We start from the raw sequence: 114,376 nt of genomic DNA on the forward strand, positions 1-114,376 counted from the left end.
TTCGATCCGCTGAATAAGCTAGACCGCGCCCAGAACGGCCATCTGCTGTTGCTCGGCCCGACCGGAGCGGGCAAATCCGCCACGCTGAACGCGAAAATAGCCCAATTGATGGCACTGCACCGCCCTCGCCTGTTTATCATCGAAGCCGGGAACTCGTTCGGCCTGATGGCGGACTACGCTGCCGCCCACGGTCTGACGGTGAACAAAATCAACCTGCGTCCCGGTTCCGGTGTCACCCTGCCCCTGTTCGCCGATGCCTGGCGACTGGTGGAACAAGCGGTTACCGACGCCGAACCGCCTGAGGACGAAGAGAGCGACGGCGATGACCAGCGCGATGTGCTCGGTGAAATGGAGATCACCGCCCGGCTGATGATCACCGGTGGCGAAGCAAAAGAGGATGCTCGCCTTACCCGACCTGACCGGGCGATGATCCGCCAGGCGATTATCGCCGCCGCGCACACCTGCTACGAGGAAAAACGCCAGACGCTGACCCAGGATATCCGTGACGCACTGTTCGCCCTTTCCCGCAATGCCAGCCTGCCGGAGACTCGCCGCCAGCGGGCGTATGAGATGGCGGAATCCATCAACCTGTTCTGTGCCGGGTTTGAAGGCGAGCTGTTTAACCGCGAAGGCACGATGTGGCCGGAGGCGGACATCACCCTGGTGGATCTCGCCACCTTTGCCCGCGAAGGCTATGAAGCGCAGCTTGCCATCAGCTATATCTCACTGATTAATCATATTAATAACCTCGGCGAGCGCGACCAGCATCTGGCGCGGCCCATCGTTAACATCACCGATGAAGCGCATATCATCACCGTCAATCCGCTGCTGGCGCGCTTCCTCACGAAGGGCTCAAAGATGTGGCGCAAGCTCGGCATCTGGCTGTGGCTCGCCACCCAGAACCTGGCGGATTTTCCCGATGAAGCGAAGAAACTGCTCAATATGATCGAGTGGTGGGAACTGCTAGTGATGCCGCCAGAAGAGATCGATCAGGTGTGCCGGTTTAAGGCGCTGACCGAGGAACAGCGGCAACTGCTGCGCTCTGCGGTGAAATCACCGGGGCAATATACCGAGGGTGTGGTGCTATCCCCGCGAGTTGAAGCGCTGTTTCGGGTGGTGCCGCCTGCACTGTATCTGGCGCTGGCAATGACCGAGAAGCATGAAAAGGCCGAGCGGATGCGGATTATGCGGGAGATGGGATGTAGTGAGGTGGAGGCGGCTAGGCATATAATGTCACTCAATAGATAACGCTCGATTGTTTCTGAATATCATTTAATATTTTCATCATGTGTACAATATATTTCACCTATCTTTAAAATGACAACTATGTGACCTTAATAACTTTATCTATGAGCTTTTTTGTAGATAATACACTTCACATCAAATAAAGTAATAAAGTCTATGAAAAGAAAATTAAAAAAGAACACAAGATTTATAGATGCAACCAAACTGACGCTTGAAGAATGGCTTGATATGATTTCGGTTGATCGAAGGGAGCGAGATTATGATATAATGGATTTTCAATTCCCAACCACCAAACATTTAGAAGAATACATTATCAACATTGATAAATATTCAGAAAACGATGTAAAAGATCTAATTTACAAATTTATAATTCCCACTGCATTTTTAGGCGGTGATGATATCATCAGAAACTGGGTTTTTGATAGTGGAAAGTTTAACATCAGAGAAATATTCAACCATGAATCATTTCTTAAAAGATTAATTTCAGTAAATGAAAAGAATCCACCATGGCAATCTATCTCTTGGATTCTCGATTTACTACCCGAAAACCCTTATCAAGCAGTCAGTGTCGTTAATGCTTATGTGACCGCGCACATTATGTTTCTGTCTGACAATGGATTTTATCGATGTGAGGATATTATTTCATTAATAAATGCAAAATTTATCAATCATCCACTGCCAACTAAAGATCTGATAAGGAAAATATCCTCACGTGATTTTGAACTTCTTTGTGGTTATTTATATTATAAAAAAGGATATGATGTTAACATCACTAAAAAAACTAGAGATGGTGGTTATGATATTATTGCAGAAAAAGGCAGCGGAAGGGAACACGAGGTGCTATATATTGAATGTAAACAAAAAGAAACTAAAGTTGGAGTAGAAATAGCTCGAAATGCTTTGGGCTTGCTAAATATAAAAAACGCTACAAAGTCAGTAATTATAACCAGTAACTATTTCACGAAAGATGCACTAAAGATTTCACAAGAATCAAAGCGACTTGAACTCATTAATTTGGACGATTTCGACAATGATATGCGAGAATATGTTGATCCCAGATGGGTTTATCGTATCGATGGATACATTAAAGAAATGAGAAACATTTCAAATAAAAACGTAATCCCTAACATTACCAATTAATAGTTTATTTAAATTCAAATAAATTCTTAATTTCAATTTCTAACCCTTGAGCTAAAACATTTAGTACTTCAAGGGTTGGATTCCTTACCCCACGCTCAATACCGCTCACATAAGTACGATCAAGCCCACATTTATCCGCAAATGCTTCCTGAGACAGGCCTGACTGGAGTCTGAGTTTTTTGAGATGTGCGCCAAACTGCGCCTGAATACTGGATGTATTTTTCATCCAGATAAAATGAACTTACGTTGCTTATCAGACCACGGACTATGAGTCACAATCCATTGATTCGCCGTCTTTTTCTGCAGTATCGTCGAACATAAATAAATGGCTGAGATCCATCCCCAGACCGTCTGAAATTGCACAAATGACAACAAGCGTGGGGTTCCTTACTCCTCGCTCAATGCCACTCATGTAGGTGCGATCGATGCCGCATTTATCAGCAAAAGCTTCCTGGGACAGGCCCATCTCATTGCGTAGCGCCCTGATTCTGTTGCCCAGTACCTTTTTAATTGATCCCGTCTTTTCCATCTAGCCAGCATCAATCTTCGTTGATTATTGGTCCACGGACTATGAGTCACATAAAAAGCGTGCTAGCATACATTTGTGACTCATAGTCAACAACGGAGGTAACCGAAATGGTTAAAAAAGACTGGCACCCCGCCGACATCGTTGCCGCTTTACACAAGCGCGGTACCAGTCTGGCGAAACTGTCGCGGGAAGCGGGGCTGGCCTCGTCAACGCTGTCGAATACCCTGACGCGCCCATGGCCGAAAGGCGAGTGGCTGATTGCCATCGCGCTCGACGTGCATCCGTCAGAAATCTGGCCCGGCCGTTACTTCAATTCCAGTAATAAACGTGAACCCCGTAAACCGCTTCATCCCATGACAACAACCGACAACTCCGGGACATAACGACCCGCGCTGTGAGTGGCAGGACGCATTAACCAACGATACCTGACAGGAGAGTTGTTTATGCACACCAAACCACATCCATGCACCATCGCACTGAGTACAGGAGGCCACCATGTTTCTGGTCTCCCTGGCTGAAGGCTTTATCCACCTGTTCCAGGCCGCAGGTAAAATCTTCCTCGACATGATGACCGGGCTTATCCCGATGCTTATCTGTCTGCTGCTGGCCATCAACTTCCTGATGAAGCTGGTCGGGACCGTCAGAATGGAGAAAGTCGCCGCCCTGCTCGGCCGCTCGCGCATTCTCACCTACGGCGTGCTGCCGGTGCTCGGCTGGTTCTTTATGAGCAGCCCCGGCGCACTGACCCTCGGCAAACTCTTACCTGAGAAGAGCAAGCCCGGCTATGAGGATGCACTCGGCACCACCGCCCATCCGCTCACCAGCCTGTTTCCCCACGTGGTGCCCTCGGAGCTGTTCGTCTGGCTCGGCGTCGCCGCCGGGGTTAAGGCGCTCGGCCTGCCCGTCACCTCGCTGGCGCTGCGCTATATCGCCGCTGCCATGCTGATTGGTCTTATCCGCGGAATTATCACCGAGTACCTGTTTCTGCGGCTCAGCAAGCGGGGGAATGCATCATGATGATTTACTGCGCACGTATTACTGCCATCGGGCTGTTCGTCGCTGATGGTCTCACCGACAAAATGCTCATCACCTTCGACAGCAACGGGCCGAAGGACTGCCTCGATTATTCCCTGTCGCTGGAGCCGTCGTTCCGGGAAGAGAGCCTGATGATACTGCCCGGCGACCGCCTGATGCTGGCCGGGCACGATTATCTGGTGACTGCCGTTGGCAAGGGGGCTCAGCAGGCGCTGTTTGAACTCGGCCACCTGACGCTGGTGTTTAATGGCGACCTGAATCCCTGCCACGTCGGCGCGGTTCATCTCTCCGGCCCGGTGCCGAAACTCCATGACCTGCACGGCAATCTGGTGATTGAGGAGGGGCGGCCATGAATACGGTGCTTATTCCTCCCGGCCCCGGCGGATACGGTAAAGGACTGTGGCTGCCCGTTGGCAGCGGCAAAAAGTTGCTGTCGCTGACCGGACGCGAGATTCATCCGGTAGCGATAGAAATCGGCGCGCTCACCGAATCGGAAATCGTCAACGGCTTCGCCGATATTCCACCGGATAACGACATTCTGTGCGTGGTGATTAACTGCGCCGGGTCCCTGCGCTGCGGTCTGTACCCGCAGAAGGGCATTCCGACCATCAACGTGCTCCCCACCTGGCGCGCCGGGCCGCTGGCACACTTTATTACCGAGGATAACTACGTTTCCGGCGTGACGATGGAGCAACTGGTAATGGTGGATACTGCCGACGTACCTGAGAGCGAGCCAGAGGCTATGCCTGAGCCTGCGCCACGAGTAATCACCACTCCACCACCTGCGCGTGGCGCGGAGAAACTGGTGCGCATGGTCGAGCAGACCGGTACCGCCGTCGGCCACGTTATCGCCCTGCTGTTCGCTGCCAGCCGTGAAGCAGTGGACGTTTCCCTGCGCAACGTTATCCCGTTTATGGCCTTTGTCTCGCTGCTGATAGCCCTCGTCCAGGAGACCGCACTCGGCAGCCTGATTGCCCACGCCCTGACGCCGCTGGCGAACTCGCTGTGGGGACTGGTGCTGCTGTCGCTCATCTGTGGCATTCCGTTCCTCTCCCCGGTGCTCGGACCGGGCGCGGCCATCTCGCAGGTGATTGGCGTGATGATAGGCACACAGATTGGCGCAGGGGCGATATCTCCGGCCTTCGCCCTGCCCGCGCTGTTTGCCATCAATGTGCAGGTTGGCTGCGACTTCGTGCCTGTTGGCCTTTCGATGCAGGAGGCAAAGCCGGAGACCATTGCGAAGGGCGTCCCCGCCTTTCTGCTGTCGAGACAACTGACCGGACCGCTGGCCGTCATCATCGGCTGGCTGTTTTCCCTGGGCTTATTCTGAGGACTCACTAATGAACAAAATCAGAGCCGCCGTGGTGGGCGCGGGTATCTACGGCAAACACCACATGAACACGTACCGCCATAACCCGGACACGGTGCTGGTCGCCATCTGCGACACGGATACAGAGCGCTGTGACGACCTTGCCATGGCCTACGGCGTGATGGGTTATACCCGGCTGGATGTCCTGTTGCAGGAGGAAGCCGTCGATGTGGTCTCGGTGGCGACACCGGACCCGTACCACACCGAATCCATCCTCACCGCCCTGCGCCACAGCAAACATGTGCTGGCGGAGAAACCGCTCGCCACCTCAGTACGCGAATGTGAGCTTATCGTGGAGATGGCGCAGCAGCGGGACCTGCTGGTCGGCGTCGATTTCCACAAACGCTGGGACCCGGCGGTGATGCGCATTAAGGCAGAACTGGAGAAGCCGGAAGCCGGGCGCATCCTGCGCGGGCATATCAGCATGGACGACGTGATTAGCGTCCCGACGGAGTGGCTGGACTGGGCGGGCGCAAGCTCTCCGGTGTGGTTTCTCGGTTCCCACTGCTTTGACCTGGTGCGTCACCTCTCCAGGCAGGAGGTGGTGTCGGTGTACGCCGTCGGGCAGAAGCGGCTGATGGTCGAATGCGGCCTCGACACCTTCGACAGCGTGCAGAGCCTGCTGACGATGGCCGACGGCAGTTCGTGGGTGGTGGAAAACTCGTGGGTGCTGCCGGAGGGCTTTCCGAAGGACAACGACGGGCGTATCGATATTCTCTGCGAGGCAACGTATATCCGCAGCACTTCACAGCATCGCGGGCTGGAAATCACCACGCCGGGCATGACGCTCACGCCCAACAGCTATTTCATCAACTACCGCAACGGCGTCGCCAGCGGTTTTGGTATCGACCCGATCAATGATTTTGTGCGGGCGGTCATACATAAAGCGCCTTACCCGGTCACCGCGGTGGACGGACTGGCGGTCAGCCGTATTTGTGAGGCGGTACACCAGAGTCTCGAGAGTCAAAAACCAGTGTCATTAAAATAGTCGGCCAGCAGGGATGCTGGTATCCGCAAGCCCGTTTACTCTGTTTCCCTAAAGAATGCCGCCATTTGTTGTCCTTAATTCAACATTCATCGTTAACGCCATTAAGTACTCTGTCCCGATAGTCTTCCAACTGATGCCGTTGCAGATAGCTTTCTAACTCCAGTGCCCAGCGCGTTCCTTCGCCGAGCGTCGCGCGGCTATGGGTTGAGGCATAAAGATAGCGTGTGTCATAAAGATTAATCAGCGTCTGATTTACACCATCGATTTTGCACTTAGGATTTTTGAGCTGCTGTTCTAAAGCCCGGACAATACGGGCACGATGGTCTTGATCGGTAGCAAAATCCCGTTCCTGCAATTCGCTGAGCACCAGAAATGAAGGTGGAATTTCTTCTGCAATCGCTGCCTGTAAACGATAATGACCATCAAGAATAACAAATGATCCCAGCCCTGCTATATACCAGACAAGTACTGGAGGCAGCGCACCCTCACGGCATTTTTTACGCCACCATTTCAACCTTCCGGCATCAGGTTGTATCGGATAACGTCCAAGTAGCAGGCTGCCTCCCCACCACCAATCCATTAATCGGACTTTGTCAGGATTAACCAAATCAGGAAAATCTTCGCCGTAGAGCGTCCAACTGCAGCCGATATCCCTGCTGCTTTCTGGGGAATCAAAACGCCAGCTATTTACAGGAACACGCTGTCCGGATAATTTCGGTAATGGATATTTGGCCTCCATCGGCCTTATCAGCCATCGGCGAGGAGACAGAAGAGGCACTGGCGCATTCATTAATTGCCGGGAAAAATAGCGACACCATTCGCCTGTCCAGGCCCGTTCGCCTTTGTTTTTAATACCCTCAATATCTTCAGATGTGACAGCCGGTAATAATGTCTGGCAAGCGGAATGATCGGCATTAAATACCAACCAGACACCAGAATGATCTTTCAACATTGATGCCCAGAATAATGTCTTCCCTGAGACCTGCAGCGCCATTCGCCCATACCGACCACTTAGCATTTCCATTGCCACGTCGGTCCTCTGGCTGCTCTTGAGTATCAGCTCCAGACCCTGCCAGTTATTATTGCGATCAAAAAGATCTTTCCACCAATATTGGGTCATTATCATCTTCCCTGATAAACAGAGGGTTAGTCTAAAACCTGTAAAATTGTTCAGGTAGCTATTTATACGTCAGCGTAAACGTCGCCGTGGCATTGGCGGGCCCTGCCGTCACCGCTGAAGCCGTCTGGTAATAACGCGCCTTAAGCTGAACGGTCTCCATCCCGCCATTAGGCGAAGTATAATAATCCTTTACCTGCCCGAACTGCGCCGCGCTGTTGTCCGGCGCGAAGTAAAGCTGAACCCCAACGCCCGTCGCCGCGGTACTGCCGCTTTCGGAATCAATGGCCATCACGCCTGGCGCATTCGACGCATCACGGGTGGCATCAATCTGCACATAAATATGCGCGCTTTTATTGCAGTCCAGCACGATATTAAATCCCTTCCAGTCCGTGGTGTAGCCGACGCCGCTGAACTCCCGCTTGTTGTGATCACCAAGCTGGACCGGCTCATCCACCGAGGTCACCGAGCAGGAGGCTGCAGTGACAGTGTTGGTACCGTTAAGCGTGACGTTAGCAAAATAAAACTGGTTCACTACCGAGGCGCGCGCCAGCATACCGTCGGTTAACGTGCCGCTGGTGATATCTCCCGTTTTGATAAGCTCCCCTTTGATGCCATCGCCAGGAATAGATGCCCATGAGCCTCCGGCGTTGTAGGGGTAACTGCCTTCATAGGGCAGTACTTTGCCCGTTTGTGCTGCACTCAGACGTAAACCGACACCAGCGAGGTTGGTATTGTAGACGCCGTTGCCATAGCCACTGAGCGTCCCCCACTGCGTCAACTCCCAGCGAGCGGTCCAGGCCTCCCTGGTGCATCCTGCAATGGCATTGCCATTGTTATAAGCGCCTGTTACTGCGGTGGCGAGTACACTGCCTATCGGTGCATCACGCTGAACAACCACATTGCCGAAGTTCAGATAACCCGGCACTTCTCCGGACACGCCGCTGTAAAATGAACAACTGGCTCGGGCGATCGGTGAAACCACCAGCATCAACAGCATGAAACATATAACTTTTCTCATGTCATTGCTCCGGTGATTTACTTGTAGCTCAGCGTGAATGTCGCTGTGGCGTTCGCTTTTCCGGCCGTGATGCTCTGCGTTGTCTGGTAATAGCGCGCCTGAAGCTGAACATATTCGTTACCACCTGATGGCGAGGTATAGTAATACCGCTCCTGGCCGAACTGTACCGGGCTATCTTCATAGCGATACCAGAGCTGAACGCCGACACCGCTGGCATTAACGGGATCGCTGTCGAGTTTAATGACACCGGGTACGCCTGCGTCGCTGTCTGCTGTGGCGTCAATACGCACATTAATCCGCGCGCCCTGAACACAACTCAGATTGATATTGAATGTCTGCCAGGCTGTTGCGGTACCCGGACCGCTGAACTCACTTTTGTCATGGTCGCCCAGCGGGACATTAACCGGGTTAGTGGTAACGGAGCAGGATTCAGAGGTAATGGTATTTGTGCCATTCAACGTGACATTGGCAAAATAAAACTGGTTTGCCACCGAGGCCCGCGCCAGCATACCGGTATCCAGGGTTCCGCCCGTAATGTCGCCCGTTTTGATTAATTCAGCTTTAATACCATCAGCATTAATAATGACGCTGCCCGTTCCCATACTCTGGTCATAGGGAAGCAACTTTCCAGATGCAGTGTTTGTTAGCCGGAGCCCCACTCCTGCAATATTGGTGTTATAGACTTTGTTGCCCTGGGAACTCAACGAGCTCCATTTGCTCAGTTCCCAGCGATAAGTCCAGGATTCAGAACATCCGGCAATCGCCTGCCCACCGTTATAAGTCCCGGTTGTCGCCGTAGCAAGCACGCTGCCTATCGGCGCATCGCGTTGAACAGACACATTGCCAAATGTGACATAGCCGCTAATTTCTGAGGTTGCACCGCCCGTAAAGGCGCATGACGCCCAGACCATCACTGGCAGAGAAAACATGATGACACTCGTAAGGGCCACAATGTAGCGAATAAGTTTCATTCCCGACACTCCTGCTCAGTTTCCGTTACCGGCGCGTTTGCGGCATTCTCCGGCAACCGGTAATGCACCACGCACTGCTGCTTTCCATTCCAGTTCACCGTGATATCACCTTCATCCGGGACGCCTGTCAGGTACACCTGGCCGTCATCGCCAACGATGCCGCTGCCGCCCTCCTTCATTTTCGCCTGAGCGCCGAACGGCACCGGCAGCCCACGGTAAAGCAGCGTCATCAGTACGCGCTGTCCGACGCGGGTGTTGAAGTCCGCCATTACCACTGCGCCCTGCGTTGGCGTCACCGTCTGCACGGCGGTGTCGATATCGACTCCATCGCCGAGTGTGCTGGTGTCCAGTGCGATGCGGTTTTTCCGGTAGGCGTTGACGTACGGCACGACCGCATAGCCGCGCCAGTCGGTATAGACCCCGGTGTTGTTCTGCACCTTCGCGTCGTCCGCGCCGGGCGCTTTCACGATGGCAAGTGAGTCACCAAGCGGCTGGGAAAGCGTGATGCCATGTGGATGGACGACAATCCCCCCTTTCAGGCCATAGTTCACCTGCTGCATATCGTCGTCATAGTTGTAGCCGCCGGTGATTTCCCCCTGCCCGCCTTTATAGTCGGCGTTGATATTGCCGGAGCCGCCCGTACCGTGATTGGTGTAGCTCTGCTGGAAGCTGTAGCTAAGGTTGTTATCGGCAAGCGCCGTCCCATTGAGGCCCACCTGCTGACGGGTGTCACCGTGCTTCGCAGTATTGACGCTGTAGCTGGCCCACGCGTTCGGCATAAAGCGGCTGAGAGGTACCTGGATGCTGAACGCCAGCTGCTGGTCGGCAGGCTGAGTGCTGTCCGGATAATCACTGTAGCTGTAGGAAACGCTGTAGCTGACGCCATTGATATTGCCGTTCCACCCGGTACTGAGGGTGCGCTCGTAACCGTCCTCATGCCAGTAATCCTGCTGGTAGCCGGAAACAAAGAACGAACCGTAGCTGCCGATACTCTGGGTGAGATCGAGCTGCAGTTTCTGCCGCTTGTTGTACGTCAGCCGCCAGCCGTCGTCGCTGTCTGAGCGTAAATCGTTCGCCTCCTGGAAGGTGTAGAACCCCTCCGTGGAATAGCGGTACGCCGCCAGGGTGAAGCTGGTATCGGTGGCCTGAAAATCTTTTGAGTACTGCACCCGGTACGACTGGCCGTCGTGAGTTTCATCGTTATTCAGCGTGGTGTGCGCAGCGGTGATATCGGCGGAAACCGAACCCAGCTCGCCGAGACCAAACCCCAGACCCGCCGCCCCGGACTGATAGTCCTCCGAGTACAGCGTGCCGCCATAAATCGTGATGGCGTGCGGCAGGCCGTAAATTGCCGTTATCTGGCCAAACTCAGGCTCATCGCTGTCGCTGTTGCCGCTGCGGTATTTCCCGGCAGTGAGGGCATACTTCAGACGGCCTTCACGCTGCATAATCGGTACCGCAGAGAATGGCTGAATAAAGGTTCGCTCGCTGCCGTCGGCTTCTTTAATCGTTACCTCCAGGTCACCGCTGCCCGAGGTCGGGTAGAGATCGCTGATGGCGAAGGCCCCCGGCGCGACGTAGCTCTGGTAGATGGTGTAGCCGTTCTGCTTAATGGTGACCTGGGCGTTCGACTGGGCAATACCGCGGATGATCGGGGCAAACCCGCGCAGGCTGTCCGGCAGCATATTGTCATCCGACGCCAGTTGCGCGCCGCGAAACTGCACGCTGTCGAAGATGTCCGACGGGGTATAACTGTCGCCGAGCGTGAGCTGCCCCTGCAGGCGCTGGATATCCCGCTGAAGATACGTGTTCACTGAATCCCAGTGGCTGCCGTTATCCTCGTCGTAATTCCAGGTGGAATAGTTGCGCAGCCGCCACGCGCCGAGGTTCAGCCCGCTCTGCAGGTTGGCGTAGTAGTTATCATCGGAGCCATTTTCCCCGTCGCGCCAGGTATTGCTGCCGCTGAGGTTATAGTTCAGCAGCGCGGCAGGTACGCCCTCGTCCCATTCGGACGGATCCACCCAGCCGCGCGCGGTAGCGCTCATCGCCGCCTGCGGGATACTGAGGTTCAGTTGCAGTTTACTGAAACGCAGCTCGCTGGAAGCCATCGGGATATAGTGGCGGATATCCTCCAGCGGTTTGTCCGCTGGCAGTGCGGTCAGCGCAGGAAACGCAGCGGTATTCACGCCCCAGTCTTTCAGCATCGCCGGGGTTAACTGTGCGATGAGTTTTTTATCCGGTCCGGCAACGAAGGCAATATCCTGCGCCTCGCCCTGCTGCTCGCCGTTGACGTACACCGTCACCCGGTAAGTGCCCGGTAGCTGGCCATCGGATTCGGAAAAGGCGGATAAGTCAACGACCGCCTGGCCCGGACTGTCCAGCTCCAGCGCGTGGGTATTGAAGGTCTCGCGGGCTTCCGCATGACGCAGATAACCCAATAGCAGCACCATAATCAGCAACAGCGCCAGCAGGAAGATCATCAGTCGGGAATTCGGGTTATTCATATTCCCTCCTTCAGAGCTTACGGCTTTCGGTCTGACTGACGCCGCCGTAATCACTGATCGACTGCCAGGTCACCGTGGACGCAGTAGTCGATGGCAGCGTGAAGCTGACGCTGCCTTTCGGCGGCACCATATCGGCCTCTTTGATCTCCTGCCCGTCCACCTTTAAGGTGAACAAAGTGACGTAGTAAGACGTGGGATTGCTGACCGTAAGACGATTGCCGCTACGGGAGACCGACAGGTGGTGGTAAGCCGTCTCCGGCTGTCCTTCCAGCCCCGCCGGGCGGTAAAAGAGTTTCAGGCGGGATTTCACCACCACCTGCAGAACGTTGTTATGCGGCACGCTGTCGTCGGTGGCGGGAATGGACTTCACGTTCAGCCAGAACACCGATTCCCGGTCTTCAGGCAGGCTCCCTCCAGTGCGCACAATGCGCAGGATGTTCTCTTCGCCTGGATTAATGCGAAACAACGGCGGCGTGACGATAAACGGTGTTTTGCTGCCTTTCACGCCACTGTCCACCCAGCTCTGCACCAGCCAGACACCGGATCTGTCGGGGTTGCGTATAGAAGCGGAGGTCTCTTTTTTGTCGCCGTTATAAATGATCCGTGTCCCGCCAATGACAATCCCGGCCTGTGCCTGCACGGTAAATACGGCCAGCAATAGCGCCAGCAAAATGTCTGCATACCTGTTCATCTTGTTATCTCCGGACGAAAAATACGCATCCCTGCGAAACGCTCCCTGTTATGCGGCGGCGCATGGCCAGGAGGAGGAGAATGCGCCCCGCGACGGCACAGCGTTATTTGTAAATGATGGTGAACTCAGAGGTACCGTTTGCTGTACCGGTGGTGACCGCCGGGCCTGTGGAGACATAGCGGGCGACAAAGTCGAGCGCGTTTGCGCCTTCTGCGAGGGTGTAGTCGGATGAAGCGGAGTGCAGCGGGATGGCCGTGCCGTTTTTATCTGCGATCTGGATCCCGACCCCGGTGGCGATGCCCGTGCCACTGTCCAGCGCCAGCAGGCTCTGGTCGTTGTTATCGGATGTCCCGTCAAATTTCACATTTGCACCAGTGACCGTTTCCGGGCACTCGCTCACGTTGATGGTAAATTGCGTTGGCGCCGCTCTCATCCCTTTCGCCCCGTTAAGGGCGGTTTGGGCAACATTGCCGAGGTTCACCGGTAGATTCTGGGAGCCAGTGTCGATCTTGCAGGTCTGGTCGGTAATGCTACCGGTGAAATGGATGGTGCCGTCGGCGGCCATGGCATTAGCCGCCGCCAGCATAAAACACGCGCTTAACATCGTTTTTTTCATGTGTTTCTCCTTGATGAAAGAACATTCGGGACTCGGCCCCGCATCACTCTGGCGGTGAAAAAATCTGCATTAGACTTTCCCGTTAGTGCCAGAGTGGTGAGTTCAGGAGAAAATGATGTGGAAGAAGAGAATGAGAAATAAAATGCCATCGAGAGAGGAGCAGAGCTTGCGGAATGGCATAAAACAGTAAGGCGGTGAGCAAATGAAAACTGGCAACGTGGACGACTCACGCACGTTGCCAGCAGGGTACCAAAGGTGTGTTAAGCTGCATTAGATCGGAATAATTATTTAAAAACAGAGAGATAATCCGTTATCAAAAGGGGTCTCAGAAAAATTTTGACACTTTGCTAAATTTTTCTGATACTACTTTACATTCTGGCACTAATTGTGTGGTTTTCTCTCATATTCCCCCAGACATTCATAAATCTCTGCGTATTTGTCGCCGTATAAATCACCGTATGCCGGATGTTCCGGTGCCCCAGATAATCCTGTATCAGACGCGTATCACGCCCCAGGTCCGCCAGCGCGTAGCCGCATCCGTGCCTCAGCATATGGGGATATGCGGAAATGCTGACGCCGCCCAGTTCGCCGTAACGTCTGAGCAATAACCTGACCTGGTGACGCGACAGCGGGCCTCCTTTCTGCGACAGAAAAAGCCAGTCGCTGTCTGCCTCCCGCCAGCGGCGGCGCACCTTCAGCCAGCGCATCAACGCGGGCAATTCGGCATCAAACAGCGGATGCTGCGTTGAGAGACTGTTTTTAAGCCGTCGGACATAGACCGAACGCCCGACCAAATCGATATCCGACAGGCGCATCCCACACAGTTCACTGACCCGCAGACCGTGTAAAAAACACATCTGAATCAGGCAGTAATCCCGCTCAAAATGGATCCCTCTGTCCGCTGCAAGCAGTATCTGCCCCACTTCATGGCAGGTCAGATGTTTTCGTTTTACTGGCATAAGTCTTGCTCCTTAAACACAATAAAAAATGAAGAAAAAAACAGGCCGGAACCACTTTCGTAGCCCGGCCTGAACCACAGAATAGCACCAGAAAGCCCAACAAAGGTTGATGCCAGACTCAACAATTTTCACGGGCGGGCTCCAGTTTTCAGCAGCGATCGTATGGGCATTGCGCTACACCCGGCAGAAGAAAACTCTGTTGCCGGAGGCGTTATGCCAGACCGCTTTTCTCTTCTGTTGCCCCTGATGCTGTGCGCCGCTTTCCCGCTCAGAGCCATTACCACGCCGGAAATCGCCGCTTCCGCCCTATCGCCGGACTGCGTGAACTATCGGGTGGTCGGCCTGTGCTACTGGCTCTATTGCACGCCGCTCGGTTGCTCGGTACGCACGTCGGTGAAGGTCAGCCATTTTCGTCCGGATCTGGTGGTATCGGCTTACAGCAACACCGGGCAAAATCCGTGGGCGGAGATGTCGTTACTCAGCCCACCGTTGCCCGGCATTGCCGAAGGCGGTGGTGATACGAATCCCCGTGTGGCCAGCCAGCACAGCAAGATCCGCTTTAAGAATGCCGATGCCATCGGCTTCCCGGCAGGCGATGAACTGGCGACGTTTTTCACTCAGTTTGGCTATATCTGCTCGCCGTCATCGCAGCCTTTTGAACCGTATTTCCTGAGTCAACTGGATGTGCTGGCGTGGCGCAGCGGTGTGCCGGAAATGACATACCCGGAAGCGCTGACGCCAGGCATGCGGGACGTCGGTCAGAATGGCGATATGTGGGGCAATATCTACCCGCGCGCCGGAGCCATCAGCCAGACGCACGACTATAAAGCCGCCGCCGTTATCGCCCAGCGCGTGGCCGATCTGGTGACGCGTACCGGGCAACCGCATATCTACACTCCGCTGACCGCCTCATCCCACGCCGGGTACTGGCCGCCCTCCCCGGTTATCGAAGGCGACAGCGATAACCATCGCTGGCAGATGCTCACGCCGAAAAAATCCGCCGCCTGTTCGGTGTTCCCGGATGGCAGCGCCACCGACACTTACGCCGACAAGCTGGCGGAGAACGGTGCGTACGCCTGGACGCTATGGCGGCCCTATAAATGCTGTCCGCGCCGGGGGCAAACCTTTCTCGGCAGTACGGGTTAACGGAGGCGGTGATGAGAGTCCTTTGCCTGGTCTTACTGTTTTTCGCCTGGGTTTGCGTGGCGGCAGACAACTACAGCTTCCGCACGCGAGGCGCGGTTGACGACCTGCTTTACTACCAGATTGGCGGCGGTGAAGCCGTCATGCCGCCGCCCGTACGCCTCAGCCCCTCGCCGCTCAGCGTGGGCATTGGCTGGAACGCCGATATGATGTGCGGCAATTTCGATATCGACACCACGGTGCGCAACCAGCTAAACGGAATCACCGATGGCTTCCAGCAACTGATGGGCAACGTCATCCAGAGCGCCACCGGGGCGGTTGCCAGCCTACCCGCGATGATTATCCAGCGCGCCAATCCGCAGCTTTATGATCTGCTGACCAACGGCGTACTGCAGGGACGGCTGGATTTTGATAAATCGCTGCTGAACTGCCAGAAAATGGCGGAGAAGATGACCGATTTGGCGGCAGATTCTGCCTGGTTTTCCGGAGCCAAAGCTGAGAATTACCAGTCCCTCGCAGCCAGTGATAACGACGCCATCCGCACCGACCAGAAAGCGGCAAAAGAGGCCGCCGAAAAGGGTAAACGCTGGGTCGGCGGTGAAAAGCGCGGCGGCAAAGGCCAGCCGCCGATTAAGGTAGTCCATGACGCCACCGCCGCAGGCTGGAATATTCTCAACCAGCAGCCCGCCACCAGCACCACTTCTCTTACATCCTCTGAATGCGACGGGGAACTTTGCACCACCTGGAAATCCCCTGAAGAGGCCGCCGGGTGGATGACCCGCGTGGTCGGCGAGCAGACCATCAGCGTGGCGCAGGCCACCGACGATCCGGACGCACGTTCCGGCGCACAGGCGGGGATCGGCCTGCATCCGCTGATCGACGAAGAAAAGGCGAAGATCCTCCCCCTCCTGACAGATCTGGTTAATGGCAGTCAGAAACCCGGCTTCGACAACCTGGCGAAAGCCTCCGGCGGATCCATGCAACTGACCCGTGGCATCGTGGAAGCGCTGCGCGACGATCCGGATATTGCAGTTCTCACCGAACGGCTGGCGGGAGAGCTGGCGCTGGCCCGCGTCACTGAACAGGCGCTGCTGGCCCGACGCACGCTGCTTGCAGGTATGCGCGAACCGAATATCGCCAACGTCAAAGAGGCGCAGGAGAGCCTGGGCAAAACCACCGCCCAACTGGATGAAGAGCTGAGCCAGCTTAAGCTGGAACTCGATTTCCGCCAGGCACTGACGCGCAATACCGCCAGCCAGATCCTGCAACGCAAACAGCAGCGCGACCAGCTTCAGGGACAGGCGGTGGAGGTAGCGGACGACAGCGATCGCCGCCTGCACAATCTCAATAATCCACAGCCGGACAGTCCGCGATGACCGCCAACAGCTATTTCGAGTACGTGCTCACCCTGCTCGGCTGGCTGGTAAACAACGGCGTGTGGCAGACGCTGACCGCCACCGGGCTGTTCGCCCTTCCCCTGCTGGCAAAGCTGGTTGCCCTGTGGCTGAAGGCGCGCGGCCAGGGGGCGGACGAAGGCAATGTCGCCCGCCTGCTGGTCGTCTGGGTGGAGCACTCGCTCTACAGCGCCCTGCTGGTGATCTTCTTCGCGGGCGTGCCGTTTCTGAATGTCGATATCAACACCCTCACCTACGACAGCCAGCGCACCAAGCAGTGCGGCTGGTCGGTGGTACAGCCCGACGATTCCGGCTATGCACCGCTGATCAACGAACTCAGCGGCCAGAGCGCTTCCGTTCCGATGTGGTGGTACTTCACTCATGCGCTGGGCAAAGGCATCACCAGCGCCGCCGTCGCGGTATTGCCCTGCAAACCGGACTTGCGCCAGTTGCGCTTTGAGGTACAACACACCCGGATCGCCGATCCGGCGCTGGCGCAGGAGCTACAGGATTTCGTTAACGACTGCTATGGTCCGTCGCGCGCACGCCTCAAGCGGCTGGGCAGTGATATCAGTGAGGAGCAAAGCCGGGAAGTGGACTGGGTGGGATCGGCCTTTTACCTCTCCACGCCGGGCTATTACGACCACGATCGTTCCCGTTCGCCCCGCGCCGCCTGGCCTTATGACACTAGCCGCGACGACGGTCTGAGCGATACGGGTGACGGAGGCTATCCAGCGTGTAAAGAGTGGTGGTCCGATGGCGATACTGGGCTGAAAAATCGGCTGCTGAAGCAGGTCGATACCACGCTCTGGCAGCGTCTGCAAAAACTGGGACAGTCAAAAGAGGAGTATGAAGAAGCGGTACTGCGCTCGCTGGTCAGCCCGCGCAATATGCGGGTGTCGCAGGGCGGACTGTTGTACAACGGGTTTGGTGGGAATGCGGGAGATAACTTGAATGCATCGCAAGCGTTAAGTCGGTTGGGAAGTATCGCTGGAATGTCGGTTTCCAGCCTCGCTTTATTCCCTGCTTTCGACAGCGTGCGCCAAGCGCTGCCAATGGTACAAGCCTTCCTCGGAATGGCGCTGGTCATTTTGATACCAGTAGTCCTGCTATTTTCGGCATGGGAGATTAAAACTGTCATCACGCTGAGCTTTGTGCAGTTCGCCCTGTTCTTTCTTACCTTCTGGTGGGAGCTGGCTCGCTGGCTGGATAGCTGGCTGATGGAGATAATTTATAGTGAGAACGGAGCTTCGCATTTCAACCTGTACGGCTTACAGAACACTTCAGATGATTTGATCGTCAATATGGTGATGGGGACGATGTTTGTTGTGTTGCCAGTGTTCTGGCTTGGGGCATTGACGTGGGCGGGCGTAAAGATCGGTGGGGCTATTGCTGGAGTTATTGGAAATACAATAAAGGATATAAAACATGGCGGCGGAATTGTCGGGGGTAAAATCATGGAGTAACTAATGTCACTCCATCGATAATGTATACTTAGTGCAAGCCTCATTTTAGTTATTTTACTTAAATCTACCTTTTTAATACAGCTTCACTATCATATCCTGGGGGTAAATGTTTAAAGGAATCTTTAACATTTGGCTTGGATTTAAATTGGAAACTTCTTAAGGTTGATATATCAATACTTGCGGTCAACACACAAGAATTCTCTCCACCTTTTACATATAGCATTGTTTTATTTTCTGTTTTTGTCGGTCGAAGAATACACGAACCTCCATATTGTGATGTATTAGCTTGCACAGTGTAGCAGTGAAGGTCCCTTACTGCCGACTCTAATATATGCTGATAGTAATTCGTGTCTTTATTCCAAACACATGCAAACAACAAATCTATCTCTGATTTAAATAAAACACGATGAGTTATATCTGATAATTCAAAGCAATTATATGTTGCAAAAGTAACACCACGCCATGAAACGCTATGATAGTAATATAAATTATCGGAGCTAATACCGGGTGTTAATCTAAGATCCCCCAACATATCCTTTTCTGCTGGCGCATAGTGATTTTTTAACCTCGCTGTAACTGCACAGGATTTGTATTTATCAGATATTTTGAATGGTAATGCTTCTATAATAACATTATATGCCCTATTTCCAACAACCCAATGTTCTAACCCAAACACCAACCCAATCTGGTGTCTTCTTGAGAATGAAACCATAAATGGCAGCCAGCTCACAGGTATAGCGACCTCCGGCATAACTAACATATCTGCCTTTTCAATAAGAGCAGAATTCAGAATATTAAAAAGTTTTTCCTGACGAGGAAAACTAAGATTTGGCTTTGTATCTTTACGAATTGCGGAGTAAATATCACTTTCATCAACAACTATATTAGCAACGGCTAATTTAACATTCTTACATGGTTGTTTGTTACCAATATGTATTTCAGACTTTAAAATCCGGTTGGTAGTACATTCATTTTTTTTCACGACAACAGGGAAATCCTGATCAAAGAAATAATTTCTATATTCCTCTATTGAATCACAAAACCAATCATTTAGAGTTTTTCCATCTGATAAATAACCATTAAGTTTAAATAAAGCCCACTCGTCATAATGAATAAACCGCGGGGAAAATTTTATTTTTTCTTGTTCAAGAGAAAAACCAGCGCCGCTCATAAATCCATTTTCACTGCTAAGATCGCCATTGAAATTAGAATAATTTAGCAATGGCCATGCAACTAAATGATGCCGAATTAAATTTGAGCAACGGAATTGCCATGAATATTCATGCAAATCAGAGCCAAAGTAAACCAGTTCTGATAACTTTGTTCTATTAGTTAAGAAAGCATTACCGATTAAGAGTGATTCATTTTCACTGACTGGACTCTTCAAATCAAGCAATCCGACAGTAATCGCCAAAGATAATTCATTGTAATATTTAAGGTCTCGTATCAACTTCATTGACAAAGTTCGTAGTTTTATATTTTTATCTGTATGAGCACCTTCTACTTTACTGACCTCTCTAATTACATAGTGATGAAAAGATGTGGCAAATGAATAATTTTTCGTAACTAAAGAATATTGATAAATTTTCTCCCACAACCTATGAAATCTTAATGCATTCTGCCCTTTAAAAAATTGTTTTAACTGTGGTAAAACAGAGCTATTTTTATCTAACTTACAAAGTCTATGAGCAGTAATATGACTCGTAAGATATTTAGCAAGCTCAGTCTCATTTTCGGCAAGACCAACAATACTACGTAATTTGTTTGCAGAACCATCATAAAGAACATCGTAGGCGAATTTATCCAGTTCTTTTTCTATGTGTTCACTTGGTAAAAACTTAAATGCACTGCTACGCTCATCAAGTTCTTGTTTAAAAACTTCAAGCCCAGCTCGACTATGAGCTTTATCAAAAAATTGCAATATGAGTTTATCTTTTTGTACTGGCAAGAGGTTATTATTTACAGATATGGCATAATTACCATCGGAAGTATCTCTCAGTAATACTTCAGCCAAATAATTATCAACAAAAGAATCAATTGGCCTCTCCATATCTAATTTAGGTCTTTTAAATACCATTAAGATATCATCAACATAACGCCCATAATATGCAGGCCGAACCTCATCCGCGATAGATTTATCAAAATCACTTAAATACCAGTTCGCGATTATTGATGATGATGCTAAACCTATTGGTAACCTCTTTTTATTTATGCAGTTTGGATGTGTTTTTTTCTGTAGTGTGTTTGTGATTTTATTATATAAAGAATATAAATCGTCAATTATATCAGTGAGCCGAATAGATAAATCTCGCAATGTATCACTCTGAGAGTAATATCTATTTATAGCTTCTTTTATTTTATCGAAATCCACATCAACAAAATAAAAATATGACTTTAGGTCAAGTGACAATAGCGCAACGTCATGTTCTTCTTTCGATAAATCTGTAGCAATACTAACAGCCTGATCACGCCATAAATTATATTGATCAATATATCTCTTAAATATTTCCTGACCACCGCTAGTTCGTTTTGCTACCGCATAGCGAATAGCAGAGGGATGCATGCGATTACCGTAACTATTATCTTCTAATAACGTTTCAATTGCAGGAGCAGCAAAAACGCACCATAGCATATCAATTATATGTAACTGTACCGGAGCATTTATAAAATAATTCACTTTGGATATTTGGTATATATCTGCATCCCGGACATTGCTTATAAATAGACCATTTCTTTTATTATGTTCGTTTTGTTCTAACTCACCTTTTATATCTATACTTTTAGGTAAAACATGGAAGTTAACTTTACCAAACCATCTTATAAGGTTTTCATTATTTTTGATATTTCCATCTTTAATAACATTAACAATTTCTATAAAATGATCAGCTTGTCCTTCCGATTCAAATTCAGCAATTCTTTGCTTTAAAAATAAATTCAGATTTTCATGGTAGGCATAGCTCTTAAGGTAAAGATATGCTTTTTTTACATCATCTAAATCGATATCCATTAATCAACCTCAAAATTTGAATTCAATTCTATTGATGCACTGCATTTTATTCTTTATTTACAATAAGTTAAAGAGTTTATTTGTTAATCATCATACGATGTAACAGCTTGAAAAATTGAGGCTTTGCGAGCATGATCGCAATAACATCAGCCTGTTACCCGGTTCATTCCTATGATCTCTCCTGAAATGCTGCAATCCGCCATCTCTAACCTCTCTGTCTGGCGTCAGGGTGACGTATGCGCGCCGCATAAACCGCTGCTGCTGTTGTACGTACTGTCGCGGTACAAAGCAGGCCATCCACGCCTGTTTAACTACGGCCTGGAGATCCACGAACCGCTTACTCGCCTGCTGAAAGAGTTTGGCCCCAAGCGACGCACCGACTATCCCAATATGCCGTTCTGGCGGCTGCGAACAGACGGCTTCTGGGAGATCGCTCACGCAGAAGGTTGCAAACCGCGCAAGGGCAATACTCAGCCGACAAAGAAAGAACTGATTGATAACCAGGTGGCGGGCGGCTTCGATGAAGCGGCTTACCAGCAATTGCTGGCCCACCCTGAGATGATCGACCAACTGGCTCAGAAGATCCTCACCGATCGCTTCCCGGAAAGTATTCAGCGGATCCTGGCCAACCAACTGGGATTCGATTTTATCGATCGCTCCAGGAACCGCGATCCGCGTTTCAGGAATATCGTTCTTCGCGCTTACCACTCACGGTGCGCGTTCTGCGGTTACGATCTCCGGCTGGATGGTGCGCTGGTTGGTATTGAAGCGGCGCATATTCACTGGAAAGCATATGGTGGTCCGTGCGTGGTAAACAATGGCCTGGCGCTCTGTACGTTGCACCACGATGCGTTTGATATGGGGGCATTCGGGCTGGATGAGAGTATGACCATCCGCATCTCCGGCGGCGTCAGTCGCAGTCCGGTGGTAGACCATCTGTTCTGGCAGCGGGACGGCCAGCAGTTATTCCTCCCTTATGACAAAACGCAGTGGCCTGCTGAACAGTATGTTGGCTGGCACCGAAAACATATTTTCAAAGCCTGAAAATACGCAACGGGCCGTTAAGCCCGTTGTTCGTTATATCACCGCAGTTCTATCACTCTCGCCCGCTCAGCCTGCTTTCGGTAGTGGTCGTATCGCTCCCGGAACCATGCTTGCTGTTCATCACTCATATTGCCGGTCACGGCATCGATATCCACTGGCTGGCCCAGGGCGTGCATACGGGCAAAACTGCGCGCCAGAAAATCAAAATTCTTCAATGCGTTTATATCTTGTCGGTTCATTAGCATATCCCTCCAGTCATTGTGTTTACTGTTCAAGGTCATATGCTTTTCTGATTTAAGTATCCGCCTGAAAAAGATCATTTTTTGAGCGATGCGTGCGCATCAATCTGCCTGCGTTCACATTTCAGGAACGACAAAACTCTTCAGCCCCGATAATGATTTTCCCCTCCCTTTTATCACCCGCGCAGAAAACACTACCACCAGCCATGCAGTAAGTTCGCCATGTATCCGGAAGGCGCGAACGGCGCAGATGCGCAGGATACCCGTACCATTCCATCCCGCAGGGAAACGCCCTGCGAAGGGTGTTCCCTGTTCATTTACAGGAGAAACACCATGTCGCTTTTCGATAAAAAACCGTCGTTAATGCCGGTGGTTATCGCCCCTGATGTCTGGCAATCCGCTGTGGAATTTCCTGCCGACCCGCAGCAGGTGGAAGAACGGCTGGGCAATCTGTTGCTCGCCGTACTGCTAACCCTGCGTACCGCCGGGACGTCCCGCAAGAAAGTCACCTTTACGATCTACTGCCAGCCGCCGCAGGGCGATATGAAAGTCCCTGTCGCATTACCGCTGTCGCTCAACTATCACGGTCACTATGTGCAGGTCTCGATGGCTGAACAGGCATAACCTCTCCCCGCCGGAGTCGCTTCCGGACGGAGGTAGCTCCGGCTTCTTCCATGAGGATCGCACAATGGACAGAAGCAACGATATCTACCAGAAAGTCACCGACCAGATTATTGCTGAGCTGGAAAACGGCAATGTGCCGTGGATCCGCCCGTGGCGCGATGGCGAGCCGCCGTTCCCGATCAATGCGTTATCCGGTCGTCCGTATCACGGCATCAACGTGCCGCTGCTGTGGAACAGCGCCGACAAGCAGAGCTTCGCCAGCGACCGCTGGCTGACGTTCCATCAGGTCAGCGCGCTCGGCGGGCAGGTGCGCCGTGGAGAGAAATCCTCTCTGGCGGTGTTGTATCTGCCGCGCACGCAGGAAGAGACCGATGCACTCGGCCAGCCGTTGCTGGATAAAGACGGCGAGCCGAAGGTGCGGCATTTCGGGATTATTCGTGAATTTCGGCTGTTTAACCTGTCGCAGTGCGACGGCCTGCCGCAGTCGCTGTCCGAGCCGTTTACCCGGCCCGCAGAGCCTGTGGAGATGGCCGAAGCCATTGCAATGAACAGCGGCGTGACGCTGCGCCATCGCCGCCAGTCGAAAGCGTATTACAAACCCGCGACCGACCTGGTGATGATGCCGCACCCGCAACAGTTTGAAAGCAGCGAGGCGTACTACGCTACGCTGCTGCATGAACTGACGCACGCTACCGGACACGCTTCACGCCTGAACCGCCCCGGTATTGCCGGAGCGGAACGCACCGAAGCGCTCTACGCCGCTGAAGAATTAGTGGCGGAGATGGGTAGCGCCTTCCTGTGCGCCCATTGCGGCATTCAGGGCAAGCTCCAGCACGCCAGCTATATCGGCTACTGGCTGGATATTCTGCGCCAGGACAAGCGGGCAGTGATCCGCGCCAGCGGTATGGCGCGCCACGCCAGTGAATGGCTACTCAACGCTGTACCACAACCCTGTCAGCTTAGCGCCTGACAGCCCACCCGCACGGGGGGTCTTCCCCGCCGGGAAGTTGCTCCCCTTTTTCTGAGGATCAATATATGGGACTCGATCTCTTCTTTTTCGAACGGGCAAAAAACGCGCCCGATGAAAGCCAGTACGCCAGAGTGGGTTATTTCCGCAAGGTGAACCCGTTACTCAAATGGGTGGATAAACACGTTGGGCTGGTGCGTAACCAGGTGCTGTTAGAAGTCACAAAAGCACACTTGCAGGCGCTTTTGAGTGACCTGCTGAGCCTGACGCCGGATAACTGCGGCGCGGTTTATCCCACGATTGATGGCTTTTTCTATGGTTATACCGATTATGGAGAACACTACTGGAAAGATGTCCGCGCCGTCACCCATTGGGTGAAAGAGACGCTGGAGACGTTTGATTTTGAGCGAGACAGGCTGATGTTTTATGCCTGGTGGTAAGTGGAACGGAGTGGCCGGTTTCGATCGGCCACTTTTACATCATTGCAGTGCAAGCACAGCTTCAATTTCAATATGAAGATCCGGGGAGAACAGTGCACTAACTTCGACAAGAGAACTGGCGGGCAGGCTCTCGCCATAGTTTGCATACAATACCTGACGCAATGCTTTCAGCGAACCAATTGAAGTAACAAAAATCGTCACTTTAATCAGATTATCAAGCGTAATCCCCTCCGCTGTTGCTATCACCTTAAGTTGCCTGAATATTTCACTTGCCTGCGCAACAACATCACCACTCTGCGCCTCAGAACCAAAAGCTGTCAGACCCGATATATATAGCGTCCCCTGGTGTGCAACTGCATGAACATAAGGAGCGTTAACTTCCCCCAGTTGTGGATAATTTTTTCTGACTAATCGTGCCATGACCTCGTCCTTGTATAAATTCATTATTTGTCAGCCAAATTGCGCTGCCATCTGCGCATAGTCCAGCCCGTAGAGACACCATCCTTATATTCGTTAAATGACCATCAACCTTCAACTCTTCCTCGCTGACAAAAATAACCTGCTGCATACAAAAGGCCCAAAGGGAGACACTGCAAAGGAAGGGCGACAAGGGCAAAGGGGCCTGCCCGAAAAGGAGAAATATGCTGAAGTGGCTACAAAGACCATCCCAGAGCCAGCCATCTGCGCCAGACGCAGCGCTGCCGGAGGGTTGGTTTGCGCCACTATCCGCAGAACAGTTGCTGGCGACACCGTTACGCCAGTCCTGTTTGCACCAGTTACGACAACTGACCCCACTGCCGGATACCCTGTTTGATAGCTGGATCCTCACGGCGATTCATCGCTTCGCCACGTTGGTACAACTGCTGCCCGCCTCACAAAGTCATCACCATTCCACTCCCGGCGGGTTGCTGGATCATTCGCTGGAAGTTGCCTGCAACGCCATCCGGTTGCGCCAGGGTTATCTGCTGCCACCGGAAGCGGGAGCAGAAGAACAAGCCCGACAGGCCAGCGCATGGACGGTCGCAGTGGTCTGCGCAGCATTGCTGCACGATACGGGAAAAATCGCTGTGGATATGGAGATTCACCAACGTGATGGCACTCGCTGGCATCCGTGGCAAGGGAATCTGGCGCAGCCTTATCGCTGGCAGTACCAGAGCCACGATCGCGACTATCATCTGCACCCTGCGGCTGGCGCAATGCTGATTAATGAGTTGATACCCTCGCCATTACTGGACTGGCTGGCCGGATACCCGGTGGCATTTTCATCCCTGATTTATCAGCTCACCGGACACTACGAACGGGCTGGCGCGCTGGCGGAACTGGTGCAGCAGGCCGATAAAGCCTCTGTCGCCCGATACCTCGGCGGCGATATCAAAACCGCGCTGGCGCAAAAGCCCTCTTCCTTCCCCCAGCAACTTCTTACAGCCTTGCGGTCGCTGGTACAGAACGAGTACCGGCTCAATAATCCCGAATGCGGATCAGATGGCTGGCTGACGGAGGATGCGCTGTGGCTTATCAGCAAAACCACCGCCGACCGGGTTCGCGCCTGGCTGCTCCAGCATGGCGTAGCCAGCGTACCGGAAAATAATAACCGCCTGTTTGACGAACTGCTGGCACATCAGCTTATCGTTGCCAATGAGGATAAAGCGATCTGGCGCTGCATTATCCGATCAGATAAGGGCTGGTCGCCCGTTGAACCGCTGACGCTGTTGCGCCTGACGCCGTCTGCAATATGGGAACCAGGCGAACAACGTCCCACCTGTTTTGCCGGTGATGTGACGCCAGTAAGCGAAGCTGAACCCGTCCCTGAACTTAGCGCTCCCACTCAACCGCTGCCGGAGATAGCAGACGACCCGAGGCTTGGTGACAATAATAATTTCCTGCAGTGGCTGAAGAACCACACCAGTTCTTCAGCCACGGTGAATACCCGGAACGGCAAGGTACATGTGGTGGAAAACCATCTTTTTTTGATTTCGCCGGGGATCTTTAAAACATACGCAGCAGAAACCACAGGCGATAGCGGCGACGGCTGGAAACTGGCACAGCGAATGTTTCAGGAGTCAGGGCTGGCCCTGCGCTGTAATGATGACAGTTTTATCTGGACCTGCGAGGTTCGCGCGCCACAAAAGAAAAGTAGTCAGTTGAAAGGTTTTATGATGGAAGATCCGAAGCAGGTGTTGGGGGAGAAAGTGCCGGTGAATAATCCGTGGCTGAAGTTGCTGCGCGAATAGCAATTTATATCAAAATACTCTCTTCCACCGAGCTACAGCGAATGGGCTTTAATACCTAAAGAGCCGCATGATATTCAATAATTGATTTCAATTCTTCAGGCGAAAAAGGCGGATTACGCCGATGCAACATGGCGTGGCAATTAGGGCAGACGGGAATAAGATCTTTTTTGGGATCCAGAGAGTAATTCTCTTTGATGTCTGATAGCGGAATCAGGTGGTGTATATGGATAAAACCTTTTGCTATCTCACCATACACCTTCATCATATCAATACCACATACTCTGCACAGACAACCATGCCAGGCTAATGCGGCCTGTCGGGCCTTACGGTCGCGTTCATAGCGGTTAACCGTTACCTGCGTAGCTGCACCTTCATTAAATACGCTCTGCGGCGGCAGTTCATCAGGAAAAATACTGATGGCAGGTTGCTCGTTACCTAAATTTTTCTCAACGATCTGGAACCCTTGATCGGTAAGCAACTTGACGCATTTCGACTTGATACCACCACTAAAATCTTCAGGGGAAAACTCAACGCCTGTCATATTTGAAGCAGCAATACCGACTATAGCTTTCGGTGGATAACTGCGCCCTTCAAAGACCACATCATACAGCCGGGACTCGCTGAACTGGTGGTGTACACCTTCATCATAGGCGCGCATAGCCGCAATAATGCATTCCCTGGAAAGCTGGTCTGGCAGTTTCTTCTTCATTTACAACTCATCATCCCTGAAACGACATATGCTAACTCTTTATTTTATAGCATATTAATTTATCCTGTAATAAACAGTACTCTTCAATATCACGTTACCGGGATAGGGGCATTAGTGCAGCGGCAGCGTAACGTAGCGGCAGAGAAATCGCGCCTCATGCTGATTGTCCAGCCGAACCTGAAAGATATCGTGTGTATCCTGCGCGGATACATCCTCACGCCACGCCAGCAGACCCCGTTGGTTCATGCGGATAATAATCTGATCGGGCGTTTCGCCCTGATTCAATGCTTCGACTACTTGTTGCAGGGGAAGCGGTAGCGTCTGAGCAGGCCACATCACTTCAACGCTTACGAGCTGGCGGTGTGTCCGGGGTGACATCGGTAGTTTCCTCCATGGCTAGAATTTCGCGGTTAATTAGCCATGAAATAGGGGCATTTTTCACTGTTTCAACTACTGCCGAGATGTGGCTACGGAATACGCGTTGATTGAAACCATATCCGTAACATAGATAAATGTCGTCCAAACTATACAACGATTTCGCTAACGCTAAAAAACTCTTGCATTAGAAAAAAGAGAATGATAGCACTTGACAAATGAGCCATATTTAGACTATATTAAGACTGTTCTCTGAGAACTCTCTCATGCGGATGAGAGATACAATTTGATGCTGTACCTAAAAGCGGCTTAAGTGCCGATGATTTGTTGGCCACTTGGCGCCAGCACGGAGTGTTACCACTCGTAAGAGAAACTTCGTATAAGTAGATGTTAAATAGAGGAAAGACCATATGAGAGTCGAAACTATAAGTTACTTAAAAAAGCATGCCGCGATGCTTGATCTATCAGAGCCATTATTGGTCACACAAAACGGTGTGCCCGCTTATGTAGTTGAGTCTTATGAAGAACGTAAGAAACGAGACGATGCAATTGCATTACTTAAGCTTCTTGCGCTTTCTGAAAAAGATAAGAGCGAGGGACGCACGTACAGTCGTGACCAGTTAATGGCAAGTATTTAACACTTGTCACTAACTGGAGGGCAGATGCCTTTAGTAAACAAAAACAACATTATCTATACTGAAACGTTCAAATTTACCGTTTCTAATGTTCTTGAATTTTTATCCCATCATGTCGATGACCCAAAAAAAATCATTGATATACAGTTGGATAACTTTGAAGAAAAAGTGTGCACTTTCCCCGAAGGCTGTCAGATTGCACGTGATTTATCTGCATTAGGATGCTCTCGTTATCGCGAATGTATAACAAAAGACGGTTATCGCATCTTGTATTCCTATGATGAAGATTCAAATCAGCTAACAGCCCACGCAATCTTGGGGATAAGGCAGTCAGTGCAGCAATTACTCTTTGACCGCCTAATTACTATATAAATTCAAGTCAGAGGCCACTTATGTGGCCTTTGCTATTCGGTTACTTTACACAGCATGTTGTTCAGCAAGAGCCTGTCCTGTCAGCATTTCGTTATCAATTTATTTACGCTCTCTGCATATCCGTTATGCAATTGATAATTCGGCATATCAGGGGTCAGTCTTTTTGTTCGAACACGTAATAACAACCTTAGCAACCCAATGAACACTTTACCATAGTGATAGTTATATACCTTCTGCTCCGGTCCCTCATGAATAGAGAGAATCAAGTGGTAATGAATCCTCACCACCAAATAATCTAATTATTTGATTAAAAAGATAATTTTCATCCTCCACCTTCGCCAATTATCAAAAGTAATGAACAATAGGGAGCATAAGTTACAGGCAATATTTTCAAGCTACCGAAAAATTGGGCTGCTTATACGTAAATACTCTTAATTAATTGCCATGGGAAATACAGCATCCTCCCTACTCCCCCGACTCCACCTCATCCTGAGCCGCCAGCAGAACCAGCTCGGACTTTGACACTAGCAAATCCTTCGGCTTACCACCTCTCAACCTGCGGTTTGCCGAACCGAACCAGATAGCCAGCCCCCACGGTGTTTTACGCTCCTTAAACAGTGAGAGAATCAAACGGACAACCTTGAGGGGCCGCATTTTCTCATCCAGGACATAATCCGGATACAAATCCTCACCGTCGACCTTCAGCGAGAATATCTTCCCGGCCGCTTTCCAGCCTTTCGGGCCTGCCTCAGGATCGGCGGAACGAAAACCCGCTTTTGCCGATAGTTCAGATGCCGTCAGCCATTCCGAGTCAGCCAGTATCCTGGCTTTCAGTTCCTCCAGTTGCCGATCATGGCGCTCCTGGAAGCTCATATGGTCAAGTGCACCTCCCGGCGACTTTTTGAAGCCATACGGCACCACATACCTGAACCGGTTTGCATCCAGATAATCCGCCCACCACTGCATCATCTCCCTGCGCTCTTCCAGGTGCTGCGCCTTATGAATATACGCCGCACGCACGCGCTTGCGCTCCTGATGGCTCATCTGGCGCTCGACTGCGTCGCTTGACCACAGGCCTGACTCCACCAGCGCGCTACAGGCCATAGTGCGAAAACCGTGGCCGCAGACGTCTTTCTGAGTGTCGTAGCCCATCACCCGCAGCGCTTTGTTGATGGTGTTTTCGCTCATCGGTTTGCGGTAATTGTGATCGCCGGGGAACACCAGTTCAGTTCCCGGTCGGCAATGCTGCCGCACCTCGTGCAGCAGTTCGATGGCCTGACGTGACAATGGGACCAGGTGTGGGGAGTGCATCTTCGCGCCACGCGCTGAATATTTAACGCCGGGGATCGGCTCACGCTCGGCGGGGATGGTCCACATGGCGTTACGCAGGTCAATTTCATCCCAGCGGGCAAAGCGCAGTTCGCTGGAGCGGATAAACAGCAGCAGCGCCAGCTTTACCGCCAGTTGAGTCAGTTGACGGCCTTTGAAATCGTCGACTCTTTCCAGGAAATCAGGGATGAGATTCAGATCCAGCGCCGGGTGGTGGCGTACTTTGGGCGTGGAGACCGCGCCGGTTAAATCTGATGCAGGGTTATGATCGATAATGCCGTTCTGGACAGCATAGCGCATCACGCAGGCGGTACGTTGCTGGAGACGAGAAGCGACATCCAATTTGCCCGCTTTCTCCACCTCTTTGATCGGTACCAGCAGGTCTTTGACCTTCATTTTGGTAATGTCGCAGCTACCGTTCGTGGGAAAGACGTAAAGCTCGAAATAACGCAACACTCGCTTCTTATGTTCTGCCGACCAGTTCACGTTGCTGGAGACCCATTCGCACGCCACGGACTCGAACGTATAAAGGGGCTCTCCACCCCGCTTTTCCTCTCTGCGTTTTTCCGCCGGATTAACGCCTTCTAAAATAAGCCTTCTTATATCCGCTTGCTTCTCCCTTGCCAGTGCCAGAGAAATAAGCGGATAAGGGCCTAATGCCATACGGTTCTCTTTGTTTCCAAAGCGAAATTTCAGATACCACAGCTTAGATCCGCTGGGGTTCACCTGAATGTAAAGACCGTGACAGTCAGAGAGCCTGTATGCCTTGCCAAGCGGCCTGGCATGCCGGATTGCGAGATCTGTAAGCGCCATTTGGGGGTCACTCCTCTATCGAACCGGGTTTGCCCCCTTTTTTGCCCCCAAATCGCGTGGATGTCAATGGATGAAAAATGACCAACACGGAAAGACCATAAAACAAATATGGTTATTACCGAAAAATAAATTATCTTTGAATTACAGATGGATATGGACGAATTTGGACGGAAATGGACACAAAAAAAGCCACCCTTAGGTAGCTAATTATTGCATCTTATGGTGCCGAAGGCCGGACTCGAACCGGCACGTATTTCTACGGTTGATTTTGAATCAACTGCGTCTACCGATTTCGCCACTTCGGCACTGAAGGGATACGGAAAACGTTTTGGATTATACCTGTCGATAGCCACCATGCAAGCGACAGCGTGCATCAGTAGTGCTAAGTGTTGAAAAAAACAGCGTAATCCTACAAACGAGCGGTGCGGCGTCACATTTTTCAGCCATCAATGCGCAACAAACCGGCTCCCTGGCCTTCGCTTCCCTGCCCCTACGACCAACACATCACCAATTCCGCGCCAATTTTTCTCAAATCCATCTCACATTACACTCTCATCGCGCCAACGTTTTATCGCCGCCAACCATAAGCATTTACGCTTCCTCAAACACTCAATATAAGATTCCAGAATAATTAATGTAGTTGATTTATATATTCCAGAAAAAACTACCCCATCGCTTTTTCTTATTACCGTAATCCTTAAGAATTTATTAATTACGTCAATATTTTTATAACTTTACATTAATGAAAAGTTTTGTTTTCACTCTTTATTCCAGGATTTTCCTCAGGCGTGAAAGTTCCGGTAAATACTATTTTTACTAGTCGTTGTACGAGTCTCGATGGACATCTTCACTCGGTGAATTTACTCAGGAGAAAGACTGTGACTACCTTAAAACCTTTACTGGCGCGTAACCGCAGCTGGGCGCTGCAGAAGTGCCAGCATGACCCGGAATATTTTGAAAAACTGGTAGCCGGGCAGCGGCCACATTCGCTGTGGATTGGCTGCTCCGATAGCCGCGTTCCCGCCGAAGTACTCACCGGCAGCCATCCCGGCGAACTCTTCGTCCACCGCAATATCGCTAACATGATTGACCCCGCCGACGACAACTTTATGAGCGTACTGCAATATGCCCTCCACTATCTCGAAGTCGAACGGGTGGTGCTCTGCGGCCACTACGGCTGCGGCGGCGTGCAGGCGGCGCTGTCGTTGCCGCAGATGCCGCTGGCCCACGAGTCCTCGGCGCTGGCCCGCCGCATCGGCTCGCTGCGCGATACCCTGCAGAGTGATATCGCTGCTCTGACGCTCACTGACCCTGACGCCGACGCGGCCGCGGCGCTCAATGCCCTGGTGGAGGCCAACGTTCGCGCCCAGTTCAGCCGCCTGCTTGACTGTGACCCCGTACAGACGCTGCTCGCCAGCGGACGGCCGCTCAGCCTGCACGGCTGCGTCTACGATCTGGCATCCGGCCATCTGACCACTCTCGTCGAACACCTCTCACCTCAGGAGCATGCCCCATGAATACTCTTCGTCAGGACTCTCTCGCAGGCATTGTCGTCTTCCTTGTCGCCCTGCCGCTGTGCCTCGGCATCGCCCAGGCCAGCGGCTTACCGCCCTTTGTCGGTCTGCTGACCGGTATCATCGGCGGCCTGGTCGTCACCGCCCTCAGCCCCTCCCGCTTCGCCGTCAGCGGCCCCGCCGCCGGACTGGTCACCATCGTCGTCGCCGCCATTGAATCCCTGGGTTCCTTCTCCGTCTTCCTGATGGCGCTGGTGCTGGCCGGCGTGCTGCAGTTGCTGTTCGGCATCCTGCGGGCCGGGCGCTTTATCTCGCTGGTTCCCGCCAGCGTCATCAAAGGTATGCTGGCGGCAATCGGCATCCTGCTGATTATGCAGCAGATCCCCGTCGCGCTTGGCAGCGCAGAAGAGACCGGGCTCGCCGATATAGCGCAGGGCAACGCCACCTTCTCCCTCAGTGCTATCGCCGTCGCCCTGGGCGGCCTGCTGGTGCTATGGCTGTGGGGTTCGCCGCTTATCCGCCGGGTGAAGAGCCTGCGCTGGATCCCCGGCCCGCTGATCGCTGTCCTGCTCGGTTGTGCCACCACCGTATTAATGACCCAGGCCGCGCCGCAGCAGCTTGCCTCCCTGCCGCGCATTACCCTGCCGGAGTTCGGTAGCCTCGGCGATCTGCTGGGCGAGCTGGAGTCTCCTGCGTGGAGCGCGTGGCGTAATCCGTCGGTGTGGGTGGTGGCGCTAACCCTCGCGCTGGTCGCCAGCCTCGAAACCTTGCTCAGCCAGGAGGCGCTGAAAAAACTGCGTCCGCAAAATCCGCCGCCTTCGCCGAACCGCGAAATGGTCGCCCAGGGCGTCGGCAACCTGCTCTCCGGCGTACTCGGGGCGATGCCGATCACCGCGGTCATCGTCCGCAGCTCGGTCAACGTCAGCAACGGCGCGCAGAGCAAACTGTCGATCTTTATCCACGGCGTGCTGCTACTGATCTGCGGACTGTGGTTTAGCGGCCTGCTGACGTTAATCCCGCTCGCCAGCCTCGCTGCCGTACTGCTGTACACCGGCTATAAGCTGGCGACGCCGCGGCTGTTCATTGAACAGTTCCGCCAGGGCGCCGCACAGTACGTCCCCTTCCTTGCCACCATTGGTGGGATTATCGGCTTCGGCATGCTGGCGGGGATCGGGATAGGACTCGCCGCCCAGGTGGCGTTCAGCATCTGGCGTAGCCATCGCCATTCGCTGCAATTGGCCCGTTACGACGACCACTACGTGCTGCGCATCCAGCAGAACCTGACCTTTTTACACAATCCACATCTGCTGGCGCTGCTGGCGAAAATTCCGGAAAAGAGCGTGGTGATCGTCGAGCACGATAACGTCGGCTACCTTGATCCGGATGTGCAGGCGGTGCTGGATGATTTTGCCGAGAGCGCGCCGCAGCGCGGTATCCGCCTCAATCAGTGGCCGCTTGCCAGCCGCTGACCGTCTCCCGGGCGGCTGGTCCGCCCGCTTATCCACCCCTCCTAATGCCAAGCGACGCCTGTTGCCATGCTCTACACTTTCTTCGTTACTACGCCAACCCCAAGGAAACAAACATGAGCATCATTAAAAGTTACGCCGCCAAAGAAGCGGGCGCCGATCTGTCGCTGTGGGAGTACGATGCCGGCGAACTGCTGCCGGAAGATGTTGAAGTCGAAGTGGAGTACTGCGGGATTTGTCATTCGGACCTGTCGATGATCGACAACGAATGGGGCATGTCGAGCTACCCGCTGGTCGCCGGTCACGAGGTGATTGGCCGGGTGGCGGCGCTGGGCAGCGCGGCGCAGGATAAAGGGCTGAAGATTGGTCAGAAGGTCGGGATCGGCTGGACGGCGCGCAGCTGCGGCCACTGCGACGCCTGTATCAGCGGCAATCAGATCAACTGCCTGGAAGGCTCGGTACCGACCATCATGAACCGCGGCGGCTTCGCCGATAAGCTGCGCGCCGACTGGCAATGGGTGATCCCGCTGCCGGAGAGCATCGATCTGGCTTCCGCCGGCCCGATGCTGTGCGGCGGCATCACCGTCTTCAAACCGCTGCTGACCCACCACGTGACCGCCACCAGCCGCGTCGGCGTGATTGGTATCGGCGGTCTCGGCCATATCGCCATTAAACTGCTGCGGGCGATGGGGGCGGAAGTGACCGCTTTCAGTTCCAACCCGGCTAAAGAGCAGGAAGTGCTGGCAATGGGTGCTGACCGCGTGGTGAACAGCCGCGATCCGCAGGCGTTAACCGCGCTGGCCGGTCAGTTCGATCTGATCATCAACACCGTGGCGGTGGATCTCGACTGGCAGCCGTACTTCCAGGCGCTGGCTTACGGCGGCAACTTCCACACCGTCGGCGCGGTGATGAAGCCTTTCCCGGTTCCGGCCTTTACCCTTATCGGCGGCGACCGCAGCATCTCCGGCTCGGCGACCGGTAACCCGTCCGAACTGCGTAAGCTGATGAAATTCGCCGGTCGTAGCAAAGTGGCGCCAACAACCGAACTGTTCCCGATGTCGCAAATTAACGAAGCGCTGAAACACGTGCGCGAAGGCAAAGCCCGCTATCGCGCGGTACTAAAAGCCGACTTCTGATTGTTCTTTATCGCCGGGAGTTCCGTTCGCCCGGCGCTTTTCTCCTTGCTTCATCAAACCGTCATCTCCCCGCCATTCCCCTGTAGTCATCGCTTCCCACAATCCGGGCTTCCATAAACGCCTGAACGAGACGCCCGTCACCATGAATAAGCGCTGGCTCCCCTGGCTGATACTGTCGCCTTCCCTGTTGTTTTTACTGCTGTTTACCTGGTTTCCGCTTGGCCGTTCGGTCTATGACAGCCTGTTTGATACCCGCATGGCCAGCGACGGCGCACAGTACGTCGGGCTGGATAACTTCGCCCGCCTGTTTGCCGACGGCGTTTTCTGGCAATCGCTGGTCAATAATCTGCTCTATATCCTGCTGACGGTGGTGCCCGGCGTGACGCTCGCTCTGCTGCTGGCGGTGGCGCTGAGCGAGAATCACCGCGTCAACCGCTGGCTGCGCACCGCCTTTTTCTTCCCGATGATTATCCCGATGGTTAGCGCCGCCGCGCTGTGGCTGTTTATTTTTATGCCCGGCCTCGGCCTGCTCGATCACTATCTGGCGAAGCTATTTGGCCCTCAGAACAACAACTGGCTGGGGCGCAGCAACAGCGCGCTGCTGGCGCTGGCGCTGATTGGCGTGTGGAAATTCGCTGGCTACTACATGCTGTTTTTCCTCGCCGGGCTGCAGAGCATTCCGGCCTCAACGCGGGAAGCGGCGCTGATGGAAGGGGCCAGCCGCACCCAGGTGTTTTTTAAGGTCACGCTGCCGCTGCTGCGCCCGACGCTGAGCTTTGTTATCACCACCGCGCTGATTTACTCCATTACCCAGATTGATCACGTCGCGGTGATGACGCGCGGCGGGCCGGATAACGCCACGACCGTGCTGCTCTATTACATCCAGAATCTCGCCTGGGATACCCACGACCTCGGCAAAGCCTCCGCCGCCACCTTCCTGACGCTGGCCGGGCTGTTTGCCTTCTCGCTGATTAACCTGAAATTGCTGGAAAAAGGAGCCCACTATGAGCGCTGAAATCTCGCCGCTGATGGTCCGCTCGCCCGCCGCTGCGCGTCCGCTGTGGTTGCGCCTGCGTCGCTCACAGCCCTTTACCCTGACGGTAATCATGTGCTGCCTGGCGCTGCTATGGGTGAGCCCGTTTATCTGGATGCTGGCGACCTCGTTCAGCGCCACCACCTTCGGCGAAGATATGGCCTCATTGCTGCCGCGCCTGCCGCTGACCCTCGATAACTTCCGCGACGCCTGGGACAGCGCCGACTGGCTGAGCCTGTACGCCAACACCCTTATCTTTACCTTCGGCACTTTCTTCGTGCAGCTACTCACCATCACCACCGCCGGCTACGTCTTCGCCTGCCACGAATTTCGCGGCAAGAAAATGCTATTTCTGCTGTTTCTCGTCCAGCTGATGATCATGCCGGTGGTGATGATGGTGCCGAACATGCTGACCCTGAAAACCTTCGGCCTGCTCAACACTCTGACCGGCGTGATGATGCCTTACTTTACCTCGGCGTTCGGCGTGTTTCTGATGCGCCAGGCGTTCCTCGCCATCCCGAAAGAGCTGGAAGAGGCGGCGCTGATGGAGGGATGCCGCTGGTGGCAGGTGCTATTCCGCGTACTGCTGCCGATGTCCTGGCCGTCGGTGCTGGCCTTCGCCACCGTCAGCATTACCTACCACTGGAACGAGTACCTGTGGCCGCTGATGATGCTCAACGATCCCGATAAGCAGGTGCTGACGGTCGGGCTGGTCTCTTTCGCCATGGGCGCTGAATCCGGCGGCCAGTGGGGCACCATCGGCGCCGGGACGCTGATGGTCTGCCTGCCGCTGATGCTGGCGTTCATCCTTTTCCAGAAACAGTTCCTGCGAAGCTTCGGCTTCTCCGGGATCAAATAAGGAGTTATTCATGCTGTTAGCGCACATTTCCGATACCCATTTCCGCAGCCGCGGCGAGAAGCTGTACGGCTTTATCGACGTCAACGCCGCCAATGCTGATGTGGTTTCTCAACTTAACGCGCTGCGCGAACGCCCGGATGCGGTGGTGGTGAGCGGCGATATCGTCAACTGCGGCCGTCCGGAGGAGTATCAGGTCGCCCGCCAGATCCTCGGCAGCCTGAACTATCCGCTGTATCTCATCCCCGGCAACCACGATGATAAAGCGCTGTTTCTGGAGTACCTGCAGCCGCTGTGTCCACAGCTCGGTAGCGATGCCAATAATATGCGCTGTGCGGTTGACGACTTCGCTACCCGCCTGCTGTTTATCGACTCCAGCCGCGCCGGCACTTCAAAAGGCTGGCTGACCGACGAGACCATTAGCTGGCTGGAAGCGCAGCTGTTCGAGGGCGGCGACAAACCGGCAACGATCTTTATGCACCACCCGCCGCTGCCGCTGGGCAATGCGCAGATGGACCCGATTGCCTGCGAAAACGGCCACCGTCTGCTGGCGTTGGTAGAGCGTTTCCCGTCGCTGACGCGCATCTTTTGCGGTCATAACCATAGCCTGACCATGACCCAGTATCGCCAGGCGCTGATCTCCACCCTCCCCGGCACCGTCCATCAGGTGCCTTACTGCCACGAAGACACTCGCCCGTATTACGATCTCTCGCCGGCTTCGTGCCTGATGCACCGCCAGGTCGGCGAGCAATGGGTGAGCTACCAGCACTCGCTGGCCCACTACGCCGGGCCGTGGCTGTACGACGAAAACATCAGTTGTCCAACGGAAGAGCGCTAACCGCCATGCTCAGTCTGCAAAACATCAGTAAACATTTCGACGGTAAACCGGCGCTCAGCGCGCTGTCGCTTGATATCCACGAAGGTGAATTTGTGGTGCTGGTCGGCCCGTCGGGCTGCGGTAAAAGCACCCTACTGCGCCTGCTTGCCGGGTTGGATCAGGTCAGCGAAGGCGAAATCTGGCTGCATGATGAGAACATCACCGACACCACGCCGCGCGAACGCAATTTTGCGATGATCTTCCAGAACTATGCGCTGTTTCCACATCTCTCTGTGCGCGACAACATCACCTTCGGCATGAAGGTACGCAAGGAAGAGAAAAGCGGCTGGCAGCCGCGGGTAGATAAAGTGGCGCAGATGCTGCAGCTGGAGGCGCTGCTCGATCGCAAACCGGCGAAGCTCTCCGGCGGCCAACGGCAGCGGGTAGCGATGGCGCGGGCGATCGTGCGTAATCCGCGGCTGTTCTTAATGGATGAACCGCTGTCCAACCTCGACGCTCGTCTGCGCAGCGAAGTCCGCGACAGCATTATGGACCTCCACCAGCAGTTAAAAACCAGTACCGTCTACGTCACCCACGATCAAACCGAAGCCATGTCGATGGCCGACCGCATCGTGGTGATGAACGGCGGCCACGTGCAGCAGGTGGGGCGGCCAGAGTATCTGTATGCCAACCCGGCCAATCTGTTCGTGGCCAGATTTATCGGTTCACCGGCAATGAATCTGCTATCGCTCCCCTGCGTTGACGGCAACGTTCAGCTTGGCGAACAACGCCATCCGCTACCGCCGCGCCATCGCAGCCAGACCCGTGTCTGGCTGGGCATTCGCCCGGAACATATTACCGACCGCGTGGAGCACGGCCATCTGCGCCTGCCGGGCACCGTCCTGCAACGAGAACTGATGGGAGCCGATTATCTGCTCCACGTCAGCACCCCGATCGGCACCCTGCGCTTTAGCCGCCGCCACCGTGGCACGGTGCCGGAAAAAGGCGAATCGCTGATCCTCGGCTTCTCGCCTGCCGATGTGCATCTTTTTCATGCTGAGACCCAGCATAATTTACTGATGGAGTGTAATCATGTTTAACCCCCTCACCGCCCTGACGGTTGGGCTCAGCCTCGCCCTGAGCGGCACGGCGCTGGCGAAAGAGAAAATAGACTTCATGTTCCCGGCCCCGGTAGACGGCAAGCTGACGATGGAGATGACACGCGTCATTAAAGCCTTTAACGAGTCGCAGCAGGATGTCGAAGTGCGCGGCATCTTCACCGGCAACTATGACACCACCAAGATCAAAGCCGAATCCGCGCAGAAGGCCGGGCAACCCCCGGCGCTGGTGATCATGTCCGCCAACTTCACCACCGATCTGGCGCTGAAGGATGAGATCCTGCCGATGGATGAGCTGTTTAAATATGGCGATCAAAAGGCCGGCGATTTTCTGCAAAAGGAATTCTGGCCCGCGATGCATAAGAACGCCCAGGTGATGGGCACCACCTATGCGATCCCGTTCCATAACTCGACACCGATCCTCTACTACAACAAGACGCTGTTAGATCGAGCTGGGATCGCGCAACCACCGCAGACCTGGGCCGAGCTGCTGGCCGATGCCAAAAAGCTGACCGACGAGAGCAAAGGCCAGTGGGGGATCATGCTGCCGTCGACCAACGACGACTACGGCGGCTGGATCTTCTCGGCGCTGGTGCGCGCCAACGGCGGTAAATATTTCAATGAAGACTATCCGGGTGAGGTTTATTACAACTCGCCGACCGCTATCGGCGCTCTGCGCTTCTGGCAGGATCTGATCTACAAAGACAAAGTGATGCCTTCCGGGGTACTGAATTCGAAGCAGATCAGCGCTTCATTCTTCTCCGGCAAACTTGGCATGGCGATGCTCAGCACCGGCGCACTGGGCTTTATGCGCGAGAACAGTAAAGATTTTGAACTCGGTGTCGCCATGCTACCAGCCAAAGAGCAGCGCGCGGTGCCAATTGGCGGCGCCAGCCTGGTGAGCTTTAAAGGCATCAACGACGCGCAGAAGAAAGCGGCCTACCAGTTCCTGACTTATCTGGTGAGCCCGCAGGTAAACGGCGCGTGGAGCCGCTTTACCGGCTACTTCTCGCCGCGTAAGGCTTCTTACGATACTCCGGAGATGAAAGCTTATCTGCAGCAGGATCCACGAGCAGCGATCGCCCTTGAACAGCTGAAGTACGCGCATCCGTGGTACTCCACCTGGGAGACCGTCGCCGTGCGTAAGGCGATGGAGAACCAGCTGGCGGCAGTGGTCAACGATGCCAAAGTAACGCCGGAAGCCGCGGTACAGGCAGCGCAGAAGGAAGCTGACGCGCTAATGAAACCTTATGTTGATAAGACTGCGCTGGGAGAAGTGCAGTAGCACAGGTCGGTTGCGGGCCGCCCGGCTTGCGGCGTAAACGCCCAAGCCGGGTGACCAACCGCCCCCAGCGTAGAATGCGCCGGGGAGATTTTGCAAAGCCTTAGATTTTATCCGCCTGCGACGAAGCCCAGGATTTACGCGCGTAGGCTTTTCCCGCCGGGCTGGTATCCAGCTTCTCGCGCAGATAGTGCTCGATCTGCTCAAGGCTGCGGTTGCGCGTTTCCGGCACGCATTTGATCACGAAGATCGCGCCGAAGATGCCGATTGCCGCAAAGATAAAGAAGGTTCCGGAGAGGCCGACCCACGACAGTAGTATCGGGAAGAACAGCGAGATCAGGAAGTTGGCAATCCACATTGAGAACACCGCCCCGCCCATAAACATCCCGCGCATCCGGGTTGGGAAAATTTCCGACAACAGCAGCCAGGTCACCGGCGACAGCGCCCCCTGCTGGAAGCTCAGGAACAGCAGCATTCCCGCCAGCACCATATAGGCGCGCAGCGCATCCGGCTGTCCATTGACCGTTTCCGGCAGCAGGTAGCTCACCGCGCCGATAAACACCAGGCAGGCGGTACAGCCGAACTGGCCGATCATGGTCATCGGGCGACGACCTATCTTCCCCAGCATCCAGATACCGACAAAGGTCATCAGCACCGAAACCACGCCGTTGGCAATGGTGGCGAACAGCGCGGCGTTATCGGTCATACCGACCGAGGTCAGCACCGTCGGCGCATAGTACATAATGGTATTGACGCCGGTAAGCTGCTGAATAACCGCCACGCCGATACCGATCATGAACAGCTTAAACAGCCACGGGGTCATGATTTCACGAATTTTTGGCTTACCAAGATTACGCTGCTCGTCGAGAGTTTCCGTAATCTCCATTAGCTCCCACTCGACATCATCTTTACGCCGCGTACGCTCCAGCACCCGGCGTGCTTCCGCCAGTCGGCCTTTCATCGCATACCAGCGCGGGGTATCCGGCATAAACATCATGCCAAACCACAGCAGCACGGCAGGCAGCGTCGCCACCGCCAGCATCCAGCGCCAGGTGCTCTCGCCGCCCCACAGCTCATGGAAGGTGGCGTTAGAGATATAGGCCAGCAGCTGGCCGGAGACGATCATCAGCTCCTGCAGCGTGACCAGTTGCCCGCGTTTGTTGGCGGGCGCCATCTCAGCGATATATACCGGCACCGTTGCCGCCGCGCCGCCAACCGCTACGCCGAGAACCAGGCGGAAGAAAATCATCCAGTTGACGTCCGGCGCAAGGGCGGTACCCACCGCGCCAATAGCGAAGATCACCGCCAGCCAGAGGATGATTTTCTTTCTGCCTGCGGCGCTGGCCAGATGGCCAGAAAGCAGTGCGCCGAATGCGGCGCCGAACAGCAGCGAGCTGGTCACCAGCCCGGTGGTAAACGGCGTGAGGTGCAGTTCCTTACCCATAAACAGTAGGGCGCCGGAAATCACCCCGGTGTCGTAGCCAAAGAGTAAACCGCCTAAGGTCGCAATCAACGCGACGATCTTAACAAACGGCGTTGCCGGGGCGTAGCTATTCGGCCCCGACGCTTTATTGAGTGTGAGATATTGTTCCTGTGACATAGAAGACTCCAGTAACCTACCTTGTAGGGGGAAGATATGCTCTTGTCTGAATACAGAGGCCTCCAGCCTCACGGACGTGTCGTTATCGTGTGGTTCAATTGAGGTTTAGAAAAAGCAGGCCACGCAGCTGTGTGGCCCGAAATGCATCAACGATCAGATTCCTGCCGTTTCGCGGATGTACTTACGCGCCTTTACGGCGTATTCGAAGGGGTTCGCCAGCGCAGGGTCTTGTTCGGCTTCCACTACCATCCAACCCTTGTAGCCGTAGTCATCCAGCAACTGGAAGACCGGACGGAAATCTATTTCGCCGTCTCCCGGTACGGTAAAGGTGCCTTTCTTGACGCCGTCGAGGAATGAGAGCCCTTCGCGGCGCACCTGCTCAATTACCGCGGGGCGGACGTCTTTCAGATGCACGTGGTTGATGCGCGGCAGATATTTTTTCAGGATCGCCAGCATCGGCGCCTCGCCGCCCTCTGAATACCAGGCGTGACCGGTGTCGTAGAGCAGGAAGACGCGTTCGTCCACCAGCGACATAAACTTGTCGATCTCCGCGGTAGTCTGAATGCCGGTGCCCATATGGTGGTGTAGGCAAACCTGCATCCCCTTCTCTGCCGCCAGCTTGCCAAGCGCGTTATAACCTTCAGCTACCCGCTGCCACTCTTCGTCGCTAAAGCACGGTTTTACATCGCCGAGAATCGGTTTATCGAGCCCCTGGATACTGCCGCTTTGTTCAGAGCAGCCAATCACCTTTGCGCCCATCGCATGGAGGAAATTCATGTGGTTAACGAATTCATCGATGGTTTTTTCTCTTTGGCCATTCGCGAAGAAGGTGCTGAACCAGGCGTTGCAAATCTGCATGCCGCGAATATCCAGCATCGGCTTCAGCACCGCCGGATCGCGCGGATATTTGCTGCCGACTTCGCTGCCGGTAAAACCGGCCAGCGCCATTTCGCTGACCGTTTGCTGGAAGGTGTTTTCGCTCCCCAGCTCAGGCATATCGTCGTTAGTCCAACCGATAGGGGCGATAGCCAGTTTGACGTTGTCTTTGTTCATTTTGATGCTCCTGCCGCCGCGCCTTACCGGCGCAGCAGTTCACGTTCGATAAGTTCACGCGTTTCCACGGCCTGGTATTTCATCTTTTCCGGGTAACCAAACAGCGAGGTGCAGACGATCGGTTCACCGCCAACTTTGAAGGTCTGTTCAGCGAAACGCATATCGCGCAGGGTGCGGAACAGAGCATCGAAATCGACATCCCCCTCGCCGACGCCGACGTGCTGGTGTACGGCGGCGTCAACGCCCGGCGGATTAACGATATAGCGGCAGTGTTTGGTGTGATTGCGGGTATCGGCAATCAGCACGTGAGACAGGTCCTGACCGGCATAGCGCAGCATCTTCTCGACTTCACCTTTACCTTTGTCGTAGAAGAAGGTGTGCGGCACGCTGTAGACGTACTTCACGTTGTCGCTACGGAAGGACTTCACGATATCCACCGTCTCGTTGTTTTCTTCGCAGAAGTCCCACGGGTGGGCCTGGATTTCGACGCGGATACCTTCACGTTCGAATATCGGCAGCAGTTCTTCCATCGAGCGGTAGAACATTTCTTCGCAAATTTCCGGCTGGTTAGGATCGCCAGAAAATTCGGTGTTGATAACCTGCACGCCCATCTCTACCGCTACTTCGATGAGCCGCTTCCAGTTCTTCACCGCCGCCTGACGGCGCAGCTCATCCGGGCCGGACCAGCGATAAACGCAGATGAACGAGGAGAGTTCAACGCCGTTGTCACGCAGCGCCTGCTTATACTCGGCCATGATCTCCCGGCTGGCGCGCGGATGTTTGTAGAATGGGTTAATCTGCGGGTGCGGCGACTGTTCAATGTATTTGTAGCCCCACTCCGCCACCTGCTGAACCATTCTGGTGATCCCGAGATCGCGAATCACATCGACATCAAAAGCAATTTTCATCGTCGTTACCTGTTTGAAACGTTACGTCGGTGAAGGAGGATTTAGCGTTGGTAGAATGCCGGGCACTCAGGTAGCGATACTGCTACCGGTTCGTTGCACTCTTGCGCCTTCAGGCAGGCGTCGGCGGCAACCGATGCCGCATAGCCGTCCCAGGCTGAGGGGCCCTGCAGCTTGCCGGCTTTCACATCATTGATAAATGCCTGCAGTTCGACGTCGTAGGCTTTGATGAAACGGTCTTTCCAGTCGGTGAGGATGGCTGTCGACAGGCTGGCGGCTTTACGCATCTCCACCGCCGACGGTTCCGGCAGGCGCGCAATGCCCGTTTCGCCAACCACCTCACACTGAATGTCGTAGCCGTACTGGCAATTCACGAAGACTTCGACGTCGATCAGGGTGCCCTTTTTCGTTTCGAACGAGACTATCTGAGGGTCTTTCAGCCGCGCATGGGTATGGGAGGTCGAGCGCGGGAAGCGTACCTGTACGGAGCGGTAGTCGTCATTTAGCAGCCAGCGCAGCACGTCCAGCTCGTGGATCAGGGTGTTGGTGATCGCCATATCGGTGGTGTAGTTCTCGCCGACCGACTGGTTGCGGTGGGCGCAGCGCAGCATCAGCGGCGCGCCGATATCACCGTCGTCGATGACCTTCTTCAACGCCAGATAGCCTTCATCGTACGGGCGCATAAAGCCGACCTGCACCAGGCGACGCCCGGCTTTCATTTCAGCATCAACGATGCGGCGGCAGCCTTCCGCGCTCATCGCCAAGGGCTTTTCGCAAAATACGGGCTTACCGGCCTCAATAGCCGCCAGGGTGTACTCTTCATGGGTTGGATCCCAGGAGGTCACCAGCACGGCGTCAACGTCGCTGGCTTTAATCACATCATGACCGTCGGCGTAGACTTCCGCCTGCACGCCCGGCAGCGCTACTGCCGCACGGGCGTTATCGGCGTTGATATCGGAAACGGCGACCACGGTCGCCCCCTGTAGGACCTGGGTGCAGCGACGGATATGTTCTTTACCGATGGCGCCTGCGCCGATGACACCTAATTTGAGTGACATGATGGTTCTCTCCGTAGTTCTGTAGGGTTCAGGGTTCGTGTTCTTTGTTAGTAATCCCGCGCCTGGGCGCGTTTTTCATTAATCATTTCAGCGACTTTACGGATACGTTCCGACAGCGCCGTCTGCGCCACGCCAACGTTCCACCAGCTACCGTATTTGTGGACCATGGTTTTCGGCAGTACTTTAATGTCGATAAGCGTGCTGACGGTTTCACGGCGAGCGGCATCCAGCGCGTGGCGAAGCTCATCGAGGGTGGTGACCCGCCAGGTCTTGCAGCCGTAGCCGGAAGCAATCGTGGCGAAATCTACCGGTACCAGCCCGCCCTGCAGCTGGCCGTTTTCCGCCGAGCGGTAGCGAAACTCGGTGCCGAAGCTATCCATACCGTGTTCCAGCTGCAGGTTGTTGATGCAGCCGTTCGCCATGTTGTCGAGCAGAATGACGTTGATCTTCGCCCGCTCCTGCAGGGAGGTGACCAGCTCAGAGTGCAGCATCATGAAGGAGCCATCGCCGACCAGCGAATAGACTTCGCTCTGCGGCTGCGCCAGCTTAACGCCGAGGGCGGCGTTGACCTCATAGCCCATGCACGAGTAGCCGTACTCGACGTGATAGGTATTCGGCGCGCGGTTGCGCCAGACGCGTTGTAAATCCCCCGGCAGGCTGCCCGCCGCCGCCACAATGACCGCATCCGCCGCCAGCGACTCGTTCAGTAGGCCAAGAACGCTACTTTGCGTCAGGGTGGAATCCGTGATTTGACGGAATTCGCGATAAACCGATTCACGGTCAATATGGTCGTCAATTTCTGGTACGAAATCCGTTTCCTGCCAGACCGCCCGGTAGACGCGCTGGGTCTCTTTCATCTGCCGGCTCTGCACGCTTGCAATCTGCGCGCCCCATCCTGCCTGCCAGGACTCGTTCGCCAGCGCTGCGCTGAGCGCGCTTAGCGCCTCGCGGGCGTCCGCCAGCATTGGGATGCCGTCCAGCTTCCAGGCATCAAAATTACTGACGTTAACGTTAAGAAAGCGCACGCCTGGGGATTGGAATATCCATTTCGAGGAGGTGGTAAAATCGCTAAAACGCGTGCCGATACCGATGACCAGATCGGCCTCTTTCGCTAACAGGTTGGCAGCCAGACAGCCCGTTTCGCCAACGCCGCCGACGTTCAGCGGATGCGATGAAACCACCGTGCCCTTTCCGGCCTGCGTTTCCGCAAACGGGATGTCGTAACGTTCGGCGAAGCTCACCAGCGCTTCACCTGCCGCGGAATATTTCACGCCGCCGCCGCAGACGATGAGCGGTTTACGGCTGGCTTTAATTGCCGCTACCGCATCCGCCAGCTGCGCCGCGCTTGGCGGACGGCGATCCAGACGGTGGACACGGCGGGCAAAAAAGGACTCGGGATAATCCCAGACTTCACCCTGCACGTCCTGCGGCAGACACAAGGTGACGGCGCCGGTTTCCGCCGGATCCGTCAGCACGCGCATGGCATTAATGCAGGCGCTCATGAGCTGTTCCGGGCGGATAATACGATCCCAGTACTTACTCACCGCGCGAAATGCGTCGTTAGTCGTGATACTCAGATCGTAGCTCTGTTCGATTTGCTGCAGTACCGGGTCCGGCTGGCGGGTGGCGAATACATCGCCCGGCAGTAATAACAACGGGATACGGTTGGCCGTTGCCGTCGCCGCGGCGGTGATCATGTTGGCCGCTCCCGGACCGATGGAAGAAGTGCAGGCAATGATCTGCCGGCGCAGTGACTGGCGGGCAAAGCCGGTGGCCGCATGGGCCATGCCTTGTTCATTACGCCCCTGGTAAACCCGCAGTTCGCCGCTGTTCTCTTCCAGCGCCTGGCCTAAGCCCAACACGTTGCCGTGACCAAAAATAGCGAAAATCCCTTTCACGAATTTCTGCGCTTCGCCGTCCACCTCCAGATACTGGTTATCAAGGAACTTCACCAGCGCCTGCGCCATTGTCAGTCTCAGTTTGCCCATGTTGCCTAATCCTTATCGTTCAGTATTTGTCGTGTGAGTTAGCGCTTTGCTCGCCAAAGAAGATGGCGTAGGTGAGGGAAAGCCGTTAACGTCCACTGGAATATTTTTGGATTATAGGCAAACATTTTTTTCATTAAACACAAATACAGAAGAAATGTTTCATTTTGCGAGAAGGATCAAACTCTCTACCCATTTCACACGTTTCACTTACATCTCCTTCGCGAGCAGGTTTCCAAACAAAAGAGGAAAAACAAGATTATCTACATGAAAATTATGGATAATATTGGTATTTAAAAAAGGAGAACATGGGTAAGCGGGACGCAGACAGCATGTATGGGTGGGCAGCTGCGTACCCACGCAGAGTGGTAGATCCTTCACACTTTTGGTTTTTTAATTTCGATTAGATTTGAAAATGAAATATTTATTTCTCAAACTAGAGATAACTAATAACCATCAGGCTGTTCACGGCAGACCGTCACTCATGCGACCTTCTCCTGGCAGCAGATTTGCAAAAGGAAACCCTAGCGATGAATGCAGCAGTTAAGCGGCTCGACGTCATCTGTATTGGCCGGGTGGCCGTCGATCTCTACGCCCAGCAGATAGGGGCAAGGTTGGAAGATGTGGCCAGTTTCGCCAAGTATCTCGGCGGTTCCTCGGGCAACGTCGCCTTTGGTACCGCGATTCAGGGATTAAAATCGGCGATGCTGGCGCGGGTTGGCGATGAGCACAACGGCCGGTTTCTGCGTGAAACCCTCCGCCGCGCAGGTGTCGATACCGAATATCTGATCACGGATAAAGAACGGCTGACCGCGTTGGTGATGCTGGGCATTAAGGATCAGGATACCTTCCCGCTGATTTTCTACCGCGACAACTGCGCCGATATGGCGCTGACGCCTGACGATATCAATGAGGAGTACATCGCCTCTTCACGCGCTCTGGCGGTGACCGGCACCCACCTTTCACACGCCAATACCCGCGATGCGGTACTGAAGGCGCTGGAATACGCCCGCCGCCACGGCCTGCGTACCGCGCTGGATATCGATTACCGTCCGGTGCTGTGGGGGCTTACTTCGCTGGGCGACGGTGAAACGCGTTTCATTGAGTCGGGTCCGGTGACCCGTCAGTTGCAGGAAGTTCTGCACCTGTTCGATTTAGTCGTCGGCACTGAAGAGGAGTTTCATATCGCCGGCGGCAGCACCGATACCCTCACCGCGCTGAAAAACGTTCGCCATGCCACCAAAGCGACGCTGGTCTGCAAGCGCGGGCCGATGGGTTGCGTGGTGCTGGAGGGCGCCATCCCGGATAGCTGGGACGAAGTGCCGTTGCAGCAAGGCGTTCGCGTCGAAGTACTCAACGTGCTCGGTGCCGGCGATGCTTTTATGTCCGGGCTACTGCGCGGCTGGCTTAACGATGAGGGCTGGGAGCAGGCCTGCCGCTACGCCAACGCCTGCGGCGCCTTAGTGGTTTCGCGCCACGGCTGCGCGCCGGCGATGCCGACAAAAGTAGAGCTTGATGATTATTTATCGCGGGCCGATGCCGTTCCGCGCCCGGATATCGACGCGCGGTTAAATCATTTGCACCGGGTGACCAGCCGGCGCCAGCCGTGGCCGGAACTGTGTATCTTCGCCTTTGACCATCGTAAACAGCTGGCGGATCTGGCATTAGAAACCGGGCGCGACCCGGCCTGTATTCCCGAACTCAAACTGCTGCTGTTGGCCGCCGCCGAGGCGGCCGCCACAGAGGCCGGGCTGGATCGGCGCAGCGGCATCCTCGCCGATGGTACCTATGGTCAACGTTCACTTAACGCCATTACCGGTAAAGGCTGGTGGATCGGTCGGCCGATTGAGCTTCCCAGCTCGCGTCCGCTACGTCTTGAACATGGTAATATTGGCTCACAGCTGATCGACTGGCCGCTTGAGCACGTCGTCAAATGCCTGGTCTTTTACCACCCGGATGACCCGGCGGCGCTGCGCGCCGAGCAGGATGCGCTGCTGCTGGAAGTCTGGCAGGCCTGCAATAAGTCCGGGCACGAGCTGCTATTGGAAGTGATCCTGCCGGAGAACGGACCGGACAAAGATGAACGCCACTACCACACTATGCTGGAGCACTTCTATCAGTTGGGCATCCAGCCGGACTGGTGGAAGCTGCCGCCGCTGGCCAGCGCCCAGTGGGAGCGGATCTCAGCGCTTATCGAGCGCGAAGATCCGTGGTGCCGGGGCATCCTGCTCCTGGGGCTGGATGCGCCATCGGATCGATTGCGTTCAGGTTTCGCCGAAGCGGCCGGGCACCCGATGATCAAGGGTTTTGCCGTCGGCCGAACCATCTTTGGCCAGCCTTCGCGCCGCTGGATGCAGGGCGAACTGGATGACGCAGCGCTAATCGATGAAGTGAAACGCAACTATCTACGGCTCATCGGCTACTGGCGCGAAGCGCGCGGCTAACCTCCTTCAGGCCCGCCAATTCCTTGAAAGCGGCGGGCCTGCGGTTTCTTCGTGAAATGAATCGCGTATTTCATCGCAAAAAATGAAAAATTCGCTTCATTTGGTACACTGGAAGCCATATTCCTTCCATTTTCTCAGAGCGCAACTTATGGCTAATAATCCGACCCAACTGACCATCCTGCAGGATGAAATCAGACGGCGCTACGACACGCTCAGCAAACGTCTGAAGCAGGTGGCGCGCTATATACTGGATAACAGTAATAGCGTTGCTTTCGATACTGTAGCCTCCATTGCGCAACAGGCTGACGTTCCGCCCTCAACGCTGATTCGCTTCGCTAACGCCTTTGGCTTCAGCGGCTTTAACGAAATGAAGCAGATGTTCAGGCAGCATCTGATGGAAGAGACCGCCAACTACACCGAGCGCGCACGTCTGTTCCGCCAGACTACTAACGACGAAACAACGCCGCCGGAAACGCCGACGGAAATCCTCAACATGTTCAGCATGGTCAATACCCAGGCGCTGCAGCAACTGGCAATGCAGACCTCCGGCGAAGACCTCAACCGGGCGGTAGATTTACTGGCGGATGCGGAAAATATCTATGTTATCGGTCTGCGTCGCTCGTTCAGCGTCGCCTCTTACCTGACCTACGCACTGCGCCATCTGGATCGCAAAGCCTTCCTGATCGACGGCCTCGGCGGGATGTTCACCGAGCAGCTCAGTCTGGTGGGGCCGAAGGATGTGGTCGTGGCGGTGAGCTTCTCGCCTTATGCCCGTGAAGTGGTGGAGCTGGTTGAGCTTGGCGCCCAGCGCAAGGCGCGACAAATCGCCATTACCGATAGCCAGGTAAGCCCGCTTGCCGCCTTCAGTGATGTGTGCTTTGTGGTGCGTGAAGCGCAGGTCGATGGTTTCCGTTCACAGGTGGCCTCGCTGTGCCTGGCGCAGACGCTGGCGGTATCGCTGGCATTGAATAGCAGCAAAGAGCCGCAGCAGCACCGCGCCTGATTGCCCGTTGCGCTAGCGGTAAACAGGGGCAATCAATAGACAAAAAAGCCGGGGACATCCCCGGCTTTTCTCGTTTATCGCGCACTATGAATAGCGATCGCTGTTGATCCAGGCGTGATCGTCTTCCCAGGTAAATAGCCACTTACGATCCGGCCCCGCCATCACGTTCAGATAGTAGCTGTTGTAACCGGCGATCGCCGCTACCGGATGGTAGCCGCGCGGCACCATCACCACATCATGGTTATAGGGCGCCATACAGGCATCCAGGCTGCGGTCATCGGTGTACACTCGCTGAAAGGCAAAACCTTGCGGCGGATCGAAACGGTGGTAGTAGGTTTCTTCCAGCTGGGTTTCCTGCCCCGGCAGCGCGGTATCGTGCTTGTGCGATGGCCAGGAACTGGTCGCCCCTTCTTCGGTGTAGACTTCCACTACCAGCAGGCAATCCGCCTGCGCATTATCCGGCAGAATATTATGTACCAGCCGCTGGTTACGCCCTTTACCGCGATGTTCTACGCCAACATCCTCAGGCCGTATCACTCGCGCCGGGAAACTGCCTTTGCCCGGCGCGCTGCAAACCGCCAGCTCAAGATCGGAATCTGCAGTGACCTCGACCTTATCTTGCGGCGGCACATAGACCGACCACGGCGGCGTACGCTCGAATGGCGACATGCGTTTACCAAGGTCGGGAAAATCGGCGTGCTGAGTTTTGATCGAGGCCAGCCCGGAGACCAGAACCAGACATAGCTCACGATCACCGCTCTCCAGGGTCACGGTTTGCCCCTGTTTTAACATCCAGACATCAAAGCCAATATAATGCCACCCCGCGCTCTGCGGGGTGATGTGCTGGATATGTCCCTCTTTTTGCGCTTTAGCCAATAACGACATAGCGTTCTCCTTCGCCGATTAACCTAACGTCGGCATACTGAATTCAGATACGGTTTGCTGCCCCTGCGGCCAGCGCACGGTGGCAGTTTTCATACGGGTATAGAAGCGAACGCCGTCAGGCCCGTGGACGTTCAGCGCGCCAAATACCGAGCGCTTCCAGCCGCCAAAGCTATGGAAGGCCATCGGCACCGGCACCGGTACGTTGACGCCAACCATGCCGGCCTGTACATCATGAACGAACTCGCGGGCGGTATGGCCATTGCTGGTAAAGACGGCGCTGCCGTTACCAAATTCGTGGCTGTTTACCAGCGCCAGCGCGCTTTGGTAATCAGCAACGCGGACGATCCCCAGCACCGGGCCAAAAATCTCTTCACGCCAGATGGTCATTTCCGGAGTGACATGGTCAAACAGCGTACCGCCAACGTAATATCCGTCCTCATGCCCGGCCACGCGCAGCCTGCGGCCATCCACCACCAACGACGCCCCTTCGCTGACGCCCTTATCAATATAGCCGAGTACTTTTTTCTGATGCGCTTCAGATACTACCGGCCCCATTTCGTTTTCGTCTTTGCCGCGCAGGCAGCCGGGCCCCACTTTCAGCGACTCGACTAATGGTTTCAGGCGGGCGATTAATTTATCTGCGGTCTCGTCACCGACGGCCACTACTACCGGCAGAGCCATACAGCGCTCGCCTGCGGAACCATACGCACCGCCCATGATGGCATTCACTGTCGCATCAAGATCGGCGTCCGGCATCACGATGGCATGGTTTTTCGCCGCGCCAAACGCCTGGACGCGTTTTCCGTGAGCGCTGGCGGTTTTATAGATATATTCCGCCACGCCGGAGGAGCCGACAAAGCTGACGGCGGCAATACGCGGGTCGGTATAAAGCTGCTCGGCATCTTCATTGCTGCAATGAATGACGTTAAAAACGCCGTCCGGCAGACCGGCTTCTTTCAGTAATTCAGCCATGCGTACCGCCGCGGTCGGCGCCAGCGCCGGTGGTTTCAGCACGAAGCTGTTGCCGCAGGCCAGCGCGATGGGGAACATCCACATCGGCACCATAGCCGGGAAATTAAACGGCGTTATCCCCGCCACCACGCCCAGCGGCTGCATGAGTGAATAGCTGTCGACGCCGGTACCTACGTCGGAAGAAAACTCACCTTTAATAAGATGCGGAATGCCGCAGGCAAACTCAACCACTTCCATGCCGCGAGTCAGCTCTCCCAACGCATCGGACCACACTTTGCCGTGCTCGCTAACGATAATTCCCGCCAGTTCATCGACGTGCTGTTCGAGCAGCATTTTAAAATTGAACAGCACGCGGGCGCGGCGCAGCGGCGTGGTACGGGACCAGTTGTCAAAAGCGTCGCGAGCGACCTGGATTGCGTCGGAAACCTCCTGCGCGGTGGAAAGCGTGACTTCGCGAACCACATCGCCAGTGGCCGGGTCGTACACCGGCATCGTTTCCCGGCTGCTGCTGGTTACCGTTTTCCCACCAATAAAGTTACCTGTGATAGTCATCTTCTCGCCTCATAGTGTAGAAGGCCGTTCAAGTTACGGCCCGTCGCTGATTGTGCTGTGCTATAACCGTAGTAAAATGAAATTTATATTTCAATAAACAGATAAAATGAAATTCCACTTTGGTGATAGCTGTCGCATTTTTCAGCAAGCCTCTCTACATGATTTCATATCGCAGCGGTAGTAAAGATGAGATTTTCTGCGGTTGACGTTGATGTAAACTATGAAATAGCGAAGCAACTATTTTGCGATCGTGCTCAAACAACCATCATTTCATCCATTGCCAATGATGAAATAAACATTTTAACTATCAGGCAAGCGAACTAAACCAGTCAACATCTTGTCAGGAGTGTCAAATGGCCATTGCCCTGCAGCGTTTCTGTATCAATCGTAAAATTGCGCCATCGCTTAGCATTGAAGCGTTTTTCCGTCTGGTAAGCGAACTCGGGCTGCATAAGGTCGAGCTGCGTAATGATTTACCCAGCGGTAAAGTCACCGATGAGCTAACCCACCAGCAGGTGCGCAAGCTGGCCGACCGATACCAGCTTGAAATTCTGACGATCAACGCCGTCTATCCCTTCAACCGCCACAGCGCTGAAGTACGTCAGCTGACGGAGTCGCTGCTAAAAGAGGCGCAGGCTATTGGCGCCAAATCGCTGGTGATGTGCCCGCTAAATGATGGCACCGTTGTAGCGCCGCAAGAAACGCTTGCCGCTATGCGCGAGCTGGCGCCGTTGTTCGAACAATATGGCGTTCAGGGCCTGGTCGAGCCGCTTGGCTTCCCACAAAGTTCGCTGCGCTCGGCGGCGCAGGCGCAGGCGCTTATTCGCGACGCCCAGGTACCGTTTAAGCTGTTAATTGATACTTTCCATCATCATCTTTATCCACAAGCTGAAGAGGAATTCAGCCAGCTGGACGTTGCTGAGATAGGTCTGGTTCACCTCTCCGGCGTTGACGATCCCTGCCCGCGCGAACAGTTGACCGACAACGAGCGCATCATGCTGACACCACAAGATAGGCTGCTGACCTGCCAGCAGGTAAAACATCTCGAAGCCCGCGGATACCAGGGAGATTACGCCTTCGAGCCTTTCGCTCCGCAGTTGGCATCATGGCGCGAAGAGGAGATTCGCCGCGAGATTGAACAGAGCATCGCGCTGATTCAGCGCCACTGCGCCTGAGATTAAACGTTGAGAGTTATCGATTTCCTCCATCTTTTTGCTGTCAGGTTGCCTATAATCGACGCAGGATAAATGGAGGAATCGATCATGAGCTCACCCCTGCTGATTGCGCGCACGCTGGATAAACAACTGCATCTGCTGCCTGCAATGGCTAACCGTCACGGCCTAATTACCGGCGCCACCGGCACCGGTAAAACCGTAACTTTGCAGAAACTGGCGGAGTCATTTTCCGAGATCGGCGTACCGGTCTTTATGGCCGATGTGAAAGGCGACCTGACCGGTATCGCGGAAGCAGGCCAGAGCTCTGAGAAACTTCAGGCGCGTCTGGAAAAAATCGGCGTTACCGACTGGGAGCCGCATGCCAACCCGGTGGTTGTTTGGGATATCTTTGGTGAAAAGGGCCACCCGGTGCGCGCCACGGTGTCGGATCTCGGCCCCCTGCTGCTCGCCCGCTTGCTCAACCTGAATGAAGTACAAAGCGGCGTGCTAAACATTATTTTCCGTATTGCTGACGATCGCGGCTTGCTGCTGCTGGACTTTAAAGATCTCCGCGCCATCACCCAGTTTATCGGTGATAACGCCAAAGCCTTCCAGAACCAGTATGGCAACATCAGCAGCGCGTCGGTCGGCGCTATCCAGCGCGGGCTGTTAACCCTGGAGCAGCAGGGCGCAGAGCACTTCTTCGGCGAACCGATGCTGGATATTCAGGACTGGATGCGTGTCGATGCCAGCGGTAAAGGGGTGATTAATATCCTCAGCGCTGAAAAGCTCTATCAGATGCCGAAGCTGTACGCCGCCAGCCTGCTGTGGATGCTCTCCGAACTCTACGAGCGCCTGCCGGAAGCCGGCGACCTCGAAAAACCGAAGCTGGTGTTCTTCTTTGACGAAGCCCACCTGCTGTTTAACGATGCGCCGCAGGTACTGCTGGATAAAATCGAGCAGGTGATCCGTCTTATCCGCTCTAAAGGGGTCGGCGTCTATTTTGTCTCGCAGAATCCGTCGGATATCCCGGATGCCGTGCTTGGCCAGTTGGGCAACCGCGTGCAGCATGCCCTGCGCGCCTTTACTCCGAAGGATCAAAAAGCGGTGAAAACCGCCGCCCAGACCATGCGCGCCAACCCGGCATTCAGTACCGAGCAGGCCATTCAGGAGCTCGGTACCGGCGAAGCGCTGATCTCCTTCCTCGACGAGAAAGGCAGCCCGTCGGTCGTCGAGCGCGCAATGGTTATCGCTCCCTGCTCGCGGATGGGACCGGTCACCGATGATGAGCGAAATGGCCTGATTAACCACTCGGCGCTGTACGGCAAGTATGAAGAAGAGATTGACCGCGAGTCGGCCTTCGAAATGCTGCAAAAAGGGGTGCAGGTCGCCACAGAGCAGCAGTCGGCACCGCCGGCAAAAGGTCAACAAAACGGTGATGACGACGGGCTACTCGGTGGGCTGAAAGATATTCTGTTCGGCACTACCGGCCCGCGCGGCGGTAAACGAGATGGTATCGTGCAGACCGCGGCCAAAAGCGCCGTACGTCAGGTAACCAACCAGATCGTCCGCGGCATGCTGGGAAGCCTGCTCGGCGGAAGGCGCCGTTAGCGTAAGAAGGATGCCGACCCCGGATTGTGGCGCGCTGCGCCTCATCCGGGTTATTTGTTGGCTCGGTGAGCGTAAGCGTTAGGCCTTAGTCGCCTCAAGGGGTTGTCTTAACATAATCCCCATATCCCCGCGCGCTTTTACGCGCTTCGAGGCGGTGATTGCCACGCCAGCACAGCGCCAGCACGGCGACCACCGCAACCTGATGAAGATATAGCGGCAGGCCTTTGTCTAACACCACGAAAGCAAACAGAAAAGCGAATATCGATAGCGACAGTATAACCCCCGCTAACGTGCCATTGAGATCGAACCAAAACAGCACCCGATTGGCTTTTTGCTCTTCAGCTGTGCCCGCACGCACCAGCCCCGTCGTCAGGCTCAGCACATCCGCTCGTTTCAGCGACCAGATAAAAAACACCAGCATAAGCAGAAAAACTGTGCCTTCAAACAGGAACCAGCCGCTGGCCCACTCTGGATGCAACGCGCCGAAGAAGATGGTGGCGATGATAAAAATATCCGGGATCCACAAGATTCCGGCAGCGACCTGCAGAATGAATATCAGGGATTTACCAAACATCAATGCCTCCATGCAAAGACGAAAAAAAAGGGTGCTTTCGCACCCTTCTATTGTACTACGCTTTTCTCATCATCAGCCAAAGGCTTATCAGGAAGAAACTTGCGCTTGGCAGCAGCGCGCCGATTATCGGCGGTATCCCGTAAACCAACGTTAGTGGGCCAAATATCTGGTCGAGTACGTAGAAGATGAAGCCGAAGCTAATCCCGGTAACCACTCTCACGCCCATCGCCACGCTCCGCAGTGGGCCAAAAATGAACGACAGCGCCATCAGCATCATCACGGCCACCGACAGCGGCTGGAAGATTTTGCTCCACATATTGAGCTGGTAACGGCCCGGATCCTGGCCGCTGGACTTCAGATAGGTCACGTAGTTATGCAGGCCGCTGATTGACAGCGCATCCGGATCCAACGCAACCACGCCGAGTTTGTCCGGCGTTAGCTTGGTCTTCCAGGTGCCGCTCACCATTTGCGTACCGGTGACCTGTTTTGGATCGGTCAGATTAGATTCATCCACCTGTGACAGACGCCAGATCTTAGCTTCATTATCAAACTTCGCGGATGCGGCGTAACGGACAGATTGCAGACGACGATTATCGTTGAACTGATAGATGCTCACGCCGCCTAGTTCATCATTGCCCTTTACACGTTCAATGTAGACAAAATTATGCCCGTCTTTCGCCCACAAACCCTGCTGGGTCGACAGCAGCGAACCGCCGTACATCTGCTGCGCACGATAGTTACGCGCCATCTGTTCGCCCTGCGGCGCCACCCACTCACCCATCGCCATGGTCAACAACACCAGCGGGATCGCCGTTTTCATCACCGCCAGCGCCACCTGCATACGGGTAAAACCGGAAGCTTGCATCACCACCAGTTCACTGCGCTGCGCCAGCATCCCCAGCCCCAGCAACGCGCCAAGCAGCGCCGCCATGGGGAAGAAGATTTGCACATCTTTTGGTACGCTGAGAATGGTATAAAGCCCGGCTCCCATTGCATCATAGCTGCCCTGTCCGGCTTTTTTCAGCTGGTCGACAAACTTAATAATGCCGGAGAGCGACACCAGCATGAACAGCGTCATCATGATGGTGTTGAAAATGGTTTTACCGATATAGCGGTCAAGTACGCCAAACGCCTGCATCACACCGCTCCTTTATTAAACCGGGCACGGAAACGACGCATCGGCACCGTATCCCACAGGTTAAGCAGCACCGCCAGCGCGAAGTAGAGCAGGTTCACGCCCCACATCCAGATAGCGGGGTCCATTTTGCCTTTACCCGCGTTCGATTTGATCGACGTTTGCAGCAGGAAGAACACCAGATACAGCAGCATCGCCGGCAGCATAGACAGCACGCGGCCCTGACGCGGGTTCACCACGCTAAGCGGGACAACCATCAGCGCCATCATGAACACCGCCGCCACCAGCGTAAATCGCCAGTGCAGTTCGGCGCGCGCGCGCGCGGTATCGGTCTTCCAGAGGGTGCGCATATTCATCTGTTCGGTGTCGCTGGGATCGGCCGCTACCGCTTGATGGCCAATAACCGCCTGGTAGTTTTTGAAATCGGTAATACGGAAATCGCGCAGCATCGCCGTGCCTTCAAAACGCGTCCCCTGCGTCATAGTGACCACCTGGGATCCGTCTTTTTTCTGCGACAGCTCGCCGGAATCCGCCACCACAACGGAAGGACGCGCGTTGCCTTTCGGCCGCAATTGCGCAAGGAACACGTCGTTGAAGCGGTTGCCGTTCACGTTTTCGATAAACAACACCGCGCTGCCGTCGCTGGCCTGCTGGAACTGGCCCTGAGCCAGAGCCGCCATGCCGGGGTTGGCTTTGGCTTCCGCCAGCACTTCATCCTGATGGCGCGACGACCACGGCCCCGCCCACATCACGTTGACTGCCGCGACGGCGCCGGTAAACAGGGCGAGGATCATTGCCGCCTTAATCAACACGGCTTTACTTAAGCCGCAGGCGTGCATCACCGTAATTTCACTTTCGGTATACAGTTTGCCCAGCGTCATCAACAACCCGAGGAAAAGACTCAGGGGCAGAATGAGCTGCGCCATTTCCGGTACGCCCAGCCCTAACAGCGAGAGCACCAGATTGGTCGGGATATCGCCATCTACCGCGGCGCCAAGGATCCTGACGAGTTTCTGACAGAAGAAAATCAGTAACAGGATGAATAGGATCGCCAACTGGCTTTTCAGCGTCTCACGAACCAGATATCTTATGATTATCACTATAAATACGCCCGTAAAAACCCGTCTTATTGCAGGAAAATTGCTTGTTTCATGGCTTAAACGTCATTTATTCTCTTTTGTCGTCGAAAACATCGCTAAGATTAAATGACTCATCGGTTCTGCGTATCAGGATCTTTTCTGACGAACCAAGGCCGTAATAACGTTAAGATTAACACGAAGTCACCGCAACAGCGGACATGAGTTACGAAAGCTTGCAATTATATACTCAATGGATTTCGAGTTGTAGAAAGGCGGCAGGACTGTGAAGCCCCAAAGCGGCATCAGCCAGCGTCAGGGGTAAGCAGGCGTAGCCAACGCATCTGCAACTGGAAAGGCGACGAGTATAGCCGTAGCCACCACTGTTGTCTTTAAGATTCAGGAGCATAGTGCATGGAGTTCAGTGTAAAAAGCGGTAGCCCGGAGAAGCAGCGGAGTGCCTGTATCGTGGTCGGCGTCTTCGAACCACGTCGCCTCTCCCCCATCGCCGAACAACTCGATAAAATCAGCGACGGTTACATCAGCGCCCTGCTGCGTCGCGGCGAGCTCGAAGGCAAGCCTGGCCAGACGTTGTTACTGCACCATGTGCCGAACATCCTGTCTGAGCGCATTCTGCTCATCGGCTGTGGTAAAGAGCGCGAACTGGATGAACGTCAGTATAAACAAGTTATTCAGAAAACCATTAATACTCTGAATGACACTGGTTCGATGGAAGCCGTCTGCTTCCTGACCGAACTGCACGTCAAGGGCCGCAACAACTACTGGAAAGTTCGCCAGGCCGTTGAAACCGCCAAAGAGACGCTGTACAGCTTCGATCAGTTGAAGACCAACAAAAGCGAGCCGCGTCGCCCGCTGCGTAAAATGGTCTTTAACGTGCCGACTCGCCGCGAGCTCACCAGCGGCGAACGCGCCATTCAACATGGCCTGGCGATCGCCGCCGGTATCAAAGCGGCGAAAGATCTCGGCAATATGCCGCCGAATATCTGTAACGCGGCTTACCTTGCTTCCCAGGCGCGCCAGTTGGCCGACACTTACAGCAAGAACGTCATCACCCGCGTGATCGGCGAACAGCAGATGCGCGAGCTGGGGATGAACTCCTATCTCGCCGTCGGCAACGGCTCGCAGAACGAGTCGCTGATGTCGGTCATCGAGTATAAAGGCAACCCGTCTGAAGACGCGCGCCCTATCGTGCTGGTCGGTAAAGGCCTGACCTTCGACTCCGGCGGCATCTCCATCAAGCCTGCCGAAGGCATGGACGAGATGAAGTACGACATGTGCGGCGCGGCGGCGGTCTACGGCGTAATGCGAATGGTTGCCGAGCTGCAGCTGCCGCTAAACGTCATCGGCGTGCTGGCAGGCTGTGAAAATATGCCTGGCGGTCGCGCGTATCGCCCGGGCGATGTTCTGACCACCATGTCCGGGCAGACCGTTGAAGTGCTGAATACCGATGCCGAAGGCCGTCTGGTGCTGTGCGACGTATTGACCTACGTTGAGCGCTTCGAGCCGGAAGCGGTTATCGATGTGGCGACGCTGACCGGCGCCTGCGTGATTGCCCTCGGCCATCACATCACCGGCCTGATGTCGAACCATAACCCGCTGGCTCATGAGCTGATCGGCGCCTCCGAACTGGCTGGCGACCGCGCATGGCGTCTGCCGCTGGCCGACGAGTTCCAGGATCAGCTGGAGTCCAACTTTGCGGATATGGCGAACATCGGCGGCCGTCCTGGCGGCGCGATTACCGCTGGCTGCTTCCTGTCACGCTTCACCCGCAAGTACAACTGGGCGCACCTCGACATCGCCGGTACCGCCTGGCGTTCCGGTAAGGCCAAAGGCGCGACCGGCCGCCCGGTGGCGCTGCTGTCGCAGTTCCTGCTCAATCGTGCGGGTTTTAACGGCGAAGAGTGATTGCCGTCTGATGCCCGGTGGCGCTACGCTTACCGGGCCTACGGAAAAATGCCGTTTGTAGGCCGGGTAAGCGTAGCGCCACCCGGCTTTGCATTTAAATCCACAACAAGAAGCCCCATATATGAAAAACGCAACGTTCTATCTTCTGGACAATGACACCATCGTCGACGAGCTCAGCGCCGTCGAACAGCTGGTGTGTGAAATTGCCGCAGAACGTTGGCGCAACGGCAAGCGCGTCCTGATCGCCTGTGAAGATGAACAGCAGGCTATTCGCCTCGACGAAGCGCTGTGGACGCGGCCGCCGGAGAGCTTTGTGCCGCATAACCTGGCGGGCGAAGGCCCGAGAGGCGGCGCGCCGGTAGAAATTGCCTGGCCGCAAAAGCGCAACAGCAGCCCGCGGGATATTCTTATCAGCCTGCGGCTAAACTTTGCAGATTTTGCCACCGCTTTCACAGAAGTGATAGACTTTGTCCCTTACGAAGATTCTCTGAAACAACTGGCGCGCGAACGCTATAAAGCGTACCGCATGGCTGGTTTCAACCTGAACACGGCAACCTGGAAATAATGGAAAAGACATACAACCCACAAGATATCGAACAGCCGCTTTACGAGCACTGGGAAAAGCAGGGCTATTTCAAACCGAATGGTGATGAAAGCCAGGAGAGCTTCTGCATCATGATCCCGCCGCCGAACGTCACCGGCAGTTTGCATATGGGTCATGCCTTCCAGCAAACCATCATGGATACCATGATTCGCTACCAGCGCATGCAGGGTAAAAACACCCTGTGGCAGGCCGGTACCGACCACGCGGGTATCGCTACCCAAATGGTGGTTGAGCGTAAGATTGCCGCTGAAGAAGGTAAAACCCGCCACGACTACGGCCGCGATGCCTTCATCGATAAAATCTGGCAGTGGAAAGCGGAATCCGGCGGCACCATTACCCGCCAGATGCGCCGCCTCGGCAACTCCGTCGACTGGGAGCGCGAGCGCTTCACGATGGATGAAGGCCTGTCCAACGCGGTAAAAGAAGTCTTCGTTCGCCTGTACAAAGAAGACCTGATTTATCGCGGCAAGCGCCTGGTCAACTGGGACCCGAAACTGCGCACCGCCATCTCTGACCTGGAAGTAGAGAACCGCGAATCGAAAGGTTCCATGTGGCACATCCGCTATCCGCTGGCCGATGGCGCGAAAACCGCTGACGGTAAAGATTACCTGGTGGTCGCCACCACCCGTCCGGAAACCCTGCTGGGCGATACCGGCGTGGCCGTTAACCCGGAGGATCCGCGTTACAAAGATCTGATCGGTAAATTCGTGGTGCTGCCGCTGGTTAACCGCCGCATTCCAATTGTTGGCGACGAGCACGCCGACATGGAAAAAGGCACCGGCTGCGTGAAAATCACCCCGGCGCACGACTTTAACGACTACGAAGTTGGCCGCCGTCATCAGCTGCCGATGATTAATATTTTGACCTTTGATGGCGACATCCGTGAAAGCGCGGAAGTCTACGATACCAAAGGCAACGAATCCGACGTCTATTCCAACGAGATCCCGGCTGAATTCCAGAAGATGGAACGTTTTGCCGCGCGTAAAGCGATGGTTGCCGCCGTCGACGCGCTGGGCCTGCTGGAAGAGATCAAACCGCACGACCTGACCGTGCCTTACGGCGACCGCGGCGGCGTGGTTATCGAACCGATGCTGACCGACCAGTGGTACGTGCGTGCGGACGTGCTGGCCAAGCCGGCAGTCGAAGCCGTTGAGAATGGCGACATTCAGTTCGTGCCGAAGCAGTACGAAAACATGTACTTCTCCTGGATGCGCGATATTCAGGACTGGTGTATTTCCCGTCAGCTGTGGTGGGGTCACCGCATCCCGGCATGGTACGACGATCAGGGCAACGTCTACGTTGGCCGCACCGAAGACGAAGTACGCCAGGAAAATAATCTCGGCGCCGACGTCGCGCTGCGTCAGGACGAAGACGTTCTGGATACCTGGTTCTCTTCCGCGCTGTGGACCTTCTCCACCCTCGGCTGGCCGGAAAACACCGACGCGCTGCGTCAGTTCCACCCGACCAGCGTGATGGTGTCCGGCTTCGACATTATCTTCTTCTGGATCGCCCGCATGATCATGATGACCATGCACTTCATCAAAGATGAAAACGGCAAGCCGCAGGTTCCGTTTAAGACCGTCTACATGACCGGCCTTATCCGCGACGACGAAGGCCAGAAGATGTCCAAATCCAAGGGTAACGTCATTGACCCGCTGGATATGGTTGACGGCATCACCCTGCCGGAGCTGCTGGAGAAACGTACCGGCAACATGATGCAGCCGCAGCTGGCGGAAAAAATCCGTAAGCGCACCGAGAAACAGTTCCCGAACGGTATCGAGCCGCACGGCACCGACGCCCTGCGTTTCACCCTGGCGGCGCTGGCCTCTACCGGCCGCGACATCAACTGGGATATGAAGCGTCTGGAAGGTTACCGTAACTTCTGCAACAAGCTGTGGAACGCCAGCCGCTTCGTACTGATGAATACCGAAGATCAAGATTGCGGTTTCAACGGCGGCGAGATGGTGCTGTCCCTGGCCGACCGCTGGATCCTGGCTGAATTCAACCAGACCGTGAAAGCGTACCGCGAAGCGCTGGATAACTTCCGCTTCGACATCGCCGCGGGCATCCTGTATGAATTTACCTGGAACCAGTTCTGCGACTGGTACCTCGAACTGACCAAGCCGGTCATGAACGGTGGCAGCGAAGCGGAGCTGCGCGGGACTCGCCATACTCTGGTGACCGTGCTGGAAGGTCTGCTGCGCCTGGCGCACCCGATTATTCCTTTCATCACCGAGACCATCTGGCAGCGCGTGAAAGTAATCTGCGGTATCACCGCCGATACCATCATGCTGCAGCCGTTCCCGCAGTACGAGGCTTCTCAGGTTGATGAAGCGGCGCTAGCCGACACCGAATGGCTGAAGCAGGCGATCGTCGCCGTACGTAACATCCGTGCGGAGATGAACATCGCTCCGGGTAAACCGCTGGAACTGTTGCTGCGCGGCTGCAGCAAAGATGCCGAGCGTCGTGTTAACGACAACCGCAGCTTCCTGCTGAACCTGGCGCGTCTGGAAAGCATCACCGTGCTGCCTGCCGATGATAAAGGTCCGGTTTCCGTGACCAAGATTATCGACGGCGCCGAGCTGCTGATCCCGATGGCGGGTCTTATCGACAAAGAAGCCGAGCTGGCGCGTCTGGCAAAAGAAGTGGCGAAAGTCGAAGCGGAAATCGGCCGTATCGAAAGCAAGCTGTCCAATGAAGGCTTTGTGGCCCGCGCGCCGGAGGCGGTTATCGCCAAAGAGCGTGAGAAGCTGGAAGGCTACGCAGAAGCGAAAGCGAAACTGATTGAACAGCAGGCAGTGATCGCCGCGCTGTAATCCTCCCGCCCCTTATCCCATCCGGTAAGGGGCGTTATTTTATGAAAGATCCTCGCTTGCACTCTCCCCGCCCGCAGTGTTATTAACAACATCATCCGTCATTATTATGTAATGAGTCTTCAAATGAATACGAGCGCAACCCTAACGCTATCCCTGCGCCGCATCACGGCCACTGATAATCCGGCGATTGCCAATGTTATCCGCCAGGTCTCCGCGGAATACGGTCTGACCGCCGATAAAGGCTATACGGTCGCTGACCCGAATCTGGATGAACTCTATGAGCTCTATAGCCAACCTGGCTCCGCTTATTGGGTGGTTGAGCAAAATGGCGAAGTGGTCGGCGGCGGCGGCGTGGCGCCGCTCTCGTGTAGCGAGTCCGATATCTGTGAGCTACAGAAAATGTACTTTATGTCCTCGGCGCGCGGCAAAGGGCTGGCGAAAAAGCTGGCGCTGATGGCGATGGATTACGCCCGCGAGCAGGGTTTTAAACGCTGCTATCTGGAAACCACCGCTTTTTTGAAAGAAGCGATTGGCTTGTATGAGCATCTCGGGTTTGAGCATATTGACGAGCCGCTGGGCTGCACCGGCCACGTCGATTGTGAAGTGCGGATGTTGAAAACGCTGTAACGCCTCGCTACCGTGGGCCTCCCCGGTAGCGCTGCGCTTACCGGGGCTACAGGGGCCGAATACCGCGGGCTACAACGCCGTCGGCACGCCGCTGTGGAAGCGGAACTCGGGCTCCGGGCGGAGGATCAATGCCGCTTCCGCCTCGCCAAGCTGGCGTACGCGCTCGCTGATATCTCCCCCCGCTATCTTCTGCGCCAGGTCCAGGTAGTCCTGATAATGCCGGGCCTCGGAGCGCAGCAACGACAGATAAAACTTCTGGAGATCATCATCCAGCCACGGCGCCAGCGCGGCAAATCGCTCGCAGGAGCGCGCTTCGATATAAGCGCCGCAAATCAGCTTATCGATTAGCATCACCGGCTCATGGGATCGCACCTCCCGGCGCATACCGCGGGCATAGTTGCTGGCGGTGATTTTGACGTAAGGGATATCCCGCGCCAGCATGATCTCACGCACCTGCCAGAAGTGGTGCAGCTCCTCTTTGATAAGCAGAATCATGCTGTCGAGCAACTGGCTGCCCCACGGGTCGTTGGTTCGCGGCATGGCGCTTTTGTTGATCCGTTTATGCAGAGCGACAAAATCCGGCTCCGGCCCACGGCGATAGGTAAAGTCTTCGTACGGTTTCAGGCATTCCAGTAGCTCGTCGGCGCCATCTTTATCGGCGACGTAGCGGCGTACCAGCAGCATGGCGTTTTGCGCCGCTTTCAGCTCGCATACCATATGGTCGGTCAACAGCAGCGGCAGGTTTTCCGGTTTACGGGCTTCGTCAATCCACGCCTGCGGCGTTGGGCAGTGCAGGAATGCTAAAATCGGGGAAAGTATTTGCGGGTAATCCATTGAAGCTCCAGGCTATACCCTAATCAGGACGGGTATATACGGCGGCAGACGCCGCCGTATCCGTTGACGACTTAGTGGCGTACGCCGTTGTCGTCTTCGTCAATTAAATCTTCGTCATCTTCGCCGTCATCGTCTTCGCCGTTCGGGTCTTCGTAGTAGGTACCCCAACCGTCGTACTCGACGTTGAATTTTTCCGCCAGGTTCATCAGCTGTTCAACCTGGGCGTCGATCAGATCGGCATTGAGCGCGCTTTCGCTCAGGATATCGCAGCAGATCACCACTTCACCTTCTTCGACTTCCAGCTCTTCCGGCTCGGTGACTTCATAACCCATCTTGAAGGCCTCTACCGCCACTTTTTCCAACGTTTCGAAATCGTCGGCAGAGAGATGATGCTCAATGGTATACAGCGCGTCCGGATCGCTGCCATCTTCCAGCAGCTCTTCGATAATCAGACGCGTTTCCTCACGCTGTTCTTCCAGTAGTTCCGGGTTTGCCATGGCTCGTTCCTCATAATGTGCGGCAGATACTCCTATTGTCACATACCGCCGTGATTGCCTCCACCTTCTGTGTAAAAGATTTCTAACTCGGGGTTGCAAATGAATATTCATACATATAAAGTGAATTTTAATTCAATAGTGGCGTTTGCCAGGTGAGGGAATTATGTCCGCGTTATATCAGAAGCATTTCTTGAGATTACTGGATTTTACTGCTGCAGAAATTACCGGCCTTGTCGACCTGGCCGCGCAATTAAAAGCCGATAAGAAAAACGGCATCGAAGCCCAGAAACTGAAGGGCAAAAACATCGCGCTCATCTTCGAAAAAGACTCAACCCGCACACGATGCTCTTTCGAAGTTGCCGCTTACGACCAGGGCGCCCGCGTGACCTATCTCGGTTCCAGCGGAAGCCAAATCGGCCACAAAGAATCCATGAAAGATACCGCCCGCGTGCTGGGTCGCATGTATGACGGTATTCAGTACCGCGGCTACGGTCAGGAGCTGGTAGAAACCCTGGCGGAGTACGCCGGCGTGCCGGTGTGGAACGGCCTGACCGATGAATTCCACCCAACGCAGCTACTGGCCGACCTGCTGACCATGCAAGAGCACCTGCCGGGTAAGGCATTTAATGAAATGACGCTGGTCTACGCCGGCGACGCGCGTAACAACATGGGTAATTCCATGCTGGAAGCCGCCGCGCTGACCGGGCTGGACCTGCGCCTGGTGGCGCCGAAAGCCTGCTGGCCAGAAGAGGGTTTAGTGGCGGAATGCACTGCGCTGGCGAAAAAGCACGGCGGCAATATTACCCTGACGGAAGATATCGCCGCGGGCGTAAAAGGCGCCGATTTCATTTATACCGACGTGTGGGTATCGATGGGCGAGGCGAAAGAGAAATGGGCGGAGCGTATCGCCCTGCTGCGCGGCTATCAGGTGAATAAAGCCATGCTGCAATTAACCGGCAACCCGCAGGTGAAATTCCTGCATTGTCTGCCCGCGTTCCACGATGACCAGACCATTCTCGGCAAACAGATGGCGGCGGAGTATGGACTGCACGGCGGTATGGAAGTGACCGATGAAGTCTTTGAATCCCCAGCGAGCATCGTCTTCGATCAGGCGGAAAACCGTATGCACACCATCAAAGCGGTGATGGTGGCGACGCTTGGAAAATAACCATTAATCACGGTAGGTTCCCGGATAGCGCGCTACGCGTATCCGGGCTAACCGTTTTAAGCCATCAACACCTTCACCACCGCTTTGCGCACCTTCGCCGGCGCCCCGACCGCACAGAGCGGTTTATGCACTTCGCCTGGATAAAACACCACAAAATCCCCCTCGTTAAGGATAACGGTTTTCTCCTGCGCTCCCTCGGCGAGGAAGGCGATGTCTTTGTCCGCCAGCCAGTCAGTCTGCGGCTCGCCTGCGGGTAAGGTGCTGAAGGTCATCCCTTCCTGACCGCGAAGTACAATTTGAATATCCAGATAGCGGGCGTGATACTCGGCGCGACGCTCGGCCTGCGCTTCGGTGCTGTCTTCAGAAATCAGATAGAACAGATTATTGCCGTCGATGTCGTGCTTGCCGAGCGGCGTCGACGCACTAACGTGGGCTTTAACATGCTCAATCGCCTGACGCAGCGCGTCCGGCAGCCAGGATTGCAGATGATGAATATTGCCGATAATCATAGTAGCCCTCAAATATAAAACAGCTTTTCATTTTTGTTTTATACGCTGCTTACCACTGCCAGACCACATTTTTATCGCGGTTTTTTGCGCTGGCGCAGCCTTCGCAGGCAAACGTTTCCCTGATTGTGGATTAATCGCTTGATTGCTCATCAAAGCTGCGTATAATGCCAGCCGTTTTGCCGGGAGGAAATATGGTCAATTGCGTACGACATTGCTGTGTCTTACCGCGTCTGAAAGCAGGCGCTGGCCTGGCGTTTTTCTTTCCGTTGCTCAATGAATTCTCGAAGCCCCTTATTTAAGGGGCTTTTTTTTTGCTCAGGCGTCAGGAGATAAGCATGGCTAACCCGCTATATCAAAAACATATCATTTCCATAAACGATCTCAGCCGCGAAGACCTCGAACTGGTGCTGGCGACAGCCGCAAAGCTGAAAGCCAATCCGCAACCCGAGCTGCTGAAGCATAAGGTTATCGCCAGCTGTTTCTTTGAAGCCTCCACCCGTACTCGCCTCTCTTTTGAAACCTCTATGCACCGCCTCGGCGCCAGCGTGGTCGGCTTCTCCGACAGCAGCAACACCTCGCTCGGTAAGAAAGGCGAAACCCTGGCCGACACCATTTCGGTTATCAGCACCTACGTCGACGCTATCGTAATGCGCCATCCGCAAGAGGGCGCCGCGCGTCTGGCAACCGAATTCTCCGGCAACGTACCGATTCTCAACGCCGGCGACGGCGCCAATCAGCATCCAACGCAAACCCTGCTCGACCTGTTCACCATTCAGGAAACTCAGGGCCGCCTTGAGAACCTCAATGTCGCGATGGTCGGCGACCTGAAATATGGCCGTACCGTACACTCGCTGACCCAGGCGCTGGCCAAATTCAACGGCAACCGCTTCTACTTCATCGCCCCGGACGCGCTGGCGATGCCGCAGTACATTCTCGATATGCTGGATGAAAAAGGCATCGCCTGGAGCCTGCATAGCGCCATCGACGAAGTGATGGCAGAGGTCGATATTCTGTATATGACTCGCGTGCAGAAAGAGCGCCTTGACCCATCGGAATACGCCAACGTGAAGGCGCAGTTCGTGCTGCGCGCCGCGGATCTCGAAGGCGCCCGCGTCAACATGAAGGTGCTGCACCCGCTGCCGCGCGTTGATGAAATCACCACCGACGTCGATAAAACGCCGCACGCCTGGTACTTCCAGCAGGCCGGTAACGGCATCTTCGCCCGCCAGGCGTTACTGGCACTGGTATTGAATAGCGAGCTGGCACAATAAGGGGGAATGAGAGATGACACACGACAATAAACTGCAAGTAGAAGCCATTAAACGCGGCACCGTGATCGACCATATCCCGGCCCAGGTCGGCTTCAAGTTGTTGACCCTGTTCAAGCTGACCGAAACCGACCAGCGCATCACCATCGGCCTGAACCTGCCGTCCGGCGAGATGGGCCGTAAAGATTTGATTAAAATCGAGAACACCTTCCTGACCGATGAGCAGGTCAATCAGCTGGCGCTGTATGCGCCGGACGCAACGGTTAACCGTATCGATGATTACGAAGTGGTGGGCAAATCCCGCCCGAGCCTGCCGGAGCGCATCAACAGCGTGCTGGTCTGCCCGAACAGCAACTGCATCAGTCACGCTGAGCCGGTTTCGTCGAGTTTCGCAGTGAAAAAACGCGCCGATGACATCGCACTCAAATGCAAATACTGTGAAAAAGAGTTTTCCCATTATGTGGTGCTGGCCAACTAATTGCGGTTGGTATTAATACCGGCCCTCCCTATAATGGCTACGACCTAATTACTGCAGTTCATCTGGAGATATTATGAGCAAAACTATTGCGACGGAAAAGGCACCAGCTGCTATCGGCCCATATGTACAAGGCGTTGATCTGGGTAGCATGATCATCACTTCCGGCCAGATCCCAGTAGACCCGAAAACCGGCAGCGTGCCGGAAGATGTCGCCGCGCAGGCGCGTCAGTCCCTGGACAACGTAAAAGCTATCGTTGAAGCCGCTGGCCTGAAAGTGGGCGATATCGTGAAAACCACCGTTTTCGTGAAAGATCTGAACGATTTCGCCACCGTGAATGCCGCGTATGAAGCGTTCTTCACCGAGCATAACGCCACTTTCCCGGCGCGTTCCTGCGTAGAAGTCGCGCGTCTGCCGAAAGACGTGAAGATTGAGATTGAAGCTATCGCGATCCGTCGCTAAGCGCTTCTCTGCCCTCACCCCAGGCGCTTGCGTCATCCACGGGGTGAGGGAAATGCCCTATTTTATCTTCGTTGCCCGCAGCAGTTTCTCCAGCGGATAGACCGCCGCAATCACCAGCTCATCCTGGGTTTTCGCCGCCGTATCCAGCTGCGCCTGGATTGAGGCGTACTCTTTATCGTCCAGCGTTCCCTGCCGCGCCACCAGATCGGTCAAGCGCAGCCCAAGGCTCGCCAGCTTATCAACCTGCTGCACCACCGGTTTAATCGCCGCCAGCTGATAGTTATTGTCGGTCAGCGCCAGCGCATCGCCGCTGTTGTTCTGCCAGCGGGTAAAGACGTGGCGCAGCGCATCGGCGCTCTCAGTATCCTCGGCATCGCTGATCAGCCGCTCCGCCCACTGGTTCAGGCTGCGTACGGTGTCGCTCTCCGCCGGCAGCGCATCGGCCAGCCGGTTCAGCGGTTCAAATTGATGGTAATTGTTCGCCTGGAACTTGAGATGCTGACGGGTGTAGTAATGCGCTGGCTCCAGCGCCTCGGCGAGGATCTGCAACGCCAGCGTATGGCTGCTGTTCGCCAGGCGGGTGAACTGCTCCAGCTGCTGAGTGTGCTGCTGCAGGCCGACGGAGACCGTTGACCAACTGTCCATCGCCTGCAGGCGCTGATACATATTGTCGCTGTCTTGGACGTCTTCGGCCGACCACAGCCGCTCCGCCACCGCAAAAGCCCGCGGCCACAGCTTGATATCGATGACCGGCGCGGCGACGTTTTCCGCCCACAGCGCCGCCTCGCCGCCGAGCAGATTCTTCTGTTGCTGCGCGTCGGGCAGCGTCGGCTGAATGCCCTGCGGCACGGCATCCAGCCGCTTGCCGTCAATAGGATAACGGGTGTTGCCAAGCAGGAAGTAGCCTGCGAGCTTGTCGTCGTTAATGGTTAGCACCGGGCGGGTCTCGCCCATCCAGGTATCGACGCGGAACGTGACCTGATTGTCGCCGAGCCATTCAATCTCCTGCACGGCACGCCGTGATTTCCCTTTAAAATCAATAAATCCACGCCAGCCACTATCGCCTTTTACCAGCGTAAAGCTGCCCTCAACCGCGCTGCCCTTCAGGCGCGGCATCGAAAACTGCCAGCTCTGGGCGCTGTCGTTATCGGTAATCGTATCCACACCGTTAAGCCCCTGCGGGATAATCTCATTACGATAGTGATAGGCGGTGTACTGCGGCTGGTCGAGGTAAAAACCGGTGGAGAGAATGCCGCGATAGCCGTGTTTGGCGACGTCGCCTAATGCGTCCTGCCCCTGCCAGGACTGAATCAGAATGCTCTTCGGTAAATCAGGGTGGTAGATTTCATCCCAGCCGACCATCTGCCGGTGATGTTTTTCGAGCAGCTTCTCCAGGCGCCGGTTGAAGTACGCCTGTAGCGCGTGGCTGTCCGCCAGCCCCTTCTCTTTGAGGAATTTCTGAATGGCCGGATTGGCGCGCCACTGGCTGTCATCGACTTCATCACCGCCGATATGCAGATACGGATCGGGGAAGATAGCCGCCAGTTCGCTGACCATCGCCTCGGCAAACGCGTAGGTGGCCTCTTTTGTTGGGTCGAGTACCGGTTTCAGCACGCCCCAGTGGCGCTCCATCGCGTAAGGCCCCGGCGCGCTCATCAGCTCCGGATAAGCCACGGCGATCGCCGAGGCGTGGCCCGGCATATCGATTTCCGGCACCACGCGAATACCGCGTTCGGCGGCATAGCGCACAATGTCTTTCATCTGCGCCTGGGTATAAAACAGGCCGTCGCTGGCCTGCTGCTGCAGCTTCGGATAGCGGCTGGAGGCGAAGCGCCAGCCCTGATCGTCGGTCAGATGCCAGTGCAGTACATTAAGCTTCGCCGCCGCCATACCATCAATCTGCCGCTTGATCGCCGACAGCGGCATAAAGTGACGGGCGGAATCCAGCAGCAGTCCACGCCACGGGAAGCGCGGCGCATCGTCAATGGCGACATAAGGAATGGTGGTGCCGTCAGGGCCGTTTTGTACCAGCTGTAGCAGCGTTTCCATGCCGCGCAGCGCGCCAAAACGCGTATTGGCTTTCAGGGTCGCGCCTTCGGCGTTAACGGTTAGCTGATAGCTTTCGTCGCTATCAGGCTGCGGCAGGAAAGGCACTTTCTTATTGACGATCACGTTAATGGTTGGGCTTTTTGCCGGCGCCGTCTGCGGCTGTAGCGTCCAGCCGGTTTGCCGCGCAAGACGTTCACGCCAGCGAGTTGCCGCCTCGCCCAGATCGTCGCCGCTGACGTTGATCGTCAGCTGATTATTTAGCGCCAACGCCCCCTGCGCCTGCGGGCGCTCCACATGGGCGGGCCACGGCATCAGCGGCAGATCGCCCGCCGGGGCGGCAAGCGCCATGCTGCTCAGTAATATTCCGCTGGTCAGCAGACTGTAACGCACGGTGTTAATCATCAATGTTCCTTTTTATGACGGGCCAAAAAAAGCAAAACATTGGGTTAACATGCGCACAAAATTGCGTCAATACATGGCGATGACGGGCTTCACAACTTGATGAGATTTAAGAGAAATACCGGTAAGCCCCTCTGCCGAACGGCAAAGGGGCGAAACCTCTACTGCCAGCCGTAACGGCGGCTGTAGAAGCCTTTAACGGTCTGGGTCAACACCATGTAACCCGCCAGAATCGCCACCAGCCATGGGAAATAGCTGAGCGGCAGCGCCTGCAGCTGCAGGTAGCCCGCCAGCGGCGAGAACGGCAGCGCGATCCCCACCGCCATCACCAGCAGCGTCATCGCGAATAGCGGCCACGCGGCGCGGCTCTGGACGAACGGAATGCGGCGGGTACGAATCATATGCACAATCAGCGTCTGCGACAGCAGCCCTTCAATGAACCAACCGGACTGGAACAGGGTCTGCATCTCGACGCTGTTGGCGTGGAACACCCACCACATCAGGCCAAAGGTGAGGATATCGAAAATCGAGCTGATTGGCCCGAAGAAGACCATAAAACGCCCGAGATCGGCCGGATTCCAGCGCTGCGGTTTACGGATCTGCTCATCGTCGACGTTATCAAACGGAATCGCCACCTGGGAGACATCGTACAGCAGGTTCTGAATCAACAGGTGCAGCGGCAGCATCGGCAGGAACGGCAGGAAGGCGCTGGCCACCAGCACGCTGAAGACGTTGCCGAAGTTGGAGCTGGCGGTCATTTTGATGTACTTGAGCATGTTGGCGAAGGTGCGGCGGCCTTCGATAACCCCCTCTTCCAGTACCATCAGGCTTTTTTCCAGCAGAATGATATCCGCCGCCTCGCGGGCGATATCTACCGCGCCGTCAACGGAAATGCCAATATCCGCCGCGCGTAGCGCCGGGGCGTCGTTAATACCGTCGCCCATAAAGCCCACCACGTGACCTTCGCGTTTCAGCAGCGTCACGATGCGCTCTTTATGCAGCGGCGCCAGGCGCGCGAACAGCGTGGTGCGTTTCGCCAGCGCTGCCAGTTCGTCGTCGCTCATGGCTTCAATCTGGCTGCCAATCACCACTTCGCCCGCATCCAGCCCCACTTCATGACACACTTTCGCCGCCACCAGTTCGCTGTCGCCGGTGAGGATTTTTACCGTAATGCCGCTGGCCTTCAGCGCTTTCAGCGCCGGGGCGGTAGTCTCTTTCGGCGGATCGAGGAAGGCGATGTAGCCTTCGAGGATCAGGTCGGACTCATCCGCACGCTGATAGTCGCCTTCCCGCGCCGGCAGGTATTTGGTCGCCACCGCCACCACCCGCAGCCCCTGACGGTTCAGGGTATCGGTCACCCGGCGGATACGGCGCAGCATGGTGTCGTCCAGCGGTACGATTTCACCGTTGTAGCGCACCTGAGTCGAGACGTTGAGGATCTCCTGCAGCGCCCCTTTACAGATCAGCTGATGCGCGTCGTCCTGCTCTTTTACCACCACCGACATGCGGCGGCGTTCGAAATCAAACGGAATCTCATCCACCTTCTGCCAGCGCTCCGCGAGACCGCGAGCGGCATCCAGCTCCACGCCTTCCAGCACCGCGGTGTCGAGCAGGTTTTTCAGCCCCGTCTGGTAATGGCTATTGAGCCAGGCGGTGTGCAGGACTCTCTCGCTGGATTTACCGGAAACATCGGTATGGTTCTCCAGCACGATTTTATCCTGGGTCAGGGTGCCGGTTTTATCGGTGCAGAGGATATCCATCGCGCCAAAGTTTTGAATGGCGTCGAGGTGTTTGACGATCACCTTTTGTTTTGACAGCTTCACCGCCCCGCGCGCCAGCGTCGAGGTGACGATCATCGGCAACATCTCCGGCGTCAGGCCGACCGCCACCGACAGCGCGAACAGCGCCGCTTCCCACCAGTCGCCTTTGGTGTAGCCGTTGATCAGCAGCACCACCGGCGCCATCACCAGCATAAAGCGGATCAGCAGCATGCTGACCCGGCTGATGCCTTTCTGGAAGGCGTTCGGCTCGCTTTCCTGCTCGCTGACGCGCCCGGCAAGCTGGCCGAACCAGGTGTTGCCGCCGGTGGCGTAGACGATAGCCTGCGCCGAGCCGCTCACCACGTTGGTCCCCATAAAGCACAGGGTGTCGCATTCCAGCGGATTGGTTTGTAGCGGATCGCGGGTGCGCGCGACTTTTTCAACCGGCAGCGATTCGCCGGTCAGCGAGGCCTGAGCGACAAACAGGTCGCGCGCCACAATGATGCGCAGGTCCGCCGGGATCATATCTCCCGCCGATAGCCTGACAATATCGCCCGGCACCAGTTGGTCGATGGGTAGTTCGAGCCAGCGGCTCTCGCCCTGCTCGTTGATAACCCGCAGCACCGTGGCGGTATTGCTGACCATCGCCTTCAGCGCATCCGCCGCTTTGGTCGAGCGCGCTTCCTGGATGAAGTTAAGCAGCGTCGAGATGCCGACCATCAGCGCGATAACGCCCGCAGCGAACAAATCTTCAGTGGAATAGGAGACGATGCCGAGCACCGTCAACAGCAGGTTGAACGGGTTGCGATAGCAGGTCCACAGATGAACCCACCACGGCGACGGCTTCTGCGCCGGGATTTGGTTATCGCCGTGCAGGGCGATTTTCGCCGCCACTTCGGCGTCGTTCAGCCCTTCAGGGTGGCTATCGAACGCGCGCCAGATCTCCTGCTCATCCATGGCCGCCACGTCCAGGCAGCGCTTGCCGAGTGAATCCGGGATCGACGCGCTGGCCAGATTGCGGGCGTCGGGCAGCGGATCGCGCTGGATCAAACGATGTGGTAAATGGCGGCTAAGCTGCGCGAACAGCTGCCGGGTAAAATTTTTCAGCATAAACAGTCCCTCCGCGCTCGCGCGAGCGAACGCAGCGTTGCCAACAGGCGCGGCAAAGCCTTACCTGTCAGGCATTATTTTTATAGGGCAGGGACATCGTGGACGTCACTGCTTTACGCTTTCCGGTAAAGCAGTGCTAAACAGGCTTACCGGAAAGAAAGGTTGCTCCATCGAGGATGAGGAGTGGGATCGGGGTCCATAAAATTCTCCGGTAAGTGACTCAAGACGGCGCGGAGTATACCGCGACCAGGAAACTATTTGTGGCTATTATGGCTATCATACCGCCCGGCAACTAAACCAGACATCAACCAGTCTTTGCTCATTGAGGATTCGTTGAGTAGCATTAGACTCACTCAAATCGGACGATGGCGAGAACCCCGTATGCAAAACCGGCTAACAATCAAAGATATCGCCCGCTTAAGCGGCGTCGGAAAATCGACGGTGTCGCGCGTGCTGAATAACGAAAGCGGCGTCAGCGAGCGCACCCGCGAACGGGTGGAAGCGGTGATGCAGCAGCACGGTTTCTCCCCTTCCCGCTCCGCCCGCGCCATGCGTGGTCAGAGCGATAAGGTGGTGGCGATTATCGTCACCCGTCTGGATTCGCTGTCGGAAAATTTAGCGGTGCAGACCATGCTGCCCGCCTTTTATCAGCAGGGCTACGATCCGATCATGATGGAGAGCCAGTTTTCTCCGGCGCTGGTGGAAGAACATCTGGGCATGCTCGCCCGGCGCAATATCGACGGCGTGGTGCTGTTCGGCTTTACCGGTATTAGCGAGGAGATGCTTGCGCCGTGGCGCGAAACGCTGGTGCTGCTGGCGCGCGATGCCCCCGGCTTCGCTTCGGTGTGCTATGACGATCATGGCGCGATCGAGTTACTGATGCAGCGTCTCTATGAGCGCGGACACCGGCATATAAGCTTCCTCGGCGTGCCGCACAGCGACGTCACCACCGGGGAACGCCGTCATCAGGCGTATCTCGATTTCTGCGCGCAAAAGAAGCTCACGCCAACCGCTGCCCTGCCGGGGCTGGCGATGAAGCAGGGGTATGAAAGCGTCGCCAGCGTGCTGACGCCCGAGACCCGCGCGCTGGTCTGCGCCACCGATACTCTCGCTCTCGGCGCCAGTAAATATCTACAGGAACAGCGTATCGACACGCTACAACTCGCCAGCGTCGGCAGCACGCCGCTGATGAAGTTTCTGCATCCGGAGATCCTCACCGTCGATCCCGGCTACGCCGAAGCCGGACGCCAGGCGGCACAGCAGCTGATCGACCAGATCGCCGGCCACGCCGAACCCCGCCAAATCGTCATTCCCGCTGCCCTGAATTAATCTCGTTCGGGCGATTTATGTGATCTTCGCCGAGTTTCGGGAACGTTCCCATTTTGCATTGCCAACGGAACGGTTAGGATGCATGCAAGGTAAAAACGGCATCTCTCCCCTCTGTTTTTGAGGCTTCATCATGAGCAAAGTAAACCAGCAGGACATCGATAAACTGATCGAACTGGTGGGCGGGCGCGGCAACATTGCCACCGTCAGCCACTGTATTACCCGTTTGCGCTTTGTGCTAAACGATCCGGCCATCGCCAAACCGAAAGAGATTGAGCAGTTGCGCATGGTGAAGGGATGCTTCACTAACGCCGGGCAGTTCCAGGTGGTCATCGGCACCGAAGTCGGCGATTACTATAAGGCGCTGCTGGCCACCACCGGTCAGGCGTCCGCCGACAAAGAGCAGGCCAAACAGGCCGCGCGGCAAAATATGAAGTGGCATGAACGGTTGATCTCGCACTTTGCCGAAATCTTTTTCCCGCTTCTGCCGGCGCTGATCAGCGGCGGTCTGATCCTCGGTTTCCGTAACGTCATCGGCGATCTGCCAATGAGCAACGGCCAGACGCTGGCGCAAATGCACCCGTCGTTGAAAACGATTTATGACTTCTTGTGGCTGATTGGCGAGGCTATCTTCTTCTATCTGCCGGTGGGGATCTGCTGGTCAGCGGTGAAGAAAATGGGCGGCACGCCGATCCTCGGGATCGTGCTTGGCGTCACGCTGGTCTCTCCACAGTTGATGAACGCCTACCTGCTCGGCCAGCAGGTGCCGGAAGTGTGGAACTTCGGCCTGTTTACCATTGCGAAAGTCGGCTATCAGGCGCAGGTGATCCCGGCTCTGCTGGCGGGGTTGGCACTGGGCTTTATCGAAACACGTCTCAAGCGCATCGTGCCTGACTACCTCTATCTGGTGGTGGTGCCGGTGTGCTCGTTGATTCTGGCGGTGTTCCTCGCTCACGCTTTTATCGGCCCGTTTGGTCGTCTGATTGGCGACGGCGTGGCCTTCGCGGTGCGCCACTTGTTAACAGGCAGCTTCGCGCCGATCGGCGCCGCGCTGTTCGGCTTCCTCTATGCGCCGCTGGTAATAACCGGCGTACATCAGACCACCCTCGCTATCGATATGCAGATGATTCAAAGCATGGGCGGCACGCCGGTATGGCCGCTGATTGCGCTGTCGAATATTGCTCAGGCGTCGGCGGTGGTCGGCATTATTATTGCCAGCCGTAAACAGAATGAACGCGAAATCTCGGTACCCGCGGCGATCTCCGCCTATCTCGGGGTCACCGAACCGGCGATGTACGGCATCAACCTGAAGTACCGCTTCCCGATGCTGTGCGCGATGGTCGGATCCGGCCTCGCGGGCCTGCTGTGCGGCCTGAACGGCGTGCTGGCGAATGGCATCGGCGTCGGCGGCCTGCCGGGCATCCTGTCGATTCAGCCAAGCTACTGGCAGGTCTATGCCACGGCGATGGCCATCGCCGTGGTAGTGCCGATTATCCTCACCACCGTGGTTTATCAACGCAAGTACCGTCAGGGCACCTTGCAGATTATCTAACGTCTTCTTTCGGGGCGCCGCTTGCGCCCCCTTTATTCGCAGGAACGTAATATGAATACCCTTCCCCGCTGGTGGCAAAACGGCGTTATTTATCAAATCTACCCGAAGAGTTTTCAGGACACCACCGGCAGCGGTACCGGCGATTTACGCGGCGTCACCGCCCGTCTCGACTACCTGCAAAAGCTCGGCGTCAACGCTATCTGGCTGACGCCGTTCTACGTCTCGCCACAGGTGGACAACGGCTATGATGTGGCGAATTATACCGCTATCGATCCCTCATACGGCACGCTGGAGGATTTCGACCAACTGGTCGCCGGAGCGAAAGCGCGCGGTATCCGCATCGTGCTGGATATGGTGTTTAACCATACCTCGACGGAACACGAATGGTTCCGCCAGTCGTTAAATAAGGCGAGCCCGTATCGCCAGTTCTATATCTGGCGCGACGGCGAGCCGGGAGCATTGCCGAATAACTGGCGTTCGAAATTCGGCGGTAACGCCTGGCAATGGCATGCGGAAAGCGAACAGTATTATTTGCATCTTTTCGCCACCGAGCAGGCGGATCTCAACTGGGAAAACCCGACGGTACGCGCCGAGCTGAAAAAAGTCTGCGAGTTCTGGGCCGATCGCGGCGTTGATGGCCTGCGCCTCGATGTCATCAATCTTATCTCCAAGGAGCAGGACTTCCCCTCCGATACCGTTGGCGATGGACGCCGCTTCTACACCGATGGCCCGCGGGTTCACGAGTTCCTGCAGGAAATGAGCCGCGATGTCTTTACCCCTCGTGGCCTGATGACCGTGGGCGAAATGTCTTCCACTTCACTTGAACACTGCCAACAGTACGCCGCGCTGGACGGCTTCGAACTGTCGATGACGTTTAATTTTCATCACTTAAAAGTCGATTATCCCGGCGGTGAAAAATGGACCCTCGCCCGTCCGGACTACGTGGCGCTGAAAGCGCTATTCCGCCACTGGCAGCAAGGGATGCATAACCGGGCGTGGAATGCGCTGTTCTGGTGTAACCACGATCAGCCGCGCATCGTGTCGCGCTTCGGCGACGAGGGCGAGTACCGGGTGCCGGCGGCGAAGATGCTGGCGATGGTACTGCACGGCATGCAGGGCACGCCCTATATCTATCAGGGCGAAGAGATTGGCATGACCAACCCGCATTTCAGCAACATCAGCGATTATCGTGACGTAGAAAGCCATAACATGTTTATCGAGCGCGCGGCGCAGGGACAAAGCCCGGATGAACTGCTGGCGATTCTGGCCAGCAAATCGCGCGACAATAGCCGCACGCCGATGCCGTGGCACGATGGCGAGAACGGCGGCTTCAGCGATGGAGAACCCTGGATCGCGTTGGGTAATAACTATCGCGAGATTAACGTCGAGGCGGCGCTGGCGGATCCGGAATCGGTGTTTTACACCTATCAGCAGCTGATCGCACTGCGAAAAACCACGCCGGTGCTGACCTGGGGGGATTATCAGGATCTGCTGCCGGACCATCCGTCGCTGTGGTGTTATCGCCGCCAGTGGCAGGGGCAGACGCTGGTGGTGGCCGCCAACCTGAGCCGTGAGTTCCAGCCGTGGCAGCCGCCAGAGATGTCTGGCGACTGGCGGGCGCTGATTGGCAACTATGCGGAAACGGCCAACCGTCCGGCGGCAATGACGCTGCGGCCGTTCGAAGCGGTATGGTGGTTGCAGGCATAAAGCTTTTCCCCGGTGGCGCTACGCTCACCGGGGCTACCGGTTCGTGGGGCTGGAGATTACGCGCGGTCAGCATCAGGAAGGATAACGCTCTCCTGCGGCTGCGCTGAGGCGTGCTCCTCTTTGGCCTTCAGCCGATCCCAGGCGCGGAAGAACGGATAGTAAACCACCAGCGAAATAGTTAAATTCACGACCTGCAGTATGGTGCCGGAAATATGGCCGCCGGTCGCCAGATAGCCGCTGATGAAGATCGGCGTAGTGAACGGCAGCGCGATTCCGGCCGGCGGCGCCACCAGCCCGGTCGCCATTGCGGTATAGGACACGATCACCAGCAGCACCGGCGTTAAAATAAACGGCAGGAAGAAGTACGGGTTCATCACCAGCGGGATGCCGAATACCATCGGCTCGCTGATGTTAAACAACGCTCCCGGCGCGGCAATTTTCCCCAGCTGTTTCATCTGCTGACTACGGCTGCGCAGCAACATAAATATCACCAGCCCCAGCAGCGCGCCGGTGCCGCCGGGCGCAATCCACAGATCGTAAAATTGCTGGGTAATGATATGCGGGATCGGCTGGCCGTTCTGAAAGGCCGTCAGGTTCTCTGACATATTCGACAGCCACACCGGCTGGATAAATACCAGCACAATCGCGTCGCCGTGCAGGCCCAGCGTCCACAAAATACCGATCACTATCACCGAAATAATCATCCCCGGCAGCGTACCGCCAACGTGATGCATCGGAATACCGATCAAAGTGGCGATCATGCTGTTGATGTCGCCGAACGGCGAGGCCTCAACCGCCAGGCGCAGCGCCAGCACCACCGCCAGAACACAGAAGCCGGGGATCAGGGCGAGGAAAGATTTCGCCACTGCCGGCGGCACGCCGTCCGGCATGCGGATAACGAGATTGCGGCTGGCGACCAAACGATAAATCTCCGTCGACAGCAGCGAAATGACAATAGCGACAAACAGCCCCTGGCTGCCGACCATGCTCACCGGGATCACCCCTTTAATCACCTCCGCCGCGCCGTGTACCGGGGTAAAGAGGGTGTTCTGCGGGATAGTCATCACAAAGGCCACCAGCGACATCGCCCCGGCGCTCAGCGGGTCGATGGTGCGGTACTTCTCCGCCAGCCGATAGGCGATGCCGAAGCTGGAAATCAGCGCCATAATGTCGTAGGTCGCTTTCACCGGGTACAGCATTTTATCGCGCCAGACCTCGCCAAACAGGCCGCTCATCATGTCGGCATAGCCGGGGATCGGCAAGTAGGCGAAAATCAGGAAAAACGAGCCAATCAGCATAAACGGCATATTCAGAATGATGCCATCGCGTACCGACAGGACGTGCTTTTGCCCGGCGATTTTCAGCGCCGCCGGCATGACGTAACGTTCAATCCAGCTTGTATTCGACATGGTATGCTCCCGAGGGAAATAGCGGTCAGTTAAATTGCGTCAGCCATTGACGGTTTATCGTTAACACTTCATCCAGCAGCGCCTGGGCATCGGTGACGTTACCGACCAGCGGGTTAGCCACCAGCGCCAACAGCGCGCTCTCGCGGCAGCCGTGTACCGCGGCTTCAATCGTCAGCCGTTCAAAGGCCTTCACCTGCTGCGTCAGGCCGTTCATCGCCGGCGGCAGCGGGCCGAACGCCAGCGGCCGTGCCCCTTGCGCATCGATAATGCTGTTGGTTTCCACCACCGCATCATCATCCAGGCCGTGAATCGCGCCGTTGTTGCGGGTGTTTACCACCATCTCCGCGCCCAGGTTGTTGTGAATCGCATTGATAAGCTCAACGGCCACTTCCGAGTAGTAAGCGCCGCCGCGAAAGCTCAGTTGCTCTGGTTTTTCTTCCAGCTGCGGGTCGGCGTACAGCGCAAACAGCTCCTGCTCGACCTTCATCACCTGCTCGGCGCGGGTGCCTTTGGTTTTCGCTGCGGCGATCTCTTCCGCCAGCATCGCCGGCGTCAGCCAGAAATAACGATGATAAGGGCACGGAATCGCCTTCAGCGCGCGGAGGAATTCCGCCGGCCACGGCAGTTCTTTAATGTTGTTCATCGACAGTGCCTTACCGTCGCAGAGCATATCGATCACTTTGCCGGTGACATCCTCGCGCCCCTGTAGCACCTTATGCACCCAAACCATATGGTTGAGCCCGGCAAAGCGCAATTTCACTTCGGACTCCTGCGCGCCTAACATCCCGACGATCATGTGCTGCATGTTGATCGGCACGTTGCACAGGCCGATGATCTTCGCCGTGCTGTAGCGGCTGACCGCCTCGGTGACGATCCCCGCCGGGTTGGTAAAGTTAAGAATGAACGCTTCCGGCGCCAGCTGTTCCACTTTGCGCGCAACTTCGAGGATCACCGGGATCGTCCGTAGCGCCTTGGCGAACCCGCCGACGCCGGTGGTCTCCTGGCCCAATAGATGATATTTGAGACCCAGCCGTTCATCCGCGGCGCGCGCCGCCAGTTGCCCGACGCGTAGCTGCGTCAGCACAAAGCTGGCGCCGCGGATCGCCTCATCGAGCGTAAAGTGGACGCTGACCGCCACCTGATCCAGCCCTTTATGTTTCAACATCCGCCGGGTCAGCGCGGCAATGATCTCAACCTTTTCCCTGCCGGATTCGACATCCACCAGCGCCAGTTCGGTGACCGGAAGCTGTTCATAACGAACGATAATCCCTTCAATAAGCTCCGGCGTGTAGCTGCTGCCGCCGCCGATAACGGCGATTTTCAGTGCTTGCATAGTGACCTCTATTCGCATTTTCGGCATGCAGATCGCCGCGCGCGATCGCAGGACCGCACGTGAGGGTGATAAAAATGGGATTAGAAAATTAGCGTTCGAGCAGGGCCAGCGCTTTATCCAGCACCGCTGCGCCGCGCATCATGCCGTAGTCGGCCATATCGATCACCGCCACCGCTTTACCCTGCGGCGCCGCCAGCGCGGTCAGGCGGCCGGCTTCGTATTTGACCTGCGGCCCGAGCAGAATGACGTCGGCGTTCGGCAGTTCGCGTTCAAATTCCGCCACCGCTACAGCATAGATTTCCAGCGCCAGCGCGCGCTGCTGGGCTTCCGCTTTCATTTTGTTCACCAGCATGCTGGTCGACATGCCTGCGGCACAACAGAGTACGATTCGTGGCATTGCGCTTCCCCTTTGCGTGTTTATCGCTTCAGCCTTCACGACCTATGCGACTATATTGTTAATATTGTGTGATAGTGAAGGCTATATGAAAATAATTTTCACCGATGTGATCGAGGCTCAATTTTTGCGCATCATTTCCTCATGCCATTGCGAAACATCGACGCCAGACATAGGAAATATTCTGCGCAGGTGCTATAAAAACGGCTATTCACTAAGTGAAAAATATTTTCAATTCCGGGTACTGCCAAAGGGAACATCAGGATGGATATCGTAGGTCAACTACAGGACGGATTGATCCGCTTTAGCGCTCAGGAGTCGCGCGTCGCCGCCTTTATTCTGGAAAATCTTAGCTTTACCGCCAGCGCCTCGATTGACGAACTGGCCGCCAGCGCGGGGGTCAGCCCGGCCACCATCACCCGCTTCGCCCGTTCAGTGGGCTGTGATGATATTCGTGATTTACGCAAACAGCTGGCGCAGGCCAGCGAACGGCGCGCCAGCTGGCTCACGCCGGATAGCGCCGCCCTGCCCGTCGCCTGGCGCGACAAACTTAGCAGCCTCGGCGATACGCTAACCCGTCAGCTCGGCCACACCGCCGAAGCGGCGGTGGAGAAGTGCAAATCGCGCCTGCTGAGCGCCCGCGCGGTGCATTGCTTCGCCCTCGGCGCCCAGGACGTGGCGCTGGCGGCGCTGCTTCAGCACCAGTTGCTGCCATCCGGTATCGCGATTAATCTCTGCCAGGATGCGGCGCTGATGCGAATGACTGCCAGTACCCTTAATGACGATCACCTGCTGCTGGTGCTGGCCACCGCCGATGCCAATGCCGTATTACAAAGCGCGACGCTGCAGGCGCGTACGCAAGGGGTGACGATTATCGCTCTGACCCCGGAACAGCACGCGCTGGCGGATATGGCCAGCGCCGTGCTTCCCCTGCCCGTCAACCCGCAGCATGCCCGCTACGCCCTGCTGCTGCTTGTCGATCTGCTTAACGATACATTGATTGCCTGAATATTCTGCCCGTTCCCTTCACGATCGGGCCCAATTTTTGCTTATATTTTAAGCGCCTAAATTTACATTTCACGCCAGCGCCCATCATCCGTACTCTCACCTTTTTACCTTGTTCTGGGTCAATAAAATCGCAAACATCTTTGATGCAAATCACTACATATAGAACTTAAAATGCGCCTCGGCCCTACATATTGTATTAATCGTCTATTATGTCACCATATCTTGTCGTTGTTGGGCGGTGATGAGATGTGGATAAAAAGGGCCGGATCCGAAGGCAAACGCCGCTAGTCGTAGCGTGGCGCGCTTTTGGGAGACCTTCCGCCTCTGTGGATAACCTGTTCTATATATGGAGTGATCATGACACCGCATGTGATGAAACGTGATGGCTGTAAAGTGCCGTTCAAGTCAGAGCGCATTAAAGAAGCAATTCTGCGTGCAGCTAAAGCAGCGGGAGTCGATGACGCAGACTATTGCGCCACCGTCGCAGAAGTCGTTAGCCAGCAAATGCAGGGCCGCGCGCAGGTCGATATCAACGACATCCAGACCGCCGTGGAAAACCAGTTGATGTCCGGCCCGTGGAAACAGCTGGCGCGCGCCTATATCGAATATCGCCACGATCGCGATATCGAGCGTGAAAAGCGCGGCCGTCTGAACCAGGAAATTCGTGGTCTGGTCGAGCAAACCAACTCATCGCTGCTCAACGAGAACGCCAACAAAGACAGTAAAGTGATCCCGACCCAGCGCGATCTGCTGGCCGGTATCGTAGCCAAACACTATGCCCGCCAGCACCTGCTGCCTCGCGATGTGGTGCAGGCGCACGAGCGCGGCGAGATCCACTACCACGATCTCGACTATTCGCCGTTCTTCCCGATGTTCAACTGCATGCTGATCGACCTGAAAGGCATGCTGACTCACGGCTTTAAAATGGGCAATGCCGAAATTGAGCCGCCGAAGTCTATCTCTACCGCCACCGCGGTCACGGCGCAGATTATCGCCCAGGTCGCCAGCCATATTTACGGCGGCACCACCATTAACCGTATCGATGAAGTGCTGGCGCCGTTCGTCACCGAGAGCTTCAAAAAGCATCGTAAAATTGCCGAAGAGTGGCAGATCCCGGATGCCGAAGGCTATGCCCGTACGCGGACCGAAAAAGAGTGCTACGACGCGTTCCAGTCGCTGGAGTATGAGGTCAACACGCTGCATACCGCCAATGGCCAGACGCCGTTCGTCACCTTTGGTTTTGGCCTCGGCACCAGCTGGGAGTCGCGCCTGATCCAGCAGTCGATTCTGCGCAACCGCATCGCCGGCCTCGGCAAAAACCGCAAAACGGCGGTATTCCCGAAACTGGTCTTCGCCATTCGCGACGGCCTGAACCATAAGTTCGGCGATGCGAACTATGACATCAAACAGCTGGCCTTAGAGTGCGCCAGCAAACGCATGTACCCGGATATTCTCAACTACGATCAGGTAGTGAAAGTCACCGGGTCGTTTAAAACGCCGATGGGCTGCCGCAGTTTCCTCGGCGTGTGGGAAAACGAGAACGGCGAACAGGTACACGATGGGCGCAACAACCTCGGCGTTATCAGCCTGAACCTGCCGCGTATCGCTCTGGAAGCGAAAGGCGACGAAGCCGCCTTCTGGGCGCTGCTGGACGAACGCCTGCTGCTGGCGCGCAAAGCGCTGATGACCCGTATCGCCCGTCTGGAAGGGGTGAAAGCCCGCGTCGCGCCAATTCTGTATATGGAAGGCGCCTGCGGCGTGCGTCTGAAAGCCGACGATGACGTCGCGGAAATTTTCAAGAATGGCCGCGCGTCCATTTCCCTGGGCTACATCGGGATTCACGAGACCATCAACGCGCTGTACAACAATCAGCATATGTACGATAGCGAAGCGCTGCGTGAAAAAGGCATCGCCATCGTTCAGCGTCTGCGCGACGCCGTTGAGCAATGGAAGGAAGAGACCGGCTACGGCTTCAGCCTGTACAGCACGCCGAGCGAAAACCTGTGCGATCGCTTCTGCCGCCTCGATACCGCCGAATTCGGCGTGGTACCGGGCGTGACCGAAAAAGGCTACTACACCAATAGCTTCCATCTCGACGTCGAGAAGAAGGTTAACCCGTACGACAAGATCGATTTTGAAGCGCCGTATCCGCCGCTGGCCAACGGCGGCTTCATTTGCTACGGCGAATATCCGAATATCCAGCATAACCTCAAGGCGCTGGAAGACGTGTGGGATTACAGCTATCAGCACGTACCGTATTACGGCACCAATACGCCGATCGATGAATGCTACGAGTGCGGATATACCGGCGAGTTCGAGTGCACCAGCAAGGGCTTTACCTGCCCGAAATGCGGCAATCACGACGCCGCCCGCGTATCGGTGACCCGCCGGGTATGCGGTTATCTCGGCAGCCCGGACGCGCGTCCGTTCAACGCCGGCAAGCAGGAAGAAGTGAAGCGCCGCGTGAAGCACCTGGGCAATGGGCAGATTGGTTAAAGATCAATGCGCTTTTCCCGGATAGCGGCGCGCAGCGCCTTATCCGGGCTACCACTGCCACTGTCGTAGCCCGGCCGAGCTCAGCGACGCCGGGAAATGGCCGCACTCCTTCGTTTTCGCAAAGCAATTAACGTCAGAGCAAGGCGGCAAACGAAGGAATCTCAGACAGCCTGGTGGGTTTCCTCAAATCAGTTGGCGTTGTAGCAAGGCGGCAAACGAGTAAGTCCCGGGGAGCTTACTGGAGTAAGTGACCCGGGCGAGCGAGCGCAGCCAACGACGCTGCAGCGGCAAATGAGAAGAGGAAACAATGAATTATCACCAATACTACCCCGTCGACATCGTCAACGGCCCCGGCACCCGCTGCACCCTGTTTGTCTCCGGCTGCGTCCACGAGTGCCCCGGCTGCTACAACAAAAGCACCTGGCGGGTAAATTCCGGTATGCCGTTCACAACCGGGATGGCCGACCGCATCATTGCCGACCTCAACGATACCCGCATTAAACGCCAGGGGCTTTCACTCTCCGGCGGCGATCCGCTGCATCCGCAAAACGTCGCGGAGATCCTCAATCTGGTGCAGCGCGTACGCGCCGAATGCCCCGGTAAAGATATCTGGGTCTGGACGGGCTATAAGATTGACGAACTGAACGCCGGGCAGATGGAAGTCGTGAACCTGATTAACGTGCTGGTCGACGGTAAGTTTGTGCAGGATTTAAAAGACCCGGCGCTTATCTGGCGCGGCAGCAGCAACCAGGTCGTGCATCATTTGCGTTAATCCCCTCCGTCAGCCTCTCAAAACCGGCTGACGCACTCCATCGCCACCGTTTTAAACTCATCGAAGCTACGGGTCGCGGCAAGGCGGCTCATGGCGCGCTCGCGCAGGAAAGTCACGAAAATATCGTAGATCGCCATCGCCTCTTCATACTCGCTCTTGCTGATAGCGAGCAGGAAGATGATATGGGCGGTTTCGTCGCCCCAGGCGATACCCTGCGGGGCGATCACGGTATAGACCACCGTCTTTTTCGCTAACAGGCCGAGGGCGTGCGGCAGCGCAATACCGTCGCCCAGCATGGTGCTGACAATCGCTTCACGCTCGACCACCGAATCATGAAATTCTGCATCGACGAAGCCTTCCTGCTGCAGCTGCTGACACAGCTCGGCGAACAGCGTTTGCTGATCTATCGGCTTATCGATCACCCGGAAGTGGGCGGCATCGAAGTATTTATTCAACATCCACGGACGGGTACGATCCACCAGCACCAGCTTGCCAATCTGATCTAACTGGTAATCGGTGGGGAACGGCGCGATGGTCACCACCGGTTTGTCTTTTTCGCCGATCCGTACCGTTGAGATGACAAAATCCTCATCGATCGCCGCCCGCTGCTCATATTCACGCTGGGAAATGGTAGCGGCGATCGCCAACTGCGGATATTTACGCTGCAGGATCGCTTCGATCATCCGCACCATCGCATTACTGGTATCGCACACCAGCAGTACGTGCGGCTGGCGCTGGTAGCCGATGTTGTAGTGGCGTTCCAGCCCGACGCCAATATGCAGCACCAGAAAGCCGATTTCGTTTTCGCTGATGGTATAAGGCGTGTATTTGCCCCAGCTCGATACCGCGGCGAGTGTCATATCCCATGCCATCGGATAGTGCTGTTTGATGTTATCGAGCAGCGGATTGGGGATCATTATCTGATAGCGCACGCGGGTGATCATGGTTTTAATGTGGGTCAGCAGATCGGCGTGCAGCTGGGCGTCGTCCAGTAGGTTGTAGTTATACTGACTGTTGATGTAACGCAGAATGTAATTGACCAGCGCTTCGTCATCGTCGGCGCTGATGGTTTCCGGATCGACATCCTGTACCTGACGGGCGGCGATATGCACGCACAGCCACTCTTCCTCGGCGGGCGAGAAGGGTTTTCCGGCCAACCGCTGTAGCTCCCCCGCCAAATCGCGCGCGGCGTCGCGGACGTTTTGCGCCACATCTTCAGCGCTAAAATCGGCCAGCGGGTAGCCTTCACTCACGCGGCGTACCACAACCGCGCCGTACAGGCAGATAAAGCGCTCGCCGACATCGGTGAGGCGAATATGATGCCGGGTGAGCGTCTCCTGCAGCAGCGGCTCCAGTTGCGCAGGGACATCCGCCTCCAGCGCCTCGGCGCTAATCAGCGGATTCATGCCGCCCTGCAGCGTCAGCTCCCACAGTAAATCGGTCAGGCAGGCGCGAATCGATACCTCGCTGCCGAACAGCTTCATGCCGTGGCGCGGGCGGGTTTCAAGAGTCAACTGATAACGCTGGAAGCGCTCGCGCACCTCGACCATATCATTTTGCAGCGTGGCGCGGCTGACGAACCACTCATCGGCCAGATCTTCCAGCTTGATGGAGAACGCCGAGGTCAGGAAACGCACCAGCAAAAAGTGGATGCGCTCCTGGGCGGTACGCGGCACGTGCTGCGTCTTCGGCGCCGTCTCCTCCAGCGCCTGAAAACGCGATCGGTCGTCAATCTTCAGCTGATAACCGCTACCGCGGTTGAGCGTAAACTGCGCGCCATACTGCGCCAACAGCGTATTCAGCGCGGTAATATCGGCGCGCACGGTACGGGTAGAAACCGACAGCCGCTGCGCCAGTTCATCCTGCGGCAGCGTTTCATTTCGCAGCAGGGTGAAGAGTTGCGCTAAGCGTTGGTTGGGAAATCGCATGTCAGTTCCTTGTTGTTACGGCTCAGGGTTGGGCGGATATCACCATCTGCGATGGGCTACCGACCGGCGTGTAGTCTGGGGCAAAGGTTAATTTGCCATCCTTCGGCGCCACGCTAAAACGGGTAATATTATCGCTACGCTGGTTCATGACGTACAGCCACTGCCCCTGATTATCCAGCGTCAGCGTACGGGGGTAATCCCCACGCGTCCAGATATCCTCCTGGTGGCTCAGGCTGCCGTCAGCCAGCACGCTAAAGTGGGCAATGCTGTTATGCAGGCGGTTGGCGACATATAGCTGTTTGCCATCGTTGCTCAACACCAGGCCCGCGGCAAAGCTGGTACCCTTATACTCTTTCGGCAGCGCGGAGACGGTTTTGCCTTCGCGCAGCAGGCCGCTTTGCTTGTCAAGATGATAGAAGGTCAGCGTCGACGCTTCTTCGTTAATCAGCCACAGACCGTCGCCCTTTGGCGTAAAGACGAAGTGGCGCGGGCCGGCTCCCGGCGATGAGGCGGCGATAAACGGCGGATCGTTCGGCGTCAGCTTACCGCTGGCGCTATCCAGCCGGTACTGATAGATCCGATCCAGCCCGAGATCGGTGGAGTAAACAAACTTCCCACTGGGATCCGCGGCGATCATATGGGCGTGAGGGCCATTGTGATCGCTAATGGCAAAGCTGCCCTCGACGGCCGCCGCCGGACGTTCGGCGCCGGCCGGACCTTCATCCTGATGCACATCCACCGCCTCGCCCAGGCTACCATCTTCTTTCACCGGTAGCACGGCGGTGCTGCCGCTAACATAGTTGGCCACCAACAGATATTTACCATCCGGCGTCAGGGAGAGATACACCGGCCCGGCGCCGCCGGAGGCAACCTGGTTGAGTTCCGTCAGCTCGCCGTTCTTGTCAATTCGCCACGCCTGCACCACGCCTTTTTCGACTTCACTGGCGGCATACAGCGTTTTGCCATCGCGCGATACGGTTAACTGCGCGACGTTCGGCAATGAGCTCACCAGCGCCTTATCGCGCAGAGCGCCGGTTTTGGCATCGACGGTAAAGCGATACAGACCTTCGCCATTAGGATTATAGGTACCAATCCAGGCGTAGTGGGTTTGCGCGGCGGCGCCGGCGGCAAGCAAAAACAGTGAAGCAACAAGCAGGTGACGAGCGGTTGGCATGGTAACTCCTTGATGGTTCGGTGGGATAAGTTGCCCCTCACCCTTTGAGGGTGAGGGGCAAGGCACTACTTCACTAACTGTTTGGTCATCTCCAGCAACTGGCGCACATCGGCCGGGCGGGTGTTGCCGCTGGCTTTATCGATAATCGAGCTGTAAATATGCGGGATGATTTTACTCACGCCGGCATCCAGGGCGATTTTCAGGATCTCGCTGTAGTTTTCCAGATCGATACCGCCGGTCGGTTCCAGCCAGAAATCGTGCGCGGCGCAGGCTTTGGCGACGGCTTCAAACTCGGCGCGGTGCTTCAGGCCGCCCATCGGGAAGTATTTGATAGAGCTGCCGCCCATATCTTTTAACAGCGCGATGGCGGTTTCCAGCGGAACAATCCCATCCGCCGCGCCGCTGCTCAGCGGGCCGGTTGAGATCTTCACCATTCCCGGCGTGCCGGTCGGCGAGACCAGGCCATTCACCACGGTCTCATTCTGCCCGAGCAGCGCGCGGCTGGTAGCCACGCCGGTGAAGACCTGGTTGACGTGCTGCGGCTGCACCTGGCGAGAAATCTCGCTCACCATCGCCGACTGGTTTGGATCGCCTGCGCCCAGCCCGACGGAGAGCGCGTTATCAATCAGCTTCGCGTATTCACGCATATCGGCCACCGCGCTGGCGACGTCCGGATAGTTTTTGGAGAGCACGCCGACCAGTACGTGACCTTCCGCCGCCTCGTAAATTTCACGGGCGTTGTCTTTGCTGCCCGCCAGTACGTTCAGGCACACGCGGTCACGGTAAAAGTTTGGGGTCAGTTTCATGCTTTTTTCTCCTTATTCAGAACTTCTGCGATGCGGCGAGCGACCACCTCCAACTGCTGCGCGTTCACGCTGCGGACATCGGCTTCGATAATGCCTTCATTCGCTTTATAGCCGCGGAAGTAAATGGCGTATTCGCCCTGCTTCAGCGCGTTAACCAGATCGCCGGTATTCACGCCGGTGGTCGCTTCATCAAATTTAATTTCGGCGCGGGCGATATCACGGCCCGCGCTATCCCACACCACCCGCGCGGTCACGCCGTTGAGAGTGTTGAGCTGTTCGATAAACGGCGTCATCTTGTCCACCATCTGCTGACCGCTCTCTTTAGTCGCCGTCAGGTAGTGTTCAATGGCGCAGGTCAGGCCAAGAATGCCCTCTTTACCCACTTTCATCGCCCGGCCAATCCCCATCGACTGGCGCTTAACCCACTCGACGTACTGCGTTTTGCCGATGACCAGCCCGCTGGTCGGCCCTTCAATCGCTTTCGCGCCGCTGTAGATAACCAAATCGGCGCCCATGCGGTAGTAGCACTGCAGATCTTCTTCCGCCGCCGCATCGACGATCAGCGGCAAGTTATGCTGGCGCGCCACTTCCGCGGCCTGCGCGACGTTAAGCATGCTTTTTTGCACACAGTGGTGGGATTTGATGTACAGAATCGCCGCGGTGCGCGGAGTGATCGCCGCCGCCAGCTGTTGGGCAGAACATTCGTTGGCGTAGCCCGCTTCCACCAGCTTACCGCCGCCCAGCGCCACCATGGTGCCAACCGGCGCGCCGAAGTTGACGTTGTGGCCCTTCGGCAACACGATTTCGTTATTTTCAATCGGGGTAACGTGCAGGTTTTCCAGCAGCCAGTCGCTGTCTTTCACCAGCACCGCCGCTACCGACTGGGCAATCCCCGCCGACGCGCAGGAGACAACGGTCGCCCCTTCCACATCCAGCAGTTTGGCGATGTACTCGCCGGTTTTATTCACCAGGTCTTTCATTTCAAAGTACTGGTTCATACCGGCCATCGCGGCTTCAACCACTTCCGGGCGCGGCGTGGAAACGCCCAGCGCCGTCATTCGGCCAGAAGTGTTAATAACTTGTTTTAAATGGTATTTCTCAAAAATCGAAGACATGTTCCGCGCTCCCTTGTTCGGTCAGATAGCCCTTGCCCGCGCGAATCGCGGCCAGCGGCACCAGAATGTTGTCAGCCTGCAGGCTCTCTTTTTCGGCATCTACCAGCAACGTGGGCTGATGCTGCAGGCTAAATAGCGTTAAATCGGCATCGAAGCCCTCTTCGAGGCGCCCTTTACGCGTCAGACGCAGCCCCTCGGCGGCGCTGACGGTCACGCAGTCAATGACCTGCGGCAGGGTCATGCCGATGGCGAGGAATTTCGACATCACCAGCGCCAGCGAGCGCACCGGGCCGTCGATACGGTTACGGCAGTAAATATCGGAGCTAATGGTGTGCGGCAGAATGCCCATCGCAATCGCCCGCCGCGCCACTTCAAAGCTGAAACTGGCGGTACCGTGGCCGACATCGAGGCGCACGCCGCGCTGCAGAGCGCGAGTAATGGAGCTGCGCAGCTCGCCGGCAGGATTAAGAATACGGTTCGGCTTGCCGTTATAGCAGTGGGTAATGATGTCGCCACTGCTCAGCAGATCGGCGATTTCATCGAGGTTCGGCGGGTTATTGCCGATGTGCACCATCAACGGCAGATCGCCGTTTTCCTGCTGAATGGCTTTGGCGCGCGCCAGCGGCGTAATGCCGTTTTCGCCGACGACGCTGCTGCTCATCCGCGCCTTCAGGCCGACGATAAAATCAGGATGACGTTGCACCGCCTGCTTCACCGCGGCGGCGTCGATATTAGCCATATTCGCCAGCTCATTCTGCGCAATCAGCCCGACGCGGGAGATGTTGAGCAACGCATAAACTTCCGTCGCCGCTTTACGGGTCAGTTGATAGAAGTCATCGACGTCGTCGGCGCCAGTGCTGCCGGCATCAATCACGGTGGTGACGCCGGTGGCGATGCCGACGCTATCCGGCTCATCGTGATAAATTGGTGAATTCGGGTAGCAGTGAACGTGAGAGTCAATCCAGCCAGCGCTGACGTAAACCTTGCCGTTCAGCTCGATGGTTTTACGGGAGGGCGCGCTAATCTCGCCCAGCGCCGCGATTTTCCCGTCCTGGATGGCGATATCAGTCAGGGTATCGTCGACGAGGCGCGCACGGCGCAGGAGTAAATCAAACATAGCTATCTCCTGATGAAAGAGTGAATCTGTTGCCGGATGGCGGCGTACCGCCTTATCCGGCCTACAAATCGCTCTGACTTGCAGGCCCGATAAGCGCGGCGCCATCGGGCGATTAGCTAATCGCAATCGGGAAGATGGAACCGAGGATCATCGCGCCGAGGATGGCGCCGCCGGTGATCGGTTTCTGCCAGATGTAGAACAGCAGTGCGCCAACCAAAGAACCAATTCCGATAGGAATAGACGCCGTCATCGCACTGAGGATGATCAAGGGGCCGAGGAAGCGGCCGGAGGCGTTACCGGCCCCCATCATCACGTCGGCGCCGTAGGTGGAGTCGCTCTGGTTGATGGTGAACTTACGCGCCAGAATGATGATGTAGCCGACTGCCAGGCCGAGGATCAGGCCGGTTGCCAGCGACGCGGCGAAGTTCGCCACCGGGAAGACAAAGCCCGCGCCGAGCAGCAGCGCCGGTACGCCGAGGCCGATACCGGTCTGAATGGCGCCGCCGATATCCAGAATCCCCACCAGCGAACCTTCGATGATGCGGGCGAACAGGAAGCTTGCGCCGAATGCCGCCACCGCGCCGTACGCGCCGGTATCAATCCCTGCCTTCAACATCGCCACGAAGGCCACTTCGTTAAAGGCGCCGATGCCGTACAGATAGTACATGTGCGTCCCGGCGAAGACGCCGGAGGAGAGCAGGCCAACAAAGATCGGGAACGACCAGTCGGCATACCAAAAACCTTTATTCTGTTCCATTATCAGGCTCCCGTTACTTGCCGCTGAGTGAGTTGTGGATCATGTCCAGCCAGTTCGGCACGGTCAGATGGAAGGATTCGAGCATCTTCATGTCGAAGCCGCGGAAGAAGCCGCTGAGGACGAACAACGCGACAATGGCGATCATCATCACTTTGGTTACCCGGTTCCAGCCGCTCTCTTCCACGCCTTTACCGATCAGGATCCCCAGTACCAGACCCGGTACGGCGTTCCCCATAATCAGCTGCGCCGCGCCGCCGAAAATCGTCGCCCAGAAGCCTGATTTCTTACCGGCATCGATAGCCGCCAGCCAGAAAATCACCGGCATCACGGTGTTCACCAGCAGGTTTGCCGCCGGAACCAATACCTTAACGGCGGTGACCTGCAGCGCTTCCGGTACGGAAGAGGCGGTCAGGTTAAGGAAGGCGACGACGATCATGCCGATGATGCCGCAGGCAATGGCCATTTTTTTCGGATCGTGTAGCGTTTCGCCAACGTTACGATTTTTCACCATCAACGCCGCCGCGCCCCAGTTCGGGATAATGCGGTGGTCAACGTCCTGAGTGAAGGAGCCTGCTGCAACGGAAGAGGCCCAGGCGTTAAAGAAGAAGCCGAGACCAAAAGAGAAGTGAGAAGCCGGATCGCCTTCGCAGGAATTCAGCTCGCCCAAGGTACGAAACGCCCCCATCCCTTGCGTGGTGGGCGCGTGAAACATGCGTGCCGCTCCGGCGCCCACGCCGACGCCGACCAGGCCGCCGATGATGAGCGATTTTATTAAAATTATCAGGAACATAGTCTGACCCTTTGGTAACAATCAGGTTTGCGTGACGAAATCCACTTTATCGAGATCGATGGCGGTCACGTTGACGGTGACGTCCAGCTCCACGCTGTAGGTCCGTCGTTCACGGCGCAAAAAGATGAACAGAAACGCCTCTTTTCGTACCGCTTCGCGCGCATGAACAACCGTCACGTCCTGTGGCTCAATACGCAGTAGGATGCGCGATGATGATTTCATCACCGCAGCCTGCACATGGTTCAGGGCATCGGCGAAGGCCCGTGATTTGCTTTCGCCTTTGCCTGCAACCCTCACCGTGGTGGTGAATTGCTCTTTCATACTTATGCGCCGTATTTCTTTTTCCAGGCTTCAACCAGGCGCTCGCCCAGCTCTTCTTTATCCATGAAGCCGAAGCCCAGCACGTTGCAGCCTTCGTTGATGGCGGTGACGCCCTCTTCAATAGAACGCATGCCGTATTTTGCTTTGTAACCGTACTTGGTCTGCGCGGTGATGGCGCCTGCGCCGCCGCTACCGCAGAAGGAGATGCCGAAAGAGGCGTTTTCCGCTTTCATCATGTCGCCAAGTTTCATATCTGCAGCAACGCCAGGGACGACCACTGCACGTGCGCCGGCTTTTTCTGCGCCTGCCGCGACTTTTTGTCCTTTACCCAGACGGTCGCCAATAACTACGGTGATTTGTTCCATGTTTTGCTCCTTACAGGTTTTCTTTTGCGACTTCGAAGTGGACGGACAACAACCAGGCCTCTTCATCAGGCAGGTTGCCGAACTGTGCGACCACTTCGCGGGCCAGCATCATTGAATCTTCAGAAATTTCTTCGAACAGACTGGCATCCACTTCCGGTAGCGGTTCGCCGCTGATTGACCGGTGGGCCATGGCCCGCACGTGGGAAGTCAGCATTTGCTCCTGAACGTCGTTAGGGACGATGTCGTGACGGCTTAACAGGGCGAATACCTGCTGTAACATCTTGTCAGCCAGGCGTTCGGTCTGCGCCGCCTGCTCCCCTACGTCGTTTATTACCGCTCCGTTATTCACTTGTGTTACCCCGCTGATGTCTCTGGAATCCAAAGTAGCGCCGGGGGTCAGGAGTTTGTAGCGAGTTGTTTTCCACTTCGAAGTGGAAAGGGAGAAGGCTTAGGTGATCGACTCCACATATTCGCCGGATAAATGTAAAAACAGGCGATATGACGTGATGCGCATCACAACAATGAGCGAGGTTTAGCGGAAAACGACCGCAGAAAGACCGGAAAAAGAAAAGGGAAAAATGTGATACAGGTAGGCTTTTAGGCGGGAGACATCGGCTGACGCCTCCCGAAAATGGCGATTAGCGATACTTCTTATGGTAAGTATTGCGGGTAGTTTTGAAGTCCTCCGCGGCAGCCTGCGCCTCTTTCAGCTTACCGGCGTCAGCTAACTTCAGCGCGCCGTCGATCTGGCCGACCAGCGTTTCCAGACCGTGGCGGAAATCTTTCATCTCCGGGCTATCGGCCGCTTTGCCTTCCAGTTTTGGCGGCGTCTCTTTCTGCGCGTCAACCGCAGCGGTGCGCATCTTATTCAGCGCCGCTTTCAGCTCGCCAATGTCAGAGGTTTTTTGTACCACCTGCAGGTTTTCCGCAAGGGTGTCCATGTCTTCGCCAAGATCGGCGAACGCCGATGCCGAACCGAGCGCAAAAGCAGAGACGGCCAGCATCGCTAACAGTTTTTTACGCATTGCTCACTTCCTTTTTATTATGAAGATATCAAGCGGGCGCGGCAGGACGCGCCCGGCACACAGGTCATTGACCGGCGATTTTCATCTCCGGCAGCAGCACGGAACCACACTGAATATTGCTGCGCGTTTCGATATCATCGCCGACGGTGACAATATTACGCCACATTTCTTTCAGATTTCCGGCGATGGTGATCTCACTGACCGGATACTGAATTTCGCCGTTTTCTACCCAGAAACCGGATGCGCCGCGAGAGTAGTCGCCGGTCACGCCACTGACACCCTGCCCCATCAATTCGGTGACCACAAGCCCGGTGCCCATCTCTTTAAGCATCTTTGCAAAACTCAGGCCGCGGCCGTTGATGCGCCAGTTATGGATACCGCCGGCGTGGCCGGTGCTTTTCATACCCAACTTGCGCGCGGAGTAGTTAGTCAGCAGCCACTGGGTCAGCACGCCGTCTTTGATGATGTCGCGACGTTCGGTGCGCACGCCTTCGCTGTCGAACGGCGTGGAGGCCAGCCCCTTCAGCAGATGCGGGTGTTCTTCGATGGTCAGCCACTCCGGCAGGATCTGTTTGCCGAGGGAGTCGAGCAGGAAGGTCGATTTACGGTAGACCGCGCCGCCGGCAATCGCCCCGACCAGATGGCCAAACAGCCCGGTGGCCACTTCGTTGGCGAAGATAACCGGCGCTTTCATCGTCGACAGTTTACGCGGCGCCAGGCGCGACAAAGTGCGACGGGCGCATTCGTTGCCGACCCACTCCGGGGTCTGTAAGTCGCCGATAGCGCGGCCAATGGTGTAGGCATAGTCGCGTTCCATATCGCCGTTTTCTTCGGCAATCACGCAGCTGGAGAGCGAGTGGCGGGTAGAGCAGTAGCTCTGGAGCATGCCGTAGCTGTTACCGAAAACTTTAATTCCATAGTGGCTGTTGAAGCTGCCGCCTTCGGTATTGGTAATGCGTTTGTCGGCCTGCAGGGCGGCCTGCTCGGCGCGGGCGGCCAGCTCGATGGCTTCATCCGGAGAGACCTCCGCAGGATGGAACAGGTCCAGATCCGGGGCGTCAAAGGCCAGCAGTTCTTTATCCGCCACGCCGGCAAACGGGTCCGGCGAGGTGTAACGCGCGATATCCAGCGCCGCCTGCACGGTACGGGCGATAGCGTCCGGGCTCAGGTCGGTCGACGAGGCGCTGCCTTTACGGTTTTGATGATAAACGGTGATGCCCAGCGCGCCGTCGCTATTGAATTCAACATTCTCCACCTCACCGTAGCGGGTGCTGACGCCGATGCCGGTGGTCTTGCTGACGGAGACTTCCGCACCGTCGGATTTGCCTGCCGCCAGTTCCAGTGCCGTACTAACGGCTTCTTCCAGCGTCTTACGCTGCTGTGCAACTTGAGAGATGACTTTCATTGCTAATGCCATAATGTAAGAAGGAGTTAACTGAAGTCTAACAGAGAACCGTTTTTCAGTGCGCGCCTTAACTGGTAACATTAGCCTCTTTTTTAAGGAGCCTGAGATGACAAAGCAGCCCGAAGACTGGCTCGACGACGTGCCCGGTGATGACGTTGAAGATGAAGATGATGAAATTATCTGGGTCAGCAAGAGTGAAATTAAGCGCGATGCGGAAGAACTGAAGCGTCTTGGCGCGGAAATGGTAGACCTTGGTAAGAACGCGCTGGATAAGCTGCCGCTCGATACCGACCTGCGCGACGCCATTGAACTCGCCCAGCGTATCAAGAAAGAAGGCCGCCGCCGCCAGCTGCAGCTGATTGGTAAAATGCTGCGTAACCGCGACGTCGATCCGATTCGCCAGGCGCTGGATAAGCTGAAGAACCGTCACAACCAGCAGGTTGCGCTGTTCCATAAGCTGGAACAAATCCGCGATCGCCTGATTGATAATGGCGATGATGCGGTCGTAGAAGTACTGAACCTGTGGCCAGACGCTGACCGTCAGCAGCTGCGCTCACTGATCCGCAATGCCAAGAAAGAGAAAGAAGGCAACAAGCCGCCGAAATCCGCGCGCCTGATCTTCCAGTATCTGCGCGAACTGGCCGAAAACGAAGGCTAGTCCCCACGCTAACCGCCATCTCCCGGATGGCGGCGCGTTGCGCCTTATCCGGGCTACGGATCGGTATCCGGTGGCTAGCTCCGGTCAGCGCAGCGCAAACCTTACCCCATCACCTCTCGCCCTAAATCGCGGGCAAACTGCTGATACTGCGCCGCATCGATCGGCTGCGGATAGCTCAACACCAGCAGTTCATGATCGTCGATCCCTTGATGATAGGTCGGATGGCGGTGCGCCCAGGCATTGGCATGGAATCCCATCGACTGATAAAAACGCAGCCGTTTATGGGCGATTTCGCTGGTGAGCGGATCGATTTCCAGAATGGTCAGCGGCGCGCGCGTCAGGATCTGCGCCAGCAGCTGTTTGCCATAACCGCGCGAACGCAGGGTGTCGTCAATCGCCAGATGTTCGATATAGCTATAACCGGCAAACTGCCAGCAGCCGCTCAGGCCAATAAATCCCCCGTCATCAAACCACGCTTCCAACGCATAGTGCGGGTTGCTCAGCGCCTGAAGTTTGGCGTCGCTTTCGCGCTGTTCGTGCCACGGAAAGGCGCGGGCGTACAGCGCGTCAAGCGTGGCGAAATGGGGCGAGTCGGTAGAAAGTACTCTTTCACAGGTCAGCATCACACAATCCCTGGTGGCAAAAACAAAACTGCCCTCACGCGGAGGGCAGTAACCGGAGGCGTTCGCGCTTATTCTGCCGCGACCGCTTTTTGCGCCAGTTTATCCAGCAGCTTCTGATGAATGCCGCCGAAGCCGCCGTTGCTCATCACCAGAATATGGTCACCCGGATGCGCGGTTTTCACGATCATGTCCACCAGCGTATCGACGTCGGCGCTCCAGTGCGCCGGCTGTACGCAGGCTTCCGCCACTTCCGCCACCTGCCACGGGATATGCTGCGGCTGTAGCAGGAAGACTTCATCGGCGCGGCCGAGAGACGGCGCCAGATCGTCTTTGCAGACACCCATTTTCATGGTGTTGGAACGCGGCTCCAGCACCGCCAGAATACGCGCGGTGCCGCCGACTTTGCCGCGCAGCGCCTGCAGCGTCGCGAGAATGGCCGTCGGATGGTGGGCAAAATCGTCGTAAACGGTCACGCCGTTGGCTTCGCCGCGTAGCTCAAGGCGACGTCGGGCGTTGATAAAGCTGCCCAGCGCGTTAGCGGCATCCGCCGGCACCACGCCGACATGACGCGCCGCGGCAATCGCCATCAGGCCGTTGTGCATATTATGCTCGCCGACCAGCGCCCAGTTCACTTCGCCAACTTTTTCGCCGTCGAGCAGGACTTCCCACTGCGAGGCATCGGCGTTGAGTTTCTTCGCCTGCCAGTGGCCCTGTTCGCCCACCAGCTCCTGTTCGCTCCAGCAGCCCATCGCCATCACCTGCTTCAGGTTGATGTCGCTCTCCGGCAGAATAATTTTGCCTTTGCCCGGCACGATGCGCACCAGGTGGTGGAACTGTTTCTGAATCGCTTTCAGGTCGTCAAAGATATCCGCATGGTCAAACTCAAGGTTATTGAGGATCAGCGTGCGCGGGCAGTAGTGAACGAACTTGGAACGCTTGTCGAAGAAGGCGCAGTCATATTCGTCGGCTTCAATTACGAAGAACGGGCTATCGCCCAGGCGTGCGGAAACATCGAAGTTCCCCGGTACGCCGCCGATAACGAAGCCCGGCTTATAGCCGCAGGCTTCGAGGATCCACGTCGCCATCCCGGCGGTGGTGGTTTTACCGTGAGTACCGGCGACGGCCAGCACCCAGCGGTCGCGCAGAACGAAGTCGTGCAGCCACTGCGGGCCGGACATGTACGGAATGTTGTTTTCCAGTACCGCTTCGACGCACGGATTACCGCGGGTCATAGCGTTGCCGATAATCACCAGGTCCGGCTGCGGGTCCAGTTGGCTGGCGTCGTACCCCTGAATCAGATCGATGCCCTGGTTTTCCAGCAGGGTGCTCATTGGCGGATAAACGTTAGCATCCGAGCCGGTTACTTGATGCCCGAGGGAACGTGCCAGCATTGCCAGCCCCCCCATAAACGTGCCACAGATTCCTAAAATATGAATGCGCATTCGTTACTTCCCTCATTAATCTGACCCGCATTTTACCCATATGTAGGTCCCCTGAGAAATGCATTTCAGGCAAATCTGCATTTGCTGGCGCGATTCACCTGTGCGCAGTTTTTTTATTATTTGTTAAGATTGTTGCGTTCGTTTTACTCAACATAAAAATGCAGGGAACGAGTTATGAAAACGTTAGGTGAATTTATTGTCGAAAAGCAGCACGAGTTCTCCCACGCTACCGGTGAGCTGACTGCTTTGTTGTCGGCAATAAAACTGGGCGCCAAGATCATCCACCGCGATATCAATAAGGCCGGTCTGGTCGATATCCTGGGTGCCAGCGGTGCGGAAAACGTTCAGGGTGAAGTTCAGCAGAAGCTGGACCTGTTCGCGAATGAAAAATTAAAAGCTGCACTGCGCGCACGTGATATCGTCGCCGGTATCGCCTCGGAAGAAGAAGATGAAATCGTGGTCTTCGAAGGGTGCGAACACGCCAAATACGTTGTGCTGATGGATCCGCTGGATGGCTCCTCCAACATTGACGTTAACGTCTCCGTGGGGACTATCTTCTCTATCTACCGCCGCGTCACGCCGGTCGGTACGCCGGTCACCGAAGAAGACTTCCTGCAGCCGGGTAACAAACAGGTTGCCGCGGGTTATGTGGTTTACGGCTCCTCCACCATGCTGGTCTACACCACCGGCTGCGGCGTGCACGCCTTTACCTACGACCCGTCACTCGGCGTCTTCTGCCTGAGCCAGGAGCGGATGCGCTTCCCGGAGAAAGGCAAAACCTACTCCATCAACGAAGGTAACTACATCAAGTTCCCGATGGGCGTGAAGAAATACATCAAGTACTGTCAGGAAGAAGATAAAGAGACCCAGCGCCCGTATACCTCGCGTTATATCGGTTCTCTGGTGGCCGACTTCCACCGTAACCTGCTGAAAGGCGGCATCTACCTGTATCCGAGCACCGCCAGCCACCCGCAAGGGAAACTGCGTTTGCTGTACGAATGCAACCCGATGGCGATGCTGGCGGAACAGGCGGGCGGCAAAGCCAGCGATGGTAAAGAGCGTATTCTCGATATCATCCCGGAAAGCCTGCACCAGCGCCGTTCGTTCTTCGTCGGCAACGACCACATGGTAGAAGACGTCGAGAACTTCATTAAAGAGTTCCCGGACGCTTAATTTCTACCTTCCCTTCCCGCCCTGCGGGAAGGGAATTTCCTGTCAGCGATTCACCGCCCCACCCACGCGAGTCACCGCCGCATTCTGGCGATTTTCCCACAGCACCGTCAGCCCACGCTGCAGCGCAATGAAGATAAACAGCAGAATGCCGATGGCTATCTTCGTCCACCATGAACTGAGCGTACCGTCAAAGTTGATGTAGGTCTGAATAAGCCCCTGAATCGCCACGCCGAACAGCGTCCCCAGGACCGTTCCCACGCCACCGCTAAGCAGCGTGCCGCCTATCACCACCGAAGCGATAGCATCCAGTTCCACGCCGACGCCCGCCAGCGCGTAGCCCGCCTGGGTGTAGATAGAGAAGACGATGCCGGCAAGCGTCGCCAGACCGGTCGACAACATATAGATGCGAATGGTGGTGCTACGCGTCGAAATGCCCATCAAATTGGCCGACGTGGCGTTGCCGCCGATAGCGTAGACCTGGTTGCCAAAGCGGGTACGATGGGCGAGGAAAATTCCCAGCACTACCACCAGCAGCATCAGCAGCCCCATCGCGCTCAGGCGGCCGCCGCCGGGGATGGTCCACGCCAGCCCGGACAGAGTGTCATACAGCGGATGGTTAATAGGAATCGACTCTTCCGAGACCAGATAGCTCACGCCGCGCAGGAAAAACATACCGGCGAGGGTGATGATAAATGCCGGAATTTTCAGCGCATCGATCAGCAATCCCATAAACGCGCCGAAGGCGCAGCCCATGGCCAGTACCAGCGGAAAGGCCAGCAGCGGCGAGATCCCCCAAAAGCCGATCGCTTTGGCAAGAAACACGCCGGTGAAGGCAATCACCGACCCGACCGACAGATCGATACCGCCGCTGAGGATCACGAAGGTCATGCCGACGGCGATGATCCCAAGGAAAGCGTTATCGGTCAGGATATTGCAAATCACCCGCGTCGAAGCAAAACCCGGAAACTGGGTCAGGCAGTAGAGATAGCCCAGCACGAATACCGCGAGGGTGATCATCAAAGGTAAATTACGTTTTATCACGGCCGCGTACCCCTTTCAGTAGACCGATAAAGCGCGGCGACTGAACGATCAGTACGCACAGCACCACCACCGCTTTCACCACCTGGTTGAGCTCCGGCGGGAAACCGGAGAGTAAAATCCCGGTGTTCATCCCCTGGATAATCAATGCCCCCACCACCGACAGCAGCAGATTGAAGCGCCCGCCCATCAGCGAACCGCCGCCGATCACCACCGCCAGGATGGCGTCCAGCTCCAGCCACAATCCGGCGTTGTTGGCGTCGGCGCCGCGGATATCCGCCGCGACGATAATGCCGGCAATCGCCGCGCAAATACCGCTTAGTACATAGGCCAGCATCACCACGATGCGGGTATTCACCCCGGCATTCTTTGCCGCACGGATATTGATCCCCACCGCCTCAATAAACATGCCGAGCGCCGTTTTGCGGGTAAACAGCCAGAACAGCAGCAGCGTTGCGACGGCGATAATCACCGGCGTCGGTAGCAACAGCAGCGATCCGCTGCCGAGCCAGGAAAGCGCCGGTGAATCAAAGGTGACTATCTGCCCGGAGGTAATCAGCTGCGCGACGCCGCGCCCGGCGACCATCAGGATAAGCGTGGCCACGAAGGGCTGGATCTTCAGCACGGCCACCAGAATGCCATTCCACAGGCCGGCCAGCGCGCCTGCGCCCAATGCGGCGAGCAGCACCACCGGCAGGCTGTGCCCGGCGACGGTCATTGAGGCGGCGGTCGCCCCGGCGATAGCCATCACCGCACCGACCGACAGATCGATGCCGCCGGTGGCGATGACCAGCGTCATGCCAATCGCCAGCAGCGCCACCGGCGCCGCGCGGTTGAGAATGTCAATCGGGCTACCAAACAGCCGCCCATCCTGCAGCAGCACCTGGAAGAAATGCGGCGCCACCAGGCTATCCACCGCTAATACCAGCAGGAGAGCGATAATTTGCGGCATCCCTTTCGGCCAGCTAAAGCGCCGTTTTGGCTGTCCGCTTTGTGGTACGGTTCTGGGCATCATGCTGGGCTCCTTATGCCGCAATCGCGTTCATGATCGCCGGGACCGATAGCTCGGCAAGCGGGATTTCCGCCACCTGCTGGCGATCGCGCATGATGATCACCCGGTCGGCGTAGCCCACCAGCTCTTCCAGTTCGGAGGAGATAACCAGCAGCGCCAGGCCATCGGCGCAGAGGGTTTCTATCAGGCGAATAATCTCGGCGTGGGCGCCGACATCGATACCGCGCGTCGGCTCATCGAGGATCAGGAACTGGGGTTTGGTCAGCAGCCAGCGCGACAGCAATACCTTCTGCTGGTTGCCGCCGGAGAGAAATTCGATCGGTTGTTCAGCGCTGGGAGTGCGAATGCCTAGCTGGCGAATAAAGCGTTCGGCGATCTCATGCTGTTCACGGCGCGGGATCGGCCGCAGCCAGCCGCGCTGCGCCTGTAGCGCCAGCACGATATTTTCCCGCACCGAAGCAGCGGCGATGATGCCGTCGGTTTTACGATCTTCCGGACAGAAGCCAATGCCGAGGCAGGAAGCCTGATGCGGCGAGCGCAGCGTTTGCGGCTTGCCCTTGATCCACGCTTTACCGCTGTCGGCAGGCTTGATGCCAAAAATGACCTCCGCCGTTTCGGTGCGCCCGGATCCCAACAGCCCGGCCAGGCCGACGATCTCGCCCGGCCGCACCTGCAGAGTAAACGGCGCAATCGTGCCCTTCTTGCCAAAATCTTCAAATGCCGCCACCGGCTTATCGCTAAGCAGCGTGCGCCCGGCGCGCTGCAGCGCCTGATGGTCCAGCTCGCGCCCCAGCATCATTTTGACCAGGTCGATTTGCGGCAGCTCGCGGGTCTCCCGACAGCCGACGAAACTGCCATTGCGCAGCACGGTAATACGGTCGCTGACGGCATAGACCTGGTCGAGAAAGTGGGTCACGAAAATCAGGCTGACGCCGTTATCGCGCAGCTGGCGCATCAGGGTGAACAGCATCTCCACTTCCTGAGTGTCCAGGCTGGCGGTCGGTTCATCGAGGATTAATACTTTCGCCGACAGGTCGATGGCCCGGCAGATGGCGACGATTTGCTGCATCGCCACCGAAAAACGGTTCAGCGGTTCGCGCACGTCGAGCGAGAAGCCGTAAGAGGCCATCAGCGCGGTAGCGCGTTTTTCCATCTCTTTGCGCCGCAGCAGACCAAAGCGCTTCGGCTCGCGGCCAATAAACAGGTTATCCGCCACCGACATATTTGGCAGCAGGTTAACTTCCTGGTAAACGGTGCCGATACCCAACTGCTGAGCGTGGGCGGTGTTTTTCGGCGATATTTGCTGCCCTTCCAGCCAAATCGCCCCGCGTTCGGCATGGTACACACCGGTGAGCGCTTTTATCAGCGTCGATTTTCCGGCGCCGTTTTCGCCCAACAGGGCCATGATTTCGCCGCGCCGTAGGCTGAAATTAACGTTATCCAGCGCTTTGACGCCGGGAAAGAATTTGCTTAATCCTTCGGTGCGGAGGATTTCCTGATGTTGGTCGGTGGTCATGATTCCCCCTGCATCACGCCGGATGGCGCTACGCTTATCCGGCCTACAAAAGAGCGCAATGTAGGCCGGGCAAGCGTAGCGCCCCCGGCATTTTCATGAAGGCTTAGTAGCCCATATTTTTCTTCTTCTCTAACTCTTCTTTTGCCGTATCCGGCAGGTAGAGGGTCGATTTGGTGATGGTCAGCTTCTCAGGCAGGGTGCCGTCTTTTTTGTATTTTTCCAGCGCATCAAACGCCGGACCGGCCATATTCGGCGTCAGCTCGACGCTGGCATTCGCCTCGCCGGCAATCATCGCTTTATAAATATCCGGCACGCCGTCGATAGAACCGGTGAGGATATCTTTGCCCGGCTTCAGCCCGGCCTCTTTGATGGCCTGAATCGCGCCGATGACCATGTCATCGTTATGGGCGTAGACCATGCAGATGTTCTTGCCGTTATTCTCCGCTTTGATAAAGCTCTCCATCACCTCTTTCCCCTTACTGCGGGTGAAGTCGCCGGACTGCGAGCGGATAATCTTGATGTTGGACGCTTTGGCAATCGCCTCGGCGAAGCCTTTCTTACGATCGATAGCGACGCTGGCGCCCACGGTGCCCTGGAGCTCCACGACGTTACACGGCTTGCCATCGACGGTTTTCACCAACCAGTCGCCAATCAGTTGGCCTTCCAGCACGTTGTTGGCGGTGACGGTGGTCATATACAGCGACTTATCTTTAACGTCGATCGAACGGTCGAGGAGGAACACCGGGATATTGGCCTCTTTCGCTTCTTTTAGCACCGGCTCCCAGCCGGTCGCCACCACCGGCGCGATAAAGATCGCGTCCACGCCCTGGGCAATGAATGAGCGCACGGCTTTAATCTGGTTTTCCTGTTTTTGCTGACCATCGGCAATCTTCAGGGTGATGCCACGCTTCGCCGCTTCTTCCTTAGCAACATTCGTTTCGGCCGCGCGCCAGCCCGATTCAGAGCCGACCTGCGAAAATCCTACGGTCAGGTTGGCGGCCATCGCCATAGACGACATAGCTGCCGAAACCGCGGTGACGAGAAGTAAGCGCTTCCACATAAGATGTTCCTCGTAGGGTTATTGTTGGTTAAATGCTCACCTGCGAACAAACTATAGACAATCCGTTATGTAACTGAATGCGTTACATCACACTTCGAAAAAGTAAATAAAATGTTAATTGGTGCGATTTGTCTGAGCTGAGCGGCGATAAGGCTTCCCGCCCAACGGCATGCCCTGCGCTAATGACGAAAATTTGCCTTCTGGATAACCGCCGCTCGCAACATTGAAAACGGTTACACAAAATTATTCAGAATGTAGCTATCTTTATGGATTTTAGGGTTATCTGATGAGGAGAAATTCAGACGCTTCCCCCCATAGTCTGGCAAAAAGAAGCGAAGACATTCGATGTGAGTTGGCTATAATACCGGGCACTTGTTTGCCAAACATTTTTAAAGGAAACAGACATGAGCTTACTCAACGTACCTGCGGGCAAAGAGCTGCCGGAAGACATCTACGTCGTTATCGAAATCCCAGCTAACGCAGACCCAATCAAATACGAAGTTGACAAAGAGAGCGGCGCACTGTTCGTTGACCGTTTCATGTCCACTGCGATGTTCTATCCGTGCAACTACGGCTACATCAACCACACCCTGTCCCTGGACGGCGACCCGGTTGACGTGCTGGTCCCGACTCCGTACCCGCTGCAACCAGGCTCAGTTATCCGCTGCCGTCCGGTTGGCGTACTGAAAATGACCGACGAATCCGGTGAAGATGCCAAGCTGGTTGCGGTACCGCACACCAAGCTGAGCAAAGAATACGATCACATCAAAGATGTGAACGACCTGCCGGAACTGCTGAAAGCCCAGATCACTCACTTCTTCGAGCACTACAAAGATCTGGAAAAAGGCAAGTGGGTTAAAGTCGACGGTTGGGACAACGCTGAAGCGGCTAAAGCTGAAATCGTTGCTTCCTTCGAGCGCGCTAAACAGAAGTAATTCTGTTTATCCAGCATAAAAAACACCGCCTCCGGGCGGTGTTTTTGTATGGGCCTGTTCTGGTTTCAGACGGCCAAAAAACAACGCCACCCGAAGGTGGCGTTGCCGTTTTCAATTACTGGTCTCTGTCCAACCAGTTTCCGCTCTCAATCCGCGCAAACCCCTCGACGGAGCGCTGGTAGACATACATCCACGCGCTGCCGTAAGGCGTTTGGATCAGATGGCGCGCGTATTCACCGCCCTTGGTGCGCAGTGCATCCAGCTCGGCCAGCGTCGATGCGTCGATACGATACACTTCACCATGTACTGTGCCCTCGCCCGGCACCGCGCCTGGATAGTGGCCCAGGCTGTACAGCTGATAATCGTCGACACTATGAGCGCCCAGCAACTGGGCGTTGGTCATCCAGTGGCTGTTGCCTTGTTTGCGTCGTAAACTGCCGTAAACAAATATTCGCATTGCTAAAACTCAAACTGATAGAGCAAATCGAGAGCCTGGTCTACGCCAGACACCGCTTCCATATATAGCTTAGGCATCAGGCGATAACGCAGGGTAAGCGTCGCCAAAGAGTCGAAGATGCCGACGCCGTATTTTACCTGAAGACCCGGCAGCACATAGCCGCTGACCACCACCTGGGAGGAGTCGCCTACCCCCTGGGTATCCAGCGCCAAATTGCTTACGCCAAACGTCTCGCCGATTTTACCCACAACCTGACCACTTTGTGCAACCCCCATTCCAATAAGCATTGAGGTCATTGCCGCACTATCGCTCTGTTCGCTGCCTAAACCCTGACCGCGTAACAGATAAGAAAGCGCTTCCTGCTGCGACATTGCCGGGTCGGAGAAGATCTCGGCCTTCGGCTGATCGGCAGAACCGGTGACGCGAACGCCGGCGATCACGTCGTCTTCGGTGGCTTCCGGGTTACGAATCGCTTCGATATTGAGCAGCGGCTGATCCGGCGGCCCGGAGAACAGCAGCTCGCCTTTACGCACGATCAGATCCTGACCATAAGCGTGGAAACGACCTTCCGGAATATTGATCTGGCCATTGAGCCCCAGCCCCTGCTTATCCTGCGCCACTTTCAGATCGCCGGTCAGACGCGCTTTCAGGCCGAAAGCGTCCAGACGCACGTTGTTGCCGACGTGAATCGTCAGGTTGCTGTTGATCGGAATACCGGCGCTCTGCGGCTTAATCGGCTTCAGATCTTTATCCAGCATCACCTCATCGGAAGAGACGCCCACCGCGCTCTCCGGCACCTCGTTCACCACAATACGCGCCCAAGGTACGTCAACGCGGCCATCGAGGTTAAACAGGCTTGGCGTGGCGGTAAACACCACATCCGGAGAGACATCCAGGCGGACCATCGGCGGCACGGTAATGCGCACCCGGCTACCCTTCGCCGCAATCTGCGCGCGCCAGTTGTCGATTTGCGTCCAGTCGGCGTTGCCGCTCAGCGCAATCTGCCCCTGTTTGGTATTCACCGTCCCCTGCAGGGTCGAACGCGTTCCATTGAAGTTCATCGCCAGCTGGCTCGGCTGCATATCAAACGGCATAAAGTTGCCGTCGATATCAACGCCGCTCAACTGCATCTGACCAAACAGTTGCGGGCTCTGTAAGTTGCCGCCCAGACGCAGACGGGCATTAAGCTTGCCTTCTGCTTTCTCGCCGCGAGCGAAGATCGGGTTAATCATCGCCAGCGAGAAGTTGCTAATGTTGACGTTGCCGCCCAGGTTACGCCGCCCCTGCGGGTCGGTCACTTCCACCTGGCCATCAAGCTGGCCGTTGTTGGTCAGGCGTATCAGCCAGCCCAACTGCGCCCGGTTGTTATGCAGGTCGGCGCTGAGGTTAAGCGTATCGAAAGCCACCGGCAGCGGTGCGTCGTTGACCGTCTGGGTGACTTTGACGTTGCGCCCGCTGAGGGTGACTTTGCCCTGCGGCAGCCCCTCTTTGGTGGTATCCCAGCTCACATCGGCGTTACCGCTAAACACGCCGCTTGCCTGGGTCGCCTCCGGCATAAACGGCTTCAGCATCGCCAGATCGAAACGGTTGAGATTGACCACCGCGCGCCCGCTGGCGCCGGCATCGATGGTCTGCGGTACGCACAGCTCGGCATTCGGGTTGCTCCAGCAATGTGGCCCGATGCTGATTTTCTGTTCCTGATTACGGTAATTCAGCGCAATGTTGCGCGTCAGCGCTACCGGCCCGACCGGCGTCTGGAAACGGGTATTGCTCAGGGTGCCCTTCCAGCGCTCCTCTTTACGATCGAAGCTGCCCGCCAGCGTCAACTGGCCCGACACCGGCTCGCCCTGTACGCGCAGCTGTAAATCATGCTGCTTCTCAGTCCCTTTGGCATTCAACTGCACCAGGCTGATGTTAACGCCCGGCTGGCTGATACGATCGACGCGTACGTCAAGATTACCGCCAATCTGGTCGCTGGATTTGACGTCGCCTTTGACGTTGACCTGAGCTACCGTCAGTTCCTGCCAGCGTAAAGCGCGAGCGGTGATATCCGCCAGCAGCTGCGGCGCATCGATGGTGCCGCGCACCTTCAGCAGACCTTTCGCCGTACCGCCGAGCCCCGGCAACGCGTTATCGAGATGCGGCGCATCGATGGTGGCGTCGAGATTGAGGTCTTTCACCCCCAGCTCGCCTTTCACATCGGCGCTGTTTGGGCCAAGCGCCAGATGCAGTCCCGGCACTTTCCACTGCATATAGCTGTTACCCTGCAGCGAACCGTGGACATCCACTTTATTCTGTTTCACGTTGCCGGTAATTTTCAGCTCGGGAACCGCCATCTGCCAGCTGCTGCCGTACAGGCTACCCTGGGTTTTGATAATCCCGTTCAGCTTCGACGGCCAGTCCGGCACCTCTTTGGCGGTATTAATGCCATCGAGGGTCAATTCGCCGCGCCAGCTGATCGCCTGCTGCCAGTCGAGCAACGCTTTCAGTTCGGTTTTCCCCTCCAGCGCCGCTACGGTCAGCTTATCCAGGTTCACCTGCTGTTCATTGCCTTTAGCATTAAGGGTAATTTTAGCCGGCGGCAGCGACTGTCCTTTCACCGCGGTACTAAACGCCATGGTGTAGTCGGTCATTTTGCCGCTGAATTTCAGATGCAGATCATCCGCCTGGAACTGTTTCTCGCCGGTAAACGGCCAGTACAGCTGCTTACTCTTCACTTCCATATTCAGCGGCAGACCGGCTTCCGCCAGCTGCGCTTCGGCGCGCAGGGTCATGGCCACCGAGCCGGCTAAATCAACGCCGACCTGCAGTTTTTTACGCAGTTCGCCGCCAACTTTCAGCTTTACCTTCTCGCCTTTCAGCGGGTCGATGTTCAGCGTGCTGTCGAGGGTGATGTCGACCGGCCAGTTATCCTGCAGTTGCGCGGTGCCGGAAGCGGTAACCTTGCCCTGGTCGGAATCGACGTCCAGCGCATCAAGTTTCATCTGCCCGTCGATGCTGCTCACCTTCAGCAGCAGGTTGTAGACGGTCATATCGGTGTCGCCGGTCAGGCGCAGCTGTTCGCCGCGGAATTCCTGAATATTAAGGTTCAGCGGCAGATGCACATCGACCATCTCCGGTAGCACCGGCTGCGAGAACAGATCTTTCATCGTCTCGCCAAGCGGCTTCTCTTCCGGTTTCGGATGGTCAATTTTCGGCTCCACCACCTGCTCCTGCGCCACTTTCGCCACCTTCGGCAGGGCGATGAGCAAGCCCTGGAGCGAAGTCGGCGTCAGAGTCAGGTTTTTCTCCTGCCAGTTCAGGCCGGTGGAGAAATCGCGCAGCGAAACGGCGGTGTCGTCGATTTTGACATTGACGTTATGCAGCGCCACGCGGCTGAGGGTAATGGGGTATGGCGTCGAGAGGTTCAGCGGGCCGGAATCTTCTTCCTCTACCGGCGCCGAAGGCGGCATCTTTTTGGTATCGATAGCGACGTAGATATCACGCAGCGAGATATCGTTTACGCACAGGCTGCTATCCCACAGGCAGCGCAGCTTGACGCCGAGATGGAACTGGCCGGCCGTCACCGCCACGCCCGGCTGTTCGAAGCGCACGTTCTGTAAGGTCAGGTCACGCCAGCCGCCGGTAACCTTGCCGATCTCCAGCCCCGGCACCCAGCGGTCCGCCGCTTTCAGTACCAGATGCAAACCGGTAGTAGTGCCGACTAAAAAGCCGACCGCGCCAATCAGCAACACTAAAAAGAGTAATACGCCGAGGCTTATCTTCTTCCATAAACTCATAATTCAGGCCCCAGACCGATATAAAACTGTAAACCGTGTTCTTCTTTGTCGCCGATAGGTCTGGCGATATCCAGCTTGATCGGCCCGACCGGCGATTGCCAGCGCACGCCGACGCCCGCGCCGGTTTTAAAATCGCTTTTACGGATGTCGCTCACCGCTTCGCCGCTGTCAATAAACATCGCCCCCCACCATTTTCCGGTGACGTTGTATTGATACTCCAGCGAGCCTGTCGCCAGCTTTGACGCACCGATCAGCTTGCCGTCGTCGTCTTTCGGCGAGATCGACTTGTATTTATAACCACGAATGCTGCGGTCGCCACCAGCGAAGAAACGCAGATCCGGCGGGACTTTGCTGAAGTCATCGGCTTCAATCCAGCCAAGGTTGCCGCGCACCACGAAGCGGTGGCGGTCATAGAGGGTGCGGATCCACACGTCCTGCGCCTGCATGACGATAAAGTTAATGTCCGAGCCCCACATGGTGTTGGAGTAGTCCACCGAATAGCGCTGGGAATCGCCCCAGGTCGGCATCAGGCCGCCGCGGGAGCGGGTGCGGTTTACCGAGACGCCGGGATAAAGCAGCATGGTGGTATTGGTGACGTTCGCCTGGGTAAAGTGGTCCAGACTCCAGCGCAGATTAATCGCGCGCTGCCAGCCACTCGACATCTCCCAATAGCGCGACAGCGCCAGGGTGGTGGAGTCGGCCTTGGTATCGTTAAGGTCGGTACGCTTAAAACCGCCCTGCATCAGGTAATACTGCTCAAGCGGGCTTTTTAACAGCGGGACTTTGTAGCTGAAATCGAACTGCTGTTCCGGCGCGGAGAGGCTGATGCTGGAGCTCAGGCTGTGGCCGTAGGAGTTCATCCACGGCTTTTTCCACGTTGCTTTCACGCGCGGCCCGACGTCTGTCGAATAGCCGACCCCGGTTTCCACGGTGTTCTCTTTGCGTGGCGAAACGACGCCCTGCAGAGGCAGCACCTTGGTTTTGCGTGATTTATCAAACTGCGGCGCGACGACCACCGAGTTAAACCAGCCGGTCGCCGCCAGGCGGCGGTTCAGCTCCGCCAAATCCTGCGAGGTGTAATAATCACCCTGTTTAAAGGGCACCAGGCTTTGCAGGTACTCTTCGCGGATCTGCGAACCGGTAAAACTTACCGGACCAAAGCGGTAGCGCTCGCCGCTGTTGTAATCTATATCCCAGAAAGCCTGATGGCGGTCGAGCGACACGCCGAGCTGGCTTTTATTGAACTCGCTATCGAAATAGCCTTTACGCAGCGCCACCTTGGTGAGCGAGCTTTTGAAGCCGTCATAATCGCTGTGATTAAGTACCGTGCCAATTGCCGGACGCGTTTTCAGCAGGTCCAGATAATCGTGGTCGGTGCGCGCGCCGCCGCGCAGGATAACCTCGGTACCGCCAATGCGCACCGGCTCGCCGGGAGTTACTTTGGCAATCAGTACCTGACGCCCTTTTTTGGGCGGCGGACGCAGATCGAAATCGATAGTGGGTTCATAATAACCCAGCGCTTTCAGGCCCTCGCGGATGGCGTCATCGACGCGCGCGCGAAAGCGACGGTCCGGCGTGACCTCATCGCTCTGGATCGTGGATAGTTGGGCGCGGACGTTTTTTTCCAGTTCCCCGGATAACCCCTCAACCTGCAAACGCACATTCGCTGCGCTGGCGACCCCGCTGACCAGCAAAAGGCTGGTAACGCATATCTGGCGGATTTGTTGCACGTGTTCTCCTGAATATCCTTGTTTCCCCCCGAAGGAAACGCAAGTGCCGCTCCACGGCTTAACAAAACCCTAACAACTAAGGGTTGAAAAAGTGACGGTAACCCAAATAATTCTTATGTTTAAATTTAGACGTATTGAGCGTGTTTATTGTCTAAAAAGATACGCGACGTTACAACCTTAACCACAAATTGCGAGGCCAACCGTGAGTCTATTTGATAAAACGCATCTTGTCGCCCAGGCGGATGCACTACCGGGGCGCAACACGCCGATGCCGGTAGCAACGCTCCACGCCGTTAACGGCCACTCAATGACCAATGTTCCTGAAGGAATGGAGGTCGCGCTGTTCGCGATGGGCTGCTTCTGGGGCGTCGAGCGTCTGTTCTGGCAATTGCCGGGGGTCTACAGCACCGCGGCGGGCTATACCGGCGGCTACACGCCAAATCCAACCTATCGCGAAGTCTGCAGCGGCGACACCGGGCACGCGGAAGCGGTGCGTGTGGTGTATGATCCGCAGGTCATCAGCTATGAACAACTGCTGCAGGTTTTCTGGGAGAACCACGATCCGGCGCAAGGGATGCAGCAGGGTAACGACCACGGCACGCAGTACCGTTCAGCTATCTACCCGCTGACGCCAGAGCAGCTTGAAGCGGCGCAGGCCAGCATGCTGCGTTACCAGGCAGCGATGCGCGACGCCAACGACACCCGCGAGATCACCACCGAAATCGCCACGGCGAAACCGTTCTACTATGCCGAGGACGATCATCAGCAGTATCTGCACAAAAATCCGTACGGCTACTGCGGTATCGGCGGGATTGGCGTTTGCCTCCCCCCGCAGGCGTAATCCTGAAGAGTAAGGCCGCTGGCGAGAATAATTATCGCTCTGGTGGCTTTACAGACATTTACGCTATACTACGCTGTGTCATAGCCGGTCCAGCGCCTTCGGACCGGTTTTTTATGTATTCCACATTAAAAGAGTTATCCACTTCCCTTCCGAGGATCTGGCCTCAACGGTCAGAAAAGATATGTTAAACAGTATTTTAGTAATACTTTTCCTTATTGCCGTCAGTGCATTTTTTTCGATCTCTGAAATCTCACTGGCCGCATCACGTAAAATCAAACTCAAATTGCTGGCTGATGAAGGCAATGTGAACGCGCAGCGCGTTCTCAAAATGCAGGAAAACCCTGGCACCTTCTTCACCGTCGTGCAGATCGGCCTTAACGCCGTGGCCATTCTCGGTGGTATCGTCGGCGATGCCGCCTTTTCGCCTGCTTTCCACAGCGTACTGAGCCGCTACATGTCGCCGGAGCTTTCCGAGCAGCTGAGCTTTATTTTCTCCTTCACCCTGGTCACCAGCCTGTTCATCCTGTTTGCTGACCTGACGCCGAAACGCATCGGTATGATTGCGCCAGAAGCCGTGGCTTTGCGCATCATCAACCCGATGCGCT

At 56.0% G+C, this 114,376-nt stretch carries 103 protein-coding genes and 1 tRNA gene (2 of these 104 only partly in view); 49 read left to right on the plus strand and 55 right to left on the minus strand.

Features of this window, described 5'->3' with window-relative positions:
* Together ABLU78_RS18680 and ABLU78_RS18685 are read left to right on the plus strand one after the other, a co-directional pair.
* On the plus strand, nt 1–1,248 hold the 3' end of the coding sequence (locus tag ABLU78_RS18680; protein WP_348820632.1) for a conjugative transfer ATPase. The gene continues 1,392 nt to the left of window position 1, outside the view; the window shows 1,248 of its 2,640 coding nt (coding positions 1,393–2,640); its start codon lies off the left edge, out of view; its stop codon occupies nt 1,246–1,248.
* Between the two features lie 153 nt (nt 1,249–1,401).
* On the plus strand, nt 1,402–2,385 hold the full coding sequence (locus tag ABLU78_RS18685; protein WP_348820633.1) for a restriction endonuclease: 984 nt from the start codon (nt 1,402–1,404) through the stop codon (nt 2,383–2,385).
* A gap of 4 nt (nt 2,386–2,389) precedes the next feature.
* On the opposite strand, the gene ABLU78_RS18690 is transcribed toward ABLU78_RS18685, so the two are convergent.
* Together ABLU78_RS18690 and ABLU78_RS18695 are read right to left on the minus strand one after the other, a co-directional pair.
* Complete coding sequence (locus ABLU78_RS18690; RefSeq protein WP_074185646.1) at nt 2,390–2,611, minus strand: helix-turn-helix transcriptional regulator; 222 nt, start codon at nt 2,609–2,611, stop codon at nt 2,390–2,392.
* Between the two features lie 39 nt (nt 2,612–2,650).
* Entirely contained in the window at nt 2,651–2,914 is a 264-nt protein-coding gene (locus ABLU78_RS18695; RefSeq protein WP_110225950.1) for a helix-turn-helix transcriptional regulator, read from the minus strand.
* Between the two features lie 107 nt (nt 2,915–3,021).
* Between ABLU78_RS18695 and ABLU78_RS18700 the strand changes: the two genes are divergently transcribed.
* The 5 genes from ABLU78_RS18700 (at nt 3,022) to ABLU78_RS18720 (ending at nt 6,306) form a co-directional block, all read left to right on the plus strand.
* Entirely contained in the window at nt 3,022–3,297 is a 276-nt protein-coding gene (locus ABLU78_RS18700) for a helix-turn-helix transcriptional regulator (RefSeq protein ID WP_348820634.1), read from the plus strand.
* A gap of 112 nt (nt 3,298–3,409) precedes the next feature.
* Nucleotides 3,410–3,931, plus strand: coding sequence for a PTS glucitol/sorbitol transporter subunit IIC (locus ABLU78_RS18705; RefSeq protein WP_348820635.1), 522 nt, complete (start codon nt 3,410–3,412; stop codon nt 3,929–3,931).
* Nucleotides 3,928–4,302: a PTS glucitol/sorbitol transporter subunit IIA gene (locus tag ABLU78_RS18710; RefSeq protein ID WP_032649173.1), complete on the plus strand. Its 375-nt coding sequence runs from the start codon at nt 3,928–3,930 to the stop codon at nt 4,300–4,302. The genes ABLU78_RS18705 and ABLU78_RS18710 overlap by 4 nt, the downstream gene beginning before the upstream one ends.
* Nucleotides 4,299–5,279: a PTS glucitol/sorbitol transporter subunit IIB gene (locus tag ABLU78_RS18715; protein WP_348820636.1), complete on the plus strand. Its 981-nt coding sequence runs from the start codon at nt 4,299–4,301 to the stop codon at nt 5,277–5,279. The genes ABLU78_RS18710 and ABLU78_RS18715 overlap by 4 nt, the downstream gene beginning before the upstream one ends.
* A 10-nt stretch (nt 5,280–5,289) precedes the next feature.
* A complete protein-coding gene (locus ABLU78_RS18720; protein ID WP_348820637.1) occupies nt 5,290–6,306 on the plus strand; it encodes a Gfo/Idh/MocA family oxidoreductase in 1,017 nt (338 codons plus the stop codon).
* A gap of 79 nt (nt 6,307–6,385) precedes the next feature.
* Here ABLU78_RS18720 and ABLU78_RS18725 read toward each other — a convergent pair whose 3' ends face one another.
* From ABLU78_RS18725 to ABLU78_RS18755, 7 genes are all read right to left on the minus strand, one after another.
* The gene (locus tag ABLU78_RS18725) at nt 6,386–7,426 is read right to left on the minus strand and encodes a ParB/Srx family N-terminal domain-containing protein (protein WP_201506955.1); all 1,041 of its coding nucleotides are present in this window, start codon (nt 7,424–7,426) and stop codon (nt 6,386–6,388) included.
* A gap of 58 nt (nt 7,427–7,484) precedes the next feature.
* Nucleotides 7,485–8,444, minus strand: a complete 960-nt coding sequence (locus ABLU78_RS18730; protein ID WP_110225943.1) for a fimbrial protein — start codon at nt 8,442–8,444, stop codon at nt 7,485–7,487.
* Between the two features lie 17 nt (nt 8,445–8,461).
* Nucleotides 8,462–9,415 (minus strand): fimbrial protein, encoded by a 954-nt coding sequence (locus ABLU78_RS18735; protein ID WP_348820638.1) that lies wholly within the window; start codon nt 9,413–9,415, stop codon nt 8,462–8,464.
* A complete protein-coding gene (locus tag ABLU78_RS18740; protein ID WP_348820639.1) occupies nt 9,412–11,919 on the minus strand; it encodes a fimbria/pilus outer membrane usher protein in 2,508 nt (835 codons plus the stop codon). Before ABLU78_RS18740 ends, ABLU78_RS18735 begins: the two co-directional genes overlap by 4 nt.
* 10 nt (nt 11,920–11,929) lie before the next feature.
* On the minus strand, nt 11,930–12,610 hold the full coding sequence (locus tag ABLU78_RS18745; RefSeq protein WP_348820640.1) for a molecular chaperone: 681 nt from the start codon (nt 12,608–12,610) through the stop codon (nt 11,930–11,932).
* A 103-nt stretch (nt 12,611–12,713) separates the two neighbouring features.
* Entirely contained in the window at nt 12,714–13,226 is a 513-nt protein-coding gene (locus tag ABLU78_RS18750; RefSeq protein ID WP_009654430.1) for a fimbrial protein, read from the minus strand.
* 368 nt (nt 13,227–13,594) lie between these two features.
* A complete protein-coding gene (locus ABLU78_RS18755; RefSeq protein WP_348820641.1) occupies nt 13,595–14,185 on the minus strand; it encodes a tyrosine-type DNA invertase in 591 nt (196 codons plus the stop codon).
* Nucleotides 14,186–14,398: 213 nt separating this feature from the next.
* Here ABLU78_RS18755 and ABLU78_RS18760 point away from each other — a divergent pair, with 213 nt between their 5' ends.
* The 3 genes from ABLU78_RS18760 to ABLU78_RS18770 are packed head-to-tail and all read left to right on the plus strand — an operon-like array spanning nt 14,399 to nt 18,188.
* Entirely contained in the window at nt 14,399–15,331 is a 933-nt protein-coding gene (locus tag ABLU78_RS18760) for a TIGR03756 family integrating conjugative element protein (RefSeq protein ID WP_348820642.1), read from the plus strand.
* A gap of 11 nt (nt 15,332–15,342) precedes the next feature.
* A complete protein-coding gene (locus ABLU78_RS18765; RefSeq protein ID WP_348820643.1) occupies nt 15,343–16,704 on the plus strand; it encodes an integrating conjugative element protein in 1,362 nt (453 codons plus the stop codon).
* Complete coding sequence (locus ABLU78_RS18770) at nt 16,701–18,188, plus strand: conjugal transfer protein TraG N-terminal domain-containing protein (RefSeq protein ID WP_348820644.1); 1,488 nt, start codon at nt 16,701–16,703, stop codon at nt 18,186–18,188. Before ABLU78_RS18765 ends, ABLU78_RS18770 begins: the two co-directional genes overlap by 4 nt.
* A gap of 64 nt (nt 18,189–18,252) precedes the next feature.
* Here ABLU78_RS18770 and ABLU78_RS18775 read toward each other — a convergent pair whose 3' ends face one another.
* Complete coding sequence (locus ABLU78_RS18775) at nt 18,253–21,195, minus strand: RNA-directed DNA polymerase (protein ID WP_348820645.1); 2,943 nt, start codon at nt 21,193–21,195, stop codon at nt 18,253–18,255.
* Between the two features lie 171 nt (nt 21,196–21,366).
* On the opposite strand from ABLU78_RS18775, the gene ABLU78_RS18780 reads away from it, so the two are divergent.
* Nucleotides 21,367–22,239 carry a phosphorothioated DNA-binding restriction endonuclease gene (locus ABLU78_RS18780; RefSeq protein WP_348820646.1) on the plus strand — a complete coding sequence of 291 codons (873 nt, stop codon included), beginning with the start codon at nt 21,367–21,369 and terminating at the stop codon, nt 22,237–22,239.
* 38 nt (nt 22,240–22,277) lie between these two features.
* On the opposite strand, the gene glgS is transcribed toward ABLU78_RS18780, so the two are convergent.
* A complete protein-coding gene (gene glgS, locus ABLU78_RS18785; RefSeq protein WP_001561269.1) occupies nt 22,278–22,478 on the minus strand; it encodes a cell surface composition regulator GlgS in 201 nt (66 codons plus the stop codon).
* 333 nt (nt 22,479–22,811) lie between these two features.
* Here glgS and ABLU78_RS18790 point away from each other — a divergent pair, with 333 nt between their 5' ends.
* The 3 genes from ABLU78_RS18790 (at nt 22,812) to ABLU78_RS18800 (ending at nt 24,509) form a co-directional block, all read left to right on the plus strand.
* Nucleotides 22,812–23,102: a hypothetical protein gene (locus tag ABLU78_RS18790; RefSeq protein WP_014908067.1), complete on the plus strand. Its 291-nt coding sequence runs from the start codon at nt 22,812–22,814 to the stop codon at nt 23,100–23,102.
* Nucleotides 23,103–23,166: 64 nt separating this feature from the next.
* Nucleotides 23,167–24,072 carry a zincin-like metallopeptidase domain-containing protein gene (locus ABLU78_RS18795; protein WP_348820647.1) on the plus strand — a complete coding sequence of 302 codons (906 nt, stop codon included), beginning with the start codon at nt 23,167–23,169 and terminating at the stop codon, nt 24,070–24,072.
* A 65-nt stretch (nt 24,073–24,137) separates the two neighbouring features.
* Nucleotides 24,138–24,509: a hypothetical protein gene (locus tag ABLU78_RS18800; protein ID WP_286460433.1), complete on the plus strand. Its 372-nt coding sequence runs from the start codon at nt 24,138–24,140 to the stop codon at nt 24,507–24,509.
* 39 nt (nt 24,510–24,548) lie between these two features.
* On the opposite strand, the gene ABLU78_RS18805 is transcribed toward ABLU78_RS18800, so the two are convergent.
* Nucleotides 24,549–24,929 carry a RidA family protein gene (locus tag ABLU78_RS18805; RefSeq protein WP_048229662.1) on the minus strand — a complete coding sequence of 127 codons (381 nt, stop codon included), beginning with the start codon at nt 24,927–24,929 and terminating at the stop codon, nt 24,549–24,551.
* Between the two features lie 221 nt (nt 24,930–25,150).
* Here ABLU78_RS18805 and mobH point away from each other — a divergent pair, with 221 nt between their 5' ends.
* Entirely contained in the window at nt 25,151–26,740 is a 1,590-nt protein-coding gene (mobH, locus tag ABLU78_RS18810; RefSeq protein WP_348820648.1) for a MobH family relaxase, read from the plus strand.
* Nucleotides 26,741–26,795: 55 nt separating this feature from the next.
* On the opposite strand, the gene ABLU78_RS18815 is transcribed toward mobH, so the two are convergent.
* Both ABLU78_RS18815 and ABLU78_RS18820 read right to left on the minus strand, forming a co-directional pair.
* Nucleotides 26,796–27,449 (minus strand): HNH endonuclease, encoded by a 654-nt coding sequence (locus ABLU78_RS18815; RefSeq protein WP_058668489.1) that lies wholly within the window; start codon nt 27,447–27,449, stop codon nt 26,796–26,798.
* A gap of 111 nt (nt 27,450–27,560) precedes the next feature.
* A complete protein-coding gene (locus tag ABLU78_RS18820; RefSeq protein WP_348820649.1) occupies nt 27,561–27,827 on the minus strand; it encodes a hypothetical protein in 267 nt (88 codons plus the stop codon).
* Between the two features lie 407 nt (nt 27,828–28,234).
* On the opposite strand from ABLU78_RS18820, the gene ABLU78_RS18825 reads away from it, so the two are divergent.
* Both ABLU78_RS18825 and ABLU78_RS18830 read left to right on the plus strand, forming a co-directional pair.
* Complete coding sequence (locus ABLU78_RS18825) at nt 28,235–28,462, plus strand: type II toxin-antitoxin system Phd/YefM family antitoxin (RefSeq protein WP_348820650.1); 228 nt, start codon at nt 28,235–28,237, stop codon at nt 28,460–28,462.
* A 24-nt stretch (nt 28,463–28,486) separates the two neighbouring features.
* Nucleotides 28,487–28,831, plus strand: coding sequence for an addiction module toxin RelE (locus tag ABLU78_RS18830; protein ID WP_348820651.1), 345 nt, complete (start codon nt 28,487–28,489; stop codon nt 28,829–28,831).
* A gap of 465 nt (nt 28,832–29,296) precedes the next feature.
* Here ABLU78_RS18830 and ABLU78_RS18835 read toward each other — a convergent pair whose 3' ends face one another.
* Entirely contained in the window at nt 29,297–30,973 is a 1,677-nt protein-coding gene (locus tag ABLU78_RS18835; protein WP_348820652.1) for an integrase arm-type DNA-binding domain-containing protein, read from the minus strand.
* A gap of 220 nt (nt 30,974–31,193) precedes the next feature.
* Nucleotides 31,194–31,278, minus strand: a tRNA-Leu gene (locus tag ABLU78_RS18840).
* Nucleotides 31,279–31,851: 573 nt separating this feature from the next.
* Here ABLU78_RS18840 and ABLU78_RS18845 point away from each other — a divergent pair.
* The 8 genes from ABLU78_RS18845 to ABLU78_RS18880 all read left to right on the plus strand — a co-directional run bounded on the left by ABLU78_RS18845 (nt 31,852) and on the right by ABLU78_RS18880 (nt 40,198).
* Entirely contained in the window at nt 31,852–32,490 is a 639-nt protein-coding gene (locus ABLU78_RS18845) for a carbonic anhydrase (RefSeq protein WP_048229673.1), read from the plus strand.
* On the plus strand, nt 32,487–33,956 hold the full coding sequence (locus ABLU78_RS18850; protein WP_048229675.1) for a SulP family inorganic anion transporter: 1,470 nt from the start codon (nt 32,487–32,489) through the stop codon (nt 33,954–33,956). Before ABLU78_RS18845 ends, ABLU78_RS18850 begins: the two co-directional genes overlap by 4 nt.
* 113 nt (nt 33,957–34,069) lie before the next feature.
* Nucleotides 34,070–35,089 (plus strand): NAD(P)-dependent alcohol dehydrogenase, encoded by a 1,020-nt coding sequence (locus ABLU78_RS18855; RefSeq protein ID WP_032709732.1) that lies wholly within the window; start codon nt 34,070–34,072, stop codon nt 35,087–35,089.
* Nucleotides 35,090–35,231: 142 nt separating this feature from the next.
* Nucleotides 35,232–36,104 (plus strand): sugar ABC transporter permease, encoded by an 873-nt coding sequence (locus tag ABLU78_RS18860; protein ID WP_015368525.1) that lies wholly within the window; start codon nt 35,232–35,234, stop codon nt 36,102–36,104.
* Nucleotides 36,094–36,981, plus strand: coding sequence for a carbohydrate ABC transporter permease (locus tag ABLU78_RS18865; protein ID WP_015368526.1), 888 nt, complete (start codon nt 36,094–36,096; stop codon nt 36,979–36,981). Before ABLU78_RS18860 ends, ABLU78_RS18865 begins: the two co-directional genes overlap by 11 nt.
* Nucleotides 36,982–36,991: 10 nt before the next feature.
* Entirely contained in the window at nt 36,992–37,816 is an 825-nt protein-coding gene (locus tag ABLU78_RS18870; protein ID WP_048229681.1) for a phosphodiesterase, read from the plus strand.
* Between the two features lie 5 nt (nt 37,817–37,821).
* The gene (locus ABLU78_RS18875; RefSeq protein WP_048229684.1) at nt 37,822–38,895 is read left to right on the plus strand and encodes an ABC transporter ATP-binding protein; all 1,074 of its coding nucleotides are present in this window, start codon (nt 37,822–37,824) and stop codon (nt 38,893–38,895) included.
* Nucleotides 38,888–40,198, plus strand: a complete 1,311-nt coding sequence (locus ABLU78_RS18880) for an ABC transporter substrate-binding protein (protein ID WP_048229688.1) — start codon at nt 38,888–38,890, stop codon at nt 40,196–40,198. The genes ABLU78_RS18875 and ABLU78_RS18880 overlap by 8 nt, the downstream gene beginning before the upstream one ends.
* A 100-nt stretch (nt 40,199–40,298) precedes the next feature.
* Here ABLU78_RS18880 and ABLU78_RS18885 read toward each other — a convergent pair whose 3' ends face one another.
* The 5 genes from ABLU78_RS18885 to iolD form a co-directional block, all read right to left on the minus strand.
* Entirely contained in the window at nt 40,299–41,795 is a 1,497-nt protein-coding gene (locus ABLU78_RS18885; protein WP_323806316.1) for a sugar porter family MFS transporter, read from the minus strand.
* Between the two features lie 153 nt (nt 41,796–41,948).
* Nucleotides 41,949–42,848, minus strand: a complete 900-nt coding sequence (iolE, locus tag ABLU78_RS18890; RefSeq protein ID WP_020079776.1) for a myo-inosose-2 dehydratase — start codon at nt 42,846–42,848, stop codon at nt 41,949–41,951.
* A gap of 23 nt (nt 42,849–42,871) precedes the next feature.
* Nucleotides 42,872–43,756, minus strand: a complete 885-nt coding sequence (locus ABLU78_RS18895; protein ID WP_015368532.1) for a sugar phosphate isomerase/epimerase — start codon at nt 43,754–43,756, stop codon at nt 42,872–42,874.
* A gap of 41 nt (nt 43,757–43,797) precedes the next feature.
* Nucleotides 43,798–44,811, minus strand: a complete 1,014-nt coding sequence (locus ABLU78_RS18900; protein ID WP_015704222.1) for a Gfo/Idh/MocA family oxidoreductase — start codon at nt 44,809–44,811, stop codon at nt 43,798–43,800.
* A 47-nt stretch (nt 44,812–44,858) separates the two neighbouring features.
* Nucleotides 44,859–46,799 (minus strand): 3D-(3,5/4)-trihydroxycyclohexane-1,2-dione acylhydrolase (decyclizing), encoded by a 1,941-nt coding sequence (gene iolD / locus ABLU78_RS18905; protein ID WP_048229691.1) that lies wholly within the window; start codon nt 46,797–46,799, stop codon nt 44,859–44,861.
* A gap of 527 nt (nt 46,800–47,326) precedes the next feature.
* On the opposite strand from iolD, the gene iolC reads away from it, so the two are divergent.
* Together iolC and ABLU78_RS18915 are read left to right on the plus strand one after the other, a co-directional pair.
* Nucleotides 47,327–49,240, plus strand: a complete 1,914-nt coding sequence (iolC, locus tag ABLU78_RS18910) for a 5-dehydro-2-deoxygluconokinase (protein ID WP_015704220.1) — start codon at nt 47,327–47,329, stop codon at nt 49,238–49,240.
* Between the two features lie 148 nt (nt 49,241–49,388).
* Nucleotides 49,389–50,243: a MurR/RpiR family transcriptional regulator gene (locus tag ABLU78_RS18915; RefSeq protein ID WP_015368536.1), complete on the plus strand. Its 855-nt coding sequence runs from the start codon at nt 49,389–49,391 to the stop codon at nt 50,241–50,243.
* Between the two features lie 84 nt (nt 50,244–50,327).
* Here the strand turns inward: ABLU78_RS18915 and iolB are convergent, their stop codons facing one another.
* Nucleotides 50,328–51,128 carry a 5-deoxy-glucuronate isomerase gene (iolB, locus tag ABLU78_RS18920; protein ID WP_020079778.1) on the minus strand — a complete coding sequence of 267 codons (801 nt, stop codon included), beginning with the start codon at nt 51,126–51,128 and terminating at the stop codon, nt 50,328–50,330.
* Nucleotides 51,129–51,146: 18 nt separating this feature from the next.
* Nucleotides 51,147–52,652 (minus strand): CoA-acylating methylmalonate-semialdehyde dehydrogenase, encoded by a 1,506-nt coding sequence (locus ABLU78_RS18925; protein WP_048229693.1) that lies wholly within the window; start codon nt 52,650–52,652, stop codon nt 51,147–51,149.
* A 353-nt stretch (nt 52,653–53,005) separates the two neighbouring features.
* On the opposite strand from ABLU78_RS18925, the gene ABLU78_RS18930 reads away from it, so the two are divergent.
* Nucleotides 53,006–53,827, plus strand: coding sequence for a TIM barrel protein (locus tag ABLU78_RS18930; protein WP_048229695.1), 822 nt, complete (start codon nt 53,006–53,008; stop codon nt 53,825–53,827).
* 87 nt (nt 53,828–53,914) lie between these two features.
* Nucleotides 53,915–55,417, plus strand: a complete 1,503-nt coding sequence (locus tag ABLU78_RS18935) for a helicase HerA-like C-terminal domain-containing protein (protein WP_015368541.1) — start codon at nt 53,915–53,917, stop codon at nt 55,415–55,417.
* A 94-nt stretch (nt 55,418–55,511) separates the two neighbouring features.
* Here ABLU78_RS18935 and ABLU78_RS18940 read toward each other — a convergent pair whose 3' ends face one another.
* The 3 genes from ABLU78_RS18940 to lptF are packed head-to-tail and all read right to left on the minus strand — an operon-like array spanning nt 55,512 to nt 58,226.
* Nucleotides 55,512–55,991: a hypothetical protein gene (locus ABLU78_RS18940; protein ID WP_020079781.1), complete on the minus strand. Its 480-nt coding sequence runs from the start codon at nt 55,989–55,991 to the stop codon at nt 55,512–55,514.
* A 55-nt stretch (nt 55,992–56,046) separates the two neighbouring features.
* Nucleotides 56,047–57,129, minus strand: a complete 1,083-nt coding sequence (lptG, locus tag ABLU78_RS18945; protein WP_015368543.1) for an LPS export ABC transporter permease LptG — start codon at nt 57,127–57,129, stop codon at nt 56,047–56,049.
* The gene (gene lptF, locus ABLU78_RS18950; protein ID WP_015368544.1) at nt 57,129–58,226 is read right to left on the minus strand and encodes an LPS export ABC transporter permease LptF; all 1,098 of its coding nucleotides are present in this window, start codon (nt 58,224–58,226) and stop codon (nt 57,129–57,131) included. The genes lptG and lptF overlap by 1 nt, the downstream gene beginning before the upstream one ends.
* A 390-nt stretch (nt 58,227–58,616) precedes the next feature.
* On the opposite strand from lptF, the gene pepA reads away from it, so the two are divergent.
* The 4 genes from pepA to ABLU78_RS18970 all read left to right on the plus strand — a co-directional run bounded on the left by pepA (nt 58,617) and on the right by ABLU78_RS18970 (nt 64,175).
* Nucleotides 58,617–60,128 (plus strand): leucyl aminopeptidase, encoded by a 1,512-nt coding sequence (gene pepA / locus ABLU78_RS18955; RefSeq protein ID WP_008807121.1) that lies wholly within the window; start codon nt 58,617–58,619, stop codon nt 60,126–60,128.
* Nucleotides 60,129–60,249: 121 nt separating this feature from the next.
* Nucleotides 60,250–60,693, plus strand: coding sequence for a DNA polymerase III subunit chi (holC, locus tag ABLU78_RS18960; protein WP_015368546.1), 444 nt, complete (start codon nt 60,250–60,252; stop codon nt 60,691–60,693).
* Nucleotides 60,693–63,548, plus strand: a complete 2,856-nt coding sequence (locus ABLU78_RS18965; RefSeq protein WP_015368547.1) for a valine--tRNA ligase — start codon at nt 60,693–60,695, stop codon at nt 63,546–63,548. Before holC ends, ABLU78_RS18965 begins: the two co-directional genes overlap by 1 nt.
* A gap of 123 nt (nt 63,549–63,671) precedes the next feature.
* Nucleotides 63,672–64,175 carry a GNAT family N-acetyltransferase gene (locus tag ABLU78_RS18970; protein WP_015368548.1) on the plus strand — a complete coding sequence of 168 codons (504 nt, stop codon included), beginning with the start codon at nt 63,672–63,674 and terminating at the stop codon, nt 64,173–64,175.
* Nucleotides 64,176–64,244: 69 nt separating this feature from the next.
* On the opposite strand, the gene miaE is transcribed toward ABLU78_RS18970, so the two are convergent.
* Together miaE and rraB are read right to left on the minus strand one after the other, a co-directional pair.
* On the minus strand, nt 64,245–65,009 hold the full coding sequence (gene miaE, locus ABLU78_RS18975) for a tRNA isopentenyl-2-thiomethyl-A-37 hydroxylase MiaE (protein WP_042894224.1): 765 nt from the start codon (nt 65,007–65,009) through the stop codon (nt 64,245–64,247).
* 71 nt (nt 65,010–65,080) lie between these two features.
* Nucleotides 65,081–65,506 (minus strand): ribonuclease E inhibitor RraB, encoded by a 426-nt coding sequence (gene rraB / locus ABLU78_RS18980; RefSeq protein WP_015368550.1) that lies wholly within the window; start codon nt 65,504–65,506, stop codon nt 65,081–65,083.
* 163 nt (nt 65,507–65,669) lie between these two features.
* Here rraB and argF point away from each other — a divergent pair, with 163 nt between their 5' ends.
* Nucleotides 65,670–66,674: an ornithine carbamoyltransferase gene (argF, locus tag ABLU78_RS18985; RefSeq protein WP_015368551.1), complete on the plus strand. Its 1,005-nt coding sequence runs from the start codon at nt 65,670–65,672 to the stop codon at nt 66,672–66,674.
* 56 nt (nt 66,675–66,730) lie between these two features.
* Here the strand turns inward: argF and ABLU78_RS18990 are convergent, their stop codons facing one another.
* A complete protein-coding gene (locus ABLU78_RS18990) occupies nt 66,731–67,183 on the minus strand; it encodes a YhcH/YjgK/YiaL family protein (RefSeq protein WP_032713560.1) in 453 nt (150 codons plus the stop codon).
* A gap of 191 nt (nt 67,184–67,374) precedes the next feature.
* On the opposite strand from ABLU78_RS18990, the gene ABLU78_RS18995 reads away from it, so the two are divergent.
* The 4 genes from ABLU78_RS18995 to ridA all read left to right on the plus strand — a co-directional run bounded on the left by ABLU78_RS18995 (nt 67,375) and on the right by ridA (nt 69,389).
* Nucleotides 67,375–67,482 carry a pyrBI operon leader peptide gene (locus ABLU78_RS18995; protein ID WP_020079785.1) on the plus strand — a complete coding sequence of 36 codons (108 nt, stop codon included), beginning with the start codon at nt 67,375–67,377 and terminating at the stop codon, nt 67,480–67,482.
* 36 nt (nt 67,483–67,518) lie between these two features.
* The gene (gene pyrB, locus ABLU78_RS19000; protein WP_015704213.1) at nt 67,519–68,454 is read left to right on the plus strand and encodes an aspartate carbamoyltransferase; all 936 of its coding nucleotides are present in this window, start codon (nt 67,519–67,521) and stop codon (nt 68,452–68,454) included.
* Nucleotides 68,455–68,467: 13 nt separating this feature from the next.
* A complete protein-coding gene (pyrI, locus tag ABLU78_RS19005) occupies nt 68,468–68,929 on the plus strand; it encodes an aspartate carbamoyltransferase regulatory subunit (RefSeq protein WP_015368555.1) in 462 nt (153 codons plus the stop codon).
* Between the two features lie 73 nt (nt 68,930–69,002).
* The gene (gene ridA / locus ABLU78_RS19010) at nt 69,003–69,389 is read left to right on the plus strand and encodes a 2-iminobutanoate/2-iminopropanoate deaminase (RefSeq protein WP_020079786.1); all 387 of its coding nucleotides are present in this window, start codon (nt 69,003–69,005) and stop codon (nt 69,387–69,389) included.
* Nucleotides 69,390–69,446: 57 nt separating this feature from the next.
* Here ridA and ABLU78_RS19015 read toward each other — a convergent pair whose 3' ends face one another.
* Together ABLU78_RS19015 and mgtA are read right to left on the minus strand one after the other, a co-directional pair.
* Nucleotides 69,447–71,840: a family 20 glycosylhydrolase gene (locus ABLU78_RS19015; RefSeq protein ID WP_048229698.1), complete on the minus strand. Its 2,394-nt coding sequence runs from the start codon at nt 71,838–71,840 to the stop codon at nt 69,447–69,449.
* A 158-nt stretch (nt 71,841–71,998) separates the two neighbouring features.
* Nucleotides 71,999–74,707: a magnesium-translocating P-type ATPase gene (mgtA, locus tag ABLU78_RS19020; protein WP_032713557.1), complete on the minus strand. Its 2,709-nt coding sequence runs from the start codon at nt 74,705–74,707 to the stop codon at nt 71,999–72,001.
* 381 nt (nt 74,708–75,088) lie between these two features.
* Between mgtA and treR the strand changes: the two genes are divergently transcribed.
* From treR to treC, 3 genes are all read left to right on the plus strand, one after another.
* Entirely contained in the window at nt 75,089–76,036 is a 948-nt protein-coding gene (treR, locus tag ABLU78_RS19025) for a trehalose operon repressor TreR (protein ID WP_015368559.1), read from the plus strand.
* A gap of 130 nt (nt 76,037–76,166) precedes the next feature.
* Nucleotides 76,167–77,585: a PTS trehalose transporter subunit IIBC gene (gene treB / locus ABLU78_RS19030; protein WP_015368560.1), complete on the plus strand. Its 1,419-nt coding sequence runs from the start codon at nt 76,167–76,169 to the stop codon at nt 77,583–77,585.
* A gap of 51 nt (nt 77,586–77,636) precedes the next feature.
* The gene (treC, locus tag ABLU78_RS19035) at nt 77,637–79,292 is read left to right on the plus strand and encodes an alpha,alpha-phosphotrehalase (protein WP_048229701.1); all 1,656 of its coding nucleotides are present in this window, start codon (nt 77,637–77,639) and stop codon (nt 79,290–79,292) included.
* 56 nt (nt 79,293–79,348) lie between these two features.
* Here the strand turns inward: treC and celB are convergent, their stop codons facing one another.
* The 3 genes from celB to ABLU78_RS19050 all read right to left on the minus strand — a co-directional run bounded on the left by celB (nt 79,349) and on the right by ABLU78_RS19050 (nt 82,431).
* Nucleotides 79,349–80,701: a PTS cellobiose transporter subunit IIC gene (gene celB, locus ABLU78_RS19040; RefSeq protein ID WP_015704207.1), complete on the minus strand. Its 1,353-nt coding sequence runs from the start codon at nt 80,699–80,701 to the stop codon at nt 79,349–79,351.
* 25 nt (nt 80,702–80,726) lie between these two features.
* Nucleotides 80,727–82,034 carry a 6-phospho-beta-glucosidase gene (locus ABLU78_RS19045; RefSeq protein ID WP_015704206.1) on the minus strand — a complete coding sequence of 436 codons (1,308 nt, stop codon included), beginning with the start codon at nt 82,032–82,034 and terminating at the stop codon, nt 80,727–80,729.
* Between the two features lie 88 nt (nt 82,035–82,122).
* Nucleotides 82,123–82,431: a PTS sugar transporter subunit IIB gene (locus ABLU78_RS19050; RefSeq protein ID WP_020079792.1), complete on the minus strand. Its 309-nt coding sequence runs from the start codon at nt 82,429–82,431 to the stop codon at nt 82,123–82,125.
* A gap of 261 nt (nt 82,432–82,692) precedes the next feature.
* On the opposite strand from ABLU78_RS19050, the gene ABLU78_RS19055 reads away from it, so the two are divergent.
* From ABLU78_RS19055 to nrdG, 3 genes are all read left to right on the plus strand, one after another.
* On the plus strand, nt 82,693–83,436 hold the full coding sequence (locus tag ABLU78_RS19055; RefSeq protein WP_048229702.1) for a MurR/RpiR family transcriptional regulator: 744 nt from the start codon (nt 82,693–82,695) through the stop codon (nt 83,434–83,436).
* A 357-nt stretch (nt 83,437–83,793) separates the two neighbouring features.
* On the plus strand, nt 83,794–85,932 hold the full coding sequence (gene nrdD, locus ABLU78_RS19060) for an anaerobic ribonucleoside-triphosphate reductase (protein ID WP_015368566.1): 2,139 nt from the start codon (nt 83,794–83,796) through the stop codon (nt 85,930–85,932).
* Between the two features lie 307 nt (nt 85,933–86,239).
* Entirely contained in the window at nt 86,240–86,704 is a 465-nt protein-coding gene (nrdG, locus tag ABLU78_RS19065) for an anaerobic ribonucleoside-triphosphate reductase-activating protein (protein ID WP_015704204.1), read from the plus strand.
* A 17-nt stretch (nt 86,705–86,721) separates the two neighbouring features.
* On the opposite strand, the gene ABLU78_RS19070 is transcribed toward nrdG, so the two are convergent.
* The 12 genes from ABLU78_RS19070 to pmbA all read right to left on the minus strand — a co-directional run bounded on the left by ABLU78_RS19070 (nt 86,722) and on the right by pmbA (nt 97,519).
* Nucleotides 86,722–88,632 carry a PRD domain-containing protein gene (locus tag ABLU78_RS19070; RefSeq protein WP_048229706.1) on the minus strand — a complete coding sequence of 637 codons (1,911 nt, stop codon included), beginning with the start codon at nt 88,630–88,632 and terminating at the stop codon, nt 86,722–86,724.
* 22 nt (nt 88,633–88,654) lie between these two features.
* Nucleotides 88,655–89,806 (minus strand): lactonase family protein, encoded by a 1,152-nt coding sequence (locus ABLU78_RS19075; protein WP_048229707.1) that lies wholly within the window; start codon nt 89,804–89,806, stop codon nt 88,655–88,657.
* 65 nt (nt 89,807–89,871) lie between these two features.
* Nucleotides 89,872–90,612 carry a KDGP aldolase family protein gene (locus ABLU78_RS19080; RefSeq protein ID WP_015368570.1) on the minus strand — a complete coding sequence of 247 codons (741 nt, stop codon included), beginning with the start codon at nt 90,610–90,612 and terminating at the stop codon, nt 89,872–89,874.
* Entirely contained in the window at nt 90,609–91,727 is a 1,119-nt protein-coding gene (locus ABLU78_RS19085; protein WP_032713551.1) for a DgaE family pyridoxal phosphate-dependent ammonia lyase, read from the minus strand. The genes ABLU78_RS19080 and ABLU78_RS19085 overlap by 4 nt, the downstream gene beginning before the upstream one ends.
* Entirely contained in the window at nt 91,711–92,844 is a 1,134-nt protein-coding gene (locus ABLU78_RS19090) for an amidohydrolase/deacetylase family metallohydrolase (RefSeq protein ID WP_032713549.1), read from the minus strand. The genes ABLU78_RS19085 and ABLU78_RS19090 overlap by 17 nt, the downstream gene beginning before the upstream one ends.
* Before the next feature lie 112 nt (nt 92,845–92,956).
* Nucleotides 92,957–93,601 carry a DUF4310 family protein gene (locus tag ABLU78_RS19095; protein WP_015368573.1) on the minus strand — a complete coding sequence of 215 codons (645 nt, stop codon included), beginning with the start codon at nt 93,599–93,601 and terminating at the stop codon, nt 92,957–92,959.
* Nucleotides 93,602–93,614: 13 nt separating this feature from the next.
* Nucleotides 93,615–94,391, minus strand: a complete 777-nt coding sequence (locus ABLU78_RS19100) for a DUF4311 domain-containing protein (RefSeq protein ID WP_015368574.1) — start codon at nt 94,389–94,391, stop codon at nt 93,615–93,617.
* Between the two features lie 21 nt (nt 94,392–94,412).
* On the minus strand, nt 94,413–94,712 hold the full coding sequence (locus ABLU78_RS19105) for a DUF4312 family protein (RefSeq protein ID WP_015368575.1): 300 nt from the start codon (nt 94,710–94,712) through the stop codon (nt 94,413–94,415).
* Nucleotides 94,713–94,714: 2 nt separating this feature from the next.
* On the minus strand, nt 94,715–95,077 hold the full coding sequence (locus tag ABLU78_RS19110; RefSeq protein WP_015368576.1) for an SFCGS family glycine-rich protein: 363 nt from the start codon (nt 95,075–95,077) through the stop codon (nt 94,715–94,717).
* A 10-nt stretch (nt 95,078–95,087) separates the two neighbouring features.
* Nucleotides 95,088–95,426 carry a PRD domain-containing protein gene (locus ABLU78_RS19115; protein ID WP_015368577.1) on the minus strand — a complete coding sequence of 113 codons (339 nt, stop codon included), beginning with the start codon at nt 95,424–95,426 and terminating at the stop codon, nt 95,088–95,090.
* A 289-nt stretch (nt 95,427–95,715) separates the two neighbouring features.
* Nucleotides 95,716–96,102, minus strand: a complete 387-nt coding sequence (gene cybC / locus ABLU78_RS19120) for a cytochrome b562 (protein WP_015368578.1) — start codon at nt 96,100–96,102, stop codon at nt 95,716–95,718.
* Between the two features lie 64 nt (nt 96,103–96,166).
* Nucleotides 96,167–97,519, minus strand: coding sequence for a metalloprotease PmbA (pmbA, locus tag ABLU78_RS19125; protein ID WP_020079799.1), 1,353 nt, complete (start codon nt 97,517–97,519; stop codon nt 96,167–96,169).
* Between the two features lie 94 nt (nt 97,520–97,613).
* Here pmbA and yjgA point away from each other — a divergent pair, with 94 nt between their 5' ends.
* Nucleotides 97,614–98,165 (plus strand): ribosome biogenesis factor YjgA, encoded by a 552-nt coding sequence (gene yjgA / locus ABLU78_RS19130; RefSeq protein WP_015368580.1) that lies wholly within the window; start codon nt 97,614–97,616, stop codon nt 98,163–98,165.
* 101 nt (nt 98,166–98,266) lie between these two features.
* On the opposite strand, the gene ABLU78_RS19135 is transcribed toward yjgA, so the two are convergent.
* Together ABLU78_RS19135 and mpl are read right to left on the minus strand one after the other, a co-directional pair.
* Nucleotides 98,267–98,788 (minus strand): GNAT family N-acetyltransferase, encoded by a 522-nt coding sequence (locus ABLU78_RS19135; RefSeq protein ID WP_015368581.1) that lies wholly within the window; start codon nt 98,786–98,788, stop codon nt 98,267–98,269.
* A 68-nt stretch (nt 98,789–98,856) separates the two neighbouring features.
* Entirely contained in the window at nt 98,857–100,230 is a 1,374-nt protein-coding gene (gene mpl, locus ABLU78_RS19140; protein WP_015368582.1) for a UDP-N-acetylmuramate:L-alanyl-gamma-D-glutamyl-meso-diaminopimelate ligase, read from the minus strand.
* Nucleotides 100,231–100,404: 174 nt separating this feature from the next.
* Here mpl and fbp point away from each other — a divergent pair, with 174 nt between their 5' ends.
* Nucleotides 100,405–101,403, plus strand: coding sequence for a class 1 fructose-bisphosphatase (fbp, locus tag ABLU78_RS19145; RefSeq protein WP_015368583.1), 999 nt, complete (start codon nt 100,405–100,407; stop codon nt 101,401–101,403).
* A gap of 42 nt (nt 101,404–101,445) precedes the next feature.
* Here the strand turns inward: fbp and yjfF are convergent, their stop codons facing one another.
* From yjfF to ytfQ, 4 genes are all read right to left on the minus strand, one after another.
* Nucleotides 101,446–102,444, minus strand: coding sequence for a galactofuranose ABC transporter, permease protein YjfF (gene yjfF / locus ABLU78_RS19150; protein ID WP_015368584.1), 999 nt, complete (start codon nt 102,442–102,444; stop codon nt 101,446–101,448).
* Nucleotides 102,431–103,456: a galactofuranose ABC transporter, ATP-binding protein YtfT gene (gene ytfT / locus ABLU78_RS19155; protein ID WP_071993155.1), complete on the minus strand. Its 1,026-nt coding sequence runs from the start codon at nt 103,454–103,456 to the stop codon at nt 102,431–102,433. Before ytfT ends, yjfF begins: the two co-directional genes overlap by 14 nt.
* Nucleotides 103,457–103,466: 10 nt before the next feature.
* The gene (gene ytfR, locus ABLU78_RS19160; RefSeq protein WP_015704196.1) at nt 103,467–104,969 is read right to left on the minus strand and encodes a galactofuranose ABC transporter, ATP-binding protein YtfR; all 1,503 of its coding nucleotides are present in this window, start codon (nt 104,967–104,969) and stop codon (nt 103,467–103,469) included.
* A 103-nt stretch (nt 104,970–105,072) separates the two neighbouring features.
* Nucleotides 105,073–106,029 carry a galactofuranose ABC transporter, galactofuranose-binding protein YtfQ gene (ytfQ, locus tag ABLU78_RS19165; RefSeq protein ID WP_020079801.1) on the minus strand — a complete coding sequence of 319 codons (957 nt, stop codon included), beginning with the start codon at nt 106,027–106,029 and terminating at the stop codon, nt 105,073–105,075.
* A 404-nt stretch (nt 106,030–106,433) separates the two neighbouring features.
* Here ytfQ and ppa point away from each other — a divergent pair, with 404 nt between their 5' ends.
* Nucleotides 106,434–106,964: an inorganic diphosphatase gene (ppa, locus tag ABLU78_RS19170; RefSeq protein WP_015368588.1), complete on the plus strand. Its 531-nt coding sequence runs from the start codon at nt 106,434–106,436 to the stop codon at nt 106,962–106,964.
* 115 nt (nt 106,965–107,079) lie between these two features.
* On the opposite strand, the gene ABLU78_RS19175 is transcribed toward ppa, so the two are convergent.
* Genes ABLU78_RS19175 through tamA form a run of 3 tightly spaced genes read right to left on the minus strand, consistent with a single transcriptional unit; the run spans nt 107,080 to nt 112,930 of the window.
* Nucleotides 107,080–107,421, minus strand: coding sequence for a gamma-glutamylcyclotransferase (locus tag ABLU78_RS19175; RefSeq protein ID WP_032709696.1), 342 nt, complete (start codon nt 107,419–107,421; stop codon nt 107,080–107,082).
* A gap of 2 nt (nt 107,422–107,423) precedes the next feature.
* The gene (tamB, locus tag ABLU78_RS19180; RefSeq protein WP_032709694.1) at nt 107,424–111,200 is read right to left on the minus strand and encodes an autotransporter assembly complex protein TamB; all 3,777 of its coding nucleotides are present in this window, start codon (nt 111,198–111,200) and stop codon (nt 107,424–107,426) included.
* Nucleotides 111,197–112,930: an autotransporter assembly complex protein TamA gene (tamA, locus tag ABLU78_RS19185; RefSeq protein ID WP_032706723.1), complete on the minus strand. Its 1,734-nt coding sequence runs from the start codon at nt 112,928–112,930 to the stop codon at nt 111,197–111,199. Before tamA ends, tamB begins: the two co-directional genes overlap by 4 nt.
* A 202-nt stretch (nt 112,931–113,132) precedes the next feature.
* On the opposite strand from tamA, the gene msrA reads away from it, so the two are divergent.
* Together msrA and ABLU78_RS19195 are read left to right on the plus strand one after the other, a co-directional pair.
* Entirely contained in the window at nt 113,133–113,771 is a 639-nt protein-coding gene (gene msrA, locus ABLU78_RS19190; protein ID WP_015368592.1) for a peptide-methionine (S)-S-oxide reductase MsrA, read from the plus strand.
* A gap of 181 nt (nt 113,772–113,952) precedes the next feature.
* On the plus strand, nt 113,953–114,376 hold the 5' end (the start) of the coding sequence (locus ABLU78_RS19195) for a hemolysin family protein (protein WP_015368593.1). Its footprint extends 929 nt past the window's final position; 424 of the gene's 1,353 nt are visible here — the first part of the coding sequence; the start codon lies at nt 113,953–113,955; its stop codon lies off the right edge, out of view.

Source organism: Klebsiella sp. JN_Kp122 (assembly GCF_040062085.1).
Classification (GTDB): Bacteria; Pseudomonadota; Gammaproteobacteria; order Enterobacterales; family Enterobacteriaceae; genus Klebsiella; species Klebsiella aerogenes.

What these genes read in the sequence shown, in the direction of transcription:
- ABLU78_RS18685 (WP_348820633.1), top strand. Translation starts at nt 1,402, where the DNA reads ATGAAAAGAAAATTAAAAAAGAACACAAGATTTATAGATGCAACCAAA.
- ABLU78_RS18690 (WP_074185646.1), bottom strand. Translation starts at nt 2,611, where the DNA reads ATGAAAAATACATCCAGTATTCAGGCGCAGTTTGGCGCACATCTCAAA.
- ABLU78_RS18695 (WP_110225950.1), bottom strand. Translation starts at nt 2,914, where the DNA reads ATGGAAAAGACGGGATCAATTAAAAAGGTACTGGGCAACAGAATCAGG.
- ABLU78_RS18700 (WP_348820634.1), top strand. Translation starts at nt 3,022, where the DNA reads ATGGTTAAAAAAGACTGGCACCCCGCCGACATCGTTGCCGCTTTACAC.
- ABLU78_RS18705 (WP_348820635.1), top strand. Translation starts at nt 3,410, where the DNA reads ATGTTTCTGGTCTCCCTGGCTGAAGGCTTTATCCACCTGTTCCAGGCC.
- ABLU78_RS18710 (WP_032649173.1), top strand. Translation starts at nt 3,928, where the DNA reads ATGATGATTTACTGCGCACGTATTACTGCCATCGGGCTGTTCGTCGCT.
- ABLU78_RS18715 (WP_348820636.1), top strand. Translation starts at nt 4,299, where the DNA reads ATGAATACGGTGCTTATTCCTCCCGGCCCCGGCGGATACGGTAAAGGA.
- ABLU78_RS18720 (WP_348820637.1), top strand. Translation starts at nt 5,290, where the DNA reads ATGAACAAAATCAGAGCCGCCGTGGTGGGCGCGGGTATCTACGGCAAA.
- ABLU78_RS18725 (WP_201506955.1), bottom strand. Translation starts at nt 7,426, where the DNA reads ATGACCCAATATTGGTGGAAAGATCTTTTTGATCGCAATAATAACTGG.
- ABLU78_RS18730 (WP_110225943.1), bottom strand. Translation starts at nt 8,444, where the DNA reads ATGAGAAAAGTTATATGTTTCATGCTGTTGATGCTGGTGGTTTCACCG.
- ABLU78_RS18735 (WP_348820638.1), bottom strand. Translation starts at nt 9,415, where the DNA reads ATGAAACTTATTCGCTACATTGTGGCCCTTACGAGTGTCATCATGTTT.
- ABLU78_RS18740 (WP_348820639.1), bottom strand. Translation starts at nt 11,919, where the DNA reads ATGAATAACCCGAATTCCCGACTGATGATCTTCCTGCTGGCGCTGTTG.
- ABLU78_RS18745 (WP_348820640.1), bottom strand. Translation starts at nt 12,610, where the DNA reads ATGAACAGGTATGCAGACATTTTGCTGGCGCTATTGCTGGCCGTATTT.
- ABLU78_RS18750 (WP_009654430.1), bottom strand. Translation starts at nt 13,226, where the DNA reads ATGAAAAAAACGATGTTAAGCGCGTGTTTTATGCTGGCGGCGGCTAAT.
- ABLU78_RS18755 (WP_348820641.1), bottom strand. Translation starts at nt 14,185, where the DNA reads ATGCCAGTAAAACGAAAACATCTGACCTGCCATGAAGTGGGGCAGATA.
- ABLU78_RS18760 (WP_348820642.1), top strand. Translation starts at nt 14,399, where the DNA reads ATGCCAGACCGCTTTTCTCTTCTGTTGCCCCTGATGCTGTGCGCCGCT.
- ABLU78_RS18765 (WP_348820643.1), top strand. Translation starts at nt 15,343, where the DNA reads ATGAGAGTCCTTTGCCTGGTCTTACTGTTTTTCGCCTGGGTTTGCGTG.
- ABLU78_RS18770 (WP_348820644.1), top strand. Translation starts at nt 16,701, where the DNA reads ATGACCGCCAACAGCTATTTCGAGTACGTGCTCACCCTGCTCGGCTGG.
- ABLU78_RS18775 (WP_348820645.1), bottom strand. Translation starts at nt 21,195, where the DNA reads ATGGATATCGATTTAGATGATGTAAAAAAAGCATATCTTTACCTTAAG.
- ABLU78_RS18780 (WP_348820646.1), top strand. Translation starts at nt 21,367, where the DNA reads ATGATCTCTCCTGAAATGCTGCAATCCGCCATCTCTAACCTCTCTGTC.
- glgS (WP_001561269.1), bottom strand. Translation starts at nt 22,478, where the DNA reads ATGAACCGACAAGATATAAACGCATTGAAGAATTTTGATTTTCTGGCG.
- ABLU78_RS18790 (WP_014908067.1), top strand. Translation starts at nt 22,812, where the DNA reads ATGTCGCTTTTCGATAAAAAACCGTCGTTAATGCCGGTGGTTATCGCC.
- ABLU78_RS18795 (WP_348820647.1), top strand. Translation starts at nt 23,167, where the DNA reads ATGGACAGAAGCAACGATATCTACCAGAAAGTCACCGACCAGATTATT.
- ABLU78_RS18800 (WP_286460433.1), top strand. Translation starts at nt 24,138, where the DNA reads ATGGGACTCGATCTCTTCTTTTTCGAACGGGCAAAAAACGCGCCCGAT.
- ABLU78_RS18805 (WP_048229662.1), bottom strand. Translation starts at nt 24,929, where the DNA reads ATGGCACGATTAGTCAGAAAAAATTATCCACAACTGGGGGAAGTTAAC.
- mobH (WP_348820648.1), top strand. Translation starts at nt 25,151, where the DNA reads ATGCTGAAGTGGCTACAAAGACCATCCCAGAGCCAGCCATCTGCGCCA.
- ABLU78_RS18815 (WP_058668489.1), bottom strand. Translation starts at nt 27,449, where the DNA reads ATGAAGAAGAAACTGCCAGACCAGCTTTCCAGGGAATGCATTATTGCG.
- ABLU78_RS18820 (WP_348820649.1), bottom strand. Translation starts at nt 27,827, where the DNA reads ATGTCACCCCGGACACACCGCCAGCTCGTAAGCGTTGAAGTGATGTGG.
- ABLU78_RS18825 (WP_348820650.1), top strand. Translation starts at nt 28,235, where the DNA reads ATGAGAGTCGAAACTATAAGTTACTTAAAAAAGCATGCCGCGATGCTT.
- ABLU78_RS18830 (WP_348820651.1), top strand. Translation starts at nt 28,487, where the DNA reads ATGCCTTTAGTAAACAAAAACAACATTATCTATACTGAAACGTTCAAA.
- ABLU78_RS18835 (WP_348820652.1), bottom strand. Translation starts at nt 30,973, where the DNA reads ATGGCGCTTACAGATCTCGCAATCCGGCATGCCAGGCCGCTTGGCAAG.
- ABLU78_RS18850 (WP_048229675.1), top strand. Translation starts at nt 32,487, where the DNA reads ATGAATACTCTTCGTCAGGACTCTCTCGCAGGCATTGTCGTCTTCCTT.
- ABLU78_RS18855 (WP_032709732.1), top strand. Translation starts at nt 34,070, where the DNA reads ATGAGCATCATTAAAAGTTACGCCGCCAAAGAAGCGGGCGCCGATCTG.
- ABLU78_RS18860 (WP_015368525.1), top strand. Translation starts at nt 35,232, where the DNA reads ATGAATAAGCGCTGGCTCCCCTGGCTGATACTGTCGCCTTCCCTGTTG.
- ABLU78_RS18865 (WP_015368526.1), top strand. Translation starts at nt 36,094, where the DNA reads ATGAGCGCTGAAATCTCGCCGCTGATGGTCCGCTCGCCCGCCGCTGCG.
- ABLU78_RS18870 (WP_048229681.1), top strand. Translation starts at nt 36,992, where the DNA reads ATGCTGTTAGCGCACATTTCCGATACCCATTTCCGCAGCCGCGGCGAG.
- ABLU78_RS18875 (WP_048229684.1), top strand. Translation starts at nt 37,822, where the DNA reads ATGCTCAGTCTGCAAAACATCAGTAAACATTTCGACGGTAAACCGGCG.
- ABLU78_RS18880 (WP_048229688.1), top strand. Translation starts at nt 38,888, where the DNA reads ATGTTTAACCCCCTCACCGCCCTGACGGTTGGGCTCAGCCTCGCCCTG.
- ABLU78_RS18885 (WP_323806316.1), bottom strand. Translation starts at nt 41,795, where the DNA reads ATGTCACAGGAACAATATCTCACACTCAATAAAGCGTCGGGGCCGAAT.
- iolE (WP_020079776.1), bottom strand. Translation starts at nt 42,848, where the DNA reads ATGAACAAAGACAACGTCAAACTGGCTATCGCCCCTATCGGTTGGACT.
- ABLU78_RS18895 (WP_015368532.1), bottom strand. Translation starts at nt 43,756, where the DNA reads ATGAAAATTGCTTTTGATGTCGATGTGATTCGCGATCTCGGGATCACC.
- ABLU78_RS18900 (WP_015704222.1), bottom strand. Translation starts at nt 44,811, where the DNA reads ATGTCACTCAAATTAGGTGTCATCGGCGCAGGCGCCATCGGTAAAGAA.
- iolD (WP_048229691.1), bottom strand. Translation starts at nt 46,799, where the DNA reads ATGGGCAAACTGAGACTGACAATGGCGCAGGCGCTGGTGAAGTTCCTT.
- iolC (WP_015704220.1), top strand. Translation starts at nt 47,327, where the DNA reads ATGAATGCAGCAGTTAAGCGGCTCGACGTCATCTGTATTGGCCGGGTG.
- ABLU78_RS18915 (WP_015368536.1), top strand. Translation starts at nt 49,389, where the DNA reads ATGGCTAATAATCCGACCCAACTGACCATCCTGCAGGATGAAATCAGA.
- iolB (WP_020079778.1), bottom strand. Translation starts at nt 51,128, where the DNA reads ATGTCGTTATTGGCTAAAGCGCAAAAAGAGGGACATATCCAGCACATC.
- ABLU78_RS18925 (WP_048229693.1), bottom strand. Translation starts at nt 52,652, where the DNA reads ATGACTATCACAGGTAACTTTATTGGTGGGAAAACGGTAACCAGCAGC.
- ABLU78_RS18930 (WP_048229695.1), top strand. Translation starts at nt 53,006, where the DNA reads ATGGCCATTGCCCTGCAGCGTTTCTGTATCAATCGTAAAATTGCGCCA.
- ABLU78_RS18935 (WP_015368541.1), top strand. Translation starts at nt 53,915, where the DNA reads ATGAGCTCACCCCTGCTGATTGCGCGCACGCTGGATAAACAACTGCAT.
- ABLU78_RS18940 (WP_020079781.1), bottom strand. Translation starts at nt 55,991, where the DNA reads ATGTTTGGTAAATCCCTGATATTCATTCTGCAGGTCGCTGCCGGAATC.
- lptG (WP_015368543.1), bottom strand. Translation starts at nt 57,129, where the DNA reads ATGCAGGCGTTTGGCGTACTTGACCGCTATATCGGTAAAACCATTTTC.
- pepA (WP_008807121.1), top strand. Translation starts at nt 58,617, where the DNA reads ATGGAGTTCAGTGTAAAAAGCGGTAGCCCGGAGAAGCAGCGGAGTGCC.
- holC (WP_015368546.1), top strand. Translation starts at nt 60,250, where the DNA reads ATGAAAAACGCAACGTTCTATCTTCTGGACAATGACACCATCGTCGAC.
- ABLU78_RS18965 (WP_015368547.1), top strand. Translation starts at nt 60,693, where the DNA reads ATGGAAAAGACATACAACCCACAAGATATCGAACAGCCGCTTTACGAG.
- ABLU78_RS18970 (WP_015368548.1), top strand. Translation starts at nt 63,672, where the DNA reads ATGAATACGAGCGCAACCCTAACGCTATCCCTGCGCCGCATCACGGCC.
- miaE (WP_042894224.1), bottom strand. Translation starts at nt 65,009, where the DNA reads ATGGATTACCCGCAAATACTTTCCCCGATTTTAGCATTCCTGCACTGC.
- rraB (WP_015368550.1), bottom strand. Translation starts at nt 65,506, where the DNA reads ATGGCAAACCCGGAACTACTGGAAGAACAGCGTGAGGAAACGCGTCTG.
- argF (WP_015368551.1), top strand. Translation starts at nt 65,670, where the DNA reads ATGTCCGCGTTATATCAGAAGCATTTCTTGAGATTACTGGATTTTACT.
- ABLU78_RS18990 (WP_032713560.1), bottom strand. Translation starts at nt 67,183, where the DNA reads ATGATTATCGGCAATATTCATCATCTGCAATCCTGGCTGCCGGACGCG.
- ABLU78_RS18995 (WP_020079785.1), top strand. Translation starts at nt 67,375, where the DNA reads ATGGTCAATTGCGTACGACATTGCTGTGTCTTACCGCGTCTGAAAGCA.
- pyrB (WP_015704213.1), top strand. Translation starts at nt 67,519, where the DNA reads ATGGCTAACCCGCTATATCAAAAACATATCATTTCCATAAACGATCTC.
- pyrI (WP_015368555.1), top strand. Translation starts at nt 68,468, where the DNA reads ATGACACACGACAATAAACTGCAAGTAGAAGCCATTAAACGCGGCACC.
- ridA (WP_020079786.1), top strand. Translation starts at nt 69,003, where the DNA reads ATGAGCAAAACTATTGCGACGGAAAAGGCACCAGCTGCTATCGGCCCA.
- ABLU78_RS19015 (WP_048229698.1), bottom strand. Translation starts at nt 71,840, where the DNA reads ATGATTAACACCGTGCGTTACAGTCTGCTGACCAGCGGAATATTACTG.
- mgtA (WP_032713557.1), bottom strand. Translation starts at nt 74,707, where the DNA reads ATGCTGAAAAATTTTACCCGGCAGCTGTTCGCGCAGCTTAGCCGCCAT.
- treR (WP_015368559.1), top strand. Translation starts at nt 75,089, where the DNA reads ATGCAAAACCGGCTAACAATCAAAGATATCGCCCGCTTAAGCGGCGTC.
- treB (WP_015368560.1), top strand. Translation starts at nt 76,167, where the DNA reads ATGAGCAAAGTAAACCAGCAGGACATCGATAAACTGATCGAACTGGTG.
- treC (WP_048229701.1), top strand. Translation starts at nt 77,637, where the DNA reads ATGAATACCCTTCCCCGCTGGTGGCAAAACGGCGTTATTTATCAAATC.
- celB (WP_015704207.1), bottom strand. Translation starts at nt 80,701, where the DNA reads ATGTCGAATACAAGCTGGATTGAACGTTACGTCATGCCGGCGGCGCTG.
- ABLU78_RS19045 (WP_015704206.1), bottom strand. Translation starts at nt 82,034, where the DNA reads ATGCAAGCACTGAAAATCGCCGTTATCGGCGGCGGCAGCAGCTACACG.
- ABLU78_RS19050 (WP_020079792.1), bottom strand. Translation starts at nt 82,431, where the DNA reads ATGCCACGAATCGTACTCTGTTGTGCCGCAGGCATGTCGACCAGCATG.
- ABLU78_RS19055 (WP_048229702.1), top strand. Translation starts at nt 82,693, where the DNA reads ATGGATATCGTAGGTCAACTACAGGACGGATTGATCCGCTTTAGCGCT.
- nrdD (WP_015368566.1), top strand. Translation starts at nt 83,794, where the DNA reads ATGACACCGCATGTGATGAAACGTGATGGCTGTAAAGTGCCGTTCAAG.
- nrdG (WP_015704204.1), top strand. Translation starts at nt 86,240, where the DNA reads ATGAATTATCACCAATACTACCCCGTCGACATCGTCAACGGCCCCGGC.
- ABLU78_RS19070 (WP_048229706.1), bottom strand. Translation starts at nt 88,632, where the DNA reads ATGCGATTTCCCAACCAACGCTTAGCGCAACTCTTCACCCTGCTGCGA.
- ABLU78_RS19075 (WP_048229707.1), bottom strand. Translation starts at nt 89,806, where the DNA reads ATGCCAACCGCTCGTCACCTGCTTGTTGCTTCACTGTTTTTGCTTGCC.
- ABLU78_RS19080 (WP_015368570.1), bottom strand. Translation starts at nt 90,612, where the DNA reads ATGAAACTGACCCCAAACTTTTACCGTGACCGCGTGTGCCTGAACGTA.
- ABLU78_RS19085 (WP_032713551.1), bottom strand. Translation starts at nt 91,727, where the DNA reads ATGTCTTCGATTTTTGAGAAATACCATTTAAAACAAGTTATTAACACT.
- ABLU78_RS19090 (WP_032713549.1), bottom strand. Translation starts at nt 92,844, where the DNA reads ATGTTTGATTTACTCCTGCGCCGTGCGCGCCTCGTCGACGATACCCTG.
- ABLU78_RS19095 (WP_015368573.1), bottom strand. Translation starts at nt 93,601, where the DNA reads ATGGAACAGAATAAAGGTTTTTGGTATGCCGACTGGTCGTTCCCGATC.
- ABLU78_RS19100 (WP_015368574.1), bottom strand. Translation starts at nt 94,391, where the DNA reads ATGTTCCTGATAATTTTAATAAAATCGCTCATCATCGGCGGCCTGGTC.
- ABLU78_RS19105 (WP_015368575.1), bottom strand. Translation starts at nt 94,712, where the DNA reads ATGAAAGAGCAATTCACCACCACGGTGAGGGTTGCAGGCAAAGGCGAA.
- ABLU78_RS19110 (WP_015368576.1), bottom strand. Translation starts at nt 95,077, where the DNA reads ATGGAACAAATCACCGTAGTTATTGGCGACCGTCTGGGTAAAGGACAA.
- cybC (WP_015368578.1), bottom strand. Translation starts at nt 96,102, where the DNA reads ATGCGTAAAAAACTGTTAGCGATGCTGGCCGTCTCTGCTTTTGCGCTC.
- pmbA (WP_020079799.1), bottom strand. Translation starts at nt 97,519, where the DNA reads ATGGCATTAGCAATGAAAGTCATCTCTCAAGTTGCACAGCAGCGTAAG.
- yjgA (WP_015368580.1), top strand. Translation starts at nt 97,614, where the DNA reads ATGACAAAGCAGCCCGAAGACTGGCTCGACGACGTGCCCGGTGATGAC.
- ABLU78_RS19135 (WP_015368581.1), bottom strand. Translation starts at nt 98,788, where the DNA reads ATGCTGACCTGTGAAAGAGTACTTTCTACCGACTCGCCCCATTTCGCC.
- mpl (WP_015368582.1), bottom strand. Translation starts at nt 100,230, where the DNA reads ATGCGCATTCATATTTTAGGAATCTGTGGCACGTTTATGGGGGGGCTG.
- fbp (WP_015368583.1), top strand. Translation starts at nt 100,405, where the DNA reads ATGAAAACGTTAGGTGAATTTATTGTCGAAAAGCAGCACGAGTTCTCC.
- ytfT (WP_071993155.1), bottom strand. Translation starts at nt 103,456, where the DNA reads ATGATGCCCAGAACCGTACCACAAAGCGGACAGCCAAAACGGCGCTTT.
- ytfR (WP_015704196.1), bottom strand. Translation starts at nt 104,969, where the DNA reads ATGACCACCGACCAACATCAGGAAATCCTCCGCACCGAAGGATTAAGC.
- ytfQ (WP_020079801.1), bottom strand. Translation starts at nt 106,029, where the DNA reads ATGTGGAAGCGCTTACTTCTCGTCACCGCGGTTTCGGCAGCTATGTCG.
- ppa (WP_015368588.1), top strand. Translation starts at nt 106,434, where the DNA reads ATGAGCTTACTCAACGTACCTGCGGGCAAAGAGCTGCCGGAAGACATC.
- ABLU78_RS19175 (WP_032709696.1), bottom strand. Translation starts at nt 107,421, where the DNA reads ATGCGAATATTTGTTTACGGCAGTTTACGACGCAAACAAGGCAACAGC.
- tamB (WP_032709694.1), bottom strand. Translation starts at nt 111,200, where the DNA reads ATGAGTTTATGGAAGAAGATAAGCCTCGGCGTATTACTCTTTTTAGTG.